The sequence below is a fragment of the Pseudomonas sp. 22490 genome, from assembly GCF_052044465.1.
GTDB lineage: Bacteria > Pseudomonadota > Gammaproteobacteria > Pseudomonadales > Pseudomonadaceae > Pseudomonas > Pseudomonas aeruginosa.
Genome location: NZ_JBQENS010000025.1, coordinates 1 through 112,082 on the forward strand (window position 1 = coordinate 1; position 112,082 = coordinate 112,082).

The window sequence follows — 112,082 nt, forward strand, 5'->3', positions numbered from 1 at the left end:
CTACACCCTGCTGGCGATCCCGTTCTTCCTGCTCTCCGGCGCGTTCATGACCACCGGTGGCGTGGCGCGGCGCCTGATCGACTTCGCCAACGCCTGCGTCGGACACATCCGTGGCGGCCTGGCGATCGCCGCGGTGCTCGCCTGCATGCTCTTCGCCGCGCTATCCGGCTCGTCTCCGGCAACGGTGGCGGCAGTGGGTTCGATCGCCATCGCCGGCATGGTCCGCTCGGGTTATCCACAGGCGTTCGGCGCCGGGATCGTCTGCAACGCCGGCACCCTCGGCATCCTCATCCCGCCATCGATCGTGATGGTGGTCTACGCCGCCGCCACCGAGACCTCGGTGGGCAAGCTGTTCATCGCCGGCGTGGTTCCGGGGCTGCTGCTGGGACTGATCCTGATGGTGGTGATCTACATCGTCGCCCGGGTCAAGAAGCTGCCCGCCATGCCAAGGGTCAGTCTGCGCGAATGGCTGGCCAGCGCGCGCAAGGCGCTGTGGGGGCTGCTGCTGATGGTGATCATCCTCGGCGGCATCTATTCCGGCGCCTTCACCCCCACCGAGGCCGCCGCCGTCGCCGCGGTGTACTCGGCCTTCGTCGCACTGTTCGTCTACCGCGACATGCGCCTGAGCGAATGCCCGAAGGTGCTGCTGGAGTCCGGCAAGCTGACCATCATGCTGATGTTCATCATCGCCAACGCCATGCTCTTCGCCCACGTGCTGACCACCGAGCAGATACCGCAGAGCATCGCCAGCTGGGTCACGGAACTGGGACTTTCGCCATGGATGTTCCTGCTGGTGGTGAACATCGTGCTGCTGATCGCCGGCAACTTCATGGAGCCTTCGGCGATCATCCTGATCCTGGCGCCGATCTTCTTCCCCATCGCCATGGAGCTGGGCATCGATCCGATCCACCTCGGCATCATCATGGTGGTGAACATGGAGATCGGCCTGATCACGCCGCCGGTCGGGCTCAACCTGTTCGTCACCTCGGCGGTCACCGGCATGCCGCTGGGCGCGACCATCCGCGCAGCGCTGCCGTGGCTGATGATCCTGCTGGTGTTCCTGATCATCGTGACCTACATCCCGGCGGTATCCCTGGCATTGCCGAACTGGCTGGGGATGAGCTGACGGAACGGTAACGACGGCGGAAAACCCCGCCCTGCGCTCGGGCCTTCGGCAAAAATCCGCTCATGCCGCAGGCCCGTGCCCCGCAGTTGACGGGCCGGGCCACCTGTCGATGGCTGGCACGCCGCTTGCTCAATCGCTCGCAGTGCCCCTGGCACCGGCTTTCGGTTCGCCCAGCGAACCGCGCCCTTCGGCCACGAACCGGATGGCGGCCCCTTCCCCTGTGCCGACGTGCGCCAGCACGCGCGGCGGGTGGGCGGCGATCCCGTCCCCCCAGCGGTCTTCACACCCTGAAGCCCAAATGAAGAGCCCGGCGAACGCCGGGCTTCTTCATTTCTTTCCTTGTGCTTTTTCGTTCTTTGATAAGAGCGGAAAATTATTTTTACTTATAAATAAAAAATACTCCTCTCGAAATACTGCAACACTTCCCTGGAAAGTCGCGGCGGTTTTTCGACGGACCGTCAACAAGCCGGCGACCACCCACCTGAAAGTCAGAATACCGTCTCGCGAAATTCATTGATCGGCATCAACGATCCGGCTTGATCCGCGGCTTATAGCCCGATTTCGAGCAATTTCAAGCTTTCCCCGTAGCGGATGGCAAGACTTCCCCTATCACATGAAAAAACCGCCCTATTCCGGGCAGGTCTTAGATTCCTCTTCTATCTTTGGCACTCGCAACTTACAGGAATGCGTCATCTAATTACTTTGAGTAGGAAGCTATTGACGTGGATCAGCATTCAACAATAGCCGCTGCCGCCTAATGGCTTCACTCTCAATTCCTATAGGGAGATTCCGAAAATGTCCCAAGAATCCAGCCAAAAACTCCGACTAGGAGCGCTAACGGCTCTGGTTGTCGGCTCGATGATCGGAGGGGGCATCTTCTCCCTCCCGCAAAACATGGCAGCCAGCGCCGATGTCGGCGCCGTCCTGATCGGATGGGCGATCACCGCCGTCGGCATGCTCACCCTCGCTTTCGTCTTCCAGACCCTCGCCAACCGCAAGCCCGAACTCGACGGCGGCGTGTACGCCTACGCCAAGGCCGGCTTCGGCGACTACATGGGTTTCTCCTCGGCCTGGGGCTACTGGATCAGCGCCTGGCTGGGCAACGTCGGCTACTTCGTCCTGTTGTTCAGCACCCTCGGCTACTTCTTCCCGATCTTCGGCAAGGGCGACACCGTCGCGGCGATCGTCTGCGCCTCGGTCCTGCTCTGGGCCCTGCACTTCCTGGTGCTGCGCGGGATCAAGGAGGCGGCGTTCATCAACACCGTCACCACCGTGGCCAAGGTCGTGCCGCTGTTCCTGTTCATCCTGATCTGCCTGTTCGCCTTCAAGCTGGACATCTTCACCGCCGACATCTGGGGCAAGAGCAACCCGGACCTGGGCAGCGTGATGAACCAGGTGCGTAACATGATGCTGGTCACCGTCTGGGTGTTCATCGGCATCGAGGGCGCGAGCATCTTCTCCTCCCGCGCGGAAAAACGTTCCGACGTCGGCAAGGCCACCGTGATCGGCTTCATCACCGTCCTGCTCCTGCTGGTGCTGGTCAACGTGCTGTCCATGGGCGTGATGACCCAGCCGGAACTGGCCAAGCTGCAGAACCCGTCGATGGCGCTGGTACTCGAGCATGTGGTCGGCCACTGGGGCGCCGTGCTGATCAGCGTCGGCCTGCTGATCTCGCTGCTGGGCGCGCTGCTCTCCTGGGTGCTGCTGTGCGCCGAGATCATGTTCGCCGCCGCCAAGGACCACACCATGCCGGAGTTCCTGCGCCGCGAGAACGCCAACCAGGTGCCGGCCAACGCCCTGTGGCTGACCAACATCTGCGTACAGGTGTTCCTGGTGGTGGTGTTCTTCACCTCGGGCGACCCGGACGGCATGGACCCGTACACCAAGATGCTGCTCCTGGCCACCTCGATGATCCTGATCCCGTACTTCTGGTCCGCCGCCTATGGCCTGCTGCTGACCCTGAAGGGCGAGACCTACGAGAACGATGCCCGCGAACGCAGCAAGGACCTGGTCATCGCCGGCATCGCCGTGGCCTACGCGGTCTGGCTGCTCTACGCCGGGGGCCTGAAGTACCTGCTGCTGTCCGCCCTGCTGTATGCGCCCGGCGCGATCCTTTTCGCCAAGGCCAAGCACGAGGTCGGCCAGCCGATCTTCACCGGAATCGAAAAACTGATCTTCGCCGCAGTCGTCATTGGCGCCCTGGTGGCTGCCTACGGCCTCTACGACGGTTTCCTCACCCTCTGATTACTCCACTGGAGACGTGAAATGAGCACGGAAAAAACCAAACTTGGCGTCCACTCCGAAGCCGGCAAACTGCGCAAAGTGATGGTCTGCTCGCCCGGACTCGCCCACCAGCGCCTGACCCCGAGCAACTGCGACGAGTTGCTGTTCGACGACGTGATCTGGGTGAACCAGGCCAAGCGCGACCACTTCGACTTCGTCACCAAGATGCGCGAGCGCGGCATCGACGTCCTCGAGATGCACAATCTGCTGACCGAGACCATCCAGAACCCGGAAGCGCTGAAGTGGATCCTCGATCGCAAGATCACCGCCGACAGCGTCGGCCTGGGCCTGACCAGCGAGCTGCGCTCCTGGCTGGAGAGCCTGGAGCCGCGCAAGCTGGCCGAGTACCTGATCGGCGGCGTCGCCGCTGACGACCTGCCCGCCAGCGAAGGCGCCGACATCCTCAAGATGTACCGCGAGTACCTGGGCCATTCCAGCTTCCTGCTGCCGCCGTTGCCGAACACCCAGTTCACCCGTGACACCACGTGCTGGATCTACGGCGGCGTGACCCTGAACCCGATGTACTGGCCGGCGCGACGACAGGAAACCCTGCTGACCACCGCCATCTACAAGTTCCATCCCGAGTTCGCCAACGCCGAATTCGAGATCTGGTACGGCGACCCGGACAAGGACCACGGCTCCTCGACCCTGGAAGGCGGCGACGTGATGCCGATCGGCAACGGCGTGGTCCTGATCGGCATGGGCGAGCGCTCCTCGCGCCAGGCCATCGGTCAGGTCGCCCAGTCGCTGTTCGCCAAGGGCGCCGCCGAGCGGGTGATCGTCGCCGGCCTGCCGAAGTCCCGCGCCGCGATGCACCTGGACACCGTGTTCAGCTTCTGCGACCGCGACCTGGTCACGGTCTTCCCGGAAGTGGTCAAGGAAATCGTGCCCTTCAGCCTGCGCCCCGATCCGAGCAGCCCCTACGGCATGAACATCCGCCGCGAGGAGAAAACCTTCCTCGAAGTGGTCGCCGAATCCCTCGGCCTGAAGAAACTGCGCGTGGTCGAGACCGGCGGCAACAGCTTCGCCGCCGAGCGCGAGCAATGGGACGACGGTAACAACGTGGTCTGCCTGGAGCCGGGCGTGGTGGTCGGCTACGACCGCAACACCTACACCAACACCCTGCTGCGCAAGGCCGGCGTCGAGGTCATCACCATCAGCGCCAGCGAACTGGGTCGCGGTCGCGGCGGCGGCCACTGCATGACCTGCCCGATCATCCGCGACCCGATCGACTACTGACAGACAACCCGCTCTCGAGCTGAACGGCGGCGTCCCCAGGAGGGGCGCCGCCCACCGACTTCCCACAAGGAGATCAATCATGGCTTTCAACATGCACAACCGTAACCTGCTCAGCCTGATGCACCACAGCACCCGCGAGCTGCGTTACCTGCTCGACCTGTCCCGCGACCTCAAGCGCGCCAAGTACACCGGCACCGAGCAGCAGCACCTGAAGCGCAAGAACATTGCCCTGATCTTCGAGAAAACCTCCACTCGCACCCGCTGCGCCTTCGAGGTGGCCGCCTACGACCAGGGCGCCAACGTCACCTACATCGACCCGAACTCCTCGCAGATCGGCCACAAGGAGAGCATGAAGGACACCGCGCGGGTTCTCGGCCGGATGTACGACGCCATCGAGTACCGCGGCTTCAAGCAGGAAATCGTCGAGGAACTCGCGAAGTTCGCCGGCGTTCCGGTGTTCAACGGCCTGACCGACGAATACCACCCGACCCAGATGCTCGCCGACGTGCTGACCATGCGCGAGCACAGCGACAAGCCGCTGCACGACATCAGCTACGCCTACCTGGGCGACGCGCGCAACAACATGGGTAACTCCCTGCTGCTGATCGGCGCCAAGCTCGGCATGGACGTACGCATCGCCGCGCCGAAGGCGCTCTGGCCGCACGACGAGTTCGTCGCCCAGTGCAAGAAGTTCGCCGAGGAAAGCGGCGCCAAGCTGACCCTCACCGAGGATCCGAAGGAAGCCGTGAAGGGCGTGGACTTCGTCCACACCGACGTCTGGGTGTCGATGGGCGAGCCGGTGGAAGCCTGGGGCGAGCGGATCAAGGAACTGCTGCCCTACCAGGTCAACATGGAGATCATGAAGGCCACCGGCAACCCGCGGGCCAAGTTCATGCACTGCCTGCCGGCGTTCCACAACAGCGAGACCAAGGTCGGCAAGCAGATCGCCGAGCAGTATCCGAACCTGGCCAACGGCATCGAGGTGACCGAGGACGTCTTCGAGTCGCCCTACAACATCGCCTTCGAGCAGGCCGAGAACCGCATGCATACCATCAAGGCGATCCTCGTCTCGACCCTCGCCGACATCTGACCGCGCTCCTGCGCCCCGGCCCACGCGGCCGGGCGCAGCCGCCTTCCGGAGGTAACCGATATGCGTATCGTCGTCGCATTGGGCGGTAATGCCCTGCTACGCCGTGGCGAACCCATGACCGCGGACAACCAGCGGGAAAACGTGCGGATCGCCGCCGAACAGATCGCCAAGGTGGCGCCCGGCAACGAGCTGGTGATCGCCCACGGCAACGGCCCCCAGGTCGGCCTGCTGGCCCTCCAGGGTGCCGCCTACGACAAGGTCTCGCCCTACCCGCTGGACGTCCTCGGCGCGGAAACCGAGGGCATGATCGGCTACATGATCGAACAGGAAATGGGCAACCTGCTGCCGTTCGAAGTGCCGTTCGCCACCATCCTCACCCAGGTCGAGGTGGACGGTAAGGATCCGGCGTTCCAGAACCCGACCAAGCCGATCGGCCCGGTCTACTCCAGGGAAGAAGCCGAGCGCCTGGCCGCCGAGAAGGGCTGGAGCATCGCCCCGGACGGCGACAAGTTCCGCCGCGTGGTGCCCAGCCCGCGGCCGAAGCGGATCTTCGAGATCCGCCCGGTGAAGTGGCTGCTGGAGAAAGGCACCATCGTCATCTGCGCTGGCGGCGGCGGTATCCCGACCATGTACGACGAGGCCGGGAAGAAGCTCAGCGGCGTCGAGGCGGTGATCGACAAGGACCTCTGCTCCTCGCTGCTGGCCCAGGAGCTGGTGGCCGACATCCTGATCATCGCCACCGACGTCGACGCGGCCTACGTCGACTGGGGCAAGCCGACCCAGAAGGCCATCGCCCAGGCCCACCCGGACGAACTGGAGCGCCTCGGCTTCGCCGCCGGCTCCATGGGTCCGAAGGTCCAGGCCGCCATCGAGTTCGCCCGCGCCACCGGCAAGGACGCGGTGATCGGTTCGCTCGCGGACATCGTCGCGATCACCGAGGGCAAGGCGGGAACACGGGTCAGCACACGCAAGGCGGGCATCGAGTACCGCTGATACACCACCCCCAGGGCCGCTTCGCGGCCCTTCTTCATTCTCCTCTGCCGGCATCGGGCGAAAGGTGGATAGCGCCACGCCTCTGCGCGCGGACTTTCAAGCAAGTCCCGCAACACTCGCCTACGCCCCACCTCTGCCAACAGCCCGGCCATGGGCGTCAATCTCCCCACGGCAGACCGCCAGCACTTGTGGAAAGCCCACGCAACGCGGTATTCAGTAGGAAAATACGTGACTCGATAGTCATGATTCACGTCAGCATAGTCACCCTGATCATTTCAACGGCCACTGGCTCGTGCCCGGGTCCGTGAAGCTCGCCTCGCCGACGGGAAAGGCCGCCATCGCCGCCACGCGCTTCCCGCTCCGGACCAGGCAGCAGCCCGGCACGCGAACGACTATTCGAAGGAGTTTCTGAGTGATGTCTCGACTACCGGTCATTGTTGGTTTCGGTGGCTACAACGCAGCAGGCCGTAGTTCCTTCCACCACGGCTTCCGCCGCATGGTCATCGAATCGATGGACCCGCAGGCGCGCCAGGAAACCCTAGCCGGCCTGGCGGTCATGATGAAACTGGTCAAGGCCGAAGGCGGCCGCTACCTGGCCGAAGACGGCACGCCGCTGTCCCCGGAGGACATCGAGCGGCGCTACGCCGAACGCATCTTCGCCTCTACCCTGGTGCGACGCATCGAACCGCAGTACCTCGACCCGGATGCAGTCCACTGGCACAAGGTCCTCGAGCTGTCCCCTGCCGAAGGCCAGGCGCTGACCTTCAAGGCCTCGCCCAAGCAACTGCCCGAGCCGCTGCCGGCCAACTGGTCGATCGCTCCCGCGGAGGACGGCGAGGTGCTGGTGAGCATCCACGAGCGCTGCGAGTTCAAGGTCGACAGCTACCGTGCGCTGACGGTGAAGTCCGCCGGCCAGTTGCCCACCGGTTTCGAACCGGGCGAGCTGTACAACTCGCGCTTCCACCCGCGCGGCCTGCAGATGTCGGTGGTCGCCGCGACCGACGCGATCCGCTCCACCGGCATCGACTGGAAGACCATCGTCGACAACGTCCAGCCCGACGAGATCGCGGTATTCTCCGGCAGCATCATGAGCCAGCTCGACGACAACGGTTTCGGCGGCCTGATGCAATCCCGCCTGAAGGGCCACCGGGTCTCGGCCAAGCAACTGCCGCTGGGCTTCAACAGCATGCCCACCGATTTCATCAATGCCTACGTGCTCGGCAGCGTCGGCATGACCGGCAGCATCACAGGCGCCTGCGCCACCTTCCTCTACAACCTGCAGAAGGGTATCGACGTCATCACCAGCGGCCAGGCCCGGGTGGTCATCGTCGGCAACAGCGAGGCGCCGATCCTGCCGGAGTGCATCGAGGGCTACAGTGCCATGGGCGCACTGGCCACCGAAGAAGGCCTGCGCCTGATCGAAGGCCGCGACGACGTGGACTTCCGCCGCGCCAGCCGGCCGTTCGGCGAGAACTGCGGCTTCACCCTGGCCGAGTCCAGCCAATACGTAGTGCTGATGGACGACGAACTGGCCCTGCGCCTGGGCGCGGATATCCACGGCGCGGTAACCGACGTGTTCATCAACGCCGACGGTTTCAAGAAGTCCATCTCCGCCCCCGGCCCGGGCAACTACCTGACGGTAGCCAAGGCGGTGGCCAGCGCGGTGCAGATCGTCGGCCTGGACACCGTGCGCCACGCCAGCTTCGTCCACGCCCACGGCTCCAGCACGCCGGCCAACCGGGTCACCGAATCGGAAATCCTCGACCGCGTGGCCAGCGCCTTCGGCATCGACGGCTGGCCGGTCACCGCGGTGAAGGCCTACGTCGGCCACTCCCTGGCCACCGCCAGCGCCGATCAACTGATTTCCGCCCTGGGCACCTTCAAGTACGGCATCCTCCCTGGGATCAAGACCATCGACAAGGTCGCCGACGACGTCCACCAGCAGCGCCTGAGCATCTCCAATCGCGACATGCGCCAGGACAAGCCGCTGGAGGTATGCTTCATCAACTCCAAGGGCTTCGGCGGCAACAACGCCAGCGGCGTGGTGCTGTCGCCGCGAATCGCCGAGAAGATGCTGCGCAAGCGCCATGGCCAAGCGGCCTTCGCCGCCTACGTCGAGAAGCGCGAGCAGACCCGCGCCGCCGCCCGCGCCTACGACCAGCGCGCGCTGCAGGGCGACCTGGAGATCATCTACAACTTCGGCCAGGACCTGATCGACGAACATGCCATCGAGGTCAGCGCCGAACAGGTGACGGTGCCCGGCTTCAGCCAGCCGCTGGTATACAAGAAGGACGCGCGTTTCAGCGACATGCTCGACTGAGCGCCGCCACAACGGAAAAGGCCCGGCTAGACCGGGCCTTTTCGTTTCAGTGCAGCGCGCGCGCCAGTTGGATCAGCTCGCTGCGCCACTCGGCAGCGCGCGGCAGGGCCAGGAAGGAGCCGTTGAGGTAGTCCTCGCGCGGCTCGTAGGTGAATGGCGCGCCATGCAGGTCGAGCACCTCGCCGCCGGCGCCTTCCAGCACACCCTGGGCGGCGGCCGTGTCCCATTGCGAGGTTGGCGTCAGGCGCGGATAGCAGTCGGCAGCGCCCTCGGCCAGCAGGCAGAACTTCAGCGAACTGCCGATGCTGGCTCGCCGCAGGTCGCCGAAGCGCTCACTCAAGCCATCCAGCAGGCGCTCCTGGGCCGGGCTGCCATGGCGCTTGCTGGCCACCACGGTGAAGGCCTCCTCGGGCTCCAGGCGCACACTGATCGGTTGCGCGCGGCCATCGGCCTCCTCGCGCCAGGCACCGAGACCGGCGCCACCGTAGTAGCAGCGGCCGCTCACCGGCACGCCGACCAGGCCGAACAGCACCCGGCCATCCTCGACCAGGGCCACGTTGACGGTGAACTCCTCGCTACCGGAGATGAACTCCTTGGTGCCGTCCAGCGGGTCCACCAGCCACCAGCGCCGCCAGTGGCCGCGCTCGCTCAGCGGTATCTCGCAATCCTCTTCGGAAAGCACCGGAATGTCCGGCGCCAGCGCCCGCAACCCCGCCTCCAATATATGGTGCGCGGCAAGGTCGGCGGCGGTAACCGGCGATTCGTCGGCCTTCGAGCGCACCGCCACGTCGGCGCGCCAGTGCGGCAGGATCGCCTCGCCGGCGCGCCGCACCAGCGCCACCAATTCGCCCCAGGGCACCGGTCTCATGCCTGGTACTCGCCGCGCTGAGTGAGCAGGTCGCGTACCAGGTACAGCGCAGCCAGGGCGCGGCCTTCGCTGAACTGGGCGTGCTGGGCCAGGCTCGACAGTTCGCGCAGGCTGATGCGATCGACGCCCATCGGCTCCGGCTCGTCGCCCGGCAGGCGCTCCTCGTAGAGGTCGCGCGCCAGCACCACCTGGATGCGCTGGCTCATGTAGCCCGGCGACAGCGACAGTTCGGTGATGTGCTCCAGTTGCCGGGCACCGTAGCCCGCTTCCTCCTTGAGCTCGCGGTTGGCCGCCGCGAGGATGTCCTCGCCCGGCTCGACCAGGCCCTTGGGCAGCGACAACTGGTATTCGTCGACCCCGGCGCAATATTCCTCCACCAGCACCGCGTGCTCGGCATCGAGCATGGCCACCACCATCACCGCACCGTAGCCCTGGCCCTTGCCGACCAGACGCTCGTAGGTGCGCTCGACGCCATTGCTGAAGCGCAGTTGCAACTCCTCGACAGCGAACAGTCGGCTCTTCGCGACGATCTCGCTGGCGAGTACGGTGGGTTTCTGACGCATGTGGATAACTCCTTGGCGAAGCCGGCGGGTTATCATACCCCGGCTTTTCCGATTATCCCTGTCGGAGATTGATGGGAAGCGACAGATTTCCGCATCGATCGCGACGAACCGCGACAAGAGCCGCCATGCCCACCCTGCCCTGGTCCGCCATCGACACCGTGCTGCTCGACATGGACGGCACCCTGCTCGACCTGCACTTCGACAACCACTTCTGGCTGGAACACCTGCCCCAGCGCTATGCCGAACGCAATGGCCTCAGTCGCACCGAAGCCGACGCCGTGCTCGAGCCGCTGTTCCGCGAACACGCCGGCCAGCTCAACTGGTACTGCCTGGATTTCTGGAGCCGGGAACTGGACCTGTCGATCCGCGAACTCAAGCACGAGGTGGCGCACCTGATCTCGCTGCGTCCGCACGCCGATACCTTCCTCGCCGCCCTGCGCCGGGCCGGCAAGCGCGTGGCGCTGATCACCAACGCGCACCGCGACTCGCTGTCGCTGAAGCTGGAACGGATCGAACTGGCGCCCTATTTCGACCGACTGATCAGCTCCCACGACTACGGCTACCCGAAGGAGGACGCGCGCTTCTGGAGCGCCCTGCAAGCCGATTTCGGCTTCGACCCGCAGCGCAGCCTGTTCATCGACGACAGCCTGCCGATCCTGCGCAGCGCCCGCGCCTATGGTGTCGCCCACCTGTTGGCGGTACGCCACCCGGACAGCCGTGGCCAGGTCCGGGACACCGAGGAGTTCGCCGCCCAGGAGGACTACCGGCGGCTGCTCGAAGGACTGCCGTAGCCGCGGAAACGAAAACCCCGCCACGCGGGCGGGGTTGGCGAAACGCCGGGATCACTCGGGAATGCGCAGGACCTGGCCGGGGTAGATCTTGTCCGGATGGCTGAGCATCGGCTTGTTGGCCTCGAAGATCTTCATGTAGGCGTTGGCATTGCCGTATTCGGCCTTGGCGATGGCGCTCAGGGTGTCGCCTTTCTTCACAGTGACGAAGCGCGCCTCCGGAGCGGCCTGGGCCACGGTGATCTTGTCTTCCACCGAGGAGACGCCGGCGACGTTGCCCAGCGCCAGCAGGATCTTCTCTTTCTCCTCCTGGCTGGCCACCTCGCCCGAGGCGATGACCTTGTCGCCTTCCACCGAAACCTGGATGTTCGGGTTGCCCAGGCCGACCTTGGCGACGTGCTCCTTCAGCGACTCGGCCGCCTGTGCCTCATGCCCCGTCAGCGTATCCCACAGCTTTTCACCGGCTTCCTTCACGAACGCGAAAATACCCATCTTTGGTTCTCCCTTTACGGTTACGGTTGCAAGCGGCCGGCGCAATCCCGATCCGCGACTAGCCAAGTCTAGACTGCAAAAACCGGCGAAATATCCCCAGGCTCCTTCGTCACCCCATAACACTGCGCCCATTCGCGTTAAGATTCGGCGACACCCCCGCCACGGAAGCGCCGATGGACATCAAGCAACTGAAATTCCTCTGCGCCCTCGACGAAACCCGCCACTTCGGCCAGGCCGCCGCGCGCTGCCACGTCACCCAGCCGACCCTGTCCATGCGCCTGCGCAGCCTGGAGGAAGAACTCGGCCTGGAACTGGTGCGACGCAGCCAGCGCTTCGAAGGCTTCACCGAGGCCGGCGAGCGCGTACTGGCCTGGGCACGCAGCCTGCTGGCGGCCCAGGAAGGGCTGTACGCGGAAGCCGCCGCCTGCCGCGGGCAACTGGTCGGGACCCTGCGCCTGGGCGTGGTGCCGCTGGCCAGCTTCGACCCGATGCGCCTGGTCCAGCACATGGCCGGGCGCCACCCGGAGTTGCGTTTCCAGCTCTATTCCCTGAGTTCGGAACAGGTACTCGAAGGCCTGGCGCGCAACCAGTTCGATCTCGGCGTCTCTTATCTGGACCGTCTGGACCGCAGCCATTTCGAGGGCATCGAACTGGCGGAGACCCGCATGGGCCTGCTCCATCACCCCAGCCATTTCCCGCTCGACGCCGCGCTGCTGAACTGGGAAGCGCTGGCTGGCCTGCCGCTAGGCCTGCTCTCGGCGGGCATGCACTTCCGCCAATCCATCGACCACAACTTCCGCAGCCGCGGGTTGAGCCCCATCGCGCGCCTGGAAACCGACTCGGTACAGCAACTGCTGCAGGCGGTGCAGCGCGGCTTGTGCTGCGCGATCATGCCGCTGGGCAGCGAAGTCGACGGCGAGTTGCGCCTGATCCCCATCGAGGACGCCCATACCCTGGCAGCGCTCGGTCTGATCATCCGCAGCGGACAGCCGCGCTCGGCGCTGGCCGAAGCCTGTTTCGAGGAAGCCCGGAACTGGTTGGCGCCGCAGTCTTGATAGATCACGTCGATCAGCGCATCGGCACAACCGATTAGACGCTGCCCCGCGTCAGGCCTAGGCTGGTGCCACACCTAGAACGATAGGGCCCAGCCCATGCCTTGCCAGCCTGCATGCCCGGTATCCGCGGATACCTGGGCGCCTTCCGCCGTTCCCGACGATTACCGCTACGCCGACCTGCACCTGCCGCAGCAGGTCGGCCAGGCCTCCCTTGCCGCCGAGTGTGCCGTGGCGATCAGCTACAACGGACTGAACCAGGCGGTGATGATGGCCTCGCCCGAGGACATCGAGGATTTCGTCCGCGGTTTCAGCCTCAGCAGCGGCTTCGTGGAGTCCATCGACGACATCTATGAAATCCGCGTCAGCGGCCAGGGCGAATCCCTCCACGCCGAGGTCGAAATCAGCAGCCGCGCGTTCTGGAACCTCAAGCGCCAACGCCGGCAACTGGCCGGCACTTCCGGATGCGGCCTGTGCGGCGTCGAAGCCCTGGAGCAGGCCCTGCCGCAACTGCCGGAACGGTCGCCGCAGGCGCTGCCTCCCGCCGCCCATCTCGGCGCCCTGCGCCAGCGTATCGAGCAGGCCCAGCGACTGGCGCGCCATAGCGGCGCCCTGCATGCCGCGCTGTATTTCGACGGGCATGGCGAGCTGCGCCTGTGTCGCGAGGACATCGGCCGCCACAACGCCCTCGACAAGCTGATCGGCGCCCTGCACCGCCAAGGCCTCGACGCCGCGCGCGGTTTCGCCGTGGTCACCAGCCGCTGCAGCCTGGAGCTTATCCACAAGGCCGTACGTGCCGGGATCGGCACCCTGGTCAGCCTCTCCGCCCCCACCGCCCTGACCGTGCAATGGGCGCGCCGCCACCAACTGAACCTGATCCACCAGCCCCATCACAACGCCCCGCGGGTCTACAGCCCGGCGCCGGCCGCAACCGAGTGAGTCCGCCATGAGCCTGCAACCTCTCCAACCCCGCTACAAGCCCTATGCCGGCGCCGCCGCCGGCTGGGGCGCGCTGCGCAGCGTGGCGCACTTCTGGCTGGACAGCAAACAGCCGTTCAAGAACCTCCGCGCCCTGCTCAAGACCAACCAGAACGGCGGTTTCGACTGCCCCGGCTGCGCCTGGGGCGACTCGCCGGAAGACGGCCGGGTGAAGTTCTGCGAGAACGGTGCCAAGGCAGTCAACTGGGAAGCCACCAAGCGCCGCGTCGACGCGGCGTTCTTCGCCCGCTACAGCGTCAGCGCCCTGCGCGAACAGAGCGACTACTGGCTGGAATACCAGGGCCGCCTCACCGGACCGATGCGCTACGACCCGCTCAGCGACCACTACCAGCCGATCACCTGGGACGCCGCCTTCGCCCTGGTCGCCGAGCACCTGCGACGCCTGGATAGCCCCGACCAGGCGGAGTTCTATACCTCCGGGCGGGCCAGCAACGAGGCGGCCTACCTCTACCAGTTGTTCGTCCGCGCGTTCGGCACAAACAACTTCCCCGACTGCTCGAACATGTGCCACGAAGCCAGCGGCGTGGCACTGGGCCGCAGCGTCGGGGTCGGCAAGGGCAGCGTGACCTTCGACGACTTCGAACACGCCGACGCGATCTTCATCCTTGGGCAGAACCCCGGCACCAACCACCCGCGCATGCTCGAGCCGCTGCGCGAGGCAGTGAAGCGCGGTGCCCAGGTGGTCTGCTTCAACCCTCTCAAGGAGCGCGGCCTGGAGCGCTTCCAGCACCCGCAGAACGCGCTGGAAATGCTGACCAACGGGTCCTCGCCGCTGAACACCGCGTTCTTCCGTCCGGCACTGGGCGGCGACATGGCGGCGATCCGCGGGATCGCCAAGTTCCTCCTCGCCTGGGAGCGCGAAGCCCAGGCCGAGGGTAGCGAGCCGGTATTCGACCACGCCTTCATCGCCGAGCACACCGACGGCCTCGAGGCCTACCTGGCCGAACTGGATGCCACCCCCTGGGAACACCTGGAGCGCCAGTCCGGGCTGGGCCTGGCGGAAATCGAGCAGGCTGCGCGGATGTACCGGCGGGCGAACAGGGTCATCGTCTGCTGGGCGATGGGCATCACCCAGCACCACCATTCGGTGGCGATCATCCAGGAAATCGTCAACCTGCAACTCCTGCGCGGCAACCTGGGCCGCCCGGGCGCCGGTCTCTGCCCGGTCCGCGGCCACAGCAACGTTCAGGGTGACCGCACCATGGGCATCAACGAGCGGCCGCCGGCGGCGCTGCTCGACGCACTGGAACGGCGCTTCGGCTTCGAAGTGCCACGCCACAACGGGCACAACGCCGTCGAGGCGATCGCCGCGATGCTCGCCGGCAAGTCGAAGGTCTTCATCGGCCTGGGCGGCAATTTCGCCCAGGCCACCCCGGACAGTCCGCGCACCCACGCCGCCCTGGCGTCATGCGACCTGACCGTGCACATCAGCACCAAGCTCAACCGCAGCCACCTGACCACCGGCCGCGACGCACTGATCCTGCCCTGCCTGGGGCGCACCGACATCGACCGCCAAGCCGAAGGCCCGCAGGCGGTCACGGTGGAAGACTCGTTCAGCATGATCCACGCATCCTACGGGCAACTGGAGCCGCTCTCGCAGCAGATGCGTTCGGAGCCGGCGATCATCGCCGGCATCGCCAAGGCAACCCTGGGCAACCATCCGGTGGACTGGGACGCGCTGATCGCCAACTACGAGCGCATCCGCGAGCTGATCGCCGACACCATCCCCGGTTTCGCCGACTTCAACCGCCGCGTCCGCCATCCCGGTGGCTTCTACCTCGGCAACTCCGCCGGCGAACGACGCTGGAACACCGCCAGCGGCAAGGCCAACTTCGTCGCCAACCCGCTGCCCCGCGACCTGTTGCCGGCACAGGTGCGCGACAGCGGCCTCGAACCCGACCTGATCCTGCAGACCCTGCGCTCCCATGACCAGTACAACACCACCATCTACGGCCTGGACGATCGCTATCGCGGAGTGAAGGGCCAGCGCGAAGTGGTATTCGCCAACGAGGCGGATATCCGCCGCCTGGGCTACCAGCCGGGCGACAAGGTCGACCTGGTCTCGCTGTGGAGCGATGGCATCGAACGCCGGGTACGCCGCTTCACCCTGCTCGCCTTCGACATCCCGGCCGGCCAGGCAGCCGCCTACTACCCGGAAACCAATCCCCTGGTGCCGCTGGAGAGCGTCGGCGTCGGCAGCCATACGCCGACTTCGAAGTTCATCGCGGTACGCCTGGAAAAGGCCACGGGCGACGGGCGCATTATCTGAAGCCCATGAAAAACGCCGCCTCCTGCAACAGGAGGCGGCGTCTTAAGGAAAAAGTCGATGAAAGGCCTTGAAGGCAGGCCGCTCGTCGGCGTTAGAATGGCCAGCATCCCGCCAGCAAAAATACCGATTTCGACCCTGAAATCGCGGTTCACATTTGGTTTACGACCGCCTCTACTTAAGAAAGTTCCCCATACAAAACAAGTACTTGGAATATTTCGAATTTGCTCTACCAATCGTCGGCTGGCGCTTGTCAGCGGTTTGGGCCAACCCCAGCATCGCAGCCGTCATCCCCACAGAGAGAAACTCTCTATGAAGTATTCCTCGATACTCCTGTTGTCCCTGAGTCTGGTCGGTAGTACCGCCTTCGCAGGCGACGACACCCGCGCGGCCATCGGCGGCGCCTTGGGCGGGGTGTTGGGTTCGGTCGTCGGCGATGCGGTCGGCGGCAGCACTGGCGCCGCGATCGGTAGTGGCATCGGTGGCGCTGCGGGCGGTGCAGTCGGCGCCGGACGCGGCAACAAGACCGAAGCGGCGATCGGCGGCGGCCTCGGTGCCGCAGGCGGCAACGTCATCGGCCGGCAGATCGGTGGCAGCACCGGTGGCCTGATCGGCGCGGCCCTCGGCGGCGCCGGCGGCGGCGCGCTGGGCAACCATTATGGCGACGGCAACCGCCGCTACGACGACGATGACGACTACCGCGACCGTCGCTACTACCGCCGCGCCGGCTATCGCGATGGCTATTACCGGCATGACAACGGCCATCACTATGGCCAGTACAAGAAGTGGAAGCGCCACAAGCATCATCGTCGCTACTACGACGACTGAACCCGCCGCTCCCTACGAGGCAAAGGCCGGGCCGGATGGTCCGGCCTTTGTGCGAACGACCGTATTTCCCTCCCGATTGAAACGATGAGGCACGCACGATGCGTAAATCTCTCCTGGTAATCGCGTTCGGCCTGCTGAGCGCACAAGCCGCGCTCGCCGGCGACTCCACCAAGACCGCGGTGGGCGGCGGCGTAGGCGGTGCCCTGGGCAACGTCGTGGGCGGCGCCATCGGCGGTAGCACCGGTGCCGCCATAGGCGCCGGCCTGGGTGGCGCGGCCGGCGGCGCGATGACCGCCAAGGACGGGCGCAAGACCGAAGCCGCCCTGGGTGGCGGGCTAGGCGCGGCCGGCGGTTCGGTGATCGGCAACAAGCTGGGCGGCAGCACCGGCGCGACCATAGGTGCAGGCCTCGGCGGCGCAGCGGGTGGCGCGGTCGGTAACAACCTGGGCAAGGACAACGACAGCGGTCACCGTGGCAAGAAACACCGCAAGCACAAGCATCGTTGATCGGCATGCTTGCCGAAGCTGATGTGTAAAAGCCCCGCGAACGCGGGGCTTTTACTTTCTACCGTTCGTCAGCCTTTCGGTGCCGTTTTCAACTCGTCGCGAACGATCAGGACGCCACGCGGCGCCTCGATCCCGACCCGGGCCTGGTTGCCGATGATATCGGTGACCAGGATCCGGATGCCGCCTTCGCGCAACTGCCGAATCAGTTCCTCCGCCGGGTAGTCGGCCTTGAGGGACAGGGTGATGCCTTCGCCTTCTCGGCGGGAGAGTATCAGGAAACCCATGTTCCGCGTCCTTGCCAGTCATAGCAGGGGCAAACCGGCCCCTTTGGTGAATGAAATGGTGTGGAGGGATGGTCACAGAACATTGCTCCAGCGTCGAGACTGCAAACGTTCAATCAGAAATGTCCCATCCAGCGCTTCCTGTTCGCCTCACGCCATGTCATGGATTGTCGCACCGGGCTCGCTTTGCTAGCGTGCCGGACATCAATTCCATCCGAGATTTCCAGATGCGCCCGTCGTTCGCCAGTTGGGGCCTGCTTGCCCTCCTGCTCCTGCAAGGCCCGTTGCTCCAGGCCCAGCCGCTGTCACCGGCTCTCCAGCAACTGTTGAGCCTGAGCAGCCAGCGTTTGCAACTAGCCGATCAGGTAGCCCAGAGCAAGGCCCAGTCGGGCAAGGCGGTACAGGACAGCCCGCGGGAAGAACAACAGTTGCAGATGCTCGCCGGACAAGCCGGGAGCCACGGGGTCGGCGCCGAGCAGGTGCGCCTGCTGTTCGCCGCGCAGATCGAGGCGAACAAGCTGGTCCAGTACCGCCTGCTCAGCCGGCCGCTACCGGACGCTGGCCAGGCGGTCGACCTGGAGCGCATCCGCAGCCGCCTCAATCAGCTCAACCTGGAGCTGCTGCGCGGCTACGCCCCGGCGCTCGCCGAACTGCGCCTCGACGACTGCCGGCCGAGGCTCAACCAGGCGCTGCAACGGCAGGTACGCGACGATCGCCTGGACGAGCTGCACGCCATCGCCCTGTCACGGGCGGCGGGCGATCTCTGTCACTGGGCCGCGCTCTGAAGCGCGGCCAGCGCATCGCGTAGTTCCTGCGGAATGGCCACCGGGCGGCTGCTTCGGCGCTCCACGAAGACATGCACGAAACGCCCGGCCGCGCAGGCCTCCCGCTGCCCTTCGAGGAACAAGGCCAGTTCGTACTGCACCGAGCTGTTGCCCAGGCGCGCCACCCGCAGGCCCATCTCGATCCGCTGGGGGAAGGCCACCGGCGCGAAATAGTCGCAGCTGGAACTGACCACCAGGCCGATCACTTCGCCGCCCTGGATATCCAGGCCGCCGCGCTCGATCAGGTAGGTATTCACCGCCGTGTCGAAGAACGCATAGTAGGTCACGTTGTTCACGTGTCCGTAGATGTCGTTGTCGTGCCAGCGCGTGGTGATCGGCTGGAAATGAAGGTACTGCTCGCGCAGCGGTCGCAGGGCGGTCGCCATGCCCGGTCCTCGTAGAAGGGATTCAGTATGCCGCGCGATAGATCGCCAGGGCATCCGCCTCGCCGACCTCGCGCGGGTTGTTGACCAGCAGACGCTGCTGGAGCATCGCGTCGGCGGCCAGGCGCGGCAGCATCGCCTCGTCCACCCCGGCGTCGCGCAAGCGGCTCGGCAGGCCGTTGCGCGGACTGAGCTGGGCCAGTTCATCGATCAGCTGCGCGGTAAGCGCGTCGCGATCGCCCGGACGCAAGCGGTCGCCCAGCAGCAGCGGCGCCAGCTCGGCATAGAGTCCAGCGGCAGCGGGAGCGTTGAAACGAATCACCTCCGGTAGCACCAGCGCATTGCTCAGGCCGTGGGGAATGTGGAAATGCCCTCCCAGCGGATAGGCCAGGGCATGCACCGCCGCCACCGGCGCATTGGCGAAGGCCTGCCCGGCCAGGCAGGCGCCCAGCAGCATGGCCTGGCGCGCCTCGCGGTCGCCGCCGTCGCCTACCGCGCGTTCCAGGTTGGCCGCCAGCAGGCGCAACGCCTCCCGCGCCAGCAGGTCGGACAGCGGGTTCTTCTTCAGCTTGCTGGTATAGCTCTCGATCGCATGCACCATCGCGTCGATACCGGTCGCCGCGGTGACCGCCGGCGGCAGCCCGAGGGTCAGGTCGGCATCGAGCAGCGCCAGATCGGGCAGCAGGTAGGGCGAGACCACACCCATCTTGGTGGTCTCGCCAGTGGTGACGATGGCGATCGGCGTCACCTCGGAGCCGGTCCCGGCGGTGGTCGGCACCTGGATCAGCGGCAGGCGCGGCCCGCGTGCGTTGCCGACCCCGAAGACCTCGCCGAGCCCCTGCCCTGCCTCTGGATGGGCGAGCAGCGCGATCAGCTTGGCCACGTCCATGGAACTGCCACCGCCGAAACCGATCACCAGCTCGGCAGCCATGGCCCGCGCCCGCCCGAGCGCGGCCTCGACCACCGATTCAGGCGGATCGGCGAGCACCTGGTCGTACACCTCGACGGCCAGGCCCAGGCGCGGGAAGCCGGGCAGGATCGCATCCAGCAAGCCGAGCCGGGTGATCCCCGGGTCGGTCACGATCAACACGCGGCGCGCCCTTCGCTCGCGGCAGAGTTCAGCCAGGCGGATGGCGGAGCCGACCTCGCAGAGGATCTGCGCGGTAGTGGCGAAACTGAAAGCTTGCATATCGGTCTCCCTGGGCGAGACGCCCGTCAGAACGAGAAATGCTCCTCGGGCAGGGCCATCAGGCAGTCGGCGCCGCCGAGCAAGGCTTCGCGGTGCATGCTCGCCCGCGGCAGGATGCGCCGCAGGTAGAAATCGGCGCTGCGCAGCTTGGCCCGATAGAAATCGCCCTCGCCGGAGCCGCCGTCCAGCGCTTCCTGGGCTCGTGCAGCGGCTTGCAACCAGAGGGCCGCGAGCAATACGTAGGCGCTGTACTGGAGGAAGTCCACCGAAGTGGCGCCGATCTCCTGGGGATCGCGGGCGCAGGCCTCGAGTACCTGGCCGGTGAGCTGCCGCCACTCCTCCAGGCGTTGCAGCACCGGCTCGACCAGCGGCGCCAGCGCAGCACGCCCTTGCAGCGCCTCGCTGGCCGCCGCCAGTTCGCCTTGCAGCGCCAGCAGTTCGCCGCCCTGGTCGCCGAGCAGCTTGCGGCGGACCAGATCGAGCGCCTGGATGCCATTGGTGCCTTCGTAGATCTGGGTGATGCGACTGTCGCGCATCAATTGCTCCATGCCCCATTCGCGGATGAAGCCGTGACCGCCATAGACCTGTACGCCGAGGCTGGCGACTTCCTGGCCGACATCGGTAAGGAAGGCCTTGACGATGGGGATCAGCAGCGCTGCACGGCGCGTCGCCGCGCGCCGGCCGTCAGCATCCGGATGGCCGTGTTCCAGGTCGAGCTGACGTGCGCAGCAGGCCGCCAGCATGCGGCAGCCTTCGACCAGGGTCTTCTGGGTCAGCAGCATGCGCCGCACGTCGGGGTGCACGATGATCGGGTCGGCGACCTTGTCCGGTGCCTGCGGGCCGACCAGGGCGCGCGACTGCAGGCGTTCGCGGGCGTAGCCGAGGGCGCCCTGGAAGGCCCGTTCGGCGATACCCAGGCCCTGCAGGCCGACCTGGAAGCGCGCGTCGTTCATCATCGTGAACATGCAGGCCAGGCCCTGGTTCGCCTGGCCCAGCAGCCAGCCCCTGGCGCCGTCGAAGTTCATCACGCAGGTGGAGGCGCCCTTGATCCCCATCTTGTGCTCGATGGCGCCGCACCCCAGGCTGTTGCGCTCGCCCAGGGAGCCATCGGGATTGGCGACGAACTTCGGCACCAGGAACAGACTGATGCCCTTCACCCCGGCCGGCGCGTCCGCCAGGCGCGCCAGCACCAGGTGGACGATGTTCTCGGTGAGGTCCTGCTCGCCACCGCTGATGAAGATCTTGCTGCCGCTGATCGCGTAGCTGCCGTCGGCCTGCGCCTCGGCGCGGGTGCGCAGGAGGGCGAGGTCGGTGCCGGCCTGGGGTTCGGTCAGGCACATGGTGCCGGCCCATTCGCCGCTCACCAGCTTGCCCAGGTAGTCGCGCCGCAACGCCTCGTCGCCATGCTTGTACAGGGCCAGCACGGCGCCCTCGGTCAGCCCCGAATAGACGCGGAAGGACAGGCTGGCGGCCATCAGCATCTCGTGGAAGCACGCGGAGACCATCTGCGGGAAGCCCTGGCCGCCGTACTCGGTGGGTCCGGTCATGCTCGCCCAGCCGTTCTCGCTGTACTGCCGGTAGGCTTCGCGAAAGCCGGTGGGGGTGGTCACCACGCCGTCCTTCAGCTTCGCGCCTTCCTCGTCGCTGTTGCGATTGAGCGGCGCCACCACCTGGCCGGTGTAGCGCGCGCCTTCCTCGAGCACGCCGTCGATCAGTTCGCGATCGATGCCGTTGCCCAGCAGTTCGCAATGCGCGCCGACATCGAACAGTTCATGGAGAACGAAGCGCATGTCGCGCAAGGGGGCCTGGTAATCCATCTCAGCGCGCCTCCTGCAGGTCGGCGAAGGCTCCGCCCTCGGCGGCCAGGCGCTCGACCAGGGACGCCGGCTTCCAGCGCGCGCCGTGGCGCTGTTCGAGGAAACGCAGGCGTTGCAGCAGCTCGGCCGCGCCGAGGCGATCGGCCCAGGCCATGGGACCGCCCTCCGCGGCGGGGAAGCCGTAGCCGTTCAGGTAGACAGTGTCGATGTCGGCACTACGGGCGGCGATACCCTCGTCGAGGATCTTCGCGCCCTCGTTGACCAGCGCCAGCAGGCAACGCTCGAGGATTTCCTCGTCGGCGAAATCGCGCCGCGGGTAGCCCAGCGTCTCGGCAACCCGGAGCACCAGGGCATCCACCTCGGTATCGTGCTCCGCCTGGCGGCTGCCCGGCGCGTAGCGGTAGTAGCCGGCACCGCTCTTCTGGCCGAAGCGGCCCATCTCGCAAAGGCGGTTGTCCACCTGCACGGCCGGCTGGTCCTGGCCGACCCCGGCCAACTCGCGGGCGCGCCACTCAAGGTCGATACCGACCACGTCGTACATGCGGAACGGCCCCATGGCGAAACCGAACGCCTGGAGAGCCCGGTCCACCTGGTACGGCAGGGCGCCTTCCAGCAGCATCAGGCGGGCCTCGGTGGCGTAGGGTTCGAGCATGCGGTTGCCGATGAAGCCGTGGCAGTTGCCGGCCACCACGCTGACCTTGCCCATCCGCTCGCCCAGCGCCAGGGCCGCCTCCAGCACCGCCGGCGCGGTCTGCGCGCCGCGCACGATCTCCAGCAGCCGCATGATGTGCGCCGGGCTGAAGAAGTGCAGGCCGAGCACCTGACCCGGACGCGCGGTGACCGCGGCGATGGCGTCGATGTCCAGGTAGGAGGTATTGCTGGCCAGCACCGCGGAGGGCTTCAGCGCCGCGTCCAGCTCGCGGAAGATCGATTGCTTGAGTTCCAGGTTCTCGTAGACCGCCTCGATCACCAGGTCCGCCTCGCGCATCGCGGCGAGGTGCTGGACCGGCGTGATGCGGGCGCGGCGCGCGGCCGCTTCCTCTTCGCCGATGCGCCCCTGGCGCACGTGGTGCGCGTAGGTGTCGGCCACGGCGCCGAGCGCCTGGTTGAGCATCTGCGGGTTGCTGTCCAGCCACTGCACGTCGAGACCGGCGTTGGCCAGGCACATGACGATACCGCGACCCATGGTGCCGGCGCCGATCACCGCGGCCTGGCGGAAGGAAAAGTTCTGGCTCATGGTCTTGTCCTCGTTGTAGCGAGCGCAGGAGGAACGGTGGACAAAACCTGGGGCAGTCCGACCGCACAAAAAGCGACCACTACCTTAGGGGAAGGTCGTACTATTTTTGAAATTTAGTCTTGTGATAGCTGGAATTCAGGCAGTGAATATCCAAACCTTCGACCTCAACCTGCTACGCGTCCTTGACGCGCTGCTGCGCGAACGCAACGTCTCGCGCGCGGCGGAGCGCCTGGCGCTGAGCCAGCCGGCAGTAAGCAATGCGCTGAACCGCCTGCGCGAGCTGCTCGACGACCCGCTGCTGGTCCGCGCCGGTCGTGCGATGCAGCCGACGCCCCGGGCGCTGGCGCTGGAAGCGCCGATCCGCGCGGCGCTGCGGCAGATCGAACAGAGCCTGGGCGACGGCGAGGGCTTCGATCCGGGGCGCAGCCGGCAGCGCTTCACCGTAGCGGTGACCGACTACGTCGAACTGATCTGCATGCCCGCCCTGATGCGCCGCCTGAGTGAGCGGGCGCCGGGAATCTCCATCGCCATCCAGCACCTGACCCCGACCTTGCCGGCCGAGGCGCTGGACAAAGGCGAACTGGACCTGGTGCTAGGCCGCTTCGAAAACGTCCCGGCGCGCTTCCAGCGCCGCCATTGGGCCAGCGAGACCCTGCAACTGGTCGCCCGGCGTCAGCACCCGCTGCTGGCGCAGGCTCCCGACCTGGCCACCTTCCTGGAGCTGCAGCACCTGTGGGTGCACGGCGGGCAGACCAAGGGGATGGTCGACCAGTGGCTGGGCAGCCAGGGGCTCAAGCGGCAAGTGGCCTACACCACGCCGAACTACCTGCAGGCAGCGCACATCGCCGCGTACAGCGACCTGGTCGGCGTCCTGCCGCGACAACTGGCGCACTACTTCGAACGATTGCTGCCCCTGCAATCGTTCGACCTGCCGTTCGACCTCGGCCCGTTCCACCTGGAACTGGTGTTTCTGGCCCAGCGCGAACGCGACATCGCCCTGCAATGGCTGGTCGAACAGATCCGCCAGGTCGGGGCCGCCGGACCGGACTAGGGGAATCCGGGCAGTCAGAAGCGGTCGCGAATGACCAGTTCTTCCCGCGGCAGCTTGCCGCTGCGCGGCCAGGGTTCAACGGCCTTTTTCCCGACCGCGACCATCAGGCCGATCACATGGTTGTCCGGCAGGTTGATCAGCCGGGCCACGGCATCGAAGTCGAAACCATCCATCGGACACGAATCCAGGCCCTGGCCGCGGGCGACCAGCATCAGGGTCTGCGCCAGCAGGCCGCAGCTGCGCATGGCTTCGTCGCGCTGTACCTGGGGCTTGCCGCGGTAGTAGGTGTCGATGGCGCCTGCCATGAACGCCTGTACCGCCTCGGGAGCACCGTCCCAGACCCGCTGCGCGTTGCGCTCCCAACTGTCGAGCTGGGCGCACACCACCACCAGCATCGCCGCGTCGGTGACCTGCGCCTGGTCCCAGGCCACTTCACGCAACTGCACGCGCAATTGCGGATCGCTGACCTCGACCAGCCGCACGTGTTGCAGGTTGAAGGCGGAAGGCGCATGCAGCGCCAGGTCCAGGAGATGGTCCTTCTCTTCGCGAGTCAGGCTGAAGGATGAGTCGTAGCCCTTGATGGCACGGCGACTACGAACGGCGTCTTCGATATGCATGGGGAAATCCACTGCGAGGGAACAAAGGAGCGCCCACTCTAGGGCATTGGCGAGAAGATAAACCAGACTTCAATAAATCCGACGCAGCCCCACAGCAGCTACTTACAGAATTAAGACTAGGACTATTCCTAGGAAGGAATTTTCCTAAGGAATTGTCCTATATTCCACTCCAATGCCAGCGCCTGGGAGAGGGCCCCTCCCGGGACGCACGAACGCAGAAAAATAAGGATGAACTCACGTAGGAGTAAGCTCATGAACAGGATGGGCCAACTGGCTTTGTTCGGTCTTCTTGTAGGAACTTCCAGCAACCTGTTCGCCGCCCCCGGCAGCATCAGCGGCGTCATCCGCTTCACCGGCGCCATTGTCGAGCCACCATGCTCGATGAGCGCTCCCCGCCAAGACGAAAGCAAGGGCAGTTTCCACCTCAGTGGCTGTCCCATGCAGGCGCGCACCGCGGATGTCAGCATCCGTTCGATGAAGACCGGCGAGGTGCGCCACTTGCAACCCAGCGATACGGTCATCGGTGAACGGGATTTCTCGGCGCACTATGAGCTGGCCGGAAGCGATCGCCGCTCCGGCAACTACCTGATCACCGTCACCTACCCCTGACGTTCGCCCATGAAAAAACCGCCCGAAGGCGGTTTTTTCATGGTGCCGAAACGTGGCTTACAGCTGCGGGCCGGCGGCCTTGATCGCATCGGAAACCTCGAATTTCTTGAAGTTTTCGATGAACTGCTTGGCCAGGCCCTTCGCCGCCTCGTCGTAGGCAGCCTTGTCAGCCCAGGTGTTGCGCGGGTTGAGCAGATTGGTCTCGACGCCCGGAACGGCCTTCGGCACGTCCAGGTTGATGATGTCCAGGTGCTCGGTTTCCGCGCCGATCAGCGCGCCGCTCTGGATCGCCGCGATCACGCCACGGGTGGTCGGGATGTTGAAGCGCTTGCCGACGCCGTAGCCACCGCCGGTCCAGCCAGTGTTGACCAGGTAGACCTTGGAGCCGAAGGCCTTGATGCGCTTGATCAGCAGCTCGGCATAAACGCCGGCCGGACGCGGGAAGAAAGGAGCACCGAAGCAGGTGGAGAAGGTCGACTTGATACCGCCGCCGGAACCCATCTCGGTGGAGCCGACCAGCGCGGTGTAGCCGGACAGGAAGTGGTAGGCCGCCTGCTCATTGTTCAGGATCGATACCGGCGGCAGTACGCCGGTCAGGTCGCAGGTCAGGAAGATCACCGCGTTGGGCTCGCCGCCGAGGTTCTTCTCCGAACGCTTCTCGACGTGCTCCAGCGGGTAGGCGGCGCGGCTGTTCTGGGTCAGGCTGTCATCGGCGTAGTTGGGCACGCGCTCTTCGTCGAGAACCACGTTCTCCAGCACGGCGCCGAACTTGATGGCTTTCCAGATGACCGGCTCGTTCTTCTCGGACAGGTCGATGCACTTGGCATAGCAACCGCCTTCGACGTTGAACACCACGCCCTCGCCCCAGCCGTGCTCGTCGTCACCGATCAGGTAACGGCTTTCATCGGCGGACAGGGTGGTCTTGCCGGTGCCGGACAGGCCGAAGAACAGGGTCACATCGCCCGCTTCGCCGATGTTGGCAGCGCAGTGCATCGGCAGCACGTCGCGCTCGGGCAGCAGGAAGTTCTGCACGGAGAACATGGCTTTCTTCATCTCGCCGGCATAGCGCATGCCTGCGATCAGCACTTTCTTCTGGGCGAAATTGAGGATCACGCAACCGTCGGAGTTGGTGCCGTCGCGCTCGGGCACGCATTCGAAGTTGGCGACATTGAGGACCTGCCACTCGTCCTTGCCGGCCGGGTTGTACTGCTCCGGCTCGATGAACAGGCAACGGCCGAACAGATTCTGCCAGGCGGTAGCGGTGGTCATCTTCACCGGCAGGTAGTAAGCCTCGGCGGAACCTACATGAACATGGGAAACGAAATGGTCCTGGGCGTTGTTGAACGCTTCCACGCGGGCCCACAGCGCATCGAACTTGTCGGCCGGGAACGGACGGTTGATGTTGCCCCAGGCGATCGCGTCCTTGGTGCTCGGCTCTTCGACGATGAAACGGTCGACCGGCGAACGGCCGGTGCGATGGCCGGTACGTACGACCAGCGAGCCGTTGGCGGCCAGTTCGCCCTCACCGCGGCGAATGGCTTCTTCTACCAGTTGGGCGGCGCTGATATCGGTGTACACGGCGTTGTTGGCTTGCGTCATGTGGTTCCCCGTCGGCCAGAGGCCGAGTCCTCCAAACTTCGTAGCGCTTCAAAAAACTCACTACAGGAAAAAAGTGGCGGGATTATGCCAGAAAAGCCCGCTGGATGAAAAATCGTCAGTGGCGGGTCTCGGAAGGCCCCTGGCTGCCAGCGCCAGCGAACAACTGGGCGACGTCGGAGGCGTCGAACAGGTAGCGCTGGTTGCAGAACTGGCAGTCGATGCTGATCAAGCCTTCTTCCTCCTCGAGCAGCCGCTCGCAGTCGGCCTGCCCGAGACTGACCAGGGCGTTGGCCGAACGTTCCCGCGAGCAACTGCAATGGAAGACCAGCGGTTGCGGCTCGAACAGGCGCACGGTTTCCTCGTGGTAGAGGCGGTGCAGGACGGTCTCGTTGTCCAGCGCCAGCAGCTCTTCGGCGGTCAGCGTGTCGGCCAGGGTGGTCAGGTGCTGCCAACTGGCCTCGCGGGCCTCGGGGTCCTTCAGGCGGTCGGCGGGAAGCTGCTGCAGCAGCAGGCCGCGGGCGCGGCGGCCGTTGGCGTTGAGCCAGAAACGGGTCGGCAGCTGTTCCGAGCTGGCGAAGTAGTTGGACAGGCATTCCGCCAGGTTCACCCCCTCCAGGGCGACGATCCCCTGGTAGCGCTGGCCCTTGACCGGGTCCACGGTGAGGGTCAGCACGCCTTCGGGCATCAGTTCCTGCATGCCGGCGTCGGCGCCGATGGACTCCGCCGAATAGCGGGCCAGGCCACGCACCTGGCGGTCGCTGGAACACTCCACCATCAACAGCGGAACCGCGCCGCTGGAGCGCGCCTGCAATACCAGCAGGCCGTCGAACTTGAGCGTGCCGCAGAGCAGCGAGGCCGCCGCGAGCATCTCCCCGAGCAGCTGCGCGACCGGTTCCGGATAGGGATGTTTGGCCAGCACTTCGCTGTAGCTGCGCTCGAGATCGACCATCTCGCCGCGCACGTCGGTATCGTCGAAAAGGAAACGCTGGCTCTGATCTGAATGGGACATGCGGGACACAACGCTACGAATGAGGGAATGACAAGTGAGTGACAAAGGCCTATAAAAGCGCGCTTCGTGACAGTCGTACGCCGACCCGGCGCCGATAGGGGGAAACGATTTTATGGATAATGCCTCTCCGTTCCAAGCGGCCTGGCAATGGCGCAAGTTCGCCACCTGTCATCTTCTGGCGCTCCTGCTGCTGATCCTGTGGCTCTGGGGCCCCACCCGCGAGCTGATGAACGGCTTCGACTTCTGGCTCTTCGACAAGCTCAACGGCTCCCTCGCCCTCAACGAAACCTGGCTGAAACTCTGGGGCCTGCTCAGTACCCGACCGTTCGACGCGGTGGTCGGGGTGATCCTGCTCTGCCTGCTGATTCGCGGCGACTGGCTGCTGCCGGCGAACCAGGTACGGCGGCTGACCTTCGGCTTCATCGTGACCCTGCTGATCCTGGTGGTGATCCGCGTGCTCTACGCGAAGATCGCCCACCACCTGCACTGGCAGCACGCCAGCCTGTCGATGCTGATGGACAAGGCCATCCACCTCAGCGACCACTTCCCGGACTGGGAACGCGTGTGGGAAATCAAGGACCGCTCCAAGCGCAGCTTCCCCGGCGACCACGCCTCGGTGCTGCTGGTCTGGGCGCTGTTCATGTCGCTGTTCGCTCGCCGCGCCGGGCAGTTCCTGCTGATCTGGACCCTGGCCGTGCTGTTCATGATGCCGCGCCTGGTAGCCGGCGCGCACTGGGGCCAGGACGACTACATCGGCGGCCTGCAGATGGCCCTGCTGGCCCTCGCCTGGGGCTGCTACACACCGCTGGCGGCGAAGGCCAGCGGCTGGCTGGTGCAGGTGACCGAACCGCTGTTCCGCCTGCTGGCGAAATTGCCGCTGATCGGCCGCCTCGGCGTGGTCCGCGACTCGGCCTGAGGCCATCCCGGTCTCCCCTGCGGGAGACCGGCGCTTCTCAGTCCTGGCCGCCGCGCAACTGGTGGATCTGCCGCCGCTGCTTCTTGCTCGGCCGCCCCTCTGTCTGTACGCCCAGCGCCCCGGCCTTGCGCATGGCCGCCGCGCGCTCGCGGCTTGCCACGCTGTCCGCGGTTTCCTCGTAGAGAGCCTGGGCCTCCGGCGCGCCACGCCGAACTACGGAAAGAGCGCGAATGGTCACGGTTCGCTCGTCGAAGCCCGTACGAATGGTCAACTCCTCCCCTACCCTGGGTTCCTTGCTCGGCTTGCACCGCTCGCCCCGGCAATGCACCTTGCCGCCCTCTATCGCGGCCTTGGCCAGCGCCCGGGTCTTGAAGAAGCGCGCCGCCCAGAGCCACTTGTCCAGGCGCACCTTGTCGTCGTCTTTCTCGCTCACTGGCATTTCCCGTATTCGTTCCGCCGCTGTCTCGCGACTGTCATCGACAGCCGCTAGGTTCGTCTTCGGCATCCTCGGGCAGCCGCCTGGCGGCCGCCCATAGCCCTGCTAGAATGCCGGCAAAACGCCTGGAATGCCTACCCGTGAAGACATTCGACCAGCTTTCCGTCATCGGTCTGCGCGAGTGGATCGCCTTTCCCGAACTGGGCATGGTCGGGCTGCGCGCGAAGATCGACACCGGCGCCAGCACCTCCAGCCTGCATGCATCGGACATCGTTCCCTTCGAGCGCGACGGCGAGAAGTGGGTGCGCTTCACCGCCCACCTCGGCACGCTGGTGCAGCGCCGGCACCGTTGCGAAGCGCCGATGGTCGCGCGCAAGAGCATTCGCAGCTCCAACGGCCAGGCCCAGACCCGCTACGTGATCCGCACCACCCTGGCGCTGGGCGATCGCATGTGGCCGGTAGAGTTCACCCTGGCCTGCCGCAAGTCCATGCGCTATCGCGTGCTGCTCGGCTCCAAGGCGCTGATCGCCGGGCAACTGGTGGTCAACCCGGCCCTGGCCTACGTCCAGGATCGTCCCGAGTCGCCGGCCGCCCTGCCCGCGGCGACGAGCATCGACCTGCTCGACGGGAGCCCGGTTTGAGCCATTCGCCGGCAGCACCTGTCCAACCTCCATCCATTCCCGAAACGGCCGGTCCGATGCCTGCCGCGACGACAACCCACAGCCTCGCCGCCGCTGCCCGCCAGCCGGTCCAACCCATCCACAGGTGCTGAATGAAAATCGCCGTGCTGTCGCGCAATCCCCGGCTCTACTCGACCCGTCGCCTGGTGGAGGCCGGGCGGGAGCGCGGCCATGAAATGGTGGTCATCGATACGCTGCGCGCCTACATGAACATCGCCAGCCACAAGCCGCAGATCCACTACCGGGGACAACCGCTGGAGGGCTTCGACGCGGTGATCCCGCGCATCGGCGCCTCGGTGACCTTCTACGGCTGCGCGGTATTGCGCCAGTTCGAGATGATGGGCGTGTTCCCGCTCAACGAGTCGGTCGCCATCGCTCGCTCGCGGGACAAGCTGCGCTCGCTGCAACTGCTCTCGCGCAAGGGCATCGGCCTGCCGGTGACCGGCTTCGCTCATTCCCCGGATGATGTCCCGGACCTGATCGAGATGGTCGGAGGCGCACCGCTGGTGATCAAGCTGCTGGAGGGCACCCAGGGCATCGGCGTGGTCCTCTGCGAAACCGAGAAGGCCGCCGAATCGGTGCTCGAGGCTTTCATGGGGCTCAAGCACAACATCATGGTCCAGGAGTACATAAAGGAAGCCGGCGGCGCCGACATCCGCTGCTTCGTGGTCGGCGACAAGGTGATCGCCTCGATGAAGCGCCAGGCAGCGCCCGGCGAGTTCCGCTCCAACCTGCACCGAGGCGGCAGCGCCAGCCTGATCAAGATCACCCCGGAAGAACGCATGACCGCCATCCGCGCCGCCCGCGTGATGGGCCTGAACGTCGCCGGGGTGGACATCCTGCGCTCCAACCATGGTCCGCTGGTAATGGAGGTGAACTCCTCGCCGGGCCTGGAAGGTATCGAATCCACCACCGGCAAGGACATCGCCGGGATCATCATCCAGTACCTGGAAAAGAACGGCGGCCCCCACCTGGCCAGGACGAAGGGAAAGGGGTGAGCCGGACCAGACAACGCATGCGTTGTCCCGGCCCATCGGACGCACCGCATTACGCTGGCGATCCCGGCCTCGACAGAAGGTCCATGCCACGCTTGAATGAAGCATCGCCGCAACCGATGCCGGAAACCCCGCCGACCCCTGGGCTATTCCGGCACTCGAATCCTTTCCTGACGCTTCACGGAATCGCCGCATGACCTCTCGTCCCTCCTCCGACCAGACTTGGCAGCCCATCGACGGCCGGGTGGCGCTGATCGCGCCAGCCTCGGCCATCGCCACCGACGTGCTGGAGGCGACCCTGCGGCAACTGGAAGTGCACGGCGTGGACTACCATCTCGGCCGCCACGTCGAAGCCCGCTACCGCTACCTCGCCGGGACGGTCGAGCAGCGCCTGGAAGACCTGCACAACGCCTTCGACATGCCGGACATCACCGCGGTCTGGTGCCTGCGCGGCGGCTACGGCTGCGGCCAGTTGCTGCCGGGCCTGGACTGGGGGCGCCTGCAGGCGGCCTCTCCGCGGCCACTGATCGGTTTCTCCGACATCTCGGTGTTGCTCAGCGCTTTCCACCGCCACGGCCTGCCTGCGATCCACGGCCCGGTGGCCACCGGACTCGGTCTGTCGCCGCTGAGCGCCCCCCGCGAGCAGCAGGAGCGGCTAGCCTCTCTGGCCTCGGTCAGCCGCTTGCTGGCCGGAATCGACCATGAACTCCCGGTGCAGCACCTCGGCGGACACAAGCAACGCGTCGAAGGCGCGCTGATCGGCGGCAACCTCACCGCCCTGGCCTGCATGGCCGGCACACTCGGCGGCCTGCACGCCCCGGCGGGGTCGATCCTGGTCCTGGAGGACGTCGGCGAACCCTACTACCGCCTGGAGCGCAGCCTCTGGCAATTGCTCGAAAGCATCGACGCGCGCCAGCTCGGCGCGATCTGCCTGGGCTCGTTCACCGATTGCCCGCGCAAGGAAGTCGCCCACAGCCTGGAGCGGATCTTCGGCGAATACGCCGCCGCCATCGAGGTGCCGCTCTACCACCACCTGCCCAGCGGGCATGGTGCGCAGAACCGAGCCTGGCCTTACGGGAAGACCGCGGTGCTCGAGGGAAACCGGTTGCGCTGGTAGGGACGGGGCGCGCCCTTCTCCGTAAGCGCGAGAGGGGGCGGGAAGTGCCGCTGGAACGGCACAAACCCGTCGGGTATCAGGCCGCGCCGCGCGGCAGCAGCAACCCCAGCGGCAGGCAGACCCGCGCTTCCAGGCCGCCGCCATCGCGGTTGCGCAGTTCGACGCTGCCGCCGTGCTGGGCGGCGATGCGCTTGACGATCGCCAGGCCGAGGCCGGTGCCCTTGCCGCCACGCGCCTTGTCGCCACGGATGAAGGGATTGAAGATGCTGTCCACTTCCGCGGGATCGATGCCCTGGCCGCGATCGAGCACGCTCAGCACCACGTAGGGCGCCGCGCTTTCGCCGGCCACGTAGCTGGCCACCTCCACCGAACCGCCGCCGTGGTTCAGGGCATTGTCGATCAGGTTGCCCAGCAGACGCTTCATCGACACACGCCGCAACGGCATCGCCGGTACCGGTTGCAAGGCCATGCGCACCTGCTCGCGAGTCTGGTTGAACGGCGCCACGACCTCGCGCACCAGGTCGGTCAGGTCGCCCTCCTCCACCGGCTCGTCGCGGCCGTCGCGGATGAAGGCGAGGAACTGGTCGAGGATCGCGTCCATGTCCTCGATGTCGCGGATCATGTCCTCGACCATCTCCCGTTCGCTCTCCGGCAGCAACTCCAGCGACAGGCGCAGGCGCGTCAGCGGGGTGCGCAGGTCGTGGGAGACACCGGCCAACATCAATTCGCGTTCGCGCCCGCCCTGCTCGATGTCCTCGGCCATCTGGTTGAAGGCGCGATACACCTCGGCCATTTCACTCGGCGTCTCCGGTCCCAGCGGTAGGCGCACGCTGCGCCCCTGGCCGAACTGGCGGGCGGCGACCACCAGGCGCTTGAGCGGCTGGCTGAGCTGGCGGACGAAGATCCAGGCGGCGGCGGTGGAGAGCAGGCCGATGCCGAGGAACCAGCCGAGCACGCTCCAGATCCGTTGGCCACGCAAGGGATGCGGATACAGCGGCACCGCCAGCCAGCCTTCGCCGAGGCTCGGTGCGCGCACCCAGAGCTGCGACGGCTGGTGGATACGCAGGCGGGTCTCGGTGTCCGGCCCCAGCTCCATCTGCATCTGCCGCTGGAAGATTTCCGTGTACGGCCAGTGCTGCTCGCCGGGCTGGTCGGCGCTGCTCGGCACCCAGCGCAGGCCGGAAGCCTTGGCGATGGCCGCGCGCGACTCCTCGTCGGCAGCCCAGAACGCGCGGATGGTCAGCGCCGCGCCGTGGCTGTACTGGCGGTCGACGATCACGTCCTCGTTCATCAGCAGGTAGACCAGGGTCAGCGCCTTGGAGAACAGCACGACGATCAGCACCAGCCAGAGGGTGCGGGCGAAGAAGCTTTGCGGGAACCAGAGCGGCGTTTTCATCGATCGGACCGGTTGCGCGCCGGCGGACGGGGCCGACGCCTGTTGCGGGTAAGACGACGCGGCCGGTGCATCGCTGCACCGGCCGCGCGGAGAATCAGGCCTTGTGCGCTTTGTCGTCCGGCACGAACACGTAGCCGACGCCCCAGACCGTCTGGATATAGCGCGGCTTGGACGGATCCGGCTCGATCAGCCGGCGCAGGCGCGAGATCTGCACGTCGATGGAACGCTCCAGGGCATCCCACTCGCGGCCACGGGCGAGGTTCATCAGCTTGTCCCGGGTCAGCGGTTCGCGGGCGTGCTGCACCAGGGCCTTGAGCACGGCGAACTCGCCGGTGGTCAGCATGTGTACCTCGTCGCCCTTCTTCAGTTCGCGGGTGGCGAGGAACAGCTGGTAGTCGCCGAAGGTCACCACCTCGTCGGCACCGGCAGGCGCGCCGGGCACCAGCGGCGCCTGGCGGCGCAGCACGGCCTTGATCCGCGCCAGCAGTTCGCGCGGGTTGAACGGCTTGGCCAGGTAGTCGTCGGCGCCCAGTTCCAGGCCCTGGATGCGGCTGCCCTCGTCGCCCTTGGCGGTGAGCATGATGATCGGCACCTGATTGTTCTGTTCGCGCAGGCGGCGGCAGGCAGTGAGGCCGTCCTCGCCGGGAAGCATCAGGTCGAGCACAACCAACTGGAACAGTTCGCGGGATAGAAGGCGATCCATCTGCTCGGTGTTCTCCACCGCGCGGACGCGGTAGCCCTGCTCGTCGAGGAAACGTTCGAGCAGGCGGCGCAGGCGGGCGTCGTCGTCGACGACGAGGATCTTTTCACCTTCGGCCAGGGCGGCAGGGTTCGACATAGAAACTCCCAGAATGAGTCAGGCGGGCATTATCGCCCAGGTAGCGGCTGGGCCGGACTGTCCATTGTTAGCAGATTTTTCCCCGACCAGCCGCCCTCCAACGCGAAACTTGGCAGGTATAATGCGGCGCTTTTGCGGCGGGGCGTTGTCTACACGGCCCGTTTTCGTTCGTTTTACCAGGTGGATCAATGGACAGCATCAACACCCGTATCGCCGAAGAGCTCTCCGCACTGCCCTCCGGCCGCGTTCAACCGCAGCAAGTCGCCGCTGCCGTCGCCCTGCTCGACGAAGGCTCCACCGTTCCCTTCATCGCCCGTTACCGCAAAGAGGTCACCGGCAGCCTCGACGATACCCAGTTGCGCATGCTGGAAGAGCGCCTGCGCTACCTGCGCGAACTGGAAGAACGCCGCGGCGCGATCCTCGCCAGCATCGAGGAACAGGGCAAGCTGACCCCCGAACTGGCCCGCGACATCAAGCTCGCCGACACCAAGACCCGTCTCGAAGACCTCTACCTGCCTTATAAGCAGAAGCGCCGCACCAAGGGCCAGATCGCCCTGGAAGCCGGCCTCGGCGAGCTGGCCGACGCACTGTTCGACGACCCGACCCTGGTCCCGGAAAGCGAGGCCGCGCGTTTCGTCGACGCCGAGAAAGGCTTCGCCGACGTCAAGGCGGTGCTGGAAGGCGCCAAGTACATCCTCATGGAGCGCTTCGCCGAAGACGCCACGCTGCTCGACAAGCTGCGCGTGTTCATGAAGAACGAAGCGACCCTGACCGCCCGCGTGGTCCCCGGCAAGGAACAGGAAGGCGCCAAGTTCAGCGACTACTTCGAACACGATGAGCCGCTGAAAAGCGCCCCGTCGCACCGCGCCCTGGCGATCTTCCGCGGACGCAACGAAGGCGTCCTCAGCGCCTCGCTGAAGGTCGGCGAGGAAGCGCCGGGCACCCTGCACCCATGCGAAGTCATGATCGCCGAGCGCTTCGGCCTGTCCAACCAGGGCCGCGCCGCCGACAAGTGGCTGGCCGAGGTGGTGCGCTGGACCTGGAAGGTCAAGCTCTATACCCACCTGGAAACCGACCTGTTCGGCGAGCTCCGCGACGGCGCCGAGGACGAGGCGATCAGCGTGTTCGCGCGCAACCTGCACGACCTGCTGCTGGCCGCCCCGGCCGGCCCGCGCGCCACCCTCGGCCTCGACCCGGGCCTGCGCACCGGGGTCAAGGTCGCGGTGGTCGACGCCACCGGCAAGCTGCTGGACACCGCCACCGTCTACCCACATGCGCCGAAGAACCAGTGGGACCAGACCCTCGCCGTGCTCGCCGCGCTGTGCGCCAAGCACCAGGTCGAGCTGATCGCCATCGGCAACGGCACCGCCAGCCGCGAGACCGACAAGCTGGCCGGCGAACTGATCAAGAAGTATCCGGGCATGAAGCTGACCAAGATCATGGTCAGCGAAGCCGGCGCATCGGTGTATTCCGCCTCCGAACTGGCGGCGAAGGAGTTCCCCGAGCTGGACGTGTCCCTGCGCGGCGCCGTATCCATCGCCCGTCGCCTGCAGGACCCGCTGGCGGAGCTGGTGAAGATCGAGCCCAAGTCGATCGGCGTCGGCCAGTACCAGCACGACGTGTCCCAGCTGAAGCTGGCGCGTAGCCTGGACGCGGTGGTCGAGGATTGCGTGAACGCCGTCGGCGTCGACGTCAACACCGCCTCCGCCGCCCTGCTGGCACGCATCTCCGGCCTCAACTCGACGCTGGCGCAGAACATCGTCGCGCACCGCGACGCCAACGGAGCGTTCCGCACCCGCGACGAGCTGAAGAAAGTCAGCCGCCTGGGCGAAAAGACCTTCGAGCAAGCCGCCGGCTTCCTCCGCGTGATGAACGGCGACAACCCGCTGGACGCCTCGGCGGTGCACCCGGAGACCTATCCGCTGGTGCAGCGCATCGCCGCCGACACCGAGCGCGACATCCGCTCGCTGATCGGCGACTCGGCGTTCCTCAAGCGCCTCGACCCGAAGAAGTTCACCGACGAGACCTTCGGCCTGCCGACCGTCACCGACATCCTCAAGGAACTCGACAAGCCCGGCCGCGACCCGCGTCCGGAGTTCAAGACCGCAGAATTCCAGGAAGGCGTCGAGAGCCTCAAGGACCTCAAGCCGGGCATGGTCCTGGAGGGCGTGGTGACCAACGTCACCAACTTCGGCGCGTTCGTCGACATCGGCGTCCACCAGGACGGCCTGGTGCACATCTCGGCGCTGTCCGAGAAGTTCGTCAAGGATCCGTACGAAGTGGTCAAGGCCGGCGACATCGTCAAGGTCAAGGTCATGGAAGTGGACATCCCGCGCAACCGTGTCGGCCTGTCCATGCGCATGAGCGACACCCCCGGCGAGAAGGTCGAAGGCCAGCGCGGCGGGCGTCCCACCGGCAGCGGCCAGCCGCGCCAGGAGCGTGGCGCCCCGCGCGGACAGAGCGCGCCGCCGGCGAACAACGCCATGGCCGCGCTGTTCGCCAACGCCAAGCAACTGAAGAAGAAGTGACGGAGCCGTCCATGAGCGAGATGCCCGCCCGCGAGCAGATGATCAGCGCCTACAGCGAACTGGTCGGCCTGGACCCGGTCAGCCTCGGCGACGGCGTCGCCGAGGTACGCCTGCCGATGGCCGCGCACCTGCGCAACCGCGGCGGGGTCATGCACGGCGGCGCGCTGTTCTCGCTGATGGACGTGACCATGGGGCTGGCCTGCTCCAGTTCCCATGGTTTCGACCGCCAGAGCGTCACCCTGGAATGCAAGATCAACTACATCCGCGCCGTCGCCGACGGCGAGGTGCGCTGCGTCGCCCGCGTCCTCCATGCCGGGCGCCGCAGCCTGGTGGTGGAAGCCGAGGTGCGGCAAGGCGACAAACTGGTCGCGAAAGGACAAGGTACCTTCGCCCAGTTGTAAACCGGCGCGGCCGCCATGCGGCAGAATGGCGCGCAACGGCGATCCCGATCCGTGCCGGGCGCCCGCCTCGACGGCTCCCGCCGAAGTCGCGGCGACCGGCCCCAGGACGAAGCGAAAACGCATTTACGTCCTCCCTCTTGTAGACCGCTCGGTCCACCCTCATATTGGGGCGACCGATCTGGGACGCGATCACAAGGAATCCCGACTTGAGCGATCTTCTCTCCCGCCGCCTGGCTCTGCTCGGCGCCGCAGCCAACCTGCCCCTGCTGACCGAGTGCCTGCATGGCATCGAGCGCGAATGCCTGCGAGTCGATAGCGACGGCAAGCTGGCGCTCACCCCCCACCCCCGGGCCCTGGGTTCGACCCTGACCCATCCGCAGATCACTACCGACTACTCCGAGGCCTTGCTGGAGTTCATCACGCCTACGGAAACCGACGTCGCCGACACTCTGGGCGATCTCGAGCGCATCCACCGCTTCGCCAGTTCGAAACTGGACGGCGAATACCTGTGGAGCCCATCGATGCCCTGCGAGCTGCCGGACGAGGAGAGCATCCCGATCGCCCGCTACGGCAGCTCGATGATCGGCCGCCTGAAGTACGTCTACCGCAAGGGCCTGGCGCTGCGCTACGGCAAGACCATGCAGTGCATCGCCGGCATCCACTACAACTTCTCCCTGCCGGAGAGGCTCTGGCCGCTGCTGCGCCAGGCCGAAGGCAGCGAGCTGTCGGAACGCGACTACCAGTCCGCCGCCTACATCGCCCTGATTCGTAATTTCCGCCGCTACAGCTGGCTGCTGATGTACCTGTTCGGCGCCTCGCCGGCCCTCGACGCCGGCTTCCTGCGTGGCCGCCCGAGCCAGTTGGAGCGCCTCGACGAACACACGCTCTACCTGCCCTACGCCACCAGCCTGCGGATGAGCGACCTGGGCTACCAGAACAACGCCCAGGCCGGCCTGACGCCCTGCTACAACGACCTGCAGAGCTACATCGACAGCCTGCGCCAGGCGGTCAGCACGCCCTACCCGCCCTACGAGAAGGTCGGCACCAAGCAGGATGGCGAATGGGTGCAGCTGAACACCAACATCCTGCAGATCGAGAACGAGTACTACTCGAGCATCCGGCCAAAGCGCGTCACCTACACCGGCGAGCGTCCGGTGCAGGCCCTGGCCGCTCGCGGCGTGCAGTACGTGGAAGTGCGCTGCCTGGACATCAACCCGTTCCTGCCGCTGGGCATCGACCTGGACGAGGCGCGCTTCCTCGACGCCTTCCTGCTGTTCTGCGCGTTCAGCGACAGCCCGCTGCTGAACGGCGAGTGCAGCGACGCCACCGACAACTTCCTCGCCGTGGTCAAGGAAGGCAGGCGGCCGGGCCTGCAATTGCAACGTCGCGGCCAGCCGGTGGAATTGCAGGTCTGGGCGAACGAGCTGCTCGAACGAATCGCCGACACCGCGGCGCTGCTCGACCGCGCGCGCGGCGGCGAAGCCCACGCGGCGGCGCTGGCAGCGCAGCGGGCGAAGGTGGCCGATGCGGAACTGACGCCTTCGGCGCAGGTGCTGAAAGTCATGCGCGAGCGCGGCGAGAGCTTCGAAGCGTTCTCCCTGCGCCAGAGCCGCGAACACGCGGAGTATTTCCGCCAGCATCCGCTGGCCGCCGAAGAGCAGGCGCGCTTCGAGAAGATGGCCAGCGACTCCCTGGCCGAACAGACGGAGCTGGAACGCGACCAGGATGGCGACTTCGATACCTTCGTCGCCGCCTACCAGGCGAGCATCCTCGGCCTGATCAGCAACTGAGCCAAGCCGGCGCGCCCCTGCGCCCAGGGACGCGCCGGCGGATCACAGGCTCTTCTCGAATACCTGCGAATTGCGCTGGAAGTTGTACAGCGAGGCCCGCGCCGCCGGTAGCCGTTCGACGCTGCTGGGCTGGAAGCCGCGCTCGCGGAACCAGTGCGCGGTCCGCGTGGTGAGCACGAACAGGGTCTTCAGGCCGAGTCCGCGCGCGCGCTCCTCGATCCGCTCCAGCAGTTCGTCGCCACGCCCGCCGTGGCGGTACTCCGGGTTGACCGCCAGACAGGCCAGCTCGCCCGCCTCGGAATCGGCGATCGGGTAGAGCGCGGCGCAGGCGATGATCAGCCCTTCGCGCTCGACGATGCTGAACTGTTCGATCTCGCGTTCCAGCACCTCGCGGGAACGGCGTACCAGGATGCCCTGCTCTTCCAGCGGGCGGATCAGCTCGATCAGCCCGCCAACGTCCTCGATGCCCGCCTCGCGCAACTGCTCGAACTGCTCCTGGGCGACCAGGGTGCCGTTGCCGGTGCGGGTGAATAGCTCGCTGAGCAGCGCGCCGTCCTCGGTGTAGCTGACGATATGGCTGCGCTTGACCCCGGCCCGGCAGGCCTGCGCCGCGGCGTCCAGCAGCTCGGCCTGGTAGCTGTTGCCCAGCCGTTGCAGGTGCGCGGGCACCTGCTGCGGGCGCAGTTCGCGGACCAGTTTGCCGGATGCGTCCAGCAAGCCCTGTTCGGCGCCGTAGAGAATCAGCTTTTCCGCTTCCAGGTCGATGGCGGCGCGCATGGCCACGTCTTCGCAGGCCAGGTTGAAGATTTCCCCGGTCGGCGAGTAGCCCAGCGGCGAGAGCAGGACGATGCTGCGCTCGTCGAGAAGGCGGCCAATGCCCTTGCGGTCGATGCGACGGACCTCGCCGGTATGGTGATAGTCGACACCCTCGACCACGCCGATCGGCCGCGCGGTGACCAGGTTGCCGCCAGCGACCCGCAGGCGCGCGCCCTGCATCGGCGAGGCGGCCATGTCCATCGACAGCCGCGCCTCGATGGCGATGCGCAGGCTACCCACGGCGTCGATGACGCACTCCAGGGTCGGTGCATCGGTCACTCGCAGGTCGCGGTGATAGCGCGGAGCCAGGCCGCGCGCGGCCAGGCGCGCCTCGATCTGCGGACGCGAACCGTGCACCAGCACCAGGCGCGCACCGAGGCTGTGGAGAAGGACCAGGTCGTGGACGATATTGCCGAAATTGGGATGCTCCACCCCTTCGCCGGGGAGCATGACCACGAAGGTGCGGTCCCGGTGCGAGTTGATGTAGGGCGAAGCGTGACGTAACCAGTTGACGTAGTCGGGCATGGTGGGGAAAGCCTGTCGTTTCGTGAGCGAGAGCAAAGCGTGAGCGGCCGGGACGGCCCGAAGGGCGCCGTTATCGTCGTCGCAGCAACATCGACAGGCTTCTCCTCACTTTCTGGTTAACGAGACGGATGGATCATGCGCGAGTTTAAACCCTCGGCGGCCCCCCGGCCGCGGGATTCGACCATGGTACGGGGCCTGGGGCCGGAACGAACCGTTTTACCACTATTTTTGAAAAAAACTATCCGAAAACCCCGGTTAACTCGCACAGCGCTTTTTCGCTAGGCTGCCTCGTTCGCCGTGCCGTCCGGCGCGCAACCACGCGAACGAGGAAAATCCATGAGCGAATACTTCCATCACGTCCTGATCGGACTGCTCGCCGTGCTTCCGGTGGCCAACCCGCTGACCAGCGTCTCGCTACTGCTCGGCCTCGGCGGCAGCCTGCCGCCGGCGGAGCGCAACCGGCAGATATTCAAGGCCAGCCTCTACGTGGCGCTGATCATGCTGGTCAGCTTCTACGGCGGCAGCCTGGTGATGCAGGTGTTCGGCATCTCCATTCCCGGCCTGCGCATCGCCGGCGGGCTGATCGTCGCCTATATCGGTTTCACCATGCTGTTCCCCGCCACCACGCCGGACGAGACCGAAGTCCAGCACGACCTGCTGTCGGACGAGGAAAAGATCACCCCGCACTTCCGCGACCTATCCTTCGTTCCGCTGGCCCTGCCGGGTACCGCGGGGCCGGGGACCATCGCCCTGGTGGTCAGCTCGGCGTCGACGCTGCAATCCACCTACGGAAGCATTCCGCTGTTCATCCACCTCGCAGCGATCACCGTCACCCTGCTCACCGCGCTGATCTTCTGGATCGCCCTGCAAAGCTCCGGGCGCATCATGAAGTTCCTCGGCGAATCCGGGATCGACGCCATCTCGCGAGTGGTCGGCTTCCTGCTGGTGGCGATGGGCGTGCAGTTCGTCATCAACGGCGGCTTCGAGCTGGTCGCCGGCCACGCCGCGCTTCAGTCGGCGGCGGGCGTCAGGCAGTAATGCTGGATCAGCCGGCGCAGCACGCCGACCATCGGTTCGATACGCGCCAGTTCGAGGTGCTCGTCGGGCTGGTGGGCACAGGCGATGTCGCCGACACCGAGGACCAGGGTCTCGCTGCCCAGGCGCTGGAAGTACGGCGCCTCGGTACCGAACGCCACGGCCTCGGCGCGATGCCCGGTCAGGCGTTCGGCGACGCGTACCAGTTCGCTGTCCTGCGCCTGTTCGAACGGCGGCACGGCAGGGAACAGCGGCTGGTAGTCGATGCTCACCTGGTGCCGTTCGGCCAGCGGCCGCAGGCGCTGGCGGATCGCCTCGCGCAACTGCTCAGGCTGCATGCCGGGTAGCGGGCGCAGGTCGAATTCCAGCGAACACTGGCCGCAGATGCGGTTGGGATTGTCGCCACCGTGGATGCAACCGAAGTTCAGGGTCGGCTGGGGCACGCTGAACTGCGGGTTGTTCCAGGCCCGCTGCCATTCCCCGCGCAGCGCCATCAGCTCGCCGATGGTCGCGTGCATGGCCTCCAGGGCGCTACGGCCGAGGTTCGGATCGGACGAATGGCCGCTCTGCCCGAGAATCTCGATGCGCTCCATCATCACCCCCTTGTGCAGGCGGATCGGCCGCAGGTTGGTCGGCTCGCCGATCACCGTGGCGCGACCCAGCGGTCGCCCGCTTTCGGCGAGGGCACGGGCGCCGGCCATCGAGCTTTCCTCGTCGCAGGTGGCGAGGATCATCAGCGGCTGGCGGAACGGCTGGTCGAGCAGCGGCAGCAAGGCCTCGATGGCCAGCGGGAAGAAGCCCTTCATGTCGCAACTGCCGAGGCCGTACCAGCGGCCGTCGCGCTCGTCCAGGCGCAGCGGATCGCTGCTCCACAGCGCTTCGTCGTAGGGCACGGTATCGGTGTGGCCGGCCAGCACCAGCCCGCCGGGACCGCTGCCGTAGCTGGCCAGCAGGTTGAACTTGCCCGGCGAGACTTCCCGGATCTCGCAGCGGAAGCCTAGATCGCCCAGCCAGGAGGCCAGCAGGTCGACCACCGGACGGTTGGTCTGGTCCAGCTCGGGCTGGGTGCAACTGACGGAAGACGCGGCGATCAGCGCGCCGAACTGGTCTTTCAGAGACGGCAACGGCATGGGACTCTCCACACGGATCGAGCCCCATCATGGCCTATCGCGGCAGTGGATAAAACCGTCCGTTCCGGTTCCGCCTGCGCCAGCCGACGAAGATCGCGCTCAGGCGCCGAACAGCGCGCGCAGGACCAGGAAGAACAGGATCGCCAGCACCGCGCCGGCCGGCAGGGTCACTACCCAGGACAGGAAGATCGAGCCGATCACCCGCAGGTTGAGCGCGCCGATGCCGCGCGCCATGCCGATGCCGAGCACCGCGCCGACCAGGGTATGGGTGGTGGATACCGGCAGGCCGATGGCCGAGGCGCCAACCACCGTGGAGGCGGTCGCCAGCTCGGCGGCGAAGCCGCGGCTGGGGGTCAGCTCGGTGATCTCCCGGCCGATGGTGGCGATCACCCGGTAGCCATAGGTAGCCAGGCCGATGACGATGCCCACCGCGCCCAGCAGCAGTACCCAGGACGGCACCGGCGAACGGCTCACCAGATCCAGGTCGCCGCCGGCCTGGACCACCGCGACGACCGCCGCCACCGGGCCGATGGCGTTGGCCACGTCGTTGGCACCATGGGCGAAAGCCATGGAGCAGGCGGTGAAGATCATCAGCACCGCGAAGACCCGCTCGACGCTGGCGAAGCCGCCACGCGGATCGGCTCCGCCAGTGGGTCGGATGCGCAACAGCAGGACGATGCCCAGGCCCATCACCAGGCCGCCGGCGAGCAACGCCAGGCCCAGCGTCTGGAGGCCGGAAAGCTCCAGGCCGACATGCTTCAGGCCCTTGCCGACGGTCATCAGCGCGACCATGAAGCCCGCCAGGAACATGTACAGCGGCACGTAGCGGCGCGCGCTGCGGAACGGGTCCTCGGCATGCAGTACCAGCCACTGCACGCTCCTGAACAGGGCGAAGGCGAGCAGCCCGGACAGCACCGGCGTCACCACCCAACTGGCGACGATCGGGCCGATCGCGCCCCAGTGCACCGCGTGCACCGAGACACCGACCGAGGCGAAGCCGATGATCGCGCCGACGATGGAGTGGGTGGTCGACACCGGCCAGCCCTTGATCGTCGCCAGCAACAGCCAGACCCCGGCGGCCAGCAAGGCCGAGAGCATGCCGAAGACCAGCAGGTCGGGGGTCATGTACTGCGGGTCGACGATGCCGCTCCTGATCGTTTCGGTGACTTCGCCACCAGCGAAATAGGCACCGCAGAACTCGAAGACCATGGCCACCAGGATCGCCTGGCGGATGGTCAGAGCGCGCGAGCCCACCGAAGTGCCCATGGCGTTGGCGACGTCGTTGGCGCCGACGCCCCAGGCCATGAAGAAACCGAACAGGCAGGCGAGTACGAGGAAGGCGAAGCCGTGGTCGGCGATCAGGGACATGGGCGGTATCCGTGTGCAGGCAGGGTCGGAAAGAAGACTGGCGCTCACCGCGCCAGCAATTGCTCCAGGCGGTTGCCGACCCGCTGGGCGCGGTCGGCGACATCGCCGATCCATTCGATGATCTGGTAGAGGAACATCACGTCCACCGGCGGCAGCTCGCTTTCCAGACGGAACAGCTCGCGGCGTACCTCGACCTGGATGCGGTCGGTATCGTTCTCGATCGCCTCGAGTTCCTCCACCATGCTCTCCACCAGACTGGTCTCGCGCCCGCCGAAGCCGGTCTCGAGCAGTTCGTTGAGTTCGTTGACCACCCGCAACGCCTGGGCGCTGGCGTCCACCGAGCGCTGCACATAGGCGAGCATCTGGCCCTGTAGCGGCAACGGGATGCGCATGCGCCGGCCCAGCATCAGCCCGACGATGTCCTTGGCGCGATTGGCGACTTTGTCCTGTACACTGAGCAGCTCCAACAGATCGGAGCGCGGCACCGGAAGGAACAGGCTCTTGGGCAGGTGCATCCGGACGTTCTTCTTCAGCCGATCGGCTTCCTGCTCCAGTCGCACCATGTCCTGCTGAACCTGTTCGACCTGCGCCCAGTCCTCGGCGATCACCGCGCGGAAGAACGGCAACAGGCCGGCCGCGCATTCGTGGGCCTTGGCGATGTGCTGCTGCATCGGCCCGATCGGCGAACGGCCGAACAGGCTGATGAACGGATTGGTCGGCATGGAACGCCTCCCTGGTGGAAATGCCGAAAAGTATAGGCCACCCACCCCGCGCGCCTTTGATCTGGAACACCTTCACCCGCGGACGCCTGGCGTCCCGAGCCGGACATCGCCCCATGCAGAAAGAAACCGAAATCAAACTCCGCGTCAGCCGCGCCACCCTGGAAGCCTTGCAGGAGCACCCGTTGCTGAAGAAGCGCAACAAATCGGGCTGGGAGCGCCGCGAACTGTACAACCAGTACTACGACACCCCCGGCCGCGAGCTGGCCCGGGCCAAGGTCGCGCTGCGCATGCGCCGCGACGGCGAGCAGTACATCCAGACGCTGAAAAGCCGCGGGCAGAGCGTGGCCGGGTTGTCCGAACGCAACGAGTGGGACTGGTACCTGGAAAAGAACAAGCTCGACCTGAAGAAACTCGACGACAAGTGCTGGCCGGCGGCCCTCAAGGATCTCGACAAGAAGCAGCTCAAGCCGATCTTCAGCACCGACTTCGTCCGCCAGCGCGCCGAGATCGCCTGGGGCCGCGGCAAGGCCAGGGTAGTCGTGGAGGCGGCGCTCGACCTGGGCAAGGTGGTCGCCGGCGACAACCAGGAGGAAATCTGCGAACTGGAGCTGGAACTGCGCCAGGGCGATGCCGCCGCGCTGCTGGAGCTGGCCGCGGAACTGGCCGCCGACCTGCCGCTGATGCCCTGCGACATCAGCAAGGCCGAGCGCGGCTACCGCCTGTTCGACCCGAACAGCTACGAGGTCGATCCCCCGGCCCAGAAACTGCTGGCGGAAACCCCGCTGGACGGTGCCTTCGCCGCCATCGCCTGGTACCTGCTCGGCAGCAGCCAGCGACTGGCCGAACAGTATCGTTTCAACGGCCACTGGCGCCTGCTGGAGGACTGGCTGCAACACCTGCAGGACCTGCGTACCCTGCTCGGCAGCCTCGGCCAGGCGGTGCCACGCGCCAGCAGTCGCGAGCTGCGCGAAGCGCTGGACGCTCTCCTCGCCGACTGGGCGCCGCGCATCGAGCGCGGCCGTGACGACGAGACGCTACGCCAGCAGGCGCCGCAACTGTTCCGCGGCGAACTCGACGAGACCCGCTGGGGCCTGTTCTCCCTGAATGCCTCGCGCTGGCTGCTGGCCAAGGCCTGGACCGAGTCGCGCAACGAGCGCGGCAACCGCCAGGGCGCCGCCGCGCTGGGCAAATGGCTGCTGCGCAGCCTTGCCGAAGAAGCCCAGGCCACGCCGCTGGCGCGCGCCCACCAGCATCCCGAGCTGCTCCCCGACCAAGCGCCGCGCCTGCAGCGCATGCTTACGTGGTTGCGCCTGGCGCGCGGCGTGCTCGACCTGCCGGAAGCCGACCGCCTCTACGGCGAACTGGCCAAGTTGCTGGAGCTGCTGCGGCAACCTGTCGATGTCGAGCGCCTGGCTGCCCGCGCCACGCAGGCCCATACTGTGCTGACGCTCAAACCCTGGAAGGCGCTGATGAAATAAGCTTCGCCGCTACCGCCATCATCCGAAGGGAGTCTGCATGTCCGTGTTCGCCACCGCCGCCCAGGACCGCCTGCTGGACCTCGGCGACCTGCTCCGCGAGCTGGTCGCCCAGGGCCGGGTCGGGCAGGAGCAGGCCGAACAGTGCCTGGCGATCCGCCGCAGCGCGGTGCGCAACCAGCAGCATCCGCTGGAGTTCCTCGCCGCGCAGCAGGTCGAGGATCTCAAGCGCCCCGGACGCAAGCTCGACCTGGAGACCCTCACCCAGTGGCTGGCCGAGTACGCCGGCCAGCCCTACCTGCGCATCGACCCGCTGAAGATCGACGTCGCCGCGGTGACTCCGCTGATGTCCTACGCCTTCGCCCAGCGCCATGGCATCCTCGCCGTCGCGCTGAGTCCGGAGGAAGTCACCATCGCCAGCGCCCAGCCCTTCGTACAGGGCTGGGAAAGCAACCTGGTGCATGTGCTCAAGCGACCGATCAAGCGGGTGGTGGCGAACCCGGCGGACATCCAGCGCTACACCGTCGAGTTCTTCCGCCTGGCCCGCTCGGTCAGCGGCGCCACCTCGCCGGACCAGAAGATCAGCGGCGTCGGCAACTTCGAGCAGTTGCTCAACCTCGGCGCCGCCGACCAGGAGCCGGACGCCAACGACGCGCACATCGTCACCATCGTCGACTGGCTGTTCCAGTACGCCTTCCAGCAGCGCGCCAGCGACATCCACATCGAGCCGCGCCGCGAGCAGGGCACCGTGCGCTTCCGTATCGACGGCGTGCTGCACAACGTCTACCAGTTCCCGCCGCAGGTGACCATGGCGGTGGTCAGCCGCCTGAAGTCGCTGGGACGGATGAACGTGGCGGAGAAACGCAAGCCGCAGGACGGCCGGGTCAAGACCAAGACCCCGGACGGCGCCGAGGTGGAGCTGCGCCTGTCGACCCTGCCCACCGCCTTCGGCGAGAAGATGGTGATGCGCATCTTCGACCCCGAGGTGCTGCTCAAGAGCTTCGACCAGCTCGGCTTCTCCGCCGACGACCTGCGCCGCTGGCAGAGCATGACCAGCCAGCCCAACGGCATCATCCTGGTCACCGGCCCCACCGGCTCGGGCAAGACCACCACGCTCTACACCACGCTCAAGCAACTGGCCACCGATGAGGTGAACGTCTGCACCATCGAGGACCCGATCGAGATGATCGAGCCCTCGTTCAACCAGATGCAGGTCCAGCACAACATCGACCTGACCTTCGCCAGCGGCGTACGCGCCCTGCTGCGGCAGGACCCGGACATCATCATGGTCGGCGAGATCCGCGACCTGGAGACCGCCGAGATGGCGATCCAGGCGGCGCTCACCGGGCACCTGGTGCTCTCCACCCTGCACACCAACGACTCCCCCACGGCGATCACCCGCCTGCTCGAACTGGGCGTACCCTACTACCTGATCCGCGCCACGGTGCTAGGGGTCATGGCCCAACGCCTGGTGCGCACGCTCTGCCCGCACTGCAAGGCGCCGATGCAACTGGCGGACAGCGACTGGCACGAACTGACCCGCCCCTGGAGCGCCCCGCCGCCCAGCGGCGCGCACCAGGCCGTGGGTTGCCTGGAGTGCCGCGACACCGGCTATCGCGGGCGCGCCGGCGTCTATGAAATCATGCTGCTCAGCGATAGCCTGAAAGAACTGATCACCGCCGACACCGACCTGGTCGCCCTGCGCCGCCAGGCGTACAAGGAAGGCACCCGCAGCCTGCGCCTGTCCGGCGCGCAGAAGGTCGCCGCAGGTATCAGTACGCTGGAGGAAGTACTGCGGGTGACCCCGCAGAGCGAACAGAAGTAGCGGCACATCCCGTCGGCGGAGTTCCGACGGTTGCACGGCACAACGCCGGACGGGCCTGCCAGGCCCACAGACAAGGATGTAGACGATGACGAGCGTTCCCCCCGCCGTCCCCGCGCCGACGCTCCCCAGCCGCGGCGCACCGCACCTGCGGCGAGCCGCGAGCGGCGTCCCTGGCTCGATGTGGCTCGGCCGGCCGCCGAGCCGGCGCTGAGGGCCGGCCGATGGAAATCCTGCTGCTACGCCTGGACTTCTGGGACTGGCTGGCCTTCGGTACCGTCCTCCTGCTCCTGGAAATCTTCGGTGCCGGCGGCTATCTGCTGCGGGTCGGCCTCACCGCCGCTTGTGTCGGTGCGCTCGGCGCGCTCCTGCCGGGACTGGCCTGGCCTTGGCAGGTAGGGCTGTTCGTCCTGCTCTCCGGGCTGGTCGCCGCCTTGCATCGGCGCCGTCGCCGCAAGGCCGGTAGCGTCGAGGAAACGCCAGGGTTGCAGCGACGCGGCGACGACCTGTTCGGCCGCACCTTTCCCTTGCACCGGGCGATCGTCGGCGGGCTCGGCGAGCTGCGCGTCGAGGACGCGTCGTGGCTGGTCAGCGGTCCCGACCTGCCGCGCGGCGCCCTGGTCCGGGTCACCGGCCAGGACGGCGCCCTGCTGCACGTCGAGCCTGCCGCGCCCTGAATCGCTGTAGCTCCCGGCCGGCGGGGGCTGTACGGCAGCGGAAAAAGCGACCGGACGGTCATCCCCGCTGGAACTCCGGGACGGCAAACGCGATCTGATGTAACACGCAGCCCCCTATCAGGAGTTCCCCCATGCGTTCCGTCAAACTCGCCGCCGCCACCCTGGTCATCGCCGCCCTGCCGCTGGGCTCGGCCATGGCCGATACCTTCTGGCGCAACATCATTTCCTCGGGTGCCACCACGGCCTCCACCTACCTGACCTTCCGCCACGACCACAAGCTGATCGTCGCCGCGCAGGACGACGCCGGCAGCTACATCGCCAGCGACGGCGCGATCCGCGGGCCGTACCTGGAAGCCGCCCTGCAGAAGCTGCGCAACGACAACCCGGACCTGCAGGCCAGCGACATGGAACTGGCCAGCGCGATCCTCGCCGGCGGCGAGCAGTCCGCCGTCCAGCAGTAGGCCCCGGCGACCTCGCCTCCGCCCGGAGGCGAGGTCACTCGCGGTAGTCGTCCAGCGGCACGCAGGCGCAGAACAGGTTGCGGTCGCCGTAGACGTTGTCCACCCGGTTAACCGCCGGCCAGTACTTGAACGCCCGCGCATGTTCGCTCGGGGTCACTGCCTCGGCGATCTCGTAGGGTCTCTGCCAGATCCCGGTGACGTCGGCCAGGGTATGCGGCGCCCGTTTCAGCGGGTTGTCCTCCGCCGGCCAGGCGCCGCTCTCCACCTTGCCGATCTCGGCCCTGATGCTCAGCATCGCCTCGACGAAACGATCCAGCTCCGCCTTCGACTCGCTCTCGGTCGGCTCCACCATCAGCGTGCCCGGCACCGGGAAGGACATGGTCGGGGCGTGGAAGCCGTAGTCCATCAGGCGCTTGGCCACGTCTTCCTCGGTGATCCCGGTCTGCGCCTTGAGCGGTCGCAGGTCGAGGATGCATTCGTGGGCGACGCGCTCGTTGCGCCCGCGATAGAGCACCGGGAACGCCCCGTCCAGGCGGTTCGCCAGGTAGTTGGCGGAGAGGATCGCCACCTCGCTGGCGTCGGCCAACTGCGGGCCCATCATGGCGATGTACATCCAACTGATCGGCAGGATGCTGGCGCTGCCCCAGGGCGCCGCGCTGACCGCGTCGTTCAGCGGGTTCGGCCCTTCGACGCGGATCACCGGATGGTTGGCGACGAACGGCGCCAGGTGCCGCTTGACCCCGATCGGCCCCATGCCCGGTCCGCCACCACCATGGGGGATGCAGAAGGTCTTGTGCAGGTTCATGTGCGAGACGTCCGCGCCGATGTCCGCCGGTCGCGCCAGGCCGACCTGGGCGTTGAGGTTGGCGCCGTCCATGTAGACCTGGCCGCCGTGGCGGTGGACCACTTCGCAGATCTCGCCTATCCCCTCCTCGTAGACGCCGTGGGTCGAGGGATAGGTGATCATCAGGCAGGACAGCCGGTCGCCCGCCTCGGCCGCCTTGAGGCGCAGGTCGTCGAGGTCGACGTTGCCGCGGGGATCGCACTCGACGATCACCACCCGCATGCTGGCCATGATCGCCGAGGCCGGGTTGGTGCCATGCGCCGATGCGGGAATCAGGCAGATGTCGCGCTGGCTATCGCCGCGGCTCTGGTGGTAGCGGCGGATCGCCAGCAACCCGGCATATTCGCCCTGTGCTCCCGAGTTCGGCTGCAGGCAGATGGCGTCGAAGCCGGTGATCGCCCGCAGCCAGGCTTCCAGTTCGTCGATCATCCGGCGATAGCCCTCGGCCTGCTCGCGCGGCACGAACGGATGCAGTTCGGCGAATTCCGGCCAGGTGATGGGGATCATCTCGCTGCTGGCGTTGAGCTTCATGGTGCAGGAGCCGAGCGGGATCATCGCCTGGTTCAGCGCCAGGTCCTTGCCTTCCAGCTGGCGCAGGTAGCGAAGCATCTCGGTCTCGCTGTGGTGGGCGTTGAACACCGGATGCTGCAGGTAGGCCGAAGTGCGTTGCAGGACCGCCGGAATGCCGTCGTCCACCGCCCCGCCATCCAGGTGCGCGACATCCAGCCCGTGGCCGGCGCCGAGGAAGATCTCGAACAGGGTCGCCAGGGTCGCCGCGTCACAGGTTTCGTCGAGGCTCAGGGCCAGCCGCCGGTCGTCGACCACGCGCAGGTTGACCCGTGCCGCCCGCGCCCGTTCGAGGATCGCCGCCTGACGCTCGCCGACCTCGTAGGTCAGGGTGTCGAAGAAGTGCCGGTTGAGCCGCCGCAGTCCCTTGCTTTTCAGGCCCGCCGCCAGCAGCGCGGTCAGGCGCTGGACGCGTTGGGCGATGCGTTTCAGCTCCTGTGGCCCATGGTAGACGGCATACAGCGAAGCAATGTTGGCCAGCAGCACCTGGGCGGTGCAGATGTTCGAGTTGGCCTTTTCCCGACGGATGTGCTGCTCGCGGGTTTGCAGGGCCATGCGCAACGCCGGGTTGCCGCGGGCGTCGCGGGAAACGCCGATGATCCGCCCCGGCATTGCCCGCTTGTACCCTTCGCGGGTGGCGAAGAACGCCGCGTGCGGCCCGCCGTAGCCCATCGGTACGCCAAAGCGCTGGGCGCTGCCGAGCACCACGTCGGCACCGAGTTCCCCCGGCGGGGTCAGCAACAACAGGGCGAGCAGGTCGCTGGCGACGCAAGCCAGCGCCTGTTGGCCGTGCAACGCCTCGATAAGCGGGCGCAGGTCGCGGATCTCGCCGCGACTGTCCGGGTATTGCAGCAAGGCGCCGAACACCGCGTGGGCGGCAAGATTGTCCGGCTCGTCGACGACCAGCTCGAAACCGAACGCCTCGGCGCGGGTACGCAACACCGAAACGGTCTGCGGATGGCAATGCGCATCGACGAAGAACCGGTTGCTCCTGGCCTTCGCCACCCGCCTGGCCAGGGCCATGGCCTCGGCGGCGGCGGTGGCTTCGTCGAGCAGCGAGGCGCTGGCCAGGTCGAGCCCGGTGAGGTCGATGGTCAGTTGCTGGAAATTCAGCAGCGCTTCCAGGCGGCCCTGGGCGATTTCCGGCTGGTAGGGCGTATAGGCGGTGTACCAGCCGGGATTCTCCAGCACGTTGCGGAGGATCACCGGCGGCGTCACGGTGCCGTAGTAGCCCATGCCGATCAGGCTGGTCCAGCGCTGGTTGAGCCCGGCGTAGCCGCGCAGGCGCGCCAGGGCGGCCTGTTCGTCGAGCGCGGCGGGCAGTTCCAGCGGCCGGTTGAGGCGGATCGCCGGCGGCACCGTCTGCACGATCAGTTCGGCGCGAGTGGAAACTCCGAGGAAGTCCAGCATGGCCTGCTGTTCCGCCGGATCGGGGCCGAGGTGGCGGCGCAGGAAGGCATCGGCGGGCTGGAGCTGGTCGAGGGACGGCGTCTGCGACATGGCTTCGGTCTCGTTGGGGGCGGCATCGCCCTGCCAGCGATCGTCGCCGAACGGATATCGAATGAGAAAGCAACGACGGCGAAAACGCATTTCGCCGCTGCAAAAAGAACAAAGCCTCGAATGATCGAGGCCTTGTCCAAGGATAGCGGGTTTTGTCGCGACTACGCGGCGGCTCAGCCTTCCGCGTCGACGGCGGCCTGGTAGCCAGCGGCGTCGAGCAGCTTGTCCAGCTCGGCCGGATTGCTCGGCTTGAGCTTGAAGAACCAGGACGCGTACGGGTCGTTGTTGACGTCTTCCGGGGTGTCGGCCAGGGCTTCGTTGATGGCGATGACTTCGCCGCCGATCGGCGAATAGATGTCGGAGGCGGCCTTCACCGACTCGACCACGCCCGCTTCCTGCCCGGCGGCGAGGGTCTTGCCCAGCTCCGGCAGCTCGATGAAGACCACATCGCCAAGGGCTTCCTGGGCATGGTCGGAAATGCCCACGGTAACGCTGCCGTCGGCTTCCAGGCGAGCCCATTCGTGGCTCTGGGCGTAACGCAGTTCGGCGGGAATATTGCTCATCTTGTTTTCCTCGAAGTCGGGGGCGACGGCGGTCGCCATTGCCAGGTTAGATCAGGGGCTTGCCGTGACGCACGAAACTGGGCTGGACCACCCGTACCGGGTACCACTTGCCGCGGATTTCCACCTCGGCGCGGTCGCCGGTGGCGGCCGGCACGCGGGCCAGCGCGATGGACTTGTTCAGGGTAGGCGAAAAGCTGCCGCTGGTGATCTCCCCCTCACCAATGCCAGCTACCCGCACCACCTGGTGGGCGCGCAGCACGCCGCGCTCCTCCAGAACCAGGCCGACCAGCTTCGGCTGGTCGCCGGCGGCCTTCTGCGCTTCCAGCGCGCGGCGGCCGACGAAGTCCCGCGCAACCGGCTCCCAGGCTACGGTCCAGCCCATGTTGGCGGCAAGCGGGGAAACGCTTTCGTCCATGTCCTGGCCGTAGAGATTGAGCCCGGCCTCCAGGCGCAGCGTATCGCGCGCACCCAGGCCCGCCGGGGAGATCCCGGCGCCAACCAGCTCGTTGAGGAAACCCGGCGCCTCGGCGGCCGGCAGCATGATTTCCAGGCCGTCCTCGCCGGTGTAGCCGGTGCGGGCGATGAACCAGTCGCCCTCGGCACGGCCCTGGAACGGCTTGAGTTCGCGTATCAGTGCGGCGCGTGCCGGGGACACCAGTTCGGAGCTGTGCACGCGGGCGTTGGGGCCCTGGATGGCGAGCATCGCCAGGTCGCCGCGTTCCTGCAGGTCGACCTTGAAGCCGGCGGCCTGCGCCTGCATCCAGGCGATGTCCTTGTCGCGGGTGGAAGCATTGACCACCACCCGGTAGCCGTGCTCGGTCAGGTAGACGATCAGGTCGTCGACCACCCCGCCCTCTTCGTTGAGCATCGCGCTGTAGAGCGCCTTGCCGGTTTCGCCGAGACGCGCCACGTCGTTCGCCAGGAGATGCTGCAGATAGGCCGTGGCCTGCTCGCCGGCGACGTCGACCACGGTCATGTGGGACACGTCGAAGACGCCGCAGTCACGCCGAACCTGATGGTGCTCCTCGACCTGCGAACCGTAGTGCAGCGGCATGTCCCAACCGCCGAAATCGACCATCTTGGCGCCGAGCGCGACGTGCAGCTCGTAAAGCGGGGTGCGCAATCCCATGGGTATTCTCCTTCCGGGCGTAGCGGGTGCCGTCGGCAGGGACCGCCGGCACGAAATCGCGCGCATTGTAGCCGCAAGCCCCGGAGCAGGACACCATGGAAGCGTGCCGCGATCCGTGCATAGACCCTACGACCTGCATGGATACTGGGCTCAGCGATCTGAATGATGGGCAGAACGACGAATCAACCCGACCACCGGTAGCAGGCCGACCAGCACCAGGGTCAGGGCCGGCAGCGAGGCGCGCGCCCATTCGCCCTCGCTGGTCATCTCGAAGATCCGTACGGCCAGGGTGTCCCAACCGAAGGGACGCATCAGCAGGGTCGCCGGCATCTCCTTGAGCACGTCGACGAAGACCAGCAGCGCGGCGCTCAGCGAGGCCGGCAGCAACAGCGGCAGGTAGACCCGCAGGAACAGCAGCGGGCCGCCCACGCCGAGGCTGCGCGAGGCTTCCGGCAGCGACGGGCGGATCCGCGCCAGCCCACTTTCCAGCGGCCCGTAGGCCACCGCCATGAAACGGATCAGGTAGGCCAGCAGCAGGGCGAACAGACTGCCCAGCAGCAGCGGCTTGCCGGCGCCGCCGAGGGCGCTGGAAAGCGGGATCACCCAGTGATTGTCCAGCCAGCTGAAGGCCAGCATGATCGAAACCGCCAGGACCGAGCCCGGCAGCGCATAACCGAGGTTGCCCAGGCCCACCGCGCCGCGGATAGCGCGGGTCGGCGCCAGGCGCACGGCGAAGGCCAGCAGCAGGGCCACGGCGACCGTCGCCAGCGCGGCGATGCCGCCCAGCGTCAGGGTATGGCCGATCAGGTCCCAGTAGCGCTCGTCGAGGTCGAAACGGCCCTGGCGCCAGAACCAGACAACCAGTTGCGCCACGGGAATCACGAAGGCGCAGAGGAACACCAGCCCGCACCAGGCGCTCGCCGCCAGCGCCCTGGCGCCGCGCAGGCGATACAGCGGCGCGCCGCGCGGACGCTCGCTGGCGGCCTTGGCTCGGCCTCGCGTGTGGCGCTCGCCGAGCAGCACCAGGCATACCCCGAGCAACAACAGGCTGGCCAGCTGGGCGGCGCTGGAGAGGCTGTAGAAGCCGTACCAGGTCTTGTAGATGGCGGTGGTGAAGGTGTCGAAGTTGAACACCGATACCGCGCCGAAGTCGGCCAGGGTTTCCATCACCGCCAGCGCCAGGCCGGCGCCGATCGCCGGCCGCGCCATCGGCAGGGCGACCCGCAGGAACGCCTGCCAGGGCGACAGGCCGAGAACCCGCGCGGCTTCCATCAGGCCCTTGCCCTGGGCGATGAAGGCGCTGCGCGCGAGCAGGTAGACATAGGGATAGAACACCAGCACCAGGACCAGGATCACCCCGCCGGTGGAGCGTACGCGCGGCAACCGCAGGCCGCTGCCGAACCACTCGCGCAGCAGGCTCTGCACCGGTCCGGCGAAATCCAGCAGGCCGACGAAGACGAACGCCAGGACGTAGGCCGGGATCGCGAACGGCAACATCAGCGCCCAGTCCAGCCAGCGCCGCCCGGGGAATTCGCAGAGGCTGGTGAGCCATGCCAGGCTGACCCCGAGCAGAGTCACGCCGATGCCGACGCCGAGCACCAGGGTCAGGGTGTTGCCGAGCAGGCGCGGCAACTGGGTATCCCACAGGTGGCTCCAGATTTCCCGGTCGATCTCCAGCCAGCTCAGCAGCAGCACGCTGAGCGGCAGCAGCACCAGCGCGGCAACGGTGAAGGTGATGGGGTACCAGCGGCGGGGAGCGGGATGGGCCACGAAATCCTCGGTGCGGAACGAACGACGCCCCGCTCGGACGAGCCGGGGCGTCGAGTATAACCGGCGGTCAGTTCCAGCCGGCGCGGTCCATCAGGCGAATCGCCTCGGCCTGGCGCTTGCCGGCAACTTCCACCGGGATGCTGTCGGCCTTGAAGCTGCCCCAGCTGGCGACTTCGGCTGACGGCGCGACCTGCGGGTTGGCCGGGAATTCCTGGTTGATCCCGGCGAACAGCGCCTGGGCGTCGGGCCCGGTCATCCATTCCACCAGCGCCTTGGCTGCCTTGGGATGCGGCGCGTGGCGAGTCAGGCCGATGCCCGACAGGTTGACGTGGACGCCGCGGTCGGCCTGGTTCGGCCAGAACAGCTTGACCCGCAGGTTCGGGTTCTGCTTGTGCAGGCGCCCGTAGTAGTAGGTATTGACGATGCCGACGTCGCACTGGCCGGCGTCCACCGCCTGGATCACCGCGTTGTCGTCGGCGAATACGTCGGTGGCCAGGTTGTTCACCCAGCCCTGGAGGATTTCCTCGGTCTTCTGCGCCCCGTGGGTCTCGATCAGGGTCCCGGTCAGCGACTGGTTGTAGACCTTCTTCGCCGTGCGCAGGCACAGGCGGCCTTCCCATTGCTTGTCGGCCAGGGCTTCGTAGGTGCTCAGCTCTTCCGGCTTGACCCGCTCGGTAGAGTAGACGATGGTCCGCGCGCGCAGCGACAGTCCGGTCCAGCTATCGGTGCTGGAACGATACTGCGAGGGAATGTTCCGTTCGATGGTGGCCGACTTGAACGGTTGCAGCAGGCCCATCTGCTCGGCCTGCCAGAGGTTGCCGGCGTCCACGGTGAGCAGCAGGTCGGCCGGGGTGTTAGCGCCTTCGGCCTTGATCCGCGCCATCAGCGGCGCTTCCTTGTCGGTGATGAACTTGACCTTCACGCCGGTCTTGCTGGTGTAGGCATCGAACACCGGCTTGATCAGCTCGTCGATGCGCGAGGAATACACCACCACTTCGTCGGCGGCCTGGGCCAGGCCGGTGATGCCCAGGGCCAGGGCGGCGAGTAGAGCTTTGCTTGCCTGCATGAAGAACAGCCTCGTCATCGGAACGTAGGCACGAATGATAAGAAATCTCGCTTGCGAACCCGCGCGACTAAATGTGTCGGGGTGTTTCGCCTGCGTCCAGGCCACCGAGGATGGCGAGGAACGCCTCCACCGCGGCGCTGCGGCCATGGCGGCGGGTGAAGACGAGGAAATCGGCCAGCGCCTCGGGCTTGGCCAGCGGGCGATAGACGACTCCGGCCCGGGCCAGCGCTGTGCTGCAACGTGGCACCAGGGCAACGCCCTGGCCGGCCGCGACCAGGGCGATGATCGAGGTGATCTGGCGTCCGGCCGGTCCCCTCGTCAGCGCCAGCCCGGCCTTCCGGTAGAGGCGCTCGATCAGTTCGTTGAGGCCGGAGCCGTAGTCCAGTGGAAACAGGATCAGCGGCCGATCACGCAGATCGTACAGGTCGATCCGCTCTTGCCGCGCCAGCGGATCGCCGTTGGGCACGGCCACCACCAGCGGCTCGCCGCCCAGGGCCAGCACCTCGATGCCGACCTGGCCTTCCGGCGGCGGCAGGCGCCCCAGCCCCACATCGATGCCGCCTTCGGCGATCTGCGCCCATTGCGCCGCCGAAGCGCCTTCGAGCAGCTCCAGTTGCACCTCCGGATGGCGCTCGCGGAACAGTCGGATCGCCTCGGTGAACAGGTCCGACAGGGCGATGGAGCTGGCGTAGCCGAGGGTCAGGTGGCCGGCCAGCCCCTGCGCCAGCTTGCGGGCGAAGCCGGCGGTGCGCTCCAGTTGGTCCAGCAGGGCGCGTGCGTAAGGCAGGAACAGGCTGCCCTCGGCGGTGAGGGTCACCGCCCGGCTGGAGCGGTCGAACAGGCGAAAGCCCAGCTCTTCCTCCAGCGCGGATATCTGCCGGGTCAAGGGCGGCTGCGCCATGTGCAGGCGCTGGGCGGCGCGGCCGAAATGCAGGGTTTCGGCAACGGCTGCGAAGCAGCGCAGGCGGCGTAGGTCGAGCATGCGGTTCCTCGGTATCGATCGGTCCTGAATCGGTATTGGCCAGCCCGTCGGGAGCGCCCCTATAACAGGGGGTTTCTCGTCCAGGCAGAGCGTTCCATGAATTCGTCCCAGGGTTTCCCCCGCCTCGCGCTGTTTCTCTGCGGTTGCGCTGCGTTCCTCAATCTCTATACCACCCAGGGCATCTTCGACGAACTGGCGGCGAGCTTCCACATCAGCGCCCATCAATCGAACTGGAGCATCACCGCCACCACCCTGGCGGTGGCTCTCGCCGCGCCCTTCGTCGGCCGACTCAGCGGCGGCCGCGAGCGCAGCCGGGTGATCGCCTTCGCCGCCAGCCTGCTCTGCGTGCCCATGCTGCTGGCCGCCCATGCCGGCAGCTTCGCCGCCTTCCTGCTCTGGCGCTTCGCCGAAGGGATGCTGATTCCCCTGCTGTTCGCCAGCAGCGTGGCCTACATCGGCGAGCGCTGGAGCGGCGGCGCGGTCATCGAGCTGACCAGCCTCTATGTCGCCGGGACCATCCTCGGCGGCTTCGCCGGACGCTTCCTCACCGGCCTGCTGACCGAGGAGTGGGATTGGCGCGTCGCCTTCCGGATCCTCGCCGGGCTGACCCTGCTCATCGCTGTCGCCATCCGTGCGCTGCTCCCTGCCAATTCTGGCAGGCACGCGCCCGCACCGGGGAAACGCCCCTTAGTATCCCGTGAACTGTTCCGGGCTCCGCTGCTGTCGTCCTACGCGGTGGGGTTCTGTGTCCTCTTTTCCCAGGTCGCCATGTTCACCTATATCGGCATCCATCTCAGCCGTCCGCCGTACAGCCTGGACACCGCTCAGCTCGGCTCGATCTACGCGGTGTTCCTCCTCGCCCTGCTGGTGATTCCCGCCAGCGGCCGCCTGGCCCGCACCCGCCCGCACCGCCAGTTGCTGCTGGGCGCATCGCTGCTGGGCGTGTGCGGCTCGCTGCTGACCCTGGCGCCGGGCCTGCCGACGATTCTCGTCGGCCTGGCCCTCAGCGCCACCGGCGTGTTCCTCGCACAGTCCACGGTCAACGCCTTCACCGCCAGCAATGCCGGGACCGACAAGGCCGGTGCCGTCGGCCTCTACCTGACCTGCTACTACGCCGGCGGCAGCCTCGGCGCGGTGCTGCCGGCGCCATTCTGGGAGCACTGGGGCTGGCCGGGCTGCCTGGGCCTGATCCTCCTGGCCCAGTTGCTGCCGTTGCTTCTGACCCGCTACGGCTGGTCCGCACCACAGGCCGAACGCGCGGCCCTGCGCGCGTCGCAAGGAAGACCGTAACCATCGCAAGAACAACAAGAACCGACAGGAGGTTAGCCATGAACCATGTCATCACCCCCCACAGCAAGCTGCTCGGCGTCATCGAGCCGGTCCTCAACGACATGCCCGCCGGAACCCTGCGCCACGCACTGTTCCGGGCCTTCTGGGACGAGACGGCGTCGTTGCTGGACATCGAGGACGCCTTCGCCCGGGTCACCGCCCGGCGCCAGGCGGTCGAGCCGCTGCGCAAGTTCTTCGCCAGCTGGTCGAAGACCAACAACTCGGCGGCCAGCGTTTCCGGACTGGCCAATCGCCTGACCCTGCTGGCCCGTTCGGAACAGGGTTCGGCAGCGGCAGACCAGCTCTATCGAGCCTGCGGCAGCCTGCAACGGATCACCGACGAAGACCTCGGCGCCCTCGGCAACACCGTGCATGCCGATCTTTTCTACACCATGGCCACCACCCTTTGCGGCGACGACCGCTGGCTGCTGCGCGAGAACTGCCTGCCTTCGGCGCAGGCGTTCAAGGACTGGACCGACCGCCAGCGCCTGCGCGAGCGCGACCTGATGCAGGGACTGCTGACCACGCTGGTACACGAGGTCTATACCCACGGCGAGGTGGAGTACATCCACCCGCTGTACAAGGAATGGTTCAGCCGCGACATGGGCGTACCCGCCGAACGCGCCCGCGCCACCGTGGCCTGGGTAACGGTGCACACCGGCGGCACCGAGAGCAATCATTTCGCCCACGCCACGGCGGCGGTGAACGCCTTCGTCGAGGCGATGGAAATCGAGGTGAACGAAGAAGCCGCGCGCAACCTGTTCGGGCTCTACCTGCGCAACAAGGCGCAGGTCATGCGTGACTGCGCGGCGCTGTTCTGAGGACTGGCGGCCCTCCCGTCAGGGGGGAGCCGCCCCGCTCAGACTCGTGCCAGCATCGGCAGGTCGCCGCTGAGGCCAAGCGCCTGGCGGACGAACAGCGCCTTCGCCTCGTGATGGCCGTCGACCAGGCGCAGGCCGGCGTTGCGCAGCCAGCGCAGCGGCAACCGGTCGGCCTGGAACAGGCGCTCGAAGCCTTCCATCGCCGTCATCATGCCCAGGTTGTGCGGCATCCGCCGCCGCTCGAAGCGACTCAGCACGCGTTCGTCGGCAAGCCGTTCGCCGCGCTCCAGGGCGTGCAACAGGACCTCGGACAGCACCGCCGCATCGAGGAAGCCCAGGTTCACGCCCTGTCCGGCCAGCGGGTGGATGGTGTGCGCAGCATCGCCGACCAGCGCCAGGCCCGGCTCGACGTAACGCTTGGCGTGCCGCTGGCGCAGCGGGATGCACAGGCGCCGGTCGGCATGCAGGATGGCGCCCAGGCGCTGTTCGAAGGCTTCGCCGAGGGCGGCGCGGAAGCCATCCTCGTCCAACGCCATCAGGCGTTCTGCCTGTTCCGGGGTGGTCGACCAGACGATCGAGCACCAGTGCTCGTCGCCGCGGTCCGGCAGGGGCAGGAAGGCCAGCGGACCGTCGTCGGTGAAGCGCTGCCAGGCGGTTGCGCGGTGCGCGTTCTCGCAGCGCACGCTGGTGACGATGGCGTGGTGCAGGTAATCCCATTCGCGGGTGGCGCAGCCGGCCAGGCGGCGTACCGCCGAGTTGGCGCCGTCGGCGGCGACCACCAGCGGCGCACGCAGCTGGCGACCGTCGGCCAGGGTCAGCAGCCAGTCGTCGCCGGAGTGGCGCATCTGTTCCAGGCGCGCATTGGCCAGCAGGCCGGTGGTGGAATCGTGCAGGCGTTCCAGCAGGGCGTCCTGCACCACCCGGTTCTCGACGATATGGCCGAGTACCTCGGCGTGCACGCTGGCGGCGCTGAAGCCGATCCGCCCGGTGCCGGAGCCATCCCACACCTGCATCTCGCGATAGGGCTCGGCGCGGCGCGCGACGATGCCGTCCCAGGCATGCAGGCGCTGGAGAATCCGCCGGCTGGCTTCGGACAGCGCGCTGACCCGCGGCTCGTAGGGCGCCTCCGGCTTGAACGGCGCCACGTCGAGCGAGCCGCCGTCCACCAGCAGCACCTCCAGGCCGCTGCCCTCCAGGGCCAGGGCCAGGGCGCTACCGACCATGCCGGCGCCGACGATGACCAGATCCGCGTGCATATCCTCGTTCTCCACTCGTGGGCCCTCTTCAGGCCGCGTTCCGCAGGCGCGGCTTGAGCCGCACGTACAGGGTTTTCTGAACCCGCGCCACCAGGGTGCCGGCGTCGTCGCGCACTTCGGCGTGCAGCCGGGGCAGGTACTTCTCGCCGCCGGCGGTCCGCTCGCGGACCTCGTCGAGCAGCTTCTGGTCGATGCTGAAATGCGCATGCACCGGGCCCTTGCCCGGGCTGACGAACTCGATGTTGGCCGCCTTGTCCCAGACCACGTAGTCGCGGCCCAGGTTCTCCATCAGCATCAGCATGAAGAACGGGTCGGTCATCGCGTAGAGGCTGCCGCCAAACTGGGTGCCTACATAGTTGCGATTGAGCCGGTTCAGGCCCATGCGCACCCGAACCTCGCGGAAATCGCCAGCGATGTGCCGCACACGGATGCCCGCCCCCAGGAAGGGCGGGTAGAGATTCATGGCGAAGCGCAGCAGGCGGGCCTTGCGCGCCCTCGACCAGACCGGCATGGCGCTACAGCGGCCGCGCGCCGAGGCCCATGGCCTGGCGGGCGAACCAGCGCTTGGCCGGCGGCAGCAGGTCGAGCCCGAGCAGGCCGAGGTTGCGCCCGGCGCCGAGCAGCGCGCGGTCGTTGGAGAACAGCCGGGTCACCCGGTCGGAGAAGCCGACGGTCATCTGCTGGTCCAGGCGCTGCCCATCGAGGTAGCGCTGCAGCACGGCGAACTCGCCCAGCGGCGCGTCGTCGTGGAGCAGGGCGTCGACCAGCGCCAGGGTGTCGCGCAACGACAGGTTGAAGCCCTGGCCGGCGATGGGGTGCAGACTGTGCGCAGCGTTGCCCAGCACCACCAGGTGCGGACGCACCTGCTCGCGGGCCTCGACCAGGTGCAAGGGGTAGCAGTGCCGTGCGCCGACCTGGCGGAAGGCGCCGAGGCGGTAGCCGAAGGCAGCCTGCAGCTCGCCGAGGAAGGCCGCGTCATCGAGGCCACGCAGGCGTTCGGCGTCCTTGCCTGGGCGGGTCCAGATCAGCGCGCAACGGTTATCCGGCAACGGCAGCAGGGCCATCGGACCGCTGGGGGTGAAGCGCTCGAAGGCCTGCCCGAGGTGCGCCTCGGAGGGCGATACGTTGGCGATCAGCGCAGTCTGCCGGTACGGCGTCTGCTCCACGGCGATGCCAAGTTGTTCGCGCAGCCCGGAACGACCGCCATCGGCGAGGATCGCCAGCTCGCAATCGAGTTGCGTCTCGTCGTCGAGGGTAAGCCGGTAACCGCCCTCCCGGGCTTCCAGGGTCTTCACTTCGGCCGGGCAGTGCCAGCGCACCACCTCGGGGTCGAGCGCCTTCCACAGGCACTGGCCGAGCCAGGCGTTCTCCACCACGTAGCCCAGCGCCGGCACGCCTTCCTCGATGGCGGTCAGGCGGGTGGCGCCGAAGCGGCCGCGGTCGGAAACATGGATATGCAGGATCGGCTCGGCGCGCTCGGCGATCGCCGGCCACAGGCCGAGTCGCTCGTAGATCTGCCGGCTGCCGTAGGACAGCGCCGAAGAGCGGGCGTCGTAGCTGGGCTGGTAGGCGTTGCCGGGGGCGAAGGGTTCGATCAGCACGATCGACCAGCCGCGCTCCCGAGCGCCGGCCTGCAGGGCCAGCGCCAGCGAGGCGCCGACCAGGCCCCCGCCGATGATCGCCAGGTTGACCTTGCTCATCGTCACCTCAGGCTGCCTCGCTCTTGGCCGCGGCCATCAGCGCCTCGATCTCGGCGACGGTCTTCGGCACGCCGTTGGTCAGCACTTCGCAACCATTGCGGGTGACCACCACGTCGTCCTCGATGCGTACGCCGATACCGCGCCACTTCTTCGCCACCGAGGTATTGTCCGGGGCGATGTAGATGCCCGGCTCGACGGTCATCGCCATGCCCGGTTCGAGCACCCGCCATTCGCCGCCGACGCGGTACTCGCCGACGTCGTGCACGTCCATCCCCAGCCAGTGGCCGGCGCGGTGCATGTAGAAAGCCTTGTAGGCCTCGTGGGCGATCAGCTCGTCGACGTCGCCCTCCAGCAGGCCCAGGCGCACCAGCCCGGCGGTGATGACCCGTACGGTGGCCTCATGGGCCTCGTTCCAGTGGCGACCGGGGGCGATGTAGTCGAACGCCGCCATGTTGGCTTCCAGCACCAGTTCGTAGATCGCCTTCTGCTCGGGACTGAAGCGGCCATTGGCGGGGAAGGTACGGGTGATGTCGCTGGCGTAGCAGTCGATCTCGCAGCCGGCATCGATCAGGATCAGGTCGCCGTCCTTGATCGCCGCATCGTTCTCGCGGTAGTGCAGGATGCAGGCGTTGCGTCCGGCGGCGACGATCGAGCCGTAGGCCGGCATCTTCGCCCCGCCCTTGCGGAACTCGTATTCCAGTTCGGCTTCCAGGTGGTACTCGAACAGCCCCGGCCGGCACACCTCCATCGCCCGGATGTGCGCCCGGGCGGAGACCTCGGCGGCGTAGCGCATGACCTTCACTTCGTTGGCGCTCTTGTACAGCCGCTGGTCGTGCAGCAGGTGGTCGAGGGCAACGAACTCGTTCGGCGGCTGCGCGCCCTGGCGGGCCTTGGAGCGGATCACGTTGATCCAGTCCATCAGCCGGCGGTCGAAGTCGGGATTGGCGCCAAGGGCGTAGTAGACCCGGTCGCGGCCTTCGATCAGGCCGGGCAGGATGTCGTCGATATCGCCGATGGGAAAGGCGTCGTCGGCGCCGTACTGGCCGATCGCACCGTCCTGGCCGGCGCGCAGGCCGTCCCACAGTTCACGCTCCGGATCCCGCTCGCGGCAGAACAGCACGTATTCGCCGTGGGCACGGCCGGGAATCAGCGCCATCACCGCCTCCGGCTCGGGGAAGCCGGTGAGGTACTGGAAGTCGCTGTCCTGGCGGTAGACATGCTCGACGTCGCGATTGCGGATGTACATCGGCGCCGCCGGCAGGATGGCGATGCTGTTGGGTTCCATCTGCGCCATCAGCGCCTTGCGCCGACGGGCGTACTCCGACTTGGGGATACGGATCATGCAGAAACCTCAGTGCAGTGAAGGCTTGGGAGCGGGCTCCAGCGGCTTGCCGCACTCGGCGAACAGCAGCAGCGGAGCGACCCGCAGGTATTCCATGACTTCCATATAGTCCGTCTCGCCGTCCTCGCTGTCTTCCAACTGGCCCTGGACCTGGGCGATGGCGGCCATGTCCTGCAGCACTTCCTCGGCTTCGCCGGTCAGGCTGCCTTCGCGGGCGGTGAGGCCGAAACCGGCGAGGAAACCCTGGCACCATTGGCCGAGCGCCTCGGTGCGCTGGGCGAGCGGGGTTTCGTCGTCGGGCAGGAGCATGACGACGGCGACCTCGCCGGCGGAAAAGTCCTGCCGGACCATGCCGAGCAGGCCGGACAACGCGGCCTTGAGTCGTTCGCCCGGCGCGCCGCCGAGCAGTTCGGCGGCAGCGTGTTGCCAGGCGGCCTCGTCGAAGCCGGCGCCGGCGCAGACCCGACCCAGCAGATGGCCGTGCAGTTCGGCCGGCGAGACCGGCATGGCCGCCTCGGCGAGAAGGGAGGAAAAGGCGCTGTAGGCGGAATTCTGAGTGGACATCTCGGGACCCTGACGGCTGGGCGCCATTGGGGCGCTACACGTGAAATGAAGGTGGTTATCCTAGCACCGCCCGCCCCGGCAAGACCATGCGACCGGTTGCCGGCGCGCCGGCCCGGCCGGGGCATTGGCCCCGACCGGGGACGATCCTATATAGTTGTCCAATCACCCCAATTCCCAAGCGAGAGCCCATGGAAGACGCCGATCTGCAATTGTTGACGGCCAAGTTCGACCAGCTGCTCCAGAAGCTGGAACAGCTCAAGGCGGAGAACCGGCTGCTGCGGGCGAACGAAAAGTCCTGGCGCGAAGAGCGCGCTCATCTGATCGAAAAGAACGAAATGGCGAGACACAAGGTCGAAGCGATGATTTTGCGTCTGAAAGCCTTGGAGCAGGACACATGAGCCAGTCGAATACCCTCACCGTGCAGATTCTCGACAAGGAATACTGCATCAATTGCCCGGACGACGAGCGCGCCAACCTGGAAAGCGCCGCCCGTTACCTGGACGGCAAGATGCGCGAGATCCGCTCCAGCGGCAAAGTCATCGGCGCCGACCGGGTTGCCGTGATGGCCGCCCTCAACATCACCCACGACCTGCTGCACCGCAAGGAGCGCCTGGACCAGGAAAGCAGTTCGACCCGCGAGCGCGTGCGCGAACTGCTCGATCGCGTCGACCGCGCCCTGGCGAATCCGGCCGATGCCGGCGAAGCCTGACCCGGGCACGGCCAATTCGGGTATACTGGCCTCCGCTCCCTGGTGTGTTGGCCAGTCGGTGATGTCCCTGAGCCGATAACTGCAACAACGGAGGTTGCCAGTTGGACCGGTGTGCATGTCCGCACGACGGAAAGCCTTAAGGTCTACTGCAACCGCCACCTTGAACTTTCGGGTTCAAGGGCTAACCCGACAGCGGCACGACCGGGGAGCTACCTTTCCACATGATCGAATCGCAAGACCTCAGCCGCCCGGCCCTGCGCCGCAAGCTCCGCCAGGCGCGCCGCGCGCTCTCCCCCCTGCAGCAACGCCTCGCCGCCCGCGCCCTCTATCGACAACTGGCGCAGCATCCCCTTTTTCGCCGTGCCCGCCATATCGCCCTGTACCTGCCCAACGACGGCGAGATCGACCCGCGTCCGCTGCTGCGTGCGGCGCAGAAGCGCGGCAAGGCCACCTACCTGCCGGTGCTGGCGCCCTGGCCGCGGACGCGCATGGTGTTCCAGCGGGTCGGCAGCGGCGAACGCTGGACCCGCAACCGCTTCCGCATCAGCGAACCGCTGGCCGACGCCGGCCGCCAGCGCAAGGCCTGGGCGCTGGACCTGGTACTGCTGCCGCTGGTGGGGTTCGACGAACAGGGCGGGCGCCTGGGCATGGGCGGCGGCTTCTACGACCGCAGCCTGGCCTACCTGGCGAGGCGCAAAAATGGTCACAAACCGACGCTGATCGGCCTGGCCCATGAATGTCAGAAGGTGGATCGACTGGCGCTGGCCAGCTGGGACATTCCCCTGGCGGGAACGGTGACCGATGCGGGCTGGTACGTGGCAGGGAAACGCTAGGAAGGAGGGAGAACCCTGGGTACCGCGTTCCATGCGATACCCGGCGAGTCTTACGGCTGTTGCGTCACCTGGGCGGGCGTACTGGCCTGTCGTTCCCAGAGGCTCTGGGTATAACCGGTGGTGACGACCCCAAGTCCGAAGATGATGACCAAAACCCACAGCAAGTCTGGCTTGCGCTTCATCGATTGCCTCCCCCTTCCAGGCAATTTTCGAGGCCGGTCCTTGCGATTATCTTATCGCCTGAGCACCCTGCCCCGCTGAAAAACGGCATTTTCCGATAAGCTGAAGTCATACGCAATTACACCGGCGACCGGTGGTCACGCGCAGACGTTTCCTACGTATATCTACGAAAGAGGAGCAAAGTTCATGCCTGCCTACTGGCTGATGAAATCCGAGCCGGACGAACTCTCGATCCGCGACCTGCAACGCCTCGGAACCGCCCGCTGGGATGGCGTGCGCAACTATCAGGCGCGCAACTTCATCCGCAGCATGAACTCCGGCGACCTGTTCTTCTTCTACCACTCCAGTTGCCCGCAGCCCGGCATCGCCGGTATCGCCCGCATCGAAGGCGAAGCCTACCCCGATCCCACGGCCCTGGATCCCGCCAGCCCCTACCACGACCCCAAGGCCAGCGCCGGGAAGAACCCCTGGAGCGCCCGCGACGTCAGCTTCGTCGAAGCCTTCGCCGAGGTCGTTCCACTGGCCCGGCTGAAGGCCCAGGACGCCCTGGCCAACCTCGCCCTGGTGCAGAAGGGCAGCCGCCTCTCGGTAATGCCGGTCAGCGCCGAGGAATGGCAGGCGATCCTGCCGCTGGCGAAACGCTGAAGCCATCGCTCAGGCCATCTGCGAGATGGTCCGGCGGAAACGCCAGAGCGCGCCGAAGAAGAACGCCGAACCGATCACCACGATACCGGCGAACTGCGGCCAGACGATGTCGAAACCGGCGCCGCGGAACAGGATCGCCTGGGCCAGGCTGACGAAATGCGTGGACGGCGCCGCCAGCATGATGTTCTGCACCAGTTCCGGCATGCTTTCCCGTGGCGTGGTGCCGCCCGAAAGAATGTTCAGCGGCAGCAGCACGAGGATGGTCAACAGTCCGAGCTGCGGCATCGAACGCGCCACCGTGCCGAGGAATATGCCCATGGAGGTGGTGGCGAACAGATGCAATCCGGCGCCGAGCAGGAACAGTCCCACCGAGCCGCTGATCGGCACGTCCAGCCAGCCACGCACCACCCACTGCAACGAGAGCCCCGCCGCCACCAGCACCACCAGCCCCATCGACCAGACCTTGGCCATCATGATCTCGAAGGCCGACAGCGGCATCACCAGCAGGTGCTCGACGGTGCCGTGCTCGCGCTCGCGGATCAGCGCGGCGCCGGTGAGGATGATCGACAGCATGGTGATCTGGTTGATCACTTCCATCACCCCACCGAACCAGGCCTGGGTCAGGTTCGGGTTGAATTCCATGCGCACCTCGATCTGCGCCGGCATGCTCGGCTCCGCGCGGTAGCGGCTGACGAATTCGCGCACCTCGGTGGCGACGATGTTCTGGATGTAGCCCGCGCCGGAGAAGGCCTGCCCGGTCTGGGTCGCGTCGACGTTGACCTGGATCGAGGGCTTGCGCCCGGCCAGCACGTCGCGCTGGAAGTCCGGCGGGATATCGAGGGTGAAGGTATACAGGCCGACGTCCATGCCGCGATCCATCTCGGCATGCCCGATCATTTCCGGCGGCCGGAAGTATGGGGGCTGGAAGGCATTGACGATACGCGACGAGAGCTGCGAGCGGTCCTCGTCGACCACCGCGATCGGCGCGTGATGCAAGGTTTCCGGAATACCGGTGGCGGAACTGTAGACGCCCAGGGTGAAGGCCCAGACGATCAGTGCCAGCATCGCGTAGTCGCGGCCGAGACTGCGGAACTCCTTGATGCCCAGGTTGAAGATGTTGGCCAGGCTGCGCATCGCTCAGTCCTCCTGCTTCTTCAGGCAGGCCACGCTGAGCAGGGTCAGCACCACGATGGAAGCGGCAAGCGGCAGGTAGTAGGCCCAGAGATCGGACAGGCCCAGCGATTTGGAAAAGGCGCCGCGGCTGACCACCAGGAAATGCGAGGTCGGATAGAGCTTGCCGATCCAGGCCGCCGCACCCTCCAGCGAGGACACCGGGTGGATCAGCCCGGAGAACTGGATCGCCGGGATCATGGTGGCGATCGCCACGCCGAATACAGCGGCGATCTGGCTGCGCATGAACGTCGAGAGGAACAGCCCTAGGCCAGTGCTGGTGACCACATAGAGGAAAGCGCCGATGGTCAACGCCAGGAAGCTGCCCTTGAGCGGCACGCGAAATACCACGATGGCCAGGACCAGCATCAGCAGGAAGTTGATCATGCCCATGGCGACGTAGGGCAGCTGCTTGCCGACCAGGAACTCCAGGCGCGTCACCGGGGTGACATAGAGGTTGGTGATCGAACCCAGTTCCTTTTCGCGCACCACGCCGAGGGCGGTGAGCATGGCCGGGATCATGATCAGCAGCAGCGGGATCACCGCCGGCACCATCGCCTTCAGGCTTTCCACGTCGGGGTTGTAGCGATAGCGCACCTCGGTGCTGGCCGCCGCGCTGGCCTCGGCCCCACCCGCCTGCCGCGAGAGGTCCGCCAGGTAGCTGGTGTGCAGACCCTGCACGTAGCCGAGCACGGTGTTGGCACGGGTCGGCATCGCTCCGTCGATCCACACGCCGATGGCCGGATCGGAGCCACGCTTGAGATCGCGCCCGAAGTTCGGCGGAATCTCCACCGCCAGGCTCAGCTCGCCGCTGCGCAGGCGCCGGTCGAGGTCGTCCGGGTCGGTGATCGGCGCATGTTCGACGAAATAGCGCGAGCCGGCGATGTTCAGCGCGTAGGCCTGGCTGGTGGTGGTCTGGTCACGGTCGAGGACCGCCCAGGAGAGGTCCTCGACGTCCATGTTGATGCCATAGCCGATGATGAACATCAGCAGCGCGGTGCCGAGCAGGGCCAGGGTCAGGCGGATCGGGTCGCGGCGCAGCTCCATGGCTTCGCGGCGCGCATAGCTGAACAGCCGCAGGGGGCTGAAGCGTTCGCGTTGCGCCTGGCGCTCCTGGCCATCGCCGGGCTGCTCCGCGACGGCCGGCGCCTCGGCCGGTTGCGCTGGCGCGGCGGCACCCGCGGCTTCCTCCAGGTAAGCGATGAAGGTCGCTTCCAGGGTCGGCAGACCACGCTGGCGCACCAGCTCATCGGGAGTATCGCTGGCCAGTACCTTGCCGGCATGCATCAGCGAGATGCGATCGCAGCGCTGAGCCTCGTTCATGAAGTGGGTGGAAATGAAGATGGTCACCCCGTCGCGGCGCGACAGCTCGAGCATCAGCTCCCAGAAGCCGTCGCGAGCCACCGGGTCCACCCCCGAAGTGGGCTCGTCGAGGATCAGGATTTCCGGCTTGTGGATCACCGCCACCGCCAGCGACAGACGCTGGCGAATGCCCAGCGGCAGGTCGTTGGGCAGCTCGTCGGCCACCTTCTCCAGGTCGAAGCGCCGGAGCATTTCGCCGACCCGTGCCGGGATGCCATCCGCCGGCAGGTGGAACAGCCGGGCGTGCAACACCAGGTTCTGCCGCACGCTCAGCTCGGCATACAGGGAAAAGGCCTGGGACATGTAGCCGACCCGGCGACGGGTCGCCATGTCGCTGGCGTCCACCGGCTGGCCGAACAGCGCGCACGTGCCTTCGCTGGCCGGCAGCAGGCCGGTGAGCATCTTCATGGTGGTGGACTTGCCGCAGCCGTTGGAGCCGAGAAAGCCGAAGATTTCCCCACGCTCGATACGGAAGCTGACGTGATCGACCGCGACGAAGTCGCCGAAACGACAGGTCAGGCCCTCGGCCTCGATGGCGATCCGCGGCGCGCCTTCGCTCTGCGGTCGCGGCGGGATCACCAATCGATGGTGGCCGGCGCGCTTGCTTTCCGGCAGCAGGGCGATGAACGCCGACTCGAGGCTCTGCGTCCCGGTACGCTCGCGCAGCTCCTGCGGCGTACCGGTGGCCAGGACCTTTCCGTCATCCATCGCCACCAGCCAGTCGAAGCGCTCGGCTTCCTCCATGTAGGCGGTGGCGACCAGCACGCTCATGCCTTCGCGGCCCGCGCGGATACGGCCGATCAGCTCCCAGAACTGGTTGCGCGACAGCGGGTCGACGCCGGTGGTCGGCTCGTCGAGGATCAGCAGGTCGGGATCGTGGATCAGCGCGCAGCACAGCCCGAGCTTCTGCTTCATGCCGCCGGACAGCTTGCCCGCAGGACGCTCGGCGAACGGCGCCAATCCGGTGCTTTGCAGCAGATCGGCGATGCGCCGCTCGCGCTCGGCCTTGTCGTGGCCGAACAGCCGACCGAAGAAGTCGACGTTCTCGAACACCGAGAGCGTCGGGTAGAGGTTCTTGCCCAGCCCCTGGGGCATGTAGGCGATGCGCGGGCAGACCGCCCGGCGGTGGCGGCGGTCGCGCATGTCGCCATCGAGCACGCGGATCTCGCCATCCTGCATCTTCCGTGCGCCGGCCAGCAGCGCCAGCAGGCTGGACTTGCCGACCCCGTCCGGACCGATCAGGCCGACCATGCGGTTGGCCGGGATCTCCAGGCTGACGTCGTCAACCGCACGCGTCTCGCCGTAGCGCAGCGAAACGCCCCGGAGGCTCGCCACGCCGCTCCCGCCAGCGGTCATTGCGGAACCTTGATCTGCAGGTTGGCCGGCCACTCGACCTCAGGGTCCAGTCGCAGGTAGGCCATTCCGGGCACGCCGGTCTTGACGTAGGTGATGTATTTTTCCAGCAGCGCCGGATCGAGCCGCGCCTTGACCCGGAACATCAGCTTCTCCCGCTCGTTGGCGGTTTCCACCGTTTTCGGGGTGAACTGGGCGACGCTGGCGACATAGGAAACCTTGGCCGGGATCACGTAGTCCGGCACCGCGTCGATCACCAAGCGCACTTCCTGGCCCAGTCCGACCCTGCCGGCCTGCATGGATGGCAGGAAGAAAGTCATGTAGACGTCGGCTAGGTCGACCATGTTGAGGAGCTTGCCACCGGCCGGCAGCACTTCCCCCGGCTGTGCCACGCGGTACTGCACGCGGCCGTTGCGCGGCGCCTTGAGCAGGCTGTCGTCGATATCCGCCTGGAGCCGGGCGACGCTGGCCTTGGCCGCCTCGATGGCCGACTGCGCCTCGATTACCTGGGAACGCCCGGCCTCGATCGCCGCCTGCGCCGAAATCACTTGCGAGCGTGCCGCGGACAACGCCGCCTGGGCGCTCTGCAGGGTAGCCCGATCGTCGTCGAGTTGCTGTTGCGGCAGGGCATTGCGCTTGACCAGCGCCTCGGTACGGGTGAAGCGCTTCTGCGCCGCTGTCAGCTCGGCCTGGCGCTGCGCCACCACGGCCTGGGCGGTGCTCTTCTCGCTCTCGCGCTGGGCCACCAGCGAGGTCGCGGTGAGCTTGGCGTTCTCCGCCTGGCGCACCTGGGCCTGGGCCTGGGCCAACTGCGCCTCGAGCACCTGGGTATCCATCCGCGCGACGATTTCGCCGACCTTGACGAAGTCGCCCTCGTCGACCTTGATCTCGGCGACCCGCCCGGGAAGCTTGGCCGCCACGTCCACCTCGGTGGCCTCGATGCGTCCGTTGCCGCTGGCGAATCCCTCGCCCAGGCCGGTCGGTCGCGATACCTGCCAGACCAGCACGCCTACGCCGAGCAGCGCCGCCACGACCAGGGCACGGCTCAGCCACCGTTTGCTTTCCTGTTTCATCCCTTCTCCTCGCACGTCCGGCCAGGCCGCGGCGATGACGCTCACGCTGGAAAGCGCGGCCGCCGCGGACTTCACTGGCTCGATTGTCCCTCCAGGGCGGCGCGCAGGTGTTGATGCACGTCAGACGCGCCCGACCGAACCTCACAGGAAAGCAGAATCCCCGGTGCCTCGCATCCGGGAGCGCGGGACAGAACGGATAGTTGACCTCAGGGCTGGACGATGAGGTTGTTGAACAGCAGGTCGGTCACCAGCGGCTTGCCCTCTTCCTGCTCGAGGGTCTGCTGGACCTGCTTCAGCGCCTCCTGGCGCAGGCTTTCCTTGGCCTCGACCGTACCCAGGCTCTGGTCGGTCTGCTGGGCAAACAGCATGATCAACTGGTTGCGGATCAAGGGCTCGTGATGCTCGACCTTGGTCGCCGCGTCCTTGTCGGCCACCTGCAGGGCGATGTCGGCCTTGTAGTACTGCAGGCGCGGCCCGCTGCCGTAGTTGCCGACCAGCGCCGGGGTCAGGTCGACGTAGACCGGCTTGTTCGCGCCCTCGCCTTCCGGCGCGGCCTCCTCGGCCGAGGCGAACGACGGGAACAGACTCAGGCACAGGGCCAGCGACAGGGCAATGGGGGTTCTCACGGGCGCATCTCCTCGACGAATGCCGGCAAGCATAGCCAGACTCTCGGCCGGGCCCAAGCCCGGGGTTTATGGACAACCATCAGTTGCGGCGATGCTGATTGACCCCCGGCGTCTCCCTCCTACACTGGCCGGACCGCAAACTGGAGCGTCCCCGATGAAAGCCGTCCTCTGCAAAGCCTTCGGCCCGGCCAGCAGCCTGGTCCTGGAAGAAATCGCCAGCCCGAGCCCGGCGAAGAACGAAGTCCTCCTCGATGTGCACGCCGCCGGGGTCAACTTCCCCGACACCCTGATCATCGAGGGCAAGTACCAGTTCAAGCCGCCCTTCCCCTTCTCCCCGGGCGGCGAGGCGGCCGGAGTGGTCGCCGCGGTCGGCGAAAAGGTCGCCCACGTCAGGCCCGGCGACCGGGTCATGGCCCTGACCGGCTGGGGCAGCTTCGCCGAGCAGGTCAAGGTGCCCGGCTATAACGTGATGCCGATACCCGAAGGCATGGACTTCGCCAGCGCCGCCGCCTTCGGCATGACCTACGGCACCTCGATGCACGCCCTGAAACAGCGCGCCAACCTGCAACCCGGCGAGACCCTGCTGGTGCTCGGCGCTTCCGGCGGGGTCGGGCTGGCTGCCGTGGAGATCGGCAAGGCCATGGGCGCCCGGGTGATCGCTGCCGCCAGTACCCCCGACAAGCTCGCCGTGGCCAAGGCCGCCGGCGCCGACGAACTGATCAACTACAGCGAAGGTAGCCTGCGCGAGCAGCTCAAGGCCTTGACCGGCGGCCAGGGCGTCGATGTGATCTACGATCCGGTGGGCGGCGAACTGTTCGAGGAGGCCTTCCGCAGCATCGCCTGGAACGGACGGATGCTGGTGGTCGGCTTCGCCAGCGGCAGCATCCCTTCGCTGCCGGCCAACCTGACCCTGCTCAAGGGCGCCTCGCTGGTCGGCGTGTTCTGGGGATCGTTCGCCCAACGCCAGCCGCAGGACAACGCTGACAACTTCCGCCAGCTGTTCGCCTGGCACGCCGAAGGCAAACTGAAGCCGCTGGTGTCGCAGCGCTTCCCGCTGGAACGGGCCGGCGACGCTATCGACGCCCTCGGCCAGCGCAGGGCGGTCGGCAAGGTGGTGGTGGAGGTTCGCTGAGCCACGAAGGCGGCGAGTATTGCCTCCCGCCCGTGCGGAGAAAGGCATGGCGGGCCGGAGCGATACACCGGCCGAGGCCCACGCTGTCAGATGTTTTTCCCCTATGAAAGCCCCGGTTTCCGACCGGGGCTTTCTTATTTCCGACCAATGCACTCAACCTGTAACATTTCCGCTATTTTTTCATTTACGAAAAATGTAGTGTTCGCAACCGCGTAAAAAGGCGCGACACAACAACAAGCGGAGCTCGCGATGTTCGGAATCTTTCGTCCCGCGCCACACCAGGCGCCACTGCCCGATGCCGAGGTGGACAGCACCTACCGGCGCCTGCGCTGGCAGATCTTCGCCGGTATCTTCATCGGCTACGCGGGTTACTACCTGCTGCGCAAGAACTTCTCCCTGGCCATGCCCTACCTTATCGAGGACGGCTACAGCCGCGGTCAACTGGGCGTCGCGATGTCGGCCATCGCCATCGCCTACGGCCTGTCGAAATTCATCATGGGCCTGGTCTCGGATCGTTCCAACCCACGGGTCTTCCTGCCGTTCGGCCTGTTGGTGTCGGCGGCGGTGATGTTCATTTTCGGATTCGCGCACTGGGCTACCTCCAGCGTCGCCATCATGTTCGTCCTGCTCTTCATCAACGGCTGGGCCCAGGGCATGGGCTGGCCGCCGAGCGGACGGACCATGGTCCACTGGTGGTCGCAGAAGGAGCGCGGCAGCGTGGTCTCGGTGTGGAACGTCGCCCACAACGTCGGCGGCGGCCTGATCGGCCCGCTGTTCCTGCTCGGCCTGGCGCTGTTCGGCGACTGGCGCTCGGCCTTCTACGTGCCGGCCATCGTCGCCGTGGGCGTAGCCGTATTCGCCTATTTCGCCATGCGCGACACCCCGCAATCCTGCGGCCTGCCGCCGATCGAGAAGCACAAGGACGACTACCCCGAAGGCTACGACGAACACCACGAGCGCGAGCTGTCGACCAAGGAGATCTTCGTCACCTACGTGCTGCGCAACAAGCTGCTCTGGTACATCGCCCTGGCCAACGTGTTCGTCTACCTGCTGCGCTACGGTGTGCTCGACTGGGCGCCGACCTACCTCAAGGAGGCCAAGCACTTCAACGTCGACAAGTCGTCCTGGGCGTACTTCTTCTACGAATGGGCGGGGATTCCCGGTACCCTGCTCTGCGGCTGGCTGTCGGACAAGCTGTTCAAGGGCAATCGCGGCGCCACCGGCGTGGTGTTCATGATCCTGGTGACCGTCGGCACCCTGATCTACTGGCTGAACCCGGCCGGCAACCCGGCGATCGACATGGCCGCGCTGATCATGATCGGCTTCCTGATCTACGGCCCGGTGATGCTGATCGGCTTGCAGGCCCTGGAGCTGGCGCCGAAGAAAGCGGCCGGCACCGCCGCCGGCTTCACCGGTCTGTTCGGCTACCTCGGCGGTTCGGTGGCGGCCAACGCCCTGGTCGGCTACACGGTGGACCACTTCGGCTGGGACGGTGGCTTCAAGCTGCTGATCGGCGCCTGCCTGCTGGCCATCCTGTTCCTCTGCCTGACCCTGCGCAAACCCGCGGTCCAGGCCGCGCCGCAGCAAGCCGGCGGATGACGCGGCGGCTCCGGCGCCAGGCCGGAGCCGCGTTCAGTCCCGCGGCGCGTAGGCGAACACGTCGGCGCGCATCTGGTGCGCGTCCATCCCTGCTTCGACCAGGGCATCCAGGGTCGCGTAGACCATCGCCGGCGAGCCGCTGGCGTATACATGCAGGCTCGACAGGTCGGCGAAATCCTCGCGCACCGCCTCGTGCAGCAACCCGCAACGCCCCTCCCAGCCACAGAGGTCGCTGACCACCCGGTGCAGGAACAGGTTCGGCAGGCCTTCCCACTCCGTCCAGTGCGGCAGTCGGTAGAAATCCTCCGGACGCCGAACGCCCCAGTAGAGATGTACAGGATGGGCGAAGCCGGCGGCGCGGCAGTGCTCGATCAGGCTGTGCATCTGAGACATGCCGGTTCCCGCGGCGATCAGCACCAGCGGACCGTCGGGCAGTTCCGCCAGGTGCGCGTCGCCGAACGGCAGCTGGATCCGTGCCAGGCGCTCGCGCTGCAACTGCGCGATCAGCGCGACGGCACTGTCTTCCTTGGCCAGGATGTGCAACTCCAGGTCGCGTCCCGCATGCGGCGCGGAGGCCAGGGAAAACGCCGCGCTGTCGCCGCCGTCACGCTCCAGCAACAGGTACTGCCCGGCGTGATAGCGTGGCGGCTTGCCGGCCGGCGCGCGCAGGCCGACCCGGTAGACGTCGCCGCCGACCTCTTCGCAGAAGCTCAACTGGCAGGTCAGCTTGCGCAGAGGCAGTTCACCCGGCGCCAGCACCCCGTCCCAATGCAGCACGCAGTCTTCCAGCGGCTCAGCGAGGCAGGTGAAGAGTTCGCCATGATCGCGTACCTCGCCGTTCTGGCGTACCCGCCCCTCCACCAGCAGCGCCGCGCAGATATGGCAGTTGCCGTTGCGGCAGCTCTGCGGACAGTCGTAGCCAAGCCGCCGGGCGCCATCGAGGATGCGTTCCCCCGGCAGCAGCTCGAGGCAGGCGCCGGACGGTTGCAGGACGATACGCATCAGTCGATCCCGAGGCTCGACCAGAGGGCGTCGATGCGCCGTGTCACCGCTTCGTCCTTGACGATGGCGCGCCCCCATTCGCGGCTGGTCTCGCCCGGCCACTTGTGGGTGGCATCAAGCCCCATCTTCGAGCCGAGGCCGGAAACCGGCGAGGCGAAGTCGAGGTAGTCGATGGGCGTGTTGTCGATCATCACCGTGTCGCGCTTGGGGTCCATCCGCGTGGTGATGGCCCAGATCACATCGTTCCAGTCGCGCGCATCGATGTCATCGTCGGTGACGATGACGAACTTGGTGTACATGAACTGCCGCAGGAACGACCAGACCCCGAGCATCACGCGCTTGGCGTGCCCTGGGTACTGCTTCTTCATGGTCACCACCGCCATCCGGTAGGAACAACCTTCCGGCGGCAGGTAGAAATCGACGATTTCCGGGAACTGCTTCTGCAGGATCGGCACGAACACTTCGTTCAGCGCCACCCCGAGGATCGCCGGCTCGTCCGGCGGACGCCCGGTGTAGGTGCTGTGGTAGATCGGTTTCTGCCGGCGGGTGACGCGCTCGACGGTGAACACCGGGAAGCGATCGACCTCGTTGTAGTAGCCGGTGTGATCGCCATAGGGGCCTTCGTCGGCCATCTCGCCGGGGTGGATCACCCCTTCGAGGACGATCTCGGCGCTGGCCGGCACCTGCAAGTCGCTCCCGCGACACTTGACCAGCTCGGTACGATGCCCGCGCAACAGGCCGGCGAAAGCGTATTCGGAAAGGGTGTCCGGCACCGGCGTCACCGCACCGAGGATGGTCGCCGGATCGGCGCCCAGCGCCACGGCTACCGGATAGGGCTGGCCCGGATGCTTCTGGCACCACTCGCGGTAGTCCAGTGCGCCGCCGCGATGGCTGAGCCAGCGCATGATCACCTTGTTGCGGCCGATCACCTGCTGGCGGTAGATGCCCAGGTTCTGCCGTTCCTTGTTCGGCCCGCGGGTAACGGTCAGGCCCCAGGTGATCAGCGGCCCGACATCGCCCGGCCAGCAGGTCTGGACCGGCAGCCGGCCGAGGTCGACGTCCTCGCCCTCCTCGACCACTTCCTGGCAGGGGGCGTCCTTGAGCACCTTCGGCGCCATGGACAGGACCTTCCTGTACATCGGCAGCTTGGCCCAGGCGTCCTTGAGGCCCTTCGGCGGCTCGGGCTCCTTGAGTTGCGCCAGCAGCTTGCCGATCTCGCGCAGTGCGCCGACGTCCTCGGCGCCCATGCCCAGCGCCACGCGCTCCGGCGTACCGAACAGGTTGCCGAGCACCGGCATGTCGAAGCCGGTCGGCTTTTCGAACAGCAATGCCGGGCCCTTGGCGCGCAACGTGCGGTCGCACACCTCGGTCATCTCGAGCACGGGGGAAATCGGCACCTGGATGCGCTTCAACGCACCGCGCTGCTCCAGCTGGGCGATGAAATCGCGGAGATCCTTGAACGTCATTGGCCTAACCATTCACTGCAAGACCCCACATCCTACCTGCTCCCGGCCCATCCGGCAGCAGGCAAACGCGGCATTCGGTCACTGCTGGCTGGCGATCCTCGAGTCGTCGAGGCTCTGTAGCATAGGCTCGAACAAAGGCCCGAGTTCATGGGCCCCCTGGGTCGAAAGGTGGTTGTTATCCATGTACAGCGACCAGCCATCACGTTCGGCGAAACAATCCAGGCCATCGCAGAGCACGCTGGAGGGGTCGAGCACGCTCACCCGCGGGTTGCCTTCGGCCAGCGCATCGAACAGCGCATTCACGTAGGCGACGCGCGCGGCGTGCTCAGCGAAGGGAAAACGTGCGCGCCCGACATCCTCCCCGCTCAGACTCAGCCGCACCAGCCGCGCCGGTGCCTTGAATGGCAGCAGCGGTACGTCCTTGACCAGCCAGACATGTACGTCGGCCGCGTTCAGCCTTTCGATCATCCCGCTCAGGCGTTGCCGCAGCAGCGCCTCGGCGATCGAGCTGTCCGGCGTGTCGTCCGGCTCGCGGAGAATGTTGCGGGTACCGTCCTGCGAGTCGCCGTATATATACATGTCCCAGCGCCCGGCGAGGATCACCCCGCCCGGCCGCTGCTGTTCGACGAACTCGAGCATCTGCTGGTTGAAACGCAGGCAATTGTCCTTTTCCAACATCCCCAGCAACGGCGGACAGCCCGCCAGCGAAGCCTGCCAGATCGGCAGTCGGCGTCTGGTAGCCAGTTCGCGCAGCAGCGGGCTCAACGCCGCGGAATGGCTGTCGCCCCAACTGACCAGCAGCGGTCGTTCGGCAGCCAGTTCCGCCGGGAAGCGGCAGATGCTTTCCTGACTGAGCGCCTTCTTGTCGAACATGCAGTCGGTCTGCCCATCGCGCCATTTGGACGCCTTGGCATAACGCAAGGCTTCCTCGGAAAGACGCGACGGCACGCCGTCGTAATGCCGCACCAACTGGCCGACGACTCCCAGCAGCAGCAAGCTGCACAGCGCCGCGCCAAGCATCTGCCGGCGCCCGGCGAACAGCTTGCGCTCGCGGAACGGTGCCTCGACGCAGTACAGCGACAGTGCCGCCAGGCCGATGCTCGCCGCCAGCAACCCCAGGCGTGCCGGCAGGCCCAGGGTTTCCAGTGCGTGGTACTGGACGAAGACGTACAGCGGCCAGTGCCAGAGGTACAGCGAATAGGAGATCAGACCGAACCAGACCAGCGGTTGCCAGCCCAGCAGGCGGCGAGCCCAGGTGTCGCCGGCGCCGTTGGCCCAGATCAGCAGGGCGGTGCCAAGCACCGCCGGCAGCGCCGCGAGGCCGGGGAAAGGAGTGTCGCTGTCGTAGAAGAACACCGGCAGGAGAATCGCCGCTATGCCGAGGGTGGCCGCCAGTTGCAGGGACCATTGCGAATGACCGCGGCTAGCGCCCGGCAGCAACGCCAGCGCGGCACCCGCCAGGAGTTCCCAGGCGCGCATCGGCAGGAGGAAGAATGCACTGCCAGGTCGCTGGCTCACCGCCCAGACGCTGGCCGCCAGCGATAGCGCCAGGACCGCGAGGAGGATGGCGAGCCGCCAGCGCAGCAGGCGCCCGGAGATCGCGGCCAGCAGTAGCGGGAAGAGAATGTAGAACTGCTCTTCCACCGACAACGACCAGGTATGCAATAGCGGCTTGAATTCGGACGCGGCGTCGAAATAGCCATCCTGCTTCCAGAACAGGATGTTCGAGGCGAACATCGTCTGGTAACGCACCGCACGACCCAGTTGCTCGTAGTCCCGCGGCTCCATCAGGAACCAGCCGGCCGCCAGGCTGACGGCCATCATAACGAACAAAGCGGGGAGGATGCGTCGCGCCCGGCGAGCCCAGAAATCGACGAAGCTGAAACGCCCGGCCTGCCGATCGCGCCGGATGATCGAAGTGATCAGGTAGCCGGAAATCACCAGAAAGACATCGACGCCGACATACCCGCCGGTGAAACCGCCCAAGCCCAAGTGATAGAACACCACCGGCAAGATGGCCAGTGCGCGCAATCCATCGATATCTCTTCGATAAGGCAGGCTCGACATCTATTTTTCTCCAGGCATGAAAAAAGGCGCTCCGGTCAAACCGGAGCGCCTTCTTCAATTCCCTGGAAGACTACTTCCGTTTCATCGAATCGAAGAACTCATCGTTGGTCTTGGTCTGCTTGAGCTTGTCGATGAGGAATTCGATCGCGGAGATCTCGTCCATCGGGTGCAGGATCTTGCGCAGGATCCACATGCGCTGGAGCTCGTCCTCGCTGGTCAGCAGCTCTTCGCGGCGGGTACCCGAACGGTTGATGTTGATGGCCGGGAACACGCGCTTCTCGGCGATCTTGCGATCCAATGGGAGTTCCATGTTGCCGGTACCCTTGAATTCCTCGTAGATCACCTCGTCCATCTTCGAGCCGGTTTCCACCAACGCCGTGGCGAGAATCGTAAGAGAACCGCCCTCTTCGATGTTCCGCGCGGCGCCGAAGAAGCGCTTCGGCTTCTCCAGGGCATGGGCGTCGACACCGCCGGTGAGCACCTTGCCGGAGCTGGGGATCACGGTGTTGTAGGCCCGCGCCAGACGGGTGATGGAGTCGAGCAGGATGACCACGTCCTTCTTGTGCTCGACCAGGCGCTTGGCCTTCTCGATCACCATCTCGGCGACCTGTACGTGACGGGTCGGCGGTTCGTCAAAGGTCGAGGCGACCACTTCGCCGCGCACGGTGCGCTGCATTTCGGTCACTTCCTCAGGGCGCTCGTCGATCAGCAGGACGATCAGGTGGCATTCGGGGTTGTTGCGGGTGATGTTGCTGGCGATGTTCTGCAGCATGATGGTCTTGCCCGCCTTCGGCGGCGCCACGATCAGGCCGCGCTGGCCCTTGCCGATCGGCGCGCAGAGATCGATGACGCGGCCGGTCAGGTCTTCGGTGGAGCCGTTGCCGGCTTCCATCTTCATCCGCTCGTTGGGGAACAGCGGCGTCAGGTTCTCGAAGAGAATCTTGTTCTTCGCATTCTCCGGACGATCGAAGTTGATCGAGTCGACCTTGAGCAGGGCGAAGTAACGCTCGCCCTCTTTCGGCGGCCGGATCTTGCCGATGATGGTGTCGCCCGTGCGCAGGTTGAAGCGCCGGATCTGGCTCGGCGAGACATAGATGTCGTCGGGGCCGGCCAGGTAGGAAGAGTCGGCGGAGCGCAGGAAGCCGAAGCCGTCCTGAAGAATCTCCAGCACGCCATCGCCGGAGATCTCTTCACCACTTTTCGCGTGCTTCTTCAGCAGGGCGAAGATGATGTCCTGCTTGCGCGAACGGGCCATGTTTTCCAGGCCCATGGCATCGGACATTTCCAGCAGTTCGGCAATCGGCTTTTGCTTGAGTTCGGTCAGATTCATAGGAAAGAGATAGGTACGCAGAAAGAGGAATTGGAGAAAGCGTCGAGCTTGGGAAAGCCGTGTCGCAAGGGGGCGACAGGAGCGCTAGAAAGTTCGAGTAGGAAGTGCGTCCGGGACGGCATGCAGAAGGCGACGGAAAAAACGTCGCGAACCCGAATTTAACACCGTGGCCGGGTGGCGTCTATAGAAACGCAAAAAAAAGCCCCGCGAATCGCGGGGCTTTCCAGCGAGGCCTGGGCCCGGCTCAGATATTGGCGTCGAGGAAGGCCGCCAGCTGCGACTTGGACAGTGCGCCGACCTTGGTCGCCTCGACATTGCCGTCCTTGAACAGCATCAGGGTAGGGATGCCACGCACGCCGTATTTCGGCGGGGTATCCTGGTTCTCGTCGATGTTCAGCTTGCAGACCTTCAGCTTGCCCTGATAGTCCCTGGCGACTTCGTCCAGCACCGGCGCGATCATCTTGCACGGACCGCACCACTCGGCCCAGTAGTCCACCAGCACAGGGCCGTCGGCCTTCAGCACGTCCTGCTCGAAGCTGGCATCAGTAACGTTGACGATATGTTCGCTCATGAAATCTCTCCGTAGTCGGACGCGAATTGAAACGCGAAAGTGCCGACCATCATATCCCGCCTTGACCCTCGCCGGAAGGCGCAGCCGATTGAGAGTCTCTATCGTTGGTCGGCTGATTCCCGATTGATCGGCTGCCGCATTGGCGACCCTCGCCCTATCGTGGCAGGATGGCGCAGTTTTCCAATGGACTTGCAAAGCATGCCGCAAAAACCTGCCGAGGCATTCCCGCTGATTGCCGCCCTGGACCTGGGTTCCAACAGTTTCCACCTCTGTCTGGCCAAGGCCAATATCCACGGCGAAGTCCGCATCCTCGAACGGCTGGGCGAGAAGGTCCAACTGGCCGCCGGCCTCGACGAGGAGCGCAATCTTAGCGAAGAGGCCACCCAGCGCGGCCTCGACTGCCTGCGCCGCTTCGCCCAGTTCATCAGCGGCATGCCCCAGGGTTCCGTACGCGTGGTCGCGACCAACGCCTTGCGCGAGGCGCGCAACCGCAGCGATTTCATCCGTCGTGCGGAAGAGGTTCTCGGCCACCCCGTGGAAGTCATCTCCGGCCGCGAGGAAGCCCGCCTGATCTACCTCGGCGTCGCCAACAGCATGCCCGACAGCGGCGGTCGCCGGCTGGTCAGCGACATCGGCGGCGGCAGCACCGAGTTCATCATCGGCCAGGGTTTCGAGTCCGAGCTGCGGGAAAGCCTGCAGATGGGTTGCGTCAGCTACACCCAACGCTACTTCCGCGACGGCAAGATCACCCCGGCCCGCTACGCCCAGGCGTACACTGCTGCACGCCTGGAACTGATGGGCATCGAGAACAGCCTGCGGCGCCTCGGCTGGCAACAGGCGGTCGGCGCCTCCGGCACCATCCGCGCAGTGGCGCTGGCGATCAAGGCCGGCGGCCACGGCAACGGCGAGATCAGCCCGGACGGACTGGCCTGGCTGAAGCGCAAGGTGCTCAAGCTCGGCGACGTGGAGAAGCTCGATCTGGAAGGGATCAAGCCGGACCGCCGGACCATCTTCCCGGCCGGACTGGCCATTCTCGAAGCGATCTTCGACGCGCTGGAACTGGAACAGATGGTTCACTCCGAGGGCGCCCTGCGCGAAGGCGTTCTCTACGACCTGGTCGGCCGTCACCAGCACGAGGACGTGCGCGAACGCACCATCAGCTCACTGATGCAGCGCTACCACGTCGATCCGGAGCAGGCTTCGCGGGTGGAGGCCAAGGCCCTCAAGGTGCTTGCCGAAGTCGGCGACGCCTGGGAGCTGAACGACGAACTGCACCGCGACCTGCTGAGCTGGGGCGCACGGGTCCACGAGATCGGCCTGGACATCGCCCATTACCACTACCACAAGCACGGCGCCTACCTGATCGAGCACTCCGACCTGGCTGGCTTCTCGCGCCAGGACCAGCAGATGCTGTCGCTACTGGTACGCGGCCACCGCCGCAACATTCCGGCGGACAAGCTGGCGGAGTTCGCCGAGGAAGGCGACAAGCTGGTACGCCTGTGCATCGTGCTGCGCTTCGCGATCCTCTTCCACCACATTCGCGGCACCCAGGAAATGCCCTCGGTGCGTCTGAAGGCAGAGCCCAAGAGCCTTTCGGTGACCTTCCCCGAGGGCTGGCTGGAAGCCAACCCGCTGACCCAGGCCGACTTCGCCCAGGAAGCCGAATGGCTCAAGCGGGTCGGCTACAGCCTCAACGTGCGGTAAGCACCGGCGCGGCCAGCTTCTCCAGCAGGGTCGCCTGGGTATTGCGGGGGTTCTGGTTACCGGTGGGACTGAGCCGCTGGTAGCTACCGTCGGCCTGCAACACCCAGGCCTGGGTGTTGTCGGTCAGGTACGTTTCCAGTTCCTTCTTGACCCGCTGCACCAGCTTCTTGCCTTCCACCGGGAAGCAGGTCTCGACGCGCATGTCGAGGTTGCGCTCCATCCAGTCGGCGCTGGAGAGATAGAGCTTCTCGTCGCCGCCGTTGAGGAAGTAGTAGATGCGGCTGTGCTCGAGGAAGCGCCCGATGATCGAGCGCACGTGGATATTGTGCGAGACCCCCGGGATGCCCGGCCGCAGGCAGCACATGCCACGCACCACCAGGTCGATCCTGACCCCGGCCTGGCTGGCCTTGTACAGGGCGCGGATGACCTTCGGATCGGTCAGCGAGTTGACCTTGGCCATGATGTGCGCAGGCTGGCCGAGCGCCGCCTGGGCCGCCTCGCGGTTGATCATTTCCAGCAGGTTCTTCTTCAGGGTGAACGGCGCATGTAACAGCTTCTTCATGCGCAGCGTCTTGCCCATCCCGATCAGTTGGTTGAACAGCTTGTGCAGGTCCTCGCAGAGCGCCACGTCGGCGGTCAGCAGGCTGTAGTCGGTGTACAGGCGAGCGTTGCCGGCATGGTAGTTGCCGGTGCCCAGGTGCGCGTAGCGGCGCAGTTCGCCGTCCTCGCGACGGAGGATCAGCATCATCTTGGCGTGGGTCTTGAAGCCGACCACGCCGTAGATCACCACCGCACCGGCCTGTTGCAGGCGGCTGGCCAGTTGCAGGTTGGACTCTTCGTCGAAGCGGGCGCGCAGCTCGATCACCGCGGTGACCTCCTTGCCGTTGCGTGCCGCCTCGACCAGGGCGTCGACGATCTCAGAGTTGGCGCCGCTGCGGTACAGGGTTTGCTTGATCGCCAGCACGTTCGGATCCTTGGCGGCCTGGCGCAGCAGGTCGATCACCGGGGTGAAGGACTCGAACGGGTGCATCAGCAACACGTCGAGCTTGCTGAGGACGTTGAAGAGGTTTTCCTTCTTCTGCAAAAGACGCGGGATCGCCGGGGTGAAGGGCGGGTACTGCAGCTCCGGATGGCTTTCCAGGCCGGTGACGCTGAACAGGCGGGTCAGGTTGACCGGGCCGCTGACCTTGTACAACTCGCTTTCGGACAGGCCGAACTGCTTGAGCAGGTAGTTGGTCAGGTTCTGCGGGCAGGTATCCACCACCTCCAGGCGTACCGCATCCCCGTAGCGACGCGAGAACAGCTCGCCGCGCAGCGCGCGGGCCAGGTCCTCGACATCCTCGGTGTCCACCGACAGGTCGGCGTTGCGGGTCAGGCGGAACTGGTAGCAGCCCTTCACCTTCATGCCGGGGAACAGGTCGTCGGCGTGGGCGTGGATCATCGACGACAGGAACACGTAGTTGTCGCCCTCGCCGCCAACGTCTTCCGGCAGCCTGATGATCCGTGGCAGCAGGCGCGGCGCCGGGATGATCGCCAGGCCGGAGTCGCGGCCGAAGGCATCCATCCCCTCCAGCTCGACGATGAAGTTGAGGCTCTTGTTCACCAGCAGCGGGAACGGGTGGGTCGGGTCGAGGCCGATCGGGGTGATGATCGGCGCGATCTCGTCGCGGAAGAAGCGCCGCACCCAGGTCTTGATCTTCAGCGTCCAGTGACGCCGGCGGATGAAGCGGATCTGGTGCTTGGCCAGCTCCGGCAACAGGGTCTCGTTGAGGATCCGGTACTGCCGCGACACCTGCTCGTGGACCAGCTCGCTGATCCGCGCCAGTGCCTGGTGCGGCAGCAGGCCGTCGGCGCCGGCCTGCTCGCGGGCGAAGGTGATCTGCTTCTTCAGGCCGGCGATGCGGATCTCGAAGAATTCGTCGAGGTTGCTCGAGAAGATGAGGAGGAACTTCAGCCGCTCCAGGAGCGGGTAGGACTCGTCCAGCGCCTGCTCCAGCACGCGGATGTTGAACTGCAACTGGGAGAGCTCGCGATGAATGTACAGGCTGCTGTCATCCACGCTGGGAACCACCGCAGGTGGCGTTTCCACCGGGATCGTTTCGGCCATCTTCACTTCTGCTTCGCTTTCCACGTTCGCCACTACGGTTTCGTCGGCGGCGATACGTTCGATCTCATCAAGTCCTTGCTGCGTATTCATTCATCTTCCCGAGGGGGTCAACGCCCCCGTCTTAATTGTTCTGCGGCCTGCTTGGCGAAGTAGGTCAGAATGCCATCAGCGCCGGCACGTTTGAAGGCGGTAAGGGACTCGAGGATCACCGATTCGGCCAGCCAGCCGTTCTGGATGGCGCCCATGTGCATCGCATACTCGCCGCTGACCTGGTAGACAAAGGTCGGGGCGCGGAATTCATCCTTCACCCGACGCACGATGTCGAGGTAGGGCATGCCCGGCTTGACCATCACCATGTCGGCGCCTTCGGCCAGGTCGGCGGCCACTTCGTGAAGTGCCTCGTCGCTGTTCGCCGGATCCATCTGGTAGGTGGCCTTGTTGCCCTTGCCGAGGTTCGAAGCCGAGCCGACCGCATCGCGGAACGGACCGTAGTAGGCGCTGGCGTACTTGGCCGAGTAGGCCATGATCCGCACATTGGTGTGGCCGGCAGACTCCAGGGCCTCGCGGATCGCACCGATGCGACCGTCCATCATGTCCGAGGGCGCTACCACCTGGGCGCCGGCCTCGGCGTGGGACAGCGCCTGCCGTACCAGCACGTCGATGCTGACGTCGTTGAGGACGTAGCCATCGTCATCCAGGATGCCGTCCTGGCCATGGGTGGTGAACGGGTCGAGCGCCACGTCGGTGATGATGCCCAGCTCCGGAAAGCGCTCGCGCAGGGCGCGGGTGGCGCGCTGGGCGATGCCTTCCGGGTTGTATGCCTCGGCGGCGTCCAGGGACTTCTTCTCCACCGGGGTCACCGGGAACAGCGCCAGCGCCGGAATGCCCAGGGCCACCCACTCTTCCGCCTCGATCAGCAACTGGTCGATGGACAGGCGCTCGACGCCGGGCATCGACGGAATGCTTTCACGCTGGTTGACCCCATCGAGGACGAACACCGGCAGGATCAGGTCGTCGACGGTGAGGACATTCTCGCGGACCAGGCGGCGGGAGAAGTCATCGCGGCGATTGCGCCGCAGGCGGGTGTAGGGATAGGCGCGGTTGGCGGGAGTGAAGCTCACGGTTTTACTCCAGGGCCCAGATAACGGGCACAGTGTGACAGTTATAGTCCCTGATTATGACGGATTGGCAACAAGCGACGACAGTGACTCAAGGTCGCGGCATCCTGCCGCACCGCCAATCATCGCAAAAAGCCAGCGGCAAAGGCCATTCATTGCACAATCAATGACCTGAGCCGTGACGATCGCGCTTTCCCCACGCCCTCAACCGAGTTAGGCTGCGCGTTCATTTCGCTTCGCTGCCCCGATGATGCTCCAACAATTCCTGCAGGACTTCGGCTATTTCGCCCTTTTTCTCGGTACTTTCTTCGAGGGCGAAACCATTCTCGTGCTGGCCGGGTTCCTTGCCTTCCGCGGCTACATGCAGCTGGATACCGTGATTCTCACCGCCTTCCTCGGCAGCTACGCCGGTGACCAACTCTGGTACTTCCTCGGACGCCGCCACGGCCGCCGGTTGCTGGCGCGCAAGCCGCGCTGGCAGAAGCTCGGCGACAAGGCGCTGGACCATGTGCGCCGCCATCCCGACCTGTGGGTGCTGAGTTTCCGCTTCGTCTACGGCCTGCGTACGGTGATGCCGGTGGCCATCGGCCTGTCCGGCTATCCACCGGCCCGCTATCTTCTTCTCAATGGCATCGGCGCCATCGTCTGGGCCGCTGCGCTGGGCTCCGCCGCCTACTATTTCGGCAGCGTACTGGAAGGCATGCTCGGCAACATCAAGAAATACGAACTCATGGTCCTCGGCGGCCTGATCGTGCTGGGCCTGCTGCTCTGGCTATGGCGGCGTTTCAAGACACCGCGCGGCAACGGCGCGGGCGGCAACGCCGACAAATCCGAGTGAACCCGCGCCGGCGCGACTGAACAGCCGGCCCCTTCGCACACTCCAACTCCTTGTACCCTCCGCTCCGGCTGGCCGCCGGGGCCGGCGGCTCGCTATGCTTGCGCGATACCGACCCCGGCCAGGCCCGTCCGGTCCGGTCCGGATCCTGCGTTCCCAAGGAGTAAGCCTCATGCACAAGAAAGTTGCCGTCATCCTCTCCGGTTGTGGCGTCTACGATGGCGCGGAAATCCACGAAAGCGTGATCACCCTGCTCCGCCTCAGCCAGCGTGGCGCCGAGGCACAATGCTTCGCGCCGAACATCGCCCAGCACCATGTGGTCAACCACCTGACCGGCGAGGAAATGCCGGAAAGCCGCAATGTCCTGGTCGAGTCCGCGCGTATCGCCCGCGGCGAAGTCAAGGACCTGCGCGAAGCCCGCGCCGAGGACTACGACGCGCTGATCGTGCCCGGTGGCTTCGGCGCTGCGAAGAACCTCAGCGACTTTGCCATCAACGGCGCGCAATGCCAGGTGCAGCCGGACGTGCTGGCGCTGGCCAAGGCTTTCGCCGAAGCCGGCAAGCCAGTCGGGCTGATCTGCATCGCTCCGGCGATGGCGGCGAAGATCTACGGCGCCGGCGTCCAATGCACCATCGGCAACGACGCCGACACCGCCGACGCGCTGAAGCAGATGGGTGCCGAGCACATCGACGCGCCGGTGGACGAGATCGTCGAAGACAGCGCGCGCAAGCTGGTGACCACCCCGGCCTACATGCTCGCCCAGTCGATAGCCGAAGCCGCTTCCGGGATCAACAAGCTGGTCGACCGGGTGCTCGAACTGGTGGACCAGGACAAGGCCTGATCGGCCAAGCACGAGGGCGGTCGCGCCGCCGCCCTTTTCAAATCCGTGCCGCTACGCCAGCGTGCGTCTCGAAACCATCGAATCGAGACGCCGCGATGAGCGAAACGCCCTCCTCCGCCCTGCCTGACGACGTCCACCAACTGGTGGCGGATTTCTTCCAGCGCATCCCCTTCAACCGCATGCTCGGCATCCGCGTGGTGAGCCTCGGCCGCGAGCGGGTAGTCCTCGACCTGCCGATGAAGGACGAACTGATCGGCAACTTCGTTCAGGGCATTCTCCACGGCGGGGTGATCTCCAGCCTGCTCGACGTCACCGGCGGAGCGATGGCCCTGATCGGCGCCCTCGAACGGCATCGCGAACTGCCAGGCCACGAGCGCATGGCGCGGCTGTCGAAGCTCGGCACCATCGACTTGCGCGTCGACTACCTGCGCCCGGGACGCGGCCGGACGTTCACCGCCCATGCGGTGCCGCTTCGCTCGGGCAACAAGGTCGCAGTGGTGCGCTCGGAACTGCATAGCGACGACGGCACGCTGGTCGCCGTCGGTACCGGCACCTATCTGTGCGGCTGACTCGCGCGTAGATCGGCTTCCCGCTGCAGGCGGGTAAGCAAGCGGTCCAGGGCGTTGGCGAACGCCTGGCGGTCACGATCACCGTAGGGCGCCTGGCCGCCGCCCATCTGCCCCTGGTCACGCAGGTCGGCCATCAGGTTGCGCATGGCCAGCTTATCGCCCATGTTCCGCACGTCGAACTCGCGGCCGCGAGGATCGAGGGCGGCAACCTGTTTCTTGATCAGCCGATCGGCCAGCGGTACGTCGCTGCAGATCGCCAGGTCGCCCGGCTCGGCCTGCTCCACCAGGTAATCGTCAGCCGCATCCATCCCGCTTTCCACCACCACCAGACGCACGCAGGCGAACGGCGGCTTGACCTGCGGCTGGCCGGCGACCATCCAGACTTCCAGCTTGCGCTTGAGGGCGAACTTGCAGACCAGTTCCTTGGCCGCCTTGGGGCAGGCGTCGGCATCGATCCAGATACGCATGAACGGACTTCCGTAGAAATGACGACGGCCAGTATCGCACTGGCCGTCGTGGTTGCGCGAACCCGCTCAGTCGGCGCCGTTGGCCGCCGCACGCCGGCGCTCGACGATCCGGCTACGTCCGTAGAGCAGCGCGATGGCCACCATTGCCATGGCCTGGGCCGACAGCGAATAGGCGTCAGCCTTGATCCCCAGCCAGTCGAAGTCGAAGAACGGCACCGGACGGGTGCCGATCACCCCGGCTTCCTGCAAGGCGATGACGCCATGTCCGGCGAACACCACCGAGAGCGCACAGAGCAACGCCGCGTTGATGCTGAAGAACAACCCCAGCGGCAGTTTCGCCGAACCACGCAGGATCACCCAGGCCAGGCCGATCAGCAGGACCACGGCGGTCGCCGCGCCGCCGATCACGGCATTGTGCCCGGCCGGTCCGGCCTGCAACCAGAGGGTTTCGTAGAACAGGATGACCTCGAACAACTCGCGGTAGACCGAGAAGAACGCCAGCACTGCGAAGCCGAAGCGTCCGCCACCGCCCACCAGGCTGCTGCGGATGTAGTCCTGCCAGGCTGCCGCGTGGCGGCGGTCGTGCATCCAGACGCCGAGCCAGAGCACCATCACGCAGGCGAACAGAGAGGTGAAGCCCTCCATCAGCTCGCGCTGGGCACCGCCGATATCGATCACATAGGCGGCCAACGCCCAGGTGGCGAAGCCGGCGACGAAGGCCAGCCCCCAGCCGACGTGCACGCCACGCACGGCACTTTCCTGCCCGGTATTGCGCAGGAAGGCGAGGATGGCGGCAAGCACCAGGATTGCCTCTACCCCTTCGCGCAACAGGATCAACAAGGCGGAAACGAAACTGATGGAGAAACTCAGCGAGTCGCCGCCAAGCTGCTTGGCGGCCTCTGCCAGCTTGCCCTTGGCCAGCTCCAGCTGTTGCGCCACCTGGATTTCCGGGAGGCCATCGCGCAACGCCTGGCGGTAGGCCATCAGCTGCTTCTCGGTGGAGCGGCGCAAATCGGCGTCGACGTTGTCCAGCGAGCTTTCCACCAGCTCGAAGCCTTCCAGGTAGGCCGCCACCGACAGGTCGTAGGCCTGGTCGCGGTCGCCTTCGCGATAGACCGCGAAGCTCTTGTCCAGGGTGGCGGCGGTATAGTCGATCAACTGCCCAGGACCGCGCTGCTCCAGCGGCGGATGCGCACGCAGGGCGCGGAAGCTCTCCGCAGCGGCCTCGCCGTCGTACTCGGCGACTTCGGCCGGAGTCTGCGTGGCCAGGGTCGCCAGCGGGTAGGCATGGGCCTTGTCCGGCTGCGCACTGCGGGCGCTCAGGCCGGCCACATAGCTGGCCAGGTCCCAGCGCTGGCGTTCGTCGAGCTGGTCGGCGAACGCCGGCATGTCGGTGCCCGCCACGCCTAGGCCGATGACGTTACGCAGGTCGTAGAGGCTCAGGTGGTCGAGGCGCTGGCGATCGGTGAGGTTCGCTGGCGGCGGTTCCAGGCCGATGCCGGCGGGGCCGTCGCCCTTGCCCGCATCGCCATGGCAGATTGCGCACTGCTGGGCATAGATCGGCGCCGCGCGGCTCGGGTCGGGGGTGATCGCGGGGGTCTGCACCACCTGGTAGATATCCGCCACCCGTGCCTCGAGGTTGCGCGCCTGGAGGGCCACGTCCCTTCCCGGCAAGCGCTGCTCGATGGCCTGGCGCAGGCTGGCGACGCCCCTCTCCAGCTCGGCGCGCTCGGGGCGCATCGGCAGGGTCAGGACCAATGCCTGCAGGTTGCCGACGAACTCCACCTGTTCCTGGTATTCGCTGGGGTCGACGATCTTGCCGTCAGCCACGGTCGGCGGATAGTCGGCCGCCAGGTAACTCAACAGATGCAAGGCTTGGGAGGGGTCGACGGCCGTGTCGGCAAGAGCTCCAAGGCTGAACGCGCAGACCAGCGGCAGCAGCCACAGCAGGATTTTCGGAGGGTGCATGGCGAAGACGAAGTGAGAATGGAAGAGATTAAATTGTCCCTTCGCCTTCCCGCCCATGCAAGAAATACTCTGTAACAATCACGCCCATCAGCGTGTCGGGCGGCTCAGAGCGGCGCTCGGCGTACCGTCGCCAGCAGCCCCGCGGCACCGACGAACAGGCTGGCGAAGGTACGGTTCACCAGCTTCTGCTGGCGCGGCGAACGCAGTACGCGTAGCACGCGCGCAGCCAGCCCGGTGTAGCCGGCCATGACGATCAGGTCGACGACGATCATGGTGCCGCCCATGATCAGGTATTGCGCCAGCAGCGGCTGGTGCGGGTCGATGAACTGCGGCAGCACCGCGAGCATGAAGATCACCGCCTTGGGATTGCTGGCGTTGACCAGGAAACCACGCAGCACCAGGGTCAACGGTCGCCCCAGAGGCCGTTCGCCATCGGTGCTCAAGGCCTGTGGCGGCGCCTGCCACTGGCGCACCGCCAGGTACACCAGGTAGGCCACGCCGAACCACTTGATCAGGCTGAAAGCCAGTGCCGAGGTCGCCAGCAACGCACCGACGCCGGCGGCGACAATGGCGATCTGCAGGGCCAGGCCGATCTGCAGGCCCAGCGCGTTCCAGTAGCCTCGCGCAAAGCCGTACTGCAACCCGCAGGACATCGAGGCGATGGCTCCGGCGCCCGGCGACAGGCTGATGGCCCAGCAGGCGAGGAAGAAGGCGAACCAGGTACTGACGAGCATTGCACACCTCGGAAAGCGAACGCGGCTGGCGGCGGGAACGAAAAAGCCAGTGTGCACCAAGGCGGAGCAGCCGCACAGGTTTTCCGACCACGCGCCTCGCCCAACCTTTGCGGGCGCAACCTGGCGGACAGAAAAAACCCGGCAGATGCCGGGCTTTCCCGAGGATACGCGCTCAGCCATGTTGGGCAGACCACCGCGATGCGGCTATTCGCCCTGGCCCCGAACGCTCTCAGTCCGGCGAACCCTTGCGCAGCTTCACCGGCTCTTCGCCGCGCTTGCGCGCCAGGGCTCCGCGCAAGCGGATGTTCAGCGCCTCCACCGCCAGGGAGAAGGCCATGGCGAAGTAGACGTAGCCTTTCGGCACGTGCACTTCGAAGGACTCGGCCACCAGCACGGTGCCGACCACGATGAGGAACGACAGGGCGAGCATCTTCAGCGAGGGGTGTTTCTCGATGAAGTCGCTGATGGTGCCTGCCGCCAGCATCATCACGCCGACCGAGATGACGATCGCCGCGACCATCACCGGCACGTTCTGCACCAGACCGACGGCGGTGATCACCGAGTCCAGGGAGAAGATGATGTCGATGATCGCGATCTGGACGATGATGCCCATGAAGCCGTGGACCTTGCCGCCGCTCTTCTGCTCTTCTTCCGCGCCTTCCAGGCTGTGGTAGATCTCCATGGTGCTCTTGAACAGCAGGAACAGGCCGCCGAAGAAGAGGATCAGGTCACGCCCGGAGATGCCCTGGCCGAACAGGTGGAACAGGTCGGTGGTCAGGCGCATGACCCAGGTGATCGAGAGCAACAGCAGGATCCGCGTGCCCATGGCCAGGGCCAGGCCGAAGAAGCGCGCCTTCGGTTGCTGGGCCGGCGGCAGGCGCCCGACCAGGATCGAGATGAAGATGATGTTGTCGATGCCGAGGACGATTTCCAGGGCGGTCAGGGTCAGGAACGCGACCCAGATTTCAGGACTGGCGAGCCATTCCATAGATGGTTATGTCCCGTTTTTTGTTGGAGTTGAAAAACCTGGCCCACGCCAGCGACGCACGGCTTTCTGGAAGAACAGGCTGTTGGGAACCTGCAGCAGCGGGCCCGGCGAGCCATCCTCGAGGGTTTCTTCCAGTGTCGTATACAAGAGATTGATGGCAACCACGCGTCCGGTGACGCCCGGTTTGTCGGCGCTATCGATCAGCTCCACGCGGTCGCCGATGCGGAACGGCCCGACGGTGAAGATCAGCAACGCACAGAACAGGTTGGAGAGCACGCTCCAGATGGCGAAGAAGGCTACCGCCGCCACCGCGGCGAAACCGGTCAGCGCGGTCCACAGCACTTCGGCCGACACGCCCAGGCGCTCCAGCACCATGATCAGTGCGCTGACCATGATCAGCCAGCGCAGGCCCCCACGCAGCGGCAGGAGCAGCTCCGGCGGCACCGGATAACGCTCGCCGATACGGGTCACCGTGCGTCGGACCAGGCGCTGGAGCAGCCAGGCGACCAGCAGGATGAGCAGGATCTGCAGCGCCACCACCAGCGGCCCGCTCCAGGTCTGCGTCAACACCTGCAAGTCTTCCATCACTCACTGGCCTCTAGTTCTTTCTGCAGGGCTTCGAGGGTTTCCAGGGCCTCCAGCCAACGTTCCTCCAGCTCGCCTTCGCGAACCTTCAGGCTCGATTGTTCGGACAGCAACTCGCGCAATTCGTCCTTTCGCGATACGTCGTACAGGGCGCTGTCGCCCAGCCGCGCCTCGATAGCGGCTAGCTTTTCGTGCAGGCCGCCGAGTTCGCGCTCCAGCTTGTCGGCCTCGCGCTTGTGCGGCGCCAGCTGCTGGCGCAGCGCGGCCGCTGCCTGGCGCTGGGCGCGCTTGTCGGTGCGTTCGGTCGGCGCACCCGGCGCGGTCTCGGCCTGCGGCGCCTTGCGCGCGCGATAGTCGACCAGCCAACGGGCGTAATCGTCGAGATCGCCATCGAACGGCACCACGCGCCCATCGGCGACCAGGAGGAATTCATCGGTGGTGCTTTTGAGCAGGTGCCGGTCGTGGGAAACTACCAGGACCGCCCCGGAAAACTCCTGTAGAGCCATGGTCAAGGCCAGGCGCATTTCCAGGTCGAGGTGGTTGGTCGGCTCGTCGAGCAGCAGCAGGTTGGGCTTCTGCCAGGCGATCAGCGCCAGGGCCAGGCGCGCTTTCTCGCCACCGGAGAAGTTCAATACCGGCTCGTCCACCCGAACGCCGCGGAAGTCGAAGCCGCCGAGGAAGTCCTTGAGGGTCTGTTCGCGCTCGCCGGGGGCGATACGCTGCAGATGTAGCAACGGGCTGGCCTGTGGATCCAGCGAATCGAGCTGGTGCTGGGCGAAGTACCCGATGGCCAGGTTCTCGCCGCGCAGCAGGCGGCCGCCCAGCTCGGGCAGGTCCCCGGCCAGGGTCTTGATCAGCGTCGACTTGCCGGCGCCGTTGGGACCGAGCAGGCCGATCCGCGCACCGGGCACCAGTTGCAGCTTGACCTTCTCCAGCACCGCCTTGTCGCCATAGCCGAGACGGCCTTCGCCGAGATCCAGCAACGGCCGGGAGATCTTGTCCGACTCGCGGAAACTGAAATTGAACGGCGAATCGACATGTGCCGGCGCCAGTTCCTCTAGACGCTCCAGCGCCTTGATCCGGCTCTGCGCCTGGCGCGCCTTGGTGGCCTTGGCCTTGAAGCGGGCGATGAAGCTTTCCATGTGCGCACGCTGCGCCTGCTGTTTCTCGTAGGCCTGCTGTTGCTGAGCCAGCCGCTCGGCGCGGGTCCGCTCGAAAGCGGAATAGCCGCCGCGGTAGAGGGTCAGCTTGCGGCTTTCCAGATGCACCACGTGGTCCACCACCGCATCGAGGAAGTCGCGGTCGTGGGAGATCAGCACCAGAGTGCCGGGATAACCCTTGAGCCACTCTTCCAGCCAGAGGATGGCGTCCAGGTCGAGGTGGTTGGTCGGTTCGTCGAGCAACAGCAGGTCGGACGGGCACATCAGCGCCTGCGCCAGGTTCAGGCGCATCCTCCAACCACCGGAGAAATCACCGACCCGGCGCTCCATCTGCTCGCTGCTGAAGCCGAGCCCGGCCAGCAGCTTGCGCGCCCGTGCATCGGCGGTATAACCGTCGGCGTTGTCCAGCTCGGTATGCAGGCGCGCCAGGGCAGAACCGTCGTGCGCCGCTTCGGCGACGGCCAGCGCCGCCTGGATCTCGCGCAGGCGACTGTCGCCGTCGAGCACGTAATCCACCGCCAGGCGATCCAGGGTATCGACCTCCTGGCGCATGTGCGCGATGCGCCAGTCGGCGGGCAACAGGCAGTCGCCGGCATCCTGCCCGAGCTGGCCGCGCAACAGCGCGAACAAGCTGGACTTGCCAGCGCCATTGGCCCCGATGAGACCGGCTTTCTGGCCGGCGTGCAGGGTCAGTTCAGCAGCTTCCAGGAGGCGCTGCGGCCCGCGCTGTAGCGTAAGATTGAGGAGTCGGATCATGGCGGCGGAGTTTATCAGTTTCGCCCTTGCGGAGCGTGAGGCTGTATGACTGGAAATGTCTGGAAATTCGCGGTGGACGTCTATGCCCGGCCGGGCGTGGAAACGGCTTGCCTCGCGCTTCAGGAGCAAGGTGCGGACGTCTGCCTGTTGCTGGTCGCCGCCTGGCTTGGCAGGCGCGGTGTGAGCTGCTCGAAAGAACGCGCCCAGATCCTGGAGAACGCCGCGCGTCCCTGGCGCGAAACGGTCATCGAACCCCTGCGCAAATTGCGTTGCGCCTGGCGCGAAGCGGCAACCCACGACGCCTGCCTGGCCGAACTCCGCGAGGAAATGAAGGCCCAGGAACTACGAGCGGAACGGGAACACCTGCAACGCCTGGCCGACCTGGCCACAGCCTGGCTGGAGGGCCAGGAAGCGAATCGCAGTGCGGATGCCTGGCTGCAAGCCTGCAGCCGGGACATCTGCACGGAAGCAGAGCGCCGGGCTTTGCTGGTGCTTGGCTCGGCGGCTTTGCAGACAGCGCCTTAGGAGGCGCTGGTCGGGGCGGCGCCGTTACTGCCCGCGGCAGGCGTTGGCGAAGCAGCGCTGGAGGCGGCTGCCGGGGCGCTGGGAGTCGCCGCAGGCTTCGCAGCAGGAGCGGTGGCGGGCTTGGCTGCGGCAGGTTTCGCGGCTACGGGTTTCGCCGCAGGCTTGGCCGCCGGTTTCGCCGCAGGCTTCGCAGCCGGCTTGGCTGCAGGCTTCGCGGCCGCGGGTTTCGCCACAGGCTTGGCCGCCGGTTTCGCCGCCGGTTTCGCCGCAGGCTTCGCAGCTGGCTTGGCTGCGGGCTTCGCGGCTGCGGTTTTCGCCGCGGGCTTGGCCGTCGGTTTCGCGACAGGCTTCGCCGCCGGCTTGGCGGCGGGCTTCGCGGCTGCGGTTTTCGCCGCAGGCTTGGCCGCCGGTTTCGCCACAGGCTTCGCCGCCGGCTTGACTGCGGGCTTCGCGGCTGCGGTTTTCGCCGCGGGCTTGGCCGCCGGTTTCGCAGCAGGCTTCGCCGTCGGCTTGGCTGCGGGCTTCGCTGCCGCGGTTTTCGCCGCAGGCTTGGCCGCCGGTTTCGCAGCAGGCTTCGCAGCCGGCTTGGCCGCAGGCTTCGCCGCTACGGTTTTCACCGCAGGCTTGGCTGCCGCCTTCGCAGCAGGTTTGGTCGCGGGTTTCGCCTTGCGGCTCTCCAGAGCCTTACCAGCGGCTTCCTTCACCTTGCCGACACCCTGCGCCAGCTTGAGGCTTTCCTGTACGTCACGCTTGAGGCCGACGATGTAGGTACGGGTGTCCGCCTGCCGGGCCTTCAGGGTATCCAACGCCTCTTCCAGGTCGCTGATGGTCTCGCGCGCCTTGGCCTGTGCCTTGGTCTTGCCGGCCTTGGCAGCATCCTGCAGCTTGGTGCGAGCCTTGTGCAGCTTTTCCTGGGCTTTGCCACGTTGCTTTTCAAGTTTGGCCAGGAGCTTTTCCGAGTCGACCAGCGCTTGTTTGCACGCACCTTCCAGGTGCTCGACAAGGCTGTGGGAAAGTTGCTGCAACAGGTGCAAGGGGGTGGTGACGGGCTTCTTGTTGGCCGACATGACGTGCCTCCAGGCGGACGTGGTTGCGCCCATACTAGACCCGCACACCCCCTCTCGCCAACGGGTTCGATGTGCTACAAGCGACGTGCGCCAGGATTGCCCGCCGATTCGTTTGGAGAAACCGCATGCCGCGCCGCCTTTTCATCGGTCTTTTTCTACTGCCGCTGCCGCTTTTCGCCGCGCCTCCCAAGGACGAACTGGCCTATGCCGTAGGCGCCCGCCTGGGCATGCGCCTACAGCAGGAAATGCCCGGCCTAGAGCTATCCGAGCTACTTCTCGGACTGCGCCAGGCCTATCGCGGCGAGGCACTTGAAATCCCCCCCGAACGCATCGAACAACTTCTGCTGCAACACGAGAACGCCACGACGGAAACACCGCGGACCACACCCGCCGAGGCCCGCTTCCTGGCCAACGAAAAAGCCCGCTTCGGCGTCCGCGAATTGACCGGCGGCGTCCTCGTCAGCGAATTACGTCGTGGCCAAGGTAACGGCATCGGCGCGGCAACCCAGGTACACGTCCGTTACCGCGGCCTGCTTGCCGACGGTCAAGTGTTCGACCAGAGCGAAAGCGCCGAGTGGTTCGCCCTGGACAGTGTGATAGAGGGATGGCGCACAGCGTTGCGAGCGATGCCTGTCGGCGCGCGCTGGCGAGTGGTGATTCCTTCGGCGCAAGCCTATGGCCACGAAGGCGCTGGCGACCTGATCCCGCCCGACGCTCCGCTGGTCTTCGAGATCGACCTGCTGGGCTTCCGCTGAAATGCAAAAACGGCGCTCTCCCGCATGGAGACGCGCCGTTTCGTAACGACTCGCCGGTGAATCAGACCGGTACTGCCGAACCCTCTGCGCCGCTCTGGCTGTGGGCGTTGTGCAGGACTTCGATGAGGCAGTCCTCCAGCTCGAAGCGTTCGTGCAATTGTTGCCGCAGGACCTTCAGCTCCGCGATGAGGCAGGCTCCTTCACGGCAATCGCCGTTGTCGCAGCGGTCGTTGAAGTTCAGCGCGGATTCGGTGATGGCTTCCAGCCGGGGGAAGATCTGCTTGGCCAGCTCCAGGCCGCGCTGATCGCCGAAGGCCTTGCCTTCCGCCGTCAGTTGCTCGTAGACCTCGAAGTGTCCGGCAGATACGTAGTCCAGCAGCAATTGGCAGAAATGCTGGAGTTCTTCGGCGTTGGGCGCCGGTGCCTGAATACCGCTCAGGGCATCGAAGGCCTGCACCAGTTGCTGGCGCTCATGCAGCCAGCGATCGATCAGTTGGTGCACACCCCCCCACCGCTCTTGGGCATTACGGCAGCTTTCGAGCATGTTGTCCTCGCTTCCCTCTTCGGACGTCCCGGAGAATCATCGTCCGCTCCGAGACGCATTGCTGACGCACTCTCTGCGCTCTGTGGAAGAACGCCTGTGCAAGGGGCGGACTCCGGCGCTATGGAAAGCCAGATTATGCCCCCGGGATGACCCCATCAAGACGCCCGTACAGAAAAATTCATACGGATGTTTGATCGGTATCCCGCATCCGCTCTGGTTTTCGCCAAATCGATACGGCCGACGCTCGAGAGCTGACGAAAGGCCACGGGACAGCCCGCGTCAGGCACGTCGGAGGAACTGCACGATGGAGAAACCGAGATAGGCAACGAACGCCAGCAGGCTCCATTCCGGAATGCTCAGGGTGAACAGCGTCCAGCTCACCTGGGCACAATCCGCGGTGCCATGCAGGACCAGGCGGATCACTTCCTGGAAGGGAAGCGCCTGCATCATGTAGTCGAGGCTGGGCAGGCAGGCCGGCAGTTGGTCCAGCGGAACGGTCTGCAACCATACCTGGCGGGCGGCCGTGGCCCCGCCGCCGAGAGCGAGCAGGAACACCAGCACGGAGTAGATACGCCGCCCACGCAGGCCGGGCCCCTGGATCGCGCCAGCGAGGCAGGTCAGGCCGATCAGGATGAAGAAGATCCGCTGCACGACGCACAGCGGGCAGGCCTCCAGGCCAACCACATGTTCCAGGTACAGCGCCCCGCCCATGATGGCGACGCAGGCCAGGAACGCGAGAAGGAAAAGCTGACGGGGGCTGGCCAGGGGCATGGCGGATCCACAGGTACACAGGGGAAAGGCCGCCTACGGTAGTGGAAAGCCTCCGGCCGTTTCAAGCCGCAAGGCAGCTCTGCGGCAAGACATCCCGAATCATGCCAGGCGCCCGCGACAAGCCGCCACAGTCCTGCCGATGGAGCCGAACGGGGAACGCCGGGTGGCGTTCCCCATGCTCAAATGCCCGCCACCACCACGGGCAGCCCCGGAGTACGCCGATCGAGCAGGACCAGGCCCTCCTGGAACAACTGGTTGCTGCGCTCGACCTCGCCGAGCTGCGCCAGCAGGCGTCCCAGCTCGGCGCAGGTCTCGGCACTGCGCTGGAAGCTCAGGCTGGCCTCCAGGTATTCCCGGGCCTTGCCCCAGAGCTTGTTGATCAGGCACAGGCGCCCCAGGGTCAGCAGCAGGCCGGGATCGTTCGGATGTTCCTTGAGCCAACCTTCCGCGGCCTGCAATTGCTTGCCCGGATCGCGCCCGCGCACCTGCCCGTAGAGTTGCACCAGGGTCGCGTCGAAGCCTTGCTTGAGCGCATGGCGGAGGACTTCTTCGGCCTCTTCCTCGGCGCCCAGGCGAAGCAGTTGGGCGGCATAGCCCGCGACGATCGCCGGGTCTGCACGCAGCGCCGAAGGCACGTTCTGCCAGCGCTGGGTCAGCGGCTGCAACGCCGTCTCGCCCTCGTTCAGTCCACGCTCGCCGGCTTCCTGCAAGGAAGCCACCCAGGCACGGCGTTCGAGGTCGCGCAGTTCGGAATCCTTCAGCACACGTTCCTTGCGCAGCTCCGGCAGCAGGACGCAAAGGGCCTGCCAGTCGTGCTGGGTGACGTACAGCTGCTGCATCAGCCGCAATACCGTGCGGTGCTGCGGCTGGAGCCCGTGCAGCTCTTCAAGGGTATTGCGTGCCTGCGGGTAGTCGCCGCGATTGATCAGCAGTTGCGCACGGGTCAGGCCGACCAGCAATTGGGCGTCCGGCTCGCGCTCGCGAGCCCGGTTCAGCAGGTCGTCGGCCTCGTCGTAGCGTTCGAGTTCGCTGGCGGCCCGCGCCGCGCCGAGGTAATGCATCAGCGGCCGCTCGCCCATCTCCGCAGCCCGCCGCAAATGACGCAGCGCCTGCGGCCAGTTGCCTTCGCCGAGATCGCGCAGGCCGCTGTGCTCGGCCATCTGCACGCGACGCCGGCGGTTGTAGCGCGACCAGGGGTTGACCACCCGCCCCGAGCTGCCGAGCAGGCGCAGGACCAGGCGCACCAGCACCACCAGCAGCCAGACCACCGCCAGCAGGGCGAGGAACGACCACAGGCTGGATTCGTAACGGAAGCTCTTGTAGGCGATCAGCACATAGCCGGCCTGCTCGGAAATCGCCAGCCCAACCAGCGTGGCGACCAGCACCACCGCCAGGACCAGGAGGTAGATGCGTCTCATGGACGGCCCTCCGTGGCCGGAGCCGCCTGCGCCTCGGGCACCAGGTTGCCGGCGGCCTCGCGGCGCGACACGTAGGATTGCAAGGCGCTCAGGGCCGGTGCGAGGTCAGGGACCTGCACGGTGACCGGCTGCTTCGCCAACTCATCGATACGCAACTTCAACGCGCGGCTGTCGGCCAGCTCTACGTTGAAATAGCCGTCCAGCACGTCCTGGGCCTGCTTCAGCGCCTGCTCGTAGACTTCCTGCTTGCCATTCAGCGCCGCCCACTGGGCTTGCTCCAGGGCCAGGCCGATGGTCAGGCGCACCTGCGCCAATTGCTCGCCGGCCAGCAGCGGACGAATGTCCTGGCCGGCATTGAAGTCGATGCGGATGTAGCGCGAGATCTTCTCCCACCACAGCTCCCAGGTGCTGTTGCCGTCGCCCCAGGCGACATTGCTGGCACCGCTTTCGCCTTCCTTGAAGGTCGGCGTGAGCGGTTGCAACTGGTTGACCTGCTCGCGCAACGCCGCCAGTTGCACGAACAGCCCGGTACGGTCCGGCTCCGGCAACGCACGCAGGGCCTCGAGGCTGGCCGCCAGCTTGGCGCGGGCGGCATAGGCGCCGGGATCGTTCTGCGCGCGCAGGATGTCATCGGCGCCCTGCACCAGCTCGGTGGCGCTACCCACGTCCTGCAAGGCGGACAGGCGCAGGCTGGCCAGGCGCAGCAGGTGTTCGGCCTCGGCCAGTCGCCATTGCTGGCGGCTCTGGCCGAGGACCTTCTTCAGTTGCTCGCTGAGATGCTGCTGGTCGCCCTGCAGCTCCACCACAAGGCGTCGCCGGGCCTCCAGTTCGTCCGCGGTAGGCAAAGCGTCCAGGCGGGCAGCCAGTTGCTGGTTACGCTGGGCCAGGGATTCGGTCTTGCCACGGGCATCTTCCAGCTGCGCCAGCTGGTCACGCTCGGTGCCCTGCAACTGCTGGACCTGCCAGAAGCTCCAGCCACCCGCGCCGAGTCCCGCCACGCCAACCAGCAGGGCGAGCAACGCCAGGCCGGTGGCGGTACCGGAACGCCTGGATGCATCGGGTGCATCGGGAGAAGGGGTGGAAGTGGAAGTTCTTGCGTCGTCTTGGGGAGTGACTGCTTCGCTCACAGGTCCATCCTTTGGTCAAGAAAGTTCTAGGCGGCGCTCGTCAGGGCCGCCAGCAAGGCCGGCGCGCTCGCGCCCCGGCAATCAATCACCCGTTGCGCACCCAGTTCGCGCGCCATCTTGGCGACCCGCGGGCTGGGTACGAACAGCGGCAACCGGCCTATCTCGGGCCAATCGGCTGCCGCCAACTGATACAGATTTTGCAAACCCTGTCCACTGCTGACCACCAGGCCGTTCAGGCGTTCCGCCCGCACCCTTGCCAGCAGCTCTCCGGCCGGATAGTCCGGAGCCCGGCGCCGGTAGAGTGGCAGGTAGTCCACCTGCACGCCTTGGCCGCGCAGGCGCTCGGCGAGGAATTCTCGGCCACCTTCGCCGCGCATGATCAGCACTTTCGGATCGTGCACGCGCAGGGAATCCTGGAACGCCGGCAGCGCCAGCAACGCTTCGCTGTCGTCGCCCTGTTCAGGGTAGGTTACGTCGAGGCCGTAGGCCTCGAGGATCGCCGCGGTCGCCGCGCCGACGCTGCACCAGGTCTGCTGCGGCGGCTGCGGCCAGTAGCGGTCGAGCCGCTCCAGCCCCAGGCGCGCCGCCGGCTTGCTGACCACCACCACCGCGCAGTAGCGGTCCAGGTCGAGCATCAGCGTACGCTGCTCCGGGGTTTCTTCCAGCGGATCGATCGCCAACAGCGGCAGGCTGCTGCTATGGACGCCCGCCTCGCCGAGGCTGGCGGCCAGGGCCGCGCACTCCTCGTCGGGGCGCGTCAGCAGGAGCCGCCAGCCGCTCACGGATGTCCGCCCTCGCCGTAGACGGCTTCGAGAATCGCTTCGGCGCCCTGCTCCAGCAGGTCCTCGGCCACCCGCACGCCCAGCGCCTCGGCTTCCGCCAGTGGCGCCCGCCCCTCGGCGCGCAGCAACTGGGTGCCATCAGGCTGGCCGACCAGGCCGCGCAGCCACAGCTGGCCGCCCTCGCGGATGGCGTAGCAGGCGATCGGCACCTGGCAACCGCCGTTGAGCCGCTTGTTCAGCGCGCGCTCGGCAGTGACCCGCAGAGCCGTGTCGGTATGGTGCAAGGGTTCCAGCAAGGCATGCAGGTCGCTGTCGGCCGTACGGCATTCGATGCCGACGGCGCCTTGTCCGCCGGCGGGCAGGCTGTCGTCGACACTGATCGAGGAGCGGATGCGCGACTCGAAGCCGAGGCGGATCAGGCCGGCGGCGGCGAGGATGATCGCGTCGTATTCGCCGGCATCCAGCTTGGCCAGGCGGGTATTGACGTTGCCCCGCAGGAAACGGATCTGCAGGTCCGGCCGGCGCGCCAGCAGCTGCGCCTGGCGGCGCAGGCTGGAGGTGCCGACCACGCTCCCGGCTGGCAGTTGCTCGAGGCTGGCGTAGGTGTTCGAGACGAAAGCGTCACGCGGGTCTTCGCGCTCGCAGATGGTGTAGAGGCCGAGCCCCTCGGGAAAGTCCATCGGCACGTCCTTCATCGAATGCACCGCGATGTCGGCGGCGCCTTCGAGCAGGGCGGTTTCCAGTTCCTTGACGAACAGGCCCTTGCCGCCGATCTTCGCCAGCGGTGCGTCGAGCAGCTTGTCGCCGCGACTGGTCATCGGCAGCAGGGTGACGGTCAAGCCGGGATGCGCCTGTTCCAGGCGCGCCTTGACGTATTCGGCCTGCCACAAGGCGAGGGCGCTCTGGCGAGTGGCGATGCGGATTTCGCGGGACGACATGGGATATTCCGTGCACAGGGATGCGCCCATGATAACAGTTCGAACCCGAGTGCGCGGACGCTGGGCCCGATAGCCGCACCCGGGTCGCTGGCGAACCGCCGACCGCCGTCAGAGCTGATGCATCAGACGCCTGACCCCGGCCACGTGCCGCCGGCTGACGGTCAGCGCATCGCCGTCGAGGCCTTTCAGGTAGAGCTGGAAATGCCCCAGCGGCGTACGCTGCAGGCGTTCGATCCGTTCGCGGGCGACCAGCGCGTTGCGGTGGATGCGCACGAAGCGCTCGCCGAACTCGTCTTCCAGCGCCTTCAACGGCTCGTCCAGCAGCACCTCGCCCTGCGCATGGCGCAAGGTCACGTACTTGTGGTCGGCAATGAAGAAGATCACCTCTTCCAGCGGGATCAGCTCGATCCCCTTGCGGGTCCGTGCACTGATGTGGCTGCGCGGACCGCTGCCGCCGGAGGCCGGGGGCTTGGTCAGCGCGGCCAGTTGCACGCGGTTCGGTCGCGAGGCTTTCTTCAACGCCTCGGCCAGGTCTTCGCTGCGCACCGGCTTGACCAGGTAGCCCACGGCGCTGACCTGGAAGGCTTCCAGGGCGAATTCGTCATGGGCCGTGCAGAAGATCACAGCCGGCGGCGCTTCCCGCTCGCAGAGTCTGGCCGCGACCTGGAGGCCGTCCAGACCGGGCATGCGGATATCCAGCAGGACGATATCGGGCTTGAGGCTGTCGATCAGCGTCAGCGCTTCTTCGCCATTGCTGGCCGAGGGCTCGAGGACGCGATAGCCGTCCAGCTGCCCTACCAATCGGGCCAGGCGCTCTCGCGCCAGAGGTTCGTCATCGACAATCAGGACATTCATAAGCTCAGGCTTCCTGCATGAGTCGCGCACATGGATAGCGTAGACAGGTGTAGTGCCGTCCGTCACGGCGCTCGACGCTGAGACTCGCTTTAGGCCCGAAAAGTGCCCCAAGTCGTGCATCGATATTGTGTAACGCCTGTCGCGTGCCTTTCGACGGGGGCGACTCGAGCGCCTCGTCGTAGGGGTTGCTCACACATAGCTGGAACACTCCTTCACGATAAACCGCCTCGACCTGCACCAGGCCACCTTCGACCCGCGGCTGGATGCCATAGATAAGCGCATTTTCCAGCAGCGGCTGCAAGGTCAGTTGGGGGATCGGCAGGTTGGCCGGCACCCCGTGCACCTGCCAGTCCAGTTGCAGGCGATCGCCAAGACGATACTGCTCAATGGAAAGATAGCGCCTTGCCAGCGCCAGTTCCTCCTCCCAGGAAACTAAAGTGCCGGGCTTCGCCAGGCTGGCCCGGAACAGGTCGGACAGGTCCAGCACCGCATGCTCGGCCTTCAGCGGGTCCAGCTCGATCAGGCTGGCGATGCTGTTCAGGCTGTTGAACAGGAAGTGCGGGCGAATCCGCGCCTGCAGCGATTCCAGGCGCGCCTGCAACTCGGCCTGCTGCTGCCGGCGCCACTGGCTCTGCAGGTAAAAGTAGCGCAGCACCAGGGCGGACATGATCAGCGCGATCAGCGCGTGCCGCAGATACAGATTGACCTCGCCGGCACGCGTCAGTTCTCCGCCCAGCTGATAGTGCTCGGCGACCGCCGTGCAGCCCAGGGTGAGGGCCACCACCAACAGGCAGCAGGCACTCCCCGCCAGCGCCACCGGCAGGCGTGCGAGCAATGGCCGCAGGCGGCAGAACAGCGCCGCCGAGAGCAGTACGATCCACTGCACGAACAGCGACGCCAGGGCCAGGCGCACCCAGTTGAAGCTCGGCGTCATCGGCTCCGCCAGCACCAGCACGAGCACCAGCAGCTCCGCCAGCAGCACCAGGGTGAACAGGGCTTCGGCTTCGCAGAGCTCGGGAATGAAGAAGTCGTCTTGGACGGCCGGCCGGGTCGAGCGGCCGGGCTTGAATCGGATAGGCATCGACAGAGTTTCCGCAAGGCCCGTGGCGCCCGCAAGACAGCCGCGGGCGTACGGGCGAAATAAAGCACCGAAATGCCATCTGCCGCAAAAAACCGCGAAACAGCGCTCGTTCCGGCTTCGTCGACGAGCCGCCGGTTTTTCCTCCCGGCCTGCTATCATCGTCGCACTTTGCCCGTCACGCAGGCCGCGCGGCCTGTCCGTTTCTTGTTGCAGCGAGAGATACCATGAGCGTAGAGAAGACCAACCAGTCCTGGGGCGGCCGCTTCAGCGAGCCCGTCGACGCCTTCGTCGCCCGTTTCACCGCCTCCGTCGACTTCGACAAGCGTCTCTACCGCCACGACATCATGGGTTCCATCGCCCACGCCACGATGCTGGCCAAGGTCGGCGTGCTGAGCGACGCCGAGCGCGATGCGATCGTCGACGGCCTGCAACAGATCCAGGCGGAAATCGAAGCCGGCAGCTTCGACTGGCGCGTCGACCTGGAAGACGTGCACATGAACATCGAGGCGCGCCTGACCGACCGCATCGGCGTCACCGGCAAGAAGCTCCACACCGGCCGCTCGCGCAACGACCAGGTGGCCACCGACATCCGCCTCTGGCTACGCGACGAGATCGACACCATCCTCGCCGAGATCACCCGCCTGCAGGAGGGCCTGCTGGGCCTGGCCGAAGCGGAAGCCGACACCATCATGCCCGGTTTCACCCACCTGCAGACCGCCCAGCCGGTGACCTTCGGCCACCACCTGCTGGCCTGGTTCGAGATGCTCGGCCGCGACTACGAGCGCCTGGTCGACTGCCGCAAGCGGGTCAACCGCATGCCGCTCGGCTCGGCGGCCCTGGCCGGCACCACCTACCCGATCCAGCGCGAGATCACCTGCCAGTTGCTGGGCTTCGACGCGGTTGGCGGCAACTCCCTGGACGGCGTCTCCGACCGCGACTTCGCCATCGAATTCTGCGCCGCCGCCAGCCTGGCGATGATGCACCTGTCGCGCTTCTCGGAAGAGCTGGTGCTGTGGACCAGCGCGCAGTTCCAGTTCATCGACCTGCCCGACCGCTTCTGCACCGGCTCCTCGATCATGCCGCAGAAGAAGAACCCCGACGTGCCGGAGCTGGTACGCGGCAAGTCCGGCCGGGTGTTCGGCGCCCTCACCGGCTTGCTGACCCTGATGAAGGGCCAGCCGCTGGCCTACAACAAGGACAACCAGGAAGACAAGGAACCGCTGTTCGACGCCGCCGACACCCTGCGCGATAGCCTGCGCGCCTTCGCCGACATGGTCCCGGCGATCCGGCCCCGGCGCGAGATCATGCGCGAGGCGGCACGCCGCGGTTTCTCCACCGCCACCGACCTGGCGGACTACCTGGTGCGCAAGGGCCTGCCGTTCCGCGACTGCCACGAGATCGTCGGCCACGCAGTGAAGTACGGCGTAGACAGCGGCAAGGACCTCGCCGAGATGAGCCTCGACGAACTGCGCCGCTTCAGCGAGCAGATCGACGCCGACGTCTTCGACGTGCTGACCCTGGAAGGCTCGGTCAACGCCCGCGACCATATCGGCGGCACCGCGCCGAACCAGGTCCGTGCCGCCGTCGCCCGCGGCAGAAAACTGCTGGCACAGCGCTGAAGTCGCGCCCAGTGCCCGGCAGATCTCCCTGTCCTACCCGAGACTTGATCGCACGGCGGGACAGGAACGCCCTTGTAGATCGACAGCCACTCTAGTGAAAGTCCTTCTTCGCTAACCGGTCGCAATGGCGGAATAACTCAGCATCAGTGCTCATCATTGAAATCATCGGCCCTGGGCGTGGCAAAAATGCCCTTGGCTTCCTGGCGCCGGTAATAGGCTTCGATGCTTAGCCCGGGATCGATGCGCGCCCTGACGATGCAGGGCTGCTGTTGCCAGGGATACTCATGCAGGCGTCGGTCCAGCTCCTTGCGCTCCTTGGCTGGCCAGCCCTGGTAGGTGCGCTGGCGCCAGTAATGGGGATCGCGTCCGGTATGCCGATCATGCTCGGCGGTGACCGGATCTAAGGGGCGGCTCGGCTCCAGGACCGGCAGGTCGGGCAACGGCTGGGTCACGTCCATGTAGCGTTGCAGGCAGTCCCAGAAGGCCAGGGCATTGACCTTGTCGAGACCGAGGGAGTGGACGCGGGTGGCCAGACAGACCTTGTTGTCGGTATAGCGGTGATGCAACCAGAGCGCATAGTCGTGGCTGCCGTAGCCACTGGGCAGCAATTGCAGCACCGGATCGAACTCGTCGAAGGGAGCGACGAACAGGCGGCGGAAGCGACGCTTGAAGCGGAGCATGCCGTCCAGGCGATTGAATTCACTGCCATCTTGCTTGAAGACTTTGCTGTAGAGCCAGAGGATGGCGCTGAAGCCGACTGCACCCATAAAATAAGTAGCTACGCCTATCCAAATTGCTATTTGCAAACCATTGGTTCCAAATATTGTTCCATACTGGTACAAAGCCAATGGGATTGAAAATAAAAAACCCGACATCTGAATAACGTGAAGATATTTTTTATTCGAAAGAAAGGCCACCATGGATATTACTGAAACAGCCACCACAAAGAATGAGCAAACCAAAGTGTAGAGTTGCTGTATGTCCCTCCTCCACTCTCCGGTGGCTTCTCCCATTATGCCAATTCCCAAAGCAATCCATACAAAAAAATAGCACAGCATCCTAAGCGTGAATATTATATAAGGAATTCTGCTAGAGTTCTGGAACTGCCAACGCATAGAGTTGCAATATGCCTCAGCACCTCCAACCTCTGACTTATCCTCAGCCCCGATCGAAAGCTGCCCTACAATCTCCATTTCCGGATCTAGATTGGCATAGTTCCCAAAGGCAAGATGGGTGTCAAAAATACCATTACGGTTAGACTCCTCCTTCCACCTTGGCGGCGGTAAAGAGTCGTTGACTTCACTGCGATAAGCACTGGCTGAGTACGTGGCATCCATGTGTACAGTCATACGTTGAACTCACTGTTCTCTATCAACCAATAAGGTGGCGCAGCATGGGGGCCCAAGTCGTCCGGGGGAAGGTACCGATTGGCGGATGTGAATGCACTCCAACTCTTCGGGCTGGGTTGAGGCAGGACAAGCCGCTGCTCAGGCTGGTCGGCATTGAGTTCGAACTGTGCGCTGATCTTCAAACCCTGGGTCATGCGCATGCTATAGCGGGCCCGAGGAGACAACTGCGGAATCGGCAGGCTGGCCGGCAGCACATAGAGCACGCTGGCAGCATCCAACGGCAAGGCTTCGAGCTTGGCGGGGCCCGCGGGGACCCGATGGTAGCGCTTGACGCCGAACAGGGTGCCCGGATCGATCGGCAAGCTGCTGAGAAACTCCTGGGCCACCAGGCGGAACGCCTTCTGGCCATTCTCGAACATGGCCAGGAGCGGGGAACTCAGCACCACGGCCCAATCGTTTGCCTCCAGCGCCTGCAACTTGGGGTCGATGCAGGATAGCGCAGTGCGGCTGACCGCTTGGCGACCCCGTTCCGCTTCCTGCAAGACAGATCGATGCGCCGCCGGCGCCAATTTGCGCCAGTCTTCCAGGCGATGGACAAAGACCCGCGGATGGCCGAGGACTCCCAGCAATTGGCGATAGGCCGTTTGCGGGTCTTTCAGATGGGCGAAGCGCTGGTCCTGGCCCATCAGCGAATCGAGCAGGCCAGCCTCGGCGAATTGCCGGCCGAAGGGGCCTTTCTTGACGATGGTTTCCGCATCGCTGTCAGTCAGTAGATTAGCGACCACAGTGCCTCCGATCGCCAAAACCGCACCAGCCAGCAAAGCATAAGGGTTTACTATCCATCCTAGGACGTAGGCACCCCAAAGGCCCCCACCCACTGCGGCCACACCGTAGGCCGCAGCCGCATCGCTATCTCCCTGCCTCAAAGCTCGGTAGCCATCCCATACACTGATGCCTGCACCGAATAGTGTGGCTGCGCCACCAAGCCCACGTAGCAACCCTAACTTAGGGCTGCCTGTTTGAACTTCTAGATTCCTGGCCCATCGAGGGGATATTTGGGCTACCGATATACGTGGGGTTTCTAGATACTTTGCAGTAGATGGTCCGAAAAGCAGCTTTGCATGGCTTCCTCCAGCGGCTGTTAAATCGATTACTGCACCGACAGCCCCGATCGTCCCTCTGTGCTTTTCTCCACTGTCTACAAAGCCACTGTATGCCTGCACCTGCACATTCAAGTTATAAATCGCAAACCCCAGCATCATCGTCGGCACGATGCGAGTGTTCTCCATCACCTGGGTCAACGTGCCTAACTGCGTACGGAATTTCGTGTAGGCAAGCAGGTCCGGGTGATCCTTGGGTACCGCCACCACCATGACGTTGCGCAGGTTGGCGCGACTCATGCCGGTGTCGCGGGGACTGGTGCCGGCCAGGGGATTGCCGGCACCGTCCTGAACGATGGCGCGCCGATAGCTCTTGCGCCTCAGCTCCTGGCGCTCGACCTCGGTCAGACCGTTGCGCAGGCCGGCTCCGCGCACGCCGACGACAACCATGTCGAGCGGCACCTGACTGTCGGGCAGCAGGCGGATACCTTTCATCTTCACCGAGAGGGCGCTCAGAGTATTGAAGGTCGGTGCGAACAAGCGGTCGAGCTGGATCTGGGTGGCGCCCTGGGACAGCCGGCCGAGTTGCTCGACTACGCTGGCGCCGAACACGTCCAGCAGGTCGCCGAGGAAGTAGGCGAGGCTCTTGCCGGCGCTGGGCTGGTCGACCTCGCCCAGCAGACTGGCTCCCAGCATCAGCGTGCTGAGGCCCATTGCATCGGGGTCCGGCGTCCGCGGGCTATCGCGCAGCGCCTGCAGGCGCCGAACCGGCTCGGGAAGTTGTCCTTCGTCCTTGGCCAGGAGCATGGCGCCAAGCGGGTGGCTTGCCTGCAGAACCGTGCTGACCACCCGCTCGACATGTGCCGCCAGCGCCCGGTAGGCGGTACCGCTGTACAGTGCGTCGCAGCGGTCGGGAAGCTGGTTCAGCGCAGCCAGTGCCTCGCTCATCAGGCTGTAGGGCTCCAGCAGGGCTTCGTCGCACTGGTGGGTCCAGTCCTGCAACACCGGGTGCAAGGGGCCTTCCAGCAGGGCAACCAGATGCTCGACCTGCTGCGTCAGGTGGATTCGGCAAGACTGTCGCTCCTCGGCGAAGATCGCCTCGTCCAGTTCGGCCTGATCGACCTCGCCCCTGAGCTTGGCGAGCGGGCCGTCGAGCATGTTGCTCAGCACCTGTGCATAGCGTCCGTTGGGACGGTGCGGCAGCAGTGCATTGAGGCTGCGCAAGTAGGCAGCGCAGTGGCGCGCCTGCGCCGCAGCGTGGCGCAAGGCGAACAGCGAGTCGTCGAGCATCAGCCCGATGAGGTTGGGATGGCCACGCAGCTTGAGGGTTTCCAGTACGTCCTCTCCGGCCTCCAGAGTAGGTAGCGCAGAGGGCGGAGCCTGCTTCAGCAGGGGCGCCAATTCCTGCTGGCGTCGCTGCAACTGGCACACCAGCGACTCTTCGCGAAAGGCGGCGAACGCAGGTGTGAATTCCGCCGGGTCTTCCAGCGCGCTCTCGACGTTGAAGTCGCGAGGTCGCAAACCCTGGGCGTGATGATCAATGACCAGCGCGGGATGATGGATGGAGGCTTTCCAGTGCTGGTTGGCCACCGAGGCGTTCCAAGCGGACGCCATCTGCTGGCAGCGCCGGTTGACCCGCTGCGGGTCCTCCTCCAGCCAGTCGATGTACGACCAAGGCCAGGGAGTTTCGCTATAGGCCATGGTGTAGCGTGGGATCACGAACTGCCCCTTGACCAGCACCGGCACCAGGATCAGCGCTTGTGTCTTGCCTACGGCCGGACGCTTGTCCGCACGCTGGCTGCGCCCCTGCAGGAGGTCGACTTCAAACAGGTTGCCCTTGCCATCACACTCCAGTTCGCGCCACAGCTTGCCGTCCTGGAACAGGTAGATCCGTCCCGCCCGCGGTAGCGCGCCGGCGGGCAGCTGGTCGCCATAACCGGCCTTACCCAGCGTTGGCAGGCGGACCAGCGGCATCACGGCCAGGAAGGTGTTCTGCTGGATACGCTCGTGCTCCTCATGGCCGAGCATATCGCTGGCCACCGGAATCTGCAGGATACCGCCGTCCTGTCGCTCGACGTTCAATGCCAGTCGTGCACGCCGATCGTTCTGGTAGGCGGTGCGCTTGCGCACGCCTTCGTCGATACTCTGGTCCTGGAATCCGCTCATGCCTCGCTCTCCGGTGGCAACAGTACGACCTGGCTTCCTTGCGCCGGGTCTCCCCAGACATCGACGACCAGTTGTTCCGGCCCCTTCCGCTCGGAACGGCTACGCGCCGGGTTGTCCAGTACCTGGCCCACTGTCGCCGCATCCGCGTCGAGCGGCGGCCCCGGCAACAGCGGCGCCGCGCCGCTGCCGCTGCCCGGGCTGCCGCCGGAGTTGACCCGGACGTTGGCCCCGGAGAGGGTCACGCCGCTGGCGTCGAGCTTGAGGAAGCTGCCGCCGCCCTTGAGGGTCAGTTCGGCGCCGGCCTCCAGCACCACCTTCAGGCCGCTGCTCAGGTGGATCTCCTGGCCGGCCTCGACGAACTGGCCGCTGGCGATCTTCAGGTGCTGGTCGTTGGCTACGGTGAGGTGGTCGCTGGCGCGGACCTCCACCTTGCGCTCGGCGTGGG

The 112,082-nt window shown here is 66.2% G+C and carries 101 protein-coding genes and 1 other RNA gene (1 of these 102 running past the window's edge); 43 read left to right on the forward strand and 59 right to left on the reverse strand.

Translation table 11 applies throughout. The annotated features are described in order from the left end of the window. From dctM to fabY, 6 genes are all read left to right on the forward strand, one after another. Positions 1-1,126 (forward strand): C4-dicarboxylate TRAP transporter large permease protein DctM (gene dctM, locus ACTJJX_RS24175; protein WP_048305411.1); only part of this gene is annotated, 1,126 nt, incomplete at its 5' end. Between the two features lie 795 nt (positions 1,127-1,921). Then, positions 1,922-3,370, forward strand: a complete 1,449-nt coding sequence (gene arcD, locus ACTJJX_RS24180) for an arginine-ornithine antiporter (RefSeq protein WP_003123669.1) — start codon at positions 1,922-1,924, stop codon at positions 3,368-3,370. Positions 3,371-3,391: 21 nt separating this feature from the next. Beyond that, positions 3,392-4,648: an arginine deiminase gene (gene arcA / locus ACTJJX_RS24185; RefSeq protein WP_003100029.1), complete on the forward strand. Its 1,257-nt coding sequence runs from the start codon at positions 3,392-3,394 to the stop codon at positions 4,646-4,648. A 79-nt stretch (positions 4,649-4,727) separates the two neighbouring features. Further along, positions 4,728-5,738 (forward strand): ornithine carbamoyltransferase, encoded by a 1,011-nt coding sequence (locus tag ACTJJX_RS24190; protein ID WP_003100031.1) that lies wholly within the window; start codon positions 4,728-4,730, stop codon positions 5,736-5,738. 60 nt (positions 5,739-5,798) lie between these two features. Then, a complete protein-coding gene (gene arcC, locus ACTJJX_RS24195; protein ID WP_003100033.1) occupies positions 5,799-6,731 on the forward strand; it encodes a carbamate kinase in 933 nt (310 codons plus the stop codon). Between the two features lie 415 nt (positions 6,732-7,146). Beyond that, positions 7,147-9,051 carry a beta-ketoacyl-ACP synthase FabY gene (gene fabY / locus ACTJJX_RS24200; protein WP_003114068.1) on the forward strand — a complete coding sequence of 635 codons (1,905 nt, stop codon included), beginning with the start codon at positions 7,147-7,149 and terminating at the stop codon, positions 9,049-9,051. A gap of 46 nt (positions 9,052-9,097) precedes the next feature. On the opposite strand, the gene cysQ is transcribed toward fabY, so the two are convergent. Next, a complete protein-coding gene (gene cysQ, locus ACTJJX_RS24205; protein ID WP_003100038.1) occupies positions 9,098-9,919 on the reverse strand; it encodes a 3'(2'),5'-bisphosphate nucleotidase CysQ in 822 nt (273 codons plus the stop codon). Beyond that, on the reverse strand, positions 9,916-10,482 hold the full coding sequence (gene nudE / locus ACTJJX_RS24210) for an ADP compounds hydrolase NudE (protein WP_003096206.1): 567 nt from the start codon (positions 10,480-10,482) through the stop codon (positions 9,916-9,918). The genes cysQ and nudE overlap by 4 nt, the downstream gene beginning before the upstream one ends. A 125-nt stretch (positions 10,483-10,607) precedes the next feature. On the opposite strand from nudE, the gene yrfG reads away from it, so the two are divergent. Next, a complete protein-coding gene (yrfG, locus tag ACTJJX_RS24215) occupies positions 10,608-11,273 on the forward strand; it encodes a GMP/IMP nucleotidase (RefSeq protein WP_003114065.1) in 666 nt (221 codons plus the stop codon). A gap of 51 nt (positions 11,274-11,324) precedes the next feature. On the opposite strand, the gene lysM is transcribed toward yrfG, so the two are convergent. Then, on the reverse strand, positions 11,325-11,762 hold the full coding sequence (lysM, locus tag ACTJJX_RS24220) for a peptidoglycan-binding protein LysM (protein ID WP_003096210.1): 438 nt from the start codon (positions 11,760-11,762) through the stop codon (positions 11,325-11,327). Between the two features lie 173 nt (positions 11,763-11,935). On the opposite strand from lysM, the gene ACTJJX_RS24225 reads away from it, so the two are divergent. The 5 genes from ACTJJX_RS24225 (at position 11,936) to ACTJJX_RS24245 (ending at position 17,413) form a co-directional block, all read left to right on the forward strand. Further along, complete coding sequence (locus ACTJJX_RS24225; RefSeq protein ID WP_003100042.1) at positions 11,936-12,817, forward strand: LysR family transcriptional regulator; 882 nt, start codon at positions 11,936-11,938, stop codon at positions 12,815-12,817. A gap of 96 nt (positions 12,818-12,913) precedes the next feature. Continuing rightward, positions 12,914-13,753, forward strand: coding sequence for a formate dehydrogenase accessory sulfurtransferase FdhD (gene fdhD, locus ACTJJX_RS24230; protein WP_003100044.1), 840 nt, complete (start codon positions 12,914-12,916; stop codon positions 13,751-13,753). Positions 13,754-13,760: 7 nt separating this feature from the next. Next, positions 13,761-16,082, forward strand: coding sequence for an FdhF/YdeP family oxidoreductase (locus tag ACTJJX_RS24235; protein ID WP_003118023.1), 2,322 nt, complete (start codon positions 13,761-13,763; stop codon positions 16,080-16,082). Between the two features lie 309 nt (positions 16,083-16,391). After that, positions 16,392-16,907 (forward strand): hypothetical protein, encoded by a 516-nt coding sequence (locus ACTJJX_RS24240; RefSeq protein WP_003100049.1) that lies wholly within the window; start codon positions 16,392-16,394, stop codon positions 16,905-16,907. Positions 16,908-17,005: 98 nt separating this feature from the next. Beyond that, positions 17,006-17,413, forward strand: coding sequence for a glycine zipper domain-containing protein (locus ACTJJX_RS24245; protein ID WP_003100051.1), 408 nt, complete (start codon positions 17,006-17,008; stop codon positions 17,411-17,413). Between the two features lie 68 nt (positions 17,414-17,481). Here ACTJJX_RS24245 and ACTJJX_RS24250 read toward each other — a convergent pair whose 3' ends face one another. Further along, positions 17,482-17,697, reverse strand: a complete 216-nt coding sequence (locus ACTJJX_RS24250) for a carbon storage regulator (protein WP_003096222.1) — start codon at positions 17,695-17,697, stop codon at positions 17,482-17,484. A 224-nt stretch (positions 17,698-17,921) separates the two neighbouring features. Between ACTJJX_RS24250 and ACTJJX_RS24255 the strand changes: the two genes are divergently transcribed. Continuing rightward, entirely contained in the window at positions 17,922-18,479 is a 558-nt protein-coding gene (locus ACTJJX_RS24255) for a chorismate mutase (RefSeq protein ID WP_003100053.1), read from the forward strand. Here ACTJJX_RS24255 and ACTJJX_RS24260 read toward each other — a convergent pair. Genes ACTJJX_RS24260 through ACTJJX_RS24275 form a run of 4 tightly spaced genes read right to left on the reverse strand, consistent with a single transcriptional unit; the run spans position 18,461 to position 23,144 of the window. Beyond that, positions 18,461-18,904 carry an acyl-CoA thioesterase gene (locus ACTJJX_RS24260; protein ID WP_016254019.1) on the reverse strand — a complete coding sequence of 148 codons (444 nt, stop codon included), beginning with the start codon at positions 18,902-18,904 and terminating at the stop codon, positions 18,461-18,463. The two genes, ACTJJX_RS24255 and ACTJJX_RS24260, sit on opposite strands and share 19 nt — an antisense overlap. Positions 18,905-18,926: 22 nt before the next feature. Further along, positions 18,927-20,090, reverse strand: coding sequence for an iron-containing alcohol dehydrogenase (locus ACTJJX_RS24265; RefSeq protein WP_016852237.1), 1,164 nt, complete (start codon positions 20,088-20,090; stop codon positions 18,927-18,929). Positions 20,091-20,116: 26 nt separating this feature from the next. After that, positions 20,117-21,907: an acyl-CoA dehydrogenase C-terminal domain-containing protein gene (locus ACTJJX_RS24270; RefSeq protein ID WP_003100059.1), complete on the reverse strand. Its 1,791-nt coding sequence runs from the start codon at positions 21,905-21,907 to the stop codon at positions 20,117-20,119. Between the two features lies 1 nt (position 21,908). Further along, positions 21,909-23,144 carry a 3-hydroxyacyl-CoA dehydrogenase gene (locus tag ACTJJX_RS24275; RefSeq protein ID WP_003100061.1) on the reverse strand — a complete coding sequence of 412 codons (1,236 nt, stop codon included), beginning with the start codon at positions 23,142-23,144 and terminating at the stop codon, positions 21,909-21,911. Between the two features lie 142 nt (positions 23,145-23,286). Between ACTJJX_RS24275 and ACTJJX_RS24280 the strand changes: the two genes are divergently transcribed. Continuing rightward, positions 23,287-24,195, forward strand: coding sequence for a LysR family transcriptional regulator (locus tag ACTJJX_RS24280; RefSeq protein WP_003096239.1), 909 nt, complete (start codon positions 23,287-23,289; stop codon positions 24,193-24,195). Positions 24,196-24,209: 14 nt separating this feature from the next. On the opposite strand, the gene ACTJJX_RS24285 is transcribed toward ACTJJX_RS24280, so the two are convergent. Continuing rightward, positions 24,210-24,812, reverse strand: a complete 603-nt coding sequence (locus ACTJJX_RS24285; protein WP_003100063.1) for a nitroreductase family protein — start codon at positions 24,810-24,812, stop codon at positions 24,210-24,212. A 252-nt stretch (positions 24,813-25,064) separates the two neighbouring features. Between ACTJJX_RS24285 and ACTJJX_RS24290 the strand changes: the two genes are divergently transcribed. Continuing rightward, positions 25,065-25,421, forward strand: a complete 357-nt coding sequence (locus ACTJJX_RS24290; RefSeq protein WP_003118029.1) for a hypothetical protein — start codon at positions 25,065-25,067, stop codon at positions 25,419-25,421. A gap of 57 nt (positions 25,422-25,478) precedes the next feature. Here the strand turns inward: ACTJJX_RS24290 and ACTJJX_RS24295 are convergent, their stop codons facing one another. Next, positions 25,479-27,020: a phosphoenolpyruvate carboxykinase gene (locus tag ACTJJX_RS24295; protein WP_003109982.1), complete on the reverse strand. Its 1,542-nt coding sequence runs from the start codon at positions 27,018-27,020 to the stop codon at positions 25,479-25,481. Between the two features lie 115 nt (positions 27,021-27,135). Continuing rightward, a complete protein-coding gene (gene hslO, locus ACTJJX_RS24300) occupies positions 27,136-28,029 on the reverse strand; it encodes an Hsp33 family molecular chaperone HslO (protein ID WP_016852238.1) in 894 nt (297 codons plus the stop codon). Between the two features lie 112 nt (positions 28,030-28,141). On the opposite strand from hslO, the gene ACTJJX_RS24305 reads away from it, so the two are divergent. Further along, positions 28,142-28,945 (forward strand): phosphatase PAP2 family protein, encoded by an 804-nt coding sequence (locus ACTJJX_RS24305; RefSeq protein ID WP_003096247.1) that lies wholly within the window; start codon positions 28,142-28,144, stop codon positions 28,943-28,945. A 37-nt stretch (positions 28,946-28,982) separates the two neighbouring features. Here ACTJJX_RS24305 and ACTJJX_RS24310 read toward each other — a convergent pair whose 3' ends face one another. Then, positions 28,983-29,378 (reverse strand): RNA-binding S4 domain-containing protein, encoded by a 396-nt coding sequence (locus ACTJJX_RS24310; protein ID WP_003120401.1) that lies wholly within the window; start codon positions 29,376-29,378, stop codon positions 28,983-28,985. 143 nt (positions 29,379-29,521) lie between these two features. Between ACTJJX_RS24310 and rimB the strand changes: the two genes are divergently transcribed. The 3 genes from rimB (at position 29,522) to ACTJJX_RS24325 (ending at position 32,173) form a co-directional block, all read left to right on the forward strand. After that, positions 29,522-30,022, forward strand: coding sequence for a retropepsin-like aspartic endopeptidase RimB (rimB, locus tag ACTJJX_RS24315; RefSeq protein ID WP_003096250.1), 501 nt, complete (start codon positions 29,522-29,524; stop codon positions 30,020-30,022). Between the two features lie 131 nt (positions 30,023-30,153). Next, a complete protein-coding gene (gene rimK / locus ACTJJX_RS24320; RefSeq protein ID WP_003096254.1) occupies positions 30,154-31,059 on the forward strand; it encodes a 30S ribosomal protein S6--L-glutamate ligase in 906 nt (301 codons plus the stop codon). Positions 31,060-31,249: 190 nt separating this feature from the next. Continuing rightward, the gene (locus ACTJJX_RS24325) at positions 31,250-32,173 is read left to right on the forward strand and encodes an LD-carboxypeptidase (protein ID WP_003100070.1); all 924 of its coding nucleotides are present in this window, start codon (positions 31,250-31,252) and stop codon (positions 32,171-32,173) included. Between the two features lie 76 nt (positions 32,174-32,249). Here the strand turns inward: ACTJJX_RS24325 and amgS are convergent, their stop codons facing one another. Then, the gene (gene amgS / locus ACTJJX_RS24330; RefSeq protein ID WP_003096258.1) at positions 32,250-33,569 is read right to left on the reverse strand and encodes a two-component system sensor histidine kinase AmgS; all 1,320 of its coding nucleotides are present in this window, start codon (positions 33,567-33,569) and stop codon (positions 32,250-32,252) included. 94 nt (positions 33,570-33,663) lie between these two features. Continuing rightward, entirely contained in the window at positions 33,664-34,407 is a 744-nt protein-coding gene (gene amgR / locus ACTJJX_RS24335) for a two-component system response regulator AmgR (RefSeq protein ID WP_440782023.1), read from the reverse strand. A 188-nt stretch (positions 34,408-34,595) separates the two neighbouring features. Here amgR and ACTJJX_RS24340 point away from each other — a divergent pair, with 188 nt between their 5' ends. The 3 genes from ACTJJX_RS24340 to gshA all read left to right on the forward strand — a co-directional run bounded on the left by ACTJJX_RS24340 (position 34,596) and on the right by gshA (position 39,126). Next, entirely contained in the window at positions 34,596-36,935 is a 2,340-nt protein-coding gene (locus ACTJJX_RS24340) for a Tex family protein (RefSeq protein WP_016852239.1), read from the forward strand. Positions 36,936-36,973: 38 nt separating this feature from the next. Continuing rightward, entirely contained in the window at positions 36,974-37,336 is a 363-nt protein-coding gene (locus tag ACTJJX_RS24345; protein ID WP_042115369.1) for a PaaI family thioesterase, read from the forward strand. A gap of 206 nt (positions 37,337-37,542) precedes the next feature. Continuing rightward, positions 37,543-39,126: a glutamate--cysteine ligase gene (gene gshA, locus ACTJJX_RS24350; RefSeq protein ID WP_003109990.1), complete on the forward strand. Its 1,584-nt coding sequence runs from the start codon at positions 37,543-37,545 to the stop codon at positions 39,124-39,126. Positions 39,127-39,168: 42 nt separating this feature from the next. Here the strand turns inward: gshA and argA are convergent, their stop codons facing one another. After that, complete coding sequence (gene argA, locus ACTJJX_RS24355) at positions 39,169-40,467, reverse strand: amino-acid N-acetyltransferase (RefSeq protein ID WP_003096265.1); 1,299 nt, start codon at positions 40,465-40,467, stop codon at positions 39,169-39,171. Between the two features lie 336 nt (positions 40,468-40,803). Here argA and ACTJJX_RS24360 point away from each other — a divergent pair, with 336 nt between their 5' ends. Beyond that, complete coding sequence (locus ACTJJX_RS24360; RefSeq protein ID WP_003114055.1) at positions 40,804-41,505, forward strand: MarC family NAAT transporter; 702 nt, start codon at positions 40,804-40,806, stop codon at positions 41,503-41,505. Here ACTJJX_RS24360 and argE read toward each other — a convergent pair. The 3 genes from argE to ACTJJX_RS24375 all read right to left on the reverse strand — a co-directional run bounded on the left by argE (position 41,478) and on the right by ACTJJX_RS24375 (position 44,722). Then, positions 41,478-42,632 (reverse strand): acetylornithine deacetylase, encoded by a 1,155-nt coding sequence (gene argE / locus ACTJJX_RS24365; protein WP_016852240.1) that lies wholly within the window; start codon positions 42,630-42,632, stop codon positions 41,478-41,480. The genes ACTJJX_RS24360 and argE overlap by 28 nt on opposite strands. 99 nt (positions 42,633-42,731) lie before the next feature. Further along, complete coding sequence (locus tag ACTJJX_RS24370) at positions 42,732-44,000, reverse strand: inorganic phosphate transporter (protein ID WP_003100079.1); 1,269 nt, start codon at positions 43,998-44,000, stop codon at positions 42,732-42,734. 44 nt (positions 44,001-44,044) lie between these two features. Continuing rightward, a complete protein-coding gene (locus ACTJJX_RS24375) occupies positions 44,045-44,722 on the reverse strand; it encodes a TIGR00153 family protein (RefSeq protein WP_003100081.1) in 678 nt (225 codons plus the stop codon). 113 nt (positions 44,723-44,835) lie between these two features. Here ACTJJX_RS24375 and ACTJJX_RS24380 point away from each other — a divergent pair, with 113 nt between their 5' ends. The 4 genes from ACTJJX_RS24380 to ACTJJX_RS24395 all read left to right on the forward strand — a co-directional run bounded on the left by ACTJJX_RS24380 (position 44,836) and on the right by ACTJJX_RS24395 (position 49,157). Next, on the forward strand, positions 44,836-46,200 hold the full coding sequence (locus ACTJJX_RS24380) for a CYTH domain-containing protein (protein WP_003120394.1): 1,365 nt from the start codon (positions 44,836-44,838) through the stop codon (positions 46,198-46,200). 37 nt (positions 46,201-46,237) lie between these two features. Then, complete coding sequence (locus ACTJJX_RS24385; RefSeq protein WP_003096276.1) at positions 46,238-48,022, forward strand: GspE/PulE family protein; 1,785 nt, start codon at positions 46,238-46,240, stop codon at positions 48,020-48,022. 221 nt (positions 48,023-48,243) lie between these two features. After that, on the forward strand, positions 48,244-48,696 hold the full coding sequence (locus ACTJJX_RS24390; protein WP_003107402.1) for an NfeD family protein: 453 nt from the start codon (positions 48,244-48,246) through the stop codon (positions 48,694-48,696). A gap of 131 nt (positions 48,697-48,827) precedes the next feature. After that, entirely contained in the window at positions 48,828-49,157 is a 330-nt protein-coding gene (locus tag ACTJJX_RS24395; protein ID WP_003096280.1) for a DUF2388 domain-containing protein, read from the forward strand. Between the two features lie 34 nt (positions 49,158-49,191). Here the strand turns inward: ACTJJX_RS24395 and gcvP are convergent, their stop codons facing one another. The 6 genes from gcvP to ACTJJX_RS24425 all read right to left on the reverse strand — a co-directional run bounded on the left by gcvP (position 49,192) and on the right by ACTJJX_RS24425 (position 57,578). Beyond that, on the reverse strand, positions 49,192-52,068 hold the full coding sequence (gene gcvP / locus ACTJJX_RS24400) for an aminomethyl-transferring glycine dehydrogenase (RefSeq protein ID WP_023093204.1): 2,877 nt from the start codon (positions 52,066-52,068) through the stop codon (positions 49,192-49,194). A gap of 173 nt (positions 52,069-52,241) precedes the next feature. Then, positions 52,242-52,631 (reverse strand): glycine cleavage system protein GcvH, encoded by a 390-nt coding sequence (gene gcvH, locus ACTJJX_RS24405; RefSeq protein ID WP_003107397.1) that lies wholly within the window; start codon positions 52,629-52,631, stop codon positions 52,242-52,244. A 46-nt stretch (positions 52,632-52,677) separates the two neighbouring features. Continuing rightward, on the reverse strand, positions 52,678-53,760 hold the full coding sequence (gene gcvT / locus ACTJJX_RS24410) for a glycine cleavage system aminomethyltransferase GcvT (protein WP_003114049.1): 1,083 nt from the start codon (positions 53,758-53,760) through the stop codon (positions 52,678-52,680). Between the two features lie 150 nt (positions 53,761-53,910). After that, entirely contained in the window at positions 53,911-55,530 is a 1,620-nt protein-coding gene (locus tag ACTJJX_RS24415) for an ABC transporter permease (protein ID WP_003099178.1), read from the reverse strand. Between the two features lie 67 nt (positions 55,531-55,597). Further along, positions 55,598-56,596, reverse strand: coding sequence for an extracellular solute-binding protein (locus ACTJJX_RS24420; RefSeq protein WP_012614663.1), 999 nt, complete (start codon positions 56,594-56,596; stop codon positions 55,598-55,600). Positions 56,597-56,663: 67 nt separating this feature from the next. Next, on the reverse strand, positions 56,664-57,578 hold the full coding sequence (locus ACTJJX_RS24425) for a LysR family transcriptional regulator (protein ID WP_016852242.1): 915 nt from the start codon (positions 57,576-57,578) through the stop codon (positions 56,664-56,666). Positions 57,579-57,674: 96 nt separating this feature from the next. On the opposite strand from ACTJJX_RS24425, the gene ACTJJX_RS24430 reads away from it, so the two are divergent. Both ACTJJX_RS24430 and ACTJJX_RS24435 read left to right on the forward strand, forming a co-directional pair. Then, a complete protein-coding gene (locus ACTJJX_RS24430) occupies positions 57,675-58,868 on the forward strand; it encodes an MFS transporter (RefSeq protein WP_016852243.1) in 1,194 nt (397 codons plus the stop codon). Between the two features lie 38 nt (positions 58,869-58,906). Beyond that, positions 58,907-59,728: a hypothetical protein gene (locus ACTJJX_RS24435; RefSeq protein ID WP_003118038.1), complete on the forward strand. Its 822-nt coding sequence runs from the start codon at positions 58,907-58,909 to the stop codon at positions 59,726-59,728. Positions 59,729-59,766: 38 nt separating this feature from the next. On the opposite strand, the gene ACTJJX_RS24440 is transcribed toward ACTJJX_RS24435, so the two are convergent. Genes ACTJJX_RS24440 through ACTJJX_RS24460 form a run of 5 tightly spaced genes read right to left on the reverse strand, consistent with a single transcriptional unit; the run spans position 59,767 to position 64,590 of the window. Beyond that, positions 59,767-60,984 (reverse strand): 2-octaprenyl-3-methyl-6-methoxy-1,4-benzoquinol hydroxylase, encoded by a 1,218-nt coding sequence (locus tag ACTJJX_RS24440; RefSeq protein WP_003115267.1) that lies wholly within the window; start codon positions 60,982-60,984, stop codon positions 59,767-59,769. Between the two features lie 28 nt (positions 60,985-61,012). Further along, positions 61,013-61,495, reverse strand: coding sequence for a hotdog fold domain-containing protein (locus ACTJJX_RS24445; protein ID WP_003099189.1), 483 nt, complete (start codon positions 61,493-61,495; stop codon positions 61,013-61,015). A 4-nt stretch (positions 61,496-61,499) separates the two neighbouring features. Further along, entirely contained in the window at positions 61,500-62,684 is a 1,185-nt protein-coding gene (ubiH, locus tag ACTJJX_RS24450) for a 2-octaprenyl-6-methoxyphenyl hydroxylase (protein WP_003099190.1), read from the reverse strand. Positions 62,685-62,691: 7 nt separating this feature from the next. Beyond that, positions 62,692-64,026 carry a Xaa-Pro aminopeptidase gene (pepP, locus tag ACTJJX_RS24455; protein WP_003096308.1) on the reverse strand — a complete coding sequence of 445 codons (1,335 nt, stop codon included), beginning with the start codon at positions 64,024-64,026 and terminating at the stop codon, positions 62,692-62,694. A 9-nt stretch (positions 64,027-64,035) separates the two neighbouring features. Next, on the reverse strand, positions 64,036-64,590 hold the full coding sequence (locus ACTJJX_RS24460) for a YecA/YgfB family protein (protein WP_003099193.1): 555 nt from the start codon (positions 64,588-64,590) through the stop codon (positions 64,036-64,038). A 188-nt stretch (positions 64,591-64,778) separates the two neighbouring features. On the opposite strand from ACTJJX_RS24460, the gene ACTJJX_RS24465 reads away from it, so the two are divergent. The 4 genes from ACTJJX_RS24465 to ACTJJX_RS24480 all read left to right on the forward strand — a co-directional run bounded on the left by ACTJJX_RS24465 (position 64,779) and on the right by ACTJJX_RS24480 (position 66,132). Next, positions 64,779-64,988, forward strand: a complete 210-nt coding sequence (locus ACTJJX_RS24465; RefSeq protein ID WP_003096314.1) for a TIGR02449 family protein — start codon at positions 64,779-64,781, stop codon at positions 64,986-64,988. Beyond that, positions 64,985-65,299, forward strand: coding sequence for a cell division protein ZapA (locus tag ACTJJX_RS24470; protein WP_003096316.1), 315 nt, complete (start codon positions 64,985-64,987; stop codon positions 65,297-65,299). Before ACTJJX_RS24465 ends, ACTJJX_RS24470 begins: the two co-directional genes overlap by 4 nt. Positions 65,300-65,332: 33 nt before the next feature. Then, a non-coding RNA gene (gene ssrS / locus ACTJJX_RS24475) (6S RNA) lies at positions 65,333-65,511 on the forward strand. A gap of 9 nt (positions 65,512-65,520) precedes the next feature. After that, on the forward strand, positions 65,521-66,132 hold the full coding sequence (locus tag ACTJJX_RS24480; protein WP_003096321.1) for a 5-formyltetrahydrofolate cyclo-ligase: 612 nt from the start codon (positions 65,521-65,523) through the stop codon (positions 66,130-66,132). A gap of 50 nt (positions 66,133-66,182) precedes the next feature. Here ACTJJX_RS24480 and ACTJJX_RS24485 read toward each other — a convergent pair whose 3' ends face one another. Continuing rightward, positions 66,183-66,314: a hypothetical protein gene (locus ACTJJX_RS24485; RefSeq protein WP_003096323.1), complete on the reverse strand. Its 132-nt coding sequence runs from the start codon at positions 66,312-66,314 to the stop codon at positions 66,183-66,185. Positions 66,315-66,498: 184 nt separating this feature from the next. Here ACTJJX_RS24485 and ACTJJX_RS24490 point away from each other — a divergent pair, with 184 nt between their 5' ends. Then, positions 66,499-66,957, forward strand: coding sequence for an EVE domain-containing protein (locus ACTJJX_RS24490; RefSeq protein WP_003099195.1), 459 nt, complete (start codon positions 66,499-66,501; stop codon positions 66,955-66,957). A 9-nt stretch (positions 66,958-66,966) separates the two neighbouring features. Here the strand turns inward: ACTJJX_RS24490 and ACTJJX_RS24495 are convergent, their stop codons facing one another. The 4 genes from ACTJJX_RS24495 to ACTJJX_RS24510 all read right to left on the reverse strand — a co-directional run bounded on the left by ACTJJX_RS24495 (position 66,967) and on the right by ACTJJX_RS24510 (position 72,541). Beyond that, on the reverse strand, positions 66,967-68,091 hold the full coding sequence (locus ACTJJX_RS24495; protein ID WP_016852244.1) for an ABC transporter permease: 1,125 nt from the start codon (positions 68,089-68,091) through the stop codon (positions 66,967-66,969). A gap of 3 nt (positions 68,092-68,094) precedes the next feature. Further along, positions 68,095-70,845: a ribosome-associated ATPase/putative transporter RbbA gene (rbbA, locus tag ACTJJX_RS24500; protein ID WP_016852245.1), complete on the reverse strand. Its 2,751-nt coding sequence runs from the start codon at positions 70,843-70,845 to the stop codon at positions 68,095-68,097. Then, on the reverse strand, positions 70,842-71,915 hold the full coding sequence (locus ACTJJX_RS24505) for an HlyD family secretion protein (protein ID WP_016852246.1): 1,074 nt from the start codon (positions 71,913-71,915) through the stop codon (positions 70,842-70,844). The genes rbbA and ACTJJX_RS24505 overlap by 4 nt, the downstream gene beginning before the upstream one ends. 206 nt (positions 71,916-72,121) lie before the next feature. Beyond that, on the reverse strand, positions 72,122-72,541 hold the full coding sequence (locus ACTJJX_RS24510; RefSeq protein ID WP_003096328.1) for a flagellar basal body-associated protein FliL: 420 nt from the start codon (positions 72,539-72,541) through the stop codon (positions 72,122-72,124). Between the two features lie 154 nt (positions 72,542-72,695). Here ACTJJX_RS24510 and ACTJJX_RS24515 point away from each other — a divergent pair, with 154 nt between their 5' ends. Together ACTJJX_RS24515 and glpT are read left to right on the forward strand one after the other, a co-directional pair. Further along, positions 72,696-73,673, forward strand: coding sequence for an NADPH:quinone oxidoreductase family protein (locus tag ACTJJX_RS24515; RefSeq protein ID WP_016852247.1), 978 nt, complete (start codon positions 72,696-72,698; stop codon positions 73,671-73,673). A gap of 249 nt (positions 73,674-73,922) precedes the next feature. Further along, complete coding sequence (glpT, locus tag ACTJJX_RS24520; protein ID WP_003110671.1) at positions 73,923-75,272, forward strand: glycerol-3-phosphate transporter; 1,350 nt, start codon at positions 73,923-73,925, stop codon at positions 75,270-75,272. A gap of 33 nt (positions 75,273-75,305) precedes the next feature. Here glpT and ACTJJX_RS24525 read toward each other — a convergent pair whose 3' ends face one another. From ACTJJX_RS24525 to trxA, 5 genes are all read right to left on the reverse strand, one after another. Further along, a complete protein-coding gene (locus ACTJJX_RS24525; RefSeq protein ID WP_003096331.1) occupies positions 75,306-76,274 on the reverse strand; it encodes a CDP-6-deoxy-delta-3,4-glucoseen reductase in 969 nt (322 codons plus the stop codon). Continuing rightward, positions 76,274-77,740 (reverse strand): 4-hydroxy-3-polyprenylbenzoate decarboxylase, encoded by a 1,467-nt coding sequence (gene ubiD, locus ACTJJX_RS24530; RefSeq protein WP_003096332.1) that lies wholly within the window; start codon positions 77,738-77,740, stop codon positions 76,274-76,276. Before ubiD ends, ACTJJX_RS24525 begins: the two co-directional genes overlap by 1 nt. A gap of 78 nt (positions 77,741-77,818) precedes the next feature. Continuing rightward, positions 77,819-79,807, reverse strand: coding sequence for an acyltransferase family protein (locus tag ACTJJX_RS24535; RefSeq protein ID WP_023082478.1), 1,989 nt, complete (start codon positions 79,805-79,807; stop codon positions 77,819-77,821). A gap of 70 nt (positions 79,808-79,877) precedes the next feature. Next, positions 79,878-81,137, reverse strand: a complete 1,260-nt coding sequence (gene rho, locus ACTJJX_RS24540; RefSeq protein ID WP_003096334.1) for a transcription termination factor Rho — start codon at positions 81,135-81,137, stop codon at positions 79,878-79,880. Positions 81,138-81,381: 244 nt separating this feature from the next. Then, the gene (trxA, locus tag ACTJJX_RS24545; protein WP_003096336.1) at positions 81,382-81,708 is read right to left on the reverse strand and encodes a thioredoxin TrxA; all 327 of its coding nucleotides are present in this window, start codon (positions 81,706-81,708) and stop codon (positions 81,382-81,384) included. A 198-nt stretch (positions 81,709-81,906) separates the two neighbouring features. Between trxA and ppx the strand changes: the two genes are divergently transcribed. After that, positions 81,907-83,412: an exopolyphosphatase gene (gene ppx / locus ACTJJX_RS24550; RefSeq protein WP_023082479.1), complete on the forward strand. Its 1,506-nt coding sequence runs from the start codon at positions 81,907-81,909 to the stop codon at positions 83,410-83,412. Here the strand turns inward: ppx and ppk1 are convergent. Together ppk1 and hemB are read right to left on the reverse strand one after the other, a co-directional pair. Further along, positions 83,399-85,609 (reverse strand): polyphosphate kinase 1, encoded by a 2,211-nt coding sequence (gene ppk1 / locus ACTJJX_RS24555; RefSeq protein ID WP_003099209.1) that lies wholly within the window; start codon positions 85,607-85,609, stop codon positions 83,399-83,401. The two genes, ppx and ppk1, sit on opposite strands and share 14 nt — an antisense overlap. A gap of 17 nt (positions 85,610-85,626) precedes the next feature. Then, a complete protein-coding gene (gene hemB, locus ACTJJX_RS24560; RefSeq protein WP_003096352.1) occupies positions 85,627-86,640 on the reverse strand; it encodes a porphobilinogen synthase in 1,014 nt (337 codons plus the stop codon). Between the two features lie 244 nt (positions 86,641-86,884). Here hemB and ACTJJX_RS24565 point away from each other — a divergent pair, with 244 nt between their 5' ends. The 3 genes from ACTJJX_RS24565 to ACTJJX_RS24575 all read left to right on the forward strand — a co-directional run bounded on the left by ACTJJX_RS24565 (position 86,885) and on the right by ACTJJX_RS24575 (position 88,882). Next, positions 86,885-87,475, forward strand: coding sequence for a DedA family protein (locus tag ACTJJX_RS24565; RefSeq protein WP_003096354.1), 591 nt, complete (start codon positions 86,885-86,887; stop codon positions 87,473-87,475). A gap of 169 nt (positions 87,476-87,644) precedes the next feature. Then, complete coding sequence (gene elbB / locus ACTJJX_RS24570; protein ID WP_003099212.1) at positions 87,645-88,313, forward strand: isoprenoid biosynthesis glyoxalase ElbB; 669 nt, start codon at positions 87,645-87,647, stop codon at positions 88,311-88,313. A 95-nt stretch (positions 88,314-88,408) separates the two neighbouring features. Further along, positions 88,409-88,882 (forward strand): thioesterase family protein, encoded by a 474-nt coding sequence (locus ACTJJX_RS24575; protein WP_003118044.1) that lies wholly within the window; start codon positions 88,409-88,411, stop codon positions 88,880-88,882. Here the strand turns inward: ACTJJX_RS24575 and ACTJJX_RS24580 are convergent. The 6 genes from ACTJJX_RS24580 to ACTJJX_RS24605 form a co-directional block, all read right to left on the reverse strand. Continuing rightward, positions 88,867-89,349 (reverse strand): YaiI/YqxD family protein, encoded by a 483-nt coding sequence (locus ACTJJX_RS24580; protein ID WP_016852250.1) that lies wholly within the window; start codon positions 89,347-89,349, stop codon positions 88,867-88,869. The two genes, ACTJJX_RS24575 and ACTJJX_RS24580, sit on opposite strands and share 16 nt — an antisense overlap. A 66-nt stretch (positions 89,350-89,415) precedes the next feature. Beyond that, the gene (locus tag ACTJJX_RS24585; RefSeq protein WP_031640400.1) at positions 89,416-91,317 is read right to left on the reverse strand and encodes a cytochrome c/FTR1 family iron permease; all 1,902 of its coding nucleotides are present in this window, start codon (positions 91,315-91,317) and stop codon (positions 89,416-89,418) included. Between the two features lie 104 nt (positions 91,318-91,421). Then, positions 91,422-92,051: a LysE family transporter gene (locus tag ACTJJX_RS24590; RefSeq protein WP_003096365.1), complete on the reverse strand. Its 630-nt coding sequence runs from the start codon at positions 92,049-92,051 to the stop codon at positions 91,422-91,424. 229 nt (positions 92,052-92,280) lie between these two features. Continuing rightward, entirely contained in the window at positions 92,281-93,039 is a 759-nt protein-coding gene (locus ACTJJX_RS24595; protein ID WP_003099222.1) for a TerC family protein, read from the reverse strand. Between the two features lie 6 nt (positions 93,040-93,045). Further along, entirely contained in the window at positions 93,046-93,624 is a 579-nt protein-coding gene (locus ACTJJX_RS24600) for a mechanosensitive ion channel family protein (protein WP_003457815.1), read from the reverse strand. Continuing rightward, positions 93,624-95,540 (reverse strand): ATP-binding cassette domain-containing protein, encoded by a 1,917-nt coding sequence (locus ACTJJX_RS24605; RefSeq protein WP_003457818.1) that lies wholly within the window; start codon positions 95,538-95,540, stop codon positions 93,624-93,626. Before ACTJJX_RS24605 ends, ACTJJX_RS24600 begins: the two co-directional genes overlap by 1 nt. Before the next feature lie 45 nt (positions 95,541-95,585). On the opposite strand from ACTJJX_RS24605, the gene ACTJJX_RS24610 reads away from it, so the two are divergent. Then, a complete protein-coding gene (locus ACTJJX_RS24610; RefSeq protein WP_023082480.1) occupies positions 95,586-96,065 on the forward strand; it encodes a TIGR02444 family protein in 480 nt (159 codons plus the stop codon). On the opposite strand, the gene algP is transcribed toward ACTJJX_RS24610, so the two are convergent. Continuing rightward, a complete protein-coding gene (gene algP, locus ACTJJX_RS24615) occupies positions 96,062-97,132 on the reverse strand; it encodes an alginate regulator AlgP (RefSeq protein ID WP_016852253.1) in 1,071 nt (356 codons plus the stop codon). The two genes, ACTJJX_RS24610 and algP, sit on opposite strands and share 4 nt — an antisense overlap. Before the next feature lie 125 nt (positions 97,133-97,257). Between algP and ACTJJX_RS24620 the strand changes: the two genes are divergently transcribed. Further along, the gene (locus ACTJJX_RS24620) at positions 97,258-97,887 is read left to right on the forward strand and encodes an FKBP-type peptidyl-prolyl cis-trans isomerase (RefSeq protein WP_003099229.1); all 630 of its coding nucleotides are present in this window, start codon (positions 97,258-97,260) and stop codon (positions 97,885-97,887) included. A gap of 61 nt (positions 97,888-97,948) precedes the next feature. Here ACTJJX_RS24620 and rsd read toward each other — a convergent pair whose 3' ends face one another. The 8 genes from rsd to algZ form a co-directional block, all read right to left on the reverse strand. Further along, a complete protein-coding gene (rsd, locus tag ACTJJX_RS24625; protein WP_003120370.1) occupies positions 97,949-98,431 on the reverse strand; it encodes a sigma D regulator in 483 nt (160 codons plus the stop codon). A 279-nt stretch (positions 98,432-98,710) separates the two neighbouring features. Beyond that, positions 98,711-99,202 carry a disulfide bond formation protein B gene (locus ACTJJX_RS24630; protein WP_003099230.1) on the reverse strand — a complete coding sequence of 164 codons (492 nt, stop codon included), beginning with the start codon at positions 99,200-99,202 and terminating at the stop codon, positions 98,711-98,713. Positions 99,203-99,381: 179 nt separating this feature from the next. Then, positions 99,382-100,620 (reverse strand): heme biosynthesis protein HemY, encoded by a 1,239-nt coding sequence (locus ACTJJX_RS24635; RefSeq protein ID WP_320535487.1) that lies wholly within the window; start codon positions 100,618-100,620, stop codon positions 99,382-99,384. After that, positions 100,617-101,747 (reverse strand): uroporphyrinogen-III C-methyltransferase, encoded by a 1,131-nt coding sequence (locus ACTJJX_RS24640; RefSeq protein WP_016852254.1) that lies wholly within the window; start codon positions 101,745-101,747, stop codon positions 100,617-100,619. Before ACTJJX_RS24640 ends, ACTJJX_RS24635 begins: the two co-directional genes overlap by 4 nt. A 26-nt stretch (positions 101,748-101,773) precedes the next feature. Further along, the gene (locus ACTJJX_RS24645; RefSeq protein WP_003099235.1) at positions 101,774-102,529 is read right to left on the reverse strand and encodes a uroporphyrinogen-III synthase; all 756 of its coding nucleotides are present in this window, start codon (positions 102,527-102,529) and stop codon (positions 101,774-101,776) included. Continuing rightward, entirely contained in the window at positions 102,526-103,467 is a 942-nt protein-coding gene (hemC, locus tag ACTJJX_RS24650) for a hydroxymethylbilane synthase (RefSeq protein ID WP_016852255.1), read from the reverse strand. The genes ACTJJX_RS24645 and hemC overlap by 4 nt, the downstream gene beginning before the upstream one ends. A gap of 108 nt (positions 103,468-103,575) precedes the next feature. Further along, the gene (gene algR / locus ACTJJX_RS24655; RefSeq protein ID WP_003096397.1) at positions 103,576-104,322 is read right to left on the reverse strand and encodes an alginate biosynthesis regulator AlgR; all 747 of its coding nucleotides are present in this window, start codon (positions 104,320-104,322) and stop codon (positions 103,576-103,578) included. A gap of 4 nt (positions 104,323-104,326) precedes the next feature. Beyond that, the gene (algZ, locus tag ACTJJX_RS24660) at positions 104,327-105,403 is read right to left on the reverse strand and encodes an alginate biosynthesis two-component system sensor histidine kinase AlgZ (RefSeq protein WP_003096404.1); all 1,077 of its coding nucleotides are present in this window, start codon (positions 105,401-105,403) and stop codon (positions 104,327-104,329) included. A gap of 224 nt (positions 105,404-105,627) precedes the next feature. Here algZ and argH point away from each other — a divergent pair, with 224 nt between their 5' ends. After that, the gene (argH, locus tag ACTJJX_RS24665; RefSeq protein WP_003114030.1) at positions 105,628-107,022 is read left to right on the forward strand and encodes an argininosuccinate lyase; all 1,395 of its coding nucleotides are present in this window, start codon (positions 105,628-105,630) and stop codon (positions 107,020-107,022) included. Between the two features lie 143 nt (positions 107,023-107,165). Here argH and ACTJJX_RS24670 read toward each other — a convergent pair whose 3' ends face one another. The 3 genes from ACTJJX_RS24670 to ACTJJX_RS24680 form a co-directional block, all read right to left on the reverse strand. Further along, on the reverse strand, positions 107,166-107,789 hold the full coding sequence (locus ACTJJX_RS24670) for a hypothetical protein (protein ID WP_003099240.1): 624 nt from the start codon (positions 107,787-107,789) through the stop codon (positions 107,166-107,168). A 578-nt stretch (positions 107,790-108,367) separates the two neighbouring features. Then, positions 108,368-111,637, reverse strand: a complete 3,270-nt coding sequence (locus ACTJJX_RS24675; RefSeq protein ID WP_010793653.1) for a hypothetical protein — start codon at positions 111,635-111,637, stop codon at positions 108,368-108,370. Then, positions 111,634-112,082, reverse strand: partial view of a type VI secretion system Vgr family protein gene (locus ACTJJX_RS24680; protein ID WP_016852256.1) — the final stretch only. 1,627 nt of this gene lie beyond the right edge of the window; 449 of the gene's 2,076 nt are visible here — the last part of the coding sequence; the start codon falls outside the window, past its right edge; its stop codon occupies positions 111,634-111,636. Before ACTJJX_RS24680 ends, ACTJJX_RS24675 begins: the two co-directional genes overlap by 4 nt.

What these genes read in the sequence shown, in the direction of transcription:
- arcD (WP_003123669.1), top strand. Translation starts at nt 1,922, where the DNA reads ATGTCCCAAGAATCCAGCCAAAAACTCCGACTAGGAGCGCTAACGGCT.
- arcA (WP_003100029.1), top strand. Translation starts at nt 3,392, where the DNA reads ATGAGCACGGAAAAAACCAAACTTGGCGTCCACTCCGAAGCCGGCAAA.
- ACTJJX_RS24190 (WP_003100031.1), top strand. Translation starts at nt 4,728, where the DNA reads ATGGCTTTCAACATGCACAACCGTAACCTGCTCAGCCTGATGCACCAC.
- arcC (WP_003100033.1), top strand. Translation starts at nt 5,799, where the DNA reads ATGCGTATCGTCGTCGCATTGGGCGGTAATGCCCTGCTACGCCGTGGC.
- fabY (WP_003114068.1), top strand. Translation starts at nt 7,147, where the DNA reads ATGTCTCGACTACCGGTCATTGTTGGTTTCGGTGGCTACAACGCAGCA.
- cysQ (WP_003100038.1), bottom strand. Translation starts at nt 9,919, where the DNA reads ATGAGACCGGTGCCCTGGGGCGAATTGGTGGCGCTGGTGCGGCGCGCC.
- nudE (WP_003096206.1), bottom strand. Translation starts at nt 10,482, where the DNA reads ATGCGTCAGAAACCCACCGTACTCGCCAGCGAGATCGTCGCGAAGAGC.
- yrfG (WP_003114065.1), top strand. Translation starts at nt 10,608, where the DNA reads ATGCCCACCCTGCCCTGGTCCGCCATCGACACCGTGCTGCTCGACATG.
- lysM (WP_003096210.1), bottom strand. Translation starts at nt 11,762, where the DNA reads ATGGGTATTTTCGCGTTCGTGAAGGAAGCCGGTGAAAAGCTGTGGGAT.
- ACTJJX_RS24225 (WP_003100042.1), top strand. Translation starts at nt 11,936, where the DNA reads ATGGACATCAAGCAACTGAAATTCCTCTGCGCCCTCGACGAAACCCGC.
- fdhD (WP_003100044.1), top strand. Translation starts at nt 12,914, where the DNA reads ATGCCTTGCCAGCCTGCATGCCCGGTATCCGCGGATACCTGGGCGCCT.
- ACTJJX_RS24235 (WP_003118023.1), top strand. Translation starts at nt 13,761, where the DNA reads ATGAGCCTGCAACCTCTCCAACCCCGCTACAAGCCCTATGCCGGCGCC.
- ACTJJX_RS24240 (WP_003100049.1), top strand. Translation starts at nt 16,392, where the DNA reads ATGAAGTATTCCTCGATACTCCTGTTGTCCCTGAGTCTGGTCGGTAGT.
- ACTJJX_RS24245 (WP_003100051.1), top strand. Translation starts at nt 17,006, where the DNA reads ATGCGTAAATCTCTCCTGGTAATCGCGTTCGGCCTGCTGAGCGCACAA.
- ACTJJX_RS24250 (WP_003096222.1), bottom strand. Translation starts at nt 17,697, where the DNA reads ATGGGTTTCCTGATACTCTCCCGCCGAGAAGGCGAAGGCATCACCCTG.
- ACTJJX_RS24255 (WP_003100053.1), top strand. Translation starts at nt 17,922, where the DNA reads ATGCGCCCGTCGTTCGCCAGTTGGGGCCTGCTTGCCCTCCTGCTCCTG.
- ACTJJX_RS24260 (WP_016254019.1), bottom strand. Translation starts at nt 18,904, where the DNA reads ATGGCGACCGCCCTGCGACCGCTGCGCGAGCAGTACCTTCATTTCCAG.
- ACTJJX_RS24265 (WP_016852237.1), bottom strand. Translation starts at nt 20,090, where the DNA reads ATGCAAGCTTTCAGTTTCGCCACTACCGCGCAGATCCTCTGCGAGGTC.
- ACTJJX_RS24270 (WP_003100059.1), bottom strand. Translation starts at nt 21,907, where the DNA reads ATGGATTACCAGGCCCCCTTGCGCGACATGCGCTTCGTTCTCCATGAA.
- ACTJJX_RS24275 (WP_003100061.1), bottom strand. Translation starts at nt 23,144, where the DNA reads ATGAGCCAGAACTTTTCCTTCCGCCAGGCCGCGGTGATCGGCGCCGGC.
- ACTJJX_RS24285 (WP_003100063.1), bottom strand. Translation starts at nt 24,812, where the DNA reads ATGCATATCGAAGACGCCGTTCGTAGTCGCCGTGCCATCAAGGGCTAC.
- ACTJJX_RS24290 (WP_003118029.1), top strand. Translation starts at nt 25,065, where the DNA reads ATGAACAGGATGGGCCAACTGGCTTTGTTCGGTCTTCTTGTAGGAACT.
- ACTJJX_RS24295 (WP_003109982.1), bottom strand. Translation starts at nt 27,020, where the DNA reads ATGACGCAAGCCAACAACGCCGTGTACACCGATATCAGCGCCGCCCAA.
- hslO (WP_016852238.1), bottom strand. Translation starts at nt 28,029, where the DNA reads ATGTCCCATTCAGATCAGAGCCAGCGTTTCCTTTTCGACGATACCGAC.
- ACTJJX_RS24305 (WP_003096247.1), top strand. Translation starts at nt 28,142, where the DNA reads ATGGATAATGCCTCTCCGTTCCAAGCGGCCTGGCAATGGCGCAAGTTC.
- rimK (WP_003096254.1), top strand. Translation starts at nt 30,154, where the DNA reads ATGAAAATCGCCGTGCTGTCGCGCAATCCCCGGCTCTACTCGACCCGT.
- ACTJJX_RS24325 (WP_003100070.1), top strand. Translation starts at nt 31,250, where the DNA reads ATGACCTCTCGTCCCTCCTCCGACCAGACTTGGCAGCCCATCGACGGC.
- amgS (WP_003096258.1), bottom strand. Translation starts at nt 33,569, where the DNA reads ATGAAAACGCCGCTCTGGTTCCCGCAAAGCTTCTTCGCCCGCACCCTC.
- amgR (WP_440782023.1), bottom strand. Translation starts at nt 34,407, where the DNA reads ATGTCGAACCCTGCCGCCCTGGCCGAAGGTGAAAAGATCCTCGTCGTC.
- ACTJJX_RS24340 (WP_016852239.1), top strand. Translation starts at nt 34,596, where the DNA reads ATGGACAGCATCAACACCCGTATCGCCGAAGAGCTCTCCGCACTGCCC.
- ACTJJX_RS24345 (WP_042115369.1), top strand. Translation starts at nt 36,974, where the DNA reads ATGATCAGCGCCTACAGCGAACTGGTCGGCCTGGACCCGGTCAGCCTC.
- argA (WP_003096265.1), bottom strand. Translation starts at nt 40,467, where the DNA reads ATGCCCGACTACGTCAACTGGTTACGTCACGCTTCGCCCTACATCAAC.
- ACTJJX_RS24360 (WP_003114055.1), top strand. Translation starts at nt 40,804, where the DNA reads ATGAGCGAATACTTCCATCACGTCCTGATCGGACTGCTCGCCGTGCTT.
- argE (WP_016852240.1), bottom strand. Translation starts at nt 42,632, where the DNA reads ATGCCGTTGCCGTCTCTGAAAGACCAGTTCGGCGCGCTGATCGCCGCG.
- ACTJJX_RS24370 (WP_003100079.1), bottom strand. Translation starts at nt 44,000, where the DNA reads ATGTCCCTGATCGCCGACCACGGCTTCGCCTTCCTCGTACTCGCCTGC.
- ACTJJX_RS24375 (WP_003100081.1), bottom strand. Translation starts at nt 44,722, where the DNA reads ATGCCGACCAATCCGTTCATCAGCCTGTTCGGCCGTTCGCCGATCGGG.
- ACTJJX_RS24380 (WP_003120394.1), top strand. Translation starts at nt 44,836, where the DNA reads ATGCAGAAAGAAACCGAAATCAAACTCCGCGTCAGCCGCGCCACCCTG.
- ACTJJX_RS24385 (WP_003096276.1), top strand. Translation starts at nt 46,238, where the DNA reads ATGTCCGTGTTCGCCACCGCCGCCCAGGACCGCCTGCTGGACCTCGGC.
- ACTJJX_RS24390 (WP_003107402.1), top strand. Translation starts at nt 48,244, where the DNA reads ATGGAAATCCTGCTGCTACGCCTGGACTTCTGGGACTGGCTGGCCTTC.
- ACTJJX_RS24395 (WP_003096280.1), top strand. Translation starts at nt 48,828, where the DNA reads ATGCGTTCCGTCAAACTCGCCGCCGCCACCCTGGTCATCGCCGCCCTG.
- gcvP (WP_023093204.1), bottom strand. Translation starts at nt 52,068, where the DNA reads ATGTCGCAGACGCCGTCCCTCGACCAGCTCCAGCCCGCCGATGCCTTC.
- gcvH (WP_003107397.1), bottom strand. Translation starts at nt 52,631, where the DNA reads ATGAGCAATATTCCCGCCGAACTGCGTTACGCCCAGAGCCACGAATGG.
- gcvT (WP_003114049.1), bottom strand. Translation starts at nt 53,760, where the DNA reads ATGGGATTGCGCACCCCGCTTTACGAGCTGCACGTCGCGCTCGGCGCC.
- ACTJJX_RS24420 (WP_012614663.1), bottom strand. Translation starts at nt 56,596, where the DNA reads ATGCAGGCAAGCAAAGCTCTACTCGCCGCCCTGGCCCTGGGCATCACC.
- ACTJJX_RS24425 (WP_016852242.1), bottom strand. Translation starts at nt 57,578, where the DNA reads ATGCTCGACCTACGCCGCCTGCGCTGCTTCGCAGCCGTTGCCGAAACC.
- ACTJJX_RS24430 (WP_016852243.1), top strand. Translation starts at nt 57,675, where the DNA reads ATGAATTCGTCCCAGGGTTTCCCCCGCCTCGCGCTGTTTCTCTGCGGT.
- ACTJJX_RS24435 (WP_003118038.1), top strand. Translation starts at nt 58,907, where the DNA reads ATGAACCATGTCATCACCCCCCACAGCAAGCTGCTCGGCGTCATCGAG.
- ACTJJX_RS24440 (WP_003115267.1), bottom strand. Translation starts at nt 60,984, where the DNA reads ATGCACGCGGATCTGGTCATCGTCGGCGCCGGCATGGTCGGTAGCGCC.
- ACTJJX_RS24445 (WP_003099189.1), bottom strand. Translation starts at nt 61,495, where the DNA reads ATGCCGGTCTGGTCGAGGGCGCGCAAGGCCCGCCTGCTGCGCTTCGCC.
- ubiH (WP_003099190.1), bottom strand. Translation starts at nt 62,684, where the DNA reads ATGAGCAAGGTCAACCTGGCGATCATCGGCGGGGGCCTGGTCGGCGCC.
- pepP (WP_003096308.1), bottom strand. Translation starts at nt 64,026, where the DNA reads ATGATCCGTATCCCCAAGTCGGAGTACGCCCGTCGGCGCAAGGCGCTG.
- ACTJJX_RS24460 (WP_003099193.1), bottom strand. Translation starts at nt 64,590, where the DNA reads ATGTCCACTCAGAATTCCGCCTACAGCGCCTTTTCCTCCCTTCTCGCC.
- ACTJJX_RS24465 (WP_003096314.1), top strand. Translation starts at nt 64,779, where the DNA reads ATGGAAGACGCCGATCTGCAATTGTTGACGGCCAAGTTCGACCAGCTG.
- ACTJJX_RS24470 (WP_003096316.1), top strand. Translation starts at nt 64,985, where the DNA reads ATGAGCCAGTCGAATACCCTCACCGTGCAGATTCTCGACAAGGAATAC.
- ACTJJX_RS24480 (WP_003096321.1), top strand. Translation starts at nt 65,521, where the DNA reads ATGATCGAATCGCAAGACCTCAGCCGCCCGGCCCTGCGCCGCAAGCTC.
- ACTJJX_RS24485 (WP_003096323.1), bottom strand. Translation starts at nt 66,314, where the DNA reads ATGAAGCGCAAGCCAGACTTGCTGTGGGTTTTGGTCATCATCTTCGGA.
- ACTJJX_RS24490 (WP_003099195.1), top strand. Translation starts at nt 66,499, where the DNA reads ATGCCTGCCTACTGGCTGATGAAATCCGAGCCGGACGAACTCTCGATC.
- ACTJJX_RS24495 (WP_016852244.1), bottom strand. Translation starts at nt 68,091, where the DNA reads ATGCGCAGCCTGGCCAACATCTTCAACCTGGGCATCAAGGAGTTCCGC.
- rbbA (WP_016852245.1), bottom strand. Translation starts at nt 70,845, where the DNA reads ATGACCGCTGGCGGGAGCGGCGTGGCGAGCCTCCGGGGCGTTTCGCTG.
- ACTJJX_RS24505 (WP_016852246.1), bottom strand. Translation starts at nt 71,915, where the DNA reads ATGAAACAGGAAAGCAAACGGTGGCTGAGCCGTGCCCTGGTCGTGGCG.
- ACTJJX_RS24515 (WP_016852247.1), top strand. Translation starts at nt 72,696, where the DNA reads ATGAAAGCCGTCCTCTGCAAAGCCTTCGGCCCGGCCAGCAGCCTGGTC.
- glpT (WP_003110671.1), top strand. Translation starts at nt 73,923, where the DNA reads ATGTTCGGAATCTTTCGTCCCGCGCCACACCAGGCGCCACTGCCCGAT.
- ACTJJX_RS24525 (WP_003096331.1), bottom strand. Translation starts at nt 76,274, where the DNA reads ATGCGTATCGTCCTGCAACCGTCCGGCGCCTGCCTCGAGCTGCTGCCG.
- ubiD (WP_003096332.1), bottom strand. Translation starts at nt 77,740, where the DNA reads ATGACGTTCAAGGATCTCCGCGATTTCATCGCCCAGCTGGAGCAGCGC.
- ACTJJX_RS24535 (WP_023082478.1), bottom strand. Translation starts at nt 79,807, where the DNA reads ATGTCGAGCCTGCCTTATCGAAGAGATATCGATGGATTGCGCGCACTG.
- rho (WP_003096334.1), bottom strand. Translation starts at nt 81,137, where the DNA reads ATGAATCTGACCGAACTCAAGCAAAAGCCGATTGCCGAACTGCTGGAA.
- trxA (WP_003096336.1), bottom strand. Translation starts at nt 81,708, where the DNA reads ATGAGCGAACATATCGTCAACGTTACTGATGCCAGCTTCGAGCAGGAC.
- ppx (WP_023082479.1), top strand. Translation starts at nt 81,907, where the DNA reads ATGCCGCAAAAACCTGCCGAGGCATTCCCGCTGATTGCCGCCCTGGAC.
- ppk1 (WP_003099209.1), bottom strand. Translation starts at nt 85,609, where the DNA reads ATGAATACGCAGCAAGGACTTGATGAGATCGAACGTATCGCCGCCGAC.
- ACTJJX_RS24565 (WP_003096354.1), top strand. Translation starts at nt 86,885, where the DNA reads ATGATGCTCCAACAATTCCTGCAGGACTTCGGCTATTTCGCCCTTTTT.
- elbB (WP_003099212.1), top strand. Translation starts at nt 87,645, where the DNA reads ATGCACAAGAAAGTTGCCGTCATCCTCTCCGGTTGTGGCGTCTACGAT.
- ACTJJX_RS24575 (WP_003118044.1), top strand. Translation starts at nt 88,409, where the DNA reads ATGAGCGAAACGCCCTCCTCCGCCCTGCCTGACGACGTCCACCAACTG.
- ACTJJX_RS24580 (WP_016852250.1), bottom strand. Translation starts at nt 89,349, where the DNA reads ATGCGTATCTGGATCGATGCCGACGCCTGCCCCAAGGCGGCCAAGGAA.
- ACTJJX_RS24585 (WP_031640400.1), bottom strand. Translation starts at nt 91,317, where the DNA reads ATGCACCCTCCGAAAATCCTGCTGTGGCTGCTGCCGCTGGTCTGCGCG.
- ACTJJX_RS24590 (WP_003096365.1), bottom strand. Translation starts at nt 92,051, where the DNA reads ATGCTCGTCAGTACCTGGTTCGCCTTCTTCCTCGCCTGCTGGGCCATC.
- ACTJJX_RS24595 (WP_003099222.1), bottom strand. Translation starts at nt 93,039, where the DNA reads ATGGAATGGCTCGCCAGTCCTGAAATCTGGGTCGCGTTCCTGACCCTG.
- ACTJJX_RS24600 (WP_003457815.1), bottom strand. Translation starts at nt 93,624, where the DNA reads ATGGAAGACTTGCAGGTGTTGACGCAGACCTGGAGCGGGCCGCTGGTG.
- ACTJJX_RS24605 (WP_003457818.1), bottom strand. Translation starts at nt 95,540, where the DNA reads ATGATCCGACTCCTCAATCTTACGCTACAGCGCGGGCCGCAGCGCCTC.
- ACTJJX_RS24610 (WP_023082480.1), top strand. Translation starts at nt 95,586, where the DNA reads ATGACTGGAAATGTCTGGAAATTCGCGGTGGACGTCTATGCCCGGCCG.
- algP (WP_016852253.1), bottom strand. Translation starts at nt 97,132, where the DNA reads ATGTCGGCCAACAAGAAGCCCGTCACCACCCCCTTGCACCTGTTGCAG.
- ACTJJX_RS24620 (WP_003099229.1), top strand. Translation starts at nt 97,258, where the DNA reads ATGCCGCGCCGCCTTTTCATCGGTCTTTTTCTACTGCCGCTGCCGCTT.
- rsd (WP_003120370.1), bottom strand. Translation starts at nt 98,431, where the DNA reads ATGCTCGAAAGCTGCCGTAATGCCCAAGAGCGGTGGGGGGGTGTGCAC.
- ACTJJX_RS24630 (WP_003099230.1), bottom strand. Translation starts at nt 99,202, where the DNA reads ATGCCCCTGGCCAGCCCCCGTCAGCTTTTCCTTCTCGCGTTCCTGGCC.
- ACTJJX_RS24635 (WP_320535487.1), bottom strand. Translation starts at nt 100,620, where the DNA reads ATGAGACGCATCTACCTCCTGGTCCTGGCGGTGGTGCTGGTCGCCACG.
- hemC (WP_016852255.1), bottom strand. Translation starts at nt 103,467, where the DNA reads ATGTCGTCCCGCGAAATCCGCATCGCCACTCGCCAGAGCGCCCTCGCC.
- algR (WP_003096397.1), bottom strand. Translation starts at nt 104,322, where the DNA reads ATGAATGTCCTGATTGTCGATGACGAACCTCTGGCGCGAGAGCGCCTG.
- algZ (WP_003096404.1), bottom strand. Translation starts at nt 105,403, where the DNA reads ATGCCTATCCGATTCAAGCCCGGCCGCTCGACCCGGCCGGCCGTCCAA.
- argH (WP_003114030.1), top strand. Translation starts at nt 105,628, where the DNA reads ATGAGCGTAGAGAAGACCAACCAGTCCTGGGGCGGCCGCTTCAGCGAG.
- ACTJJX_RS24670 (WP_003099240.1), bottom strand. Translation starts at nt 107,789, where the DNA reads ATGGGTGCAGTCGGCTTCAGCGCCATCCTCTGGCTCTACAGCAAAGTC.
- ACTJJX_RS24675 (WP_010793653.1), bottom strand. Translation starts at nt 111,637, where the DNA reads ATGAGCGGATTCCAGGACCAGAGTATCGACGAAGGCGTGCGCAAGCGC.